The sequence below is a fragment of the Streptomyces sp. NPDC057743 genome (assembly GCF_042798755.1).
Lineage (GTDB): Bacteria > Actinomycetota > Actinomycetes > Streptomycetales > Streptomycetaceae > Streptomyces.
The window spans coordinates 259,172-373,708 of sequence record NZ_JBHVJX010000002.1 but is presented as its reverse complement, the minus strand read 5'-3'; the positions used below and the strand labels follow the sequence as shown (position 1 = coordinate 373,708).

Below are 114,537 nucleotides of genomic sequence, written 5' to 3'. Positions count from 1 at the left end.
TTCGACTACGGCAACGACTCCAAGACCCTGGTCGCCGACGTCCAGCAGGCCGTCAACCGGGCCCGGGCCAAGCTGCCCAAGGACGTGGACCCGCAGGTGGTCTCCGGCGGCACCGACGACCTGCCCACCGTCGTCCTCGCCGTCTCCTCCACGACGAAGGACCAGCAGACCCTCGCCGACCAGCTCAATCGCACCGTCGTCCCGGACCTGAAGAACATCGACGGCGTCGGCCAGGTCAACGTCAGCGGGGTGCAGGACCGGATCGTCGCGGTCACCCCCGACGACGCCAAGTTGGCCGCGGCCGGCCTGAATTCCGCCGCGCTCGGCCAGGCGCTGCAGGCCGGCGGCACCGCGGTGCCGGCCGGCGCCTTCTCCGAGGGCGGCAGCAGCAAGACCGTGCAGGTCGGCGCCGGCTTCACCTCGGTCGGCCAGATCAAGGACCTGATGGTCACCCCGGCGGCCGGCGGTATGGGCGGCGGTCAGGGCGGCAAGGCGGTCCGGCTCGGCGACGTCGCCACCGTCAAGGAGACCTCGGCCACCCCGACCTCGATCACCCGCACCGACGGCAAGCCCAGCCTCTCGGTCAGCGTGACGATGAACCAGGACGGCAGCGCGGTCGCCATCTCCGACGCCGTCAAGGGCAAGCTGGACGCCATCCACAAGGACCTGGGCGCCGGCTCCCACGTCACCATCGCCTCCGACCAGGGACCGCAGGTCTCCAAGTCCATCGAGTCGCTGACCACCGAGGGACTGCTCGGCCTGGTCATGGCCGTGATCGTGATCCTGGTCTTCCTGTTGAGCCTGCGCTCGACCCTGGTCACCGCGGTCTCCATCCCGCTGTCCGTGGTCATCACCCTGATCGCGCTGTGGATCGGCGACCTCTCCCTGAACATGCTCACCCTGGGCGGCCTGACCATCGCCATCGGCCGGGTCGTGGACGACTCGATCGTCGTCCTGGAGAACATCAAGCGGCACCTGGGCTACGGCGAGGAGCGCCGCGAGGCCATCCTCAAGGGCGTCAAGGAGGTCTCCGGCGCGATCACCTCCTCGACGCTGACCACGGTCGCGGTCTTCCTCCCGATCGGCGTGGTCGGCGGCATGGTCGGCGCCCTGTTCGGCTCCTTCTCCATCACCGTCACCGTCGCGCTGCTCTCCTCCCTGCTGGTGTCGCTGACCGTGGTGCCGGTGCTGTCGTACTGGTTCCTGCGCGCCCCGCAGATACCCACCGGCACCGACCCCGAGGAACTGCGCCGCAAGGCCGAGGAGAAGGAGTCCCGCAGCGCCCTGCAGCGGCTCTACGTCCCGGTGTTGCGCTTCGCCACCCGCCGCCGCGCCATCAGCCTGCTGATCGCCGTGGCGGTCCTGTTGGGCACCTTCGGCATGGCGCCGCTGCTGAAGACCACCTTCTTCGACCAGGGCAAGCAGGACACCCTCAGCATCAAGCAGGAGCTCAAGCCCGGCACCAGCCTGAGCGCGGCCGACGCGCAGGCCAAGCGGGTCGAGAAGGTGCTCGCGGCCAACAAGGACGTGCAGGACTACCAGGTCACCGTCGGCTCCTCCGGGATGATGGCGGCCTTCGGCGGCGGCTCCAGCGCCAACCAGGCCAGCTACCAGGTCAAGCTCAAGGGCTCCGCCGACTCCGACAAGGTCACTAAGGACCTGCACGCCGCGCTGGCCAAGCTGGGCCCGGCCGCCGGCGACACCTCCGTCACCGCGGGCGGCGGCGGCTTCGGCAACCAGAACCTCAGCGTGGTGGTCAAGGCCGCCGACGCCGGCGTGCTGAAGCAGGCCAGCGAGCAGGTCCGCACGGCCGTCGCCGGCCTGGACCACGTCACCGACGTCCAGAGTGACCTGGCGCAGAGCGTGCCGCGGATCTCCGTGACGCCCAACGACAAGGCCGCCGCGGCCGGTTACACCCAGGCCACGCTCGGCGGGGCCGTCGCCCAGGCCGTCAACGGCACCCCCAGCGGCAAGGCCGTCCTCGACGACACCGAGCGCGACATCGTCATCAAGTCGGCCCACCCGGCCACCACCGAGGCCCAGTTGAAGGACCTGCCGCTGCCGACCCCGTCCGGGATGGCCAAGCTCGGCGACCTGGCCACCGTCAAGACGGTGCCCGGACCGGTGCAGATGACCCGGATCGACGGCGCTCGCTCGGCGACCGTCACCGCCAAGCCGACCGGCGACAACACCGGCGCGGTCTCCGCCAAGCTCCAGAGCGAGATCAAGTCGCTGAAGCTGCCGGCCGGCGCCACCGCCACCGTCGGCGGCGTCTCCCAGGACCAGTCCGACGCGTTCGGCAAGCTCGGCCTCGCCATGCTGGCCGCCATCGCGATCGTCTTCCTGCTCCTGGTGGGCACCTTCCGCTCGATCATCCAGCCGCTGATCCTGCTGATCTCCATCCCGTTCGCGGCGACCGGCGCGCTCGGTCTGTTGGTCGCCACCGGCACCCCGATGGGCGTCCCGGCGATGATCGGCATGCTGATGCTGATCGGCATCGTGGTCACCAACGCCATCGTGCTGATCGACCTGATCAACCAGTACCGGGCCAAGGGCTACGGCGTCGTCGAGGCGGTCATCGAGGGCGGCCGGCACCGGCTCCGCCCGATCCTGATGACCGCGCTGGCCACGATCATGGCGCTGCTGCCGATGGCGCTGTCGATCACCGGCGACGGCGGCTTCATCTCCCAGCCGCTGGCCGTGGTCGTGATCGGCGGTCTGATCACCTCCACCCTGCTCACCCTCCTCCTCGTCCCGACGCTCTACGCGATCATCGAGCTCCGCAAGGAGCGCCGGGCGAAGAAGAAGGCGGCCAAGCGGGCCGGGCGGGACGGCAACCCCGCGGCCCCCGCGGACGCCGACCGGACCCCGGAGCCGGCCGGGGTCTGACGCCCGTCCGTACCGGATGACCCCACCGGAGCCCCCGCCGCCGCACACCAGCGGCCGCGGGGGCTCTTCGCGTGCGAGCGCGGCCCCGACCGACCCCTGGCCAGGAAGCGGCGATCGTCACCCGCCCGTGGCTTGTGCCTCCTCCTATCGGGTACCTGACCCTCGGGCGGCAACACCGCCCCGACGAAGGGGGATTCCATGGGAAAGCACGGAGACGGCAAGGGCGGCACGGACGGTGACAAGCGGCAGAGCCCGCGTGAGTCCGACGGCCAGTGGAACAAGCCGGTGAGCAACCCGCCCGAGAAGAAGTAGAGGAGCGGCATCCCATGTCCTCGCCGGGTCGGTTGGTGGAGATCCTGCGCAACAAGGGCGTTCTGACGCCGGGTTGGGCACCGACCGTCGCCGCGGTCGACCGCGCCCACTTCGTTCCCGACACGTTCGAGGTGGAGGGCCGCACCGTCACCCGCGCCGCCGACGAGGCCGAGTGGCGGCGCATGGTCTATGCCGATCTCCCGCTGATCACCCAGTACAACGACGGGCAGACACCGGGGGACGGCCAGGTCGGCTTCCCCACCTGTTCGACCTCCATGCCGTCCCTGATGCTCGCCATGGACGCCATCGTCCAAGACGGCGACGCGGTACTGGAGATCGGGACCGGCACCGGCTACCACGCCGCGTGGCTCGCCCACCGCCTCGGCGAGGACCGCACCACCACCATCGAGACCGACGCGATCCTCCACGGCCTCGCCCGCCGCAACCTCGAACGGGCCGGCCTGCGCCCGCACACCGTCCTCGGCGACGGCCTGCTGGGCGCCCCCGAGCGCGCCCCCTACGACCGGACCATCGCCACCTGCACGGTCCGCGACATCCCCTACGCCTGGGTCGCCCAGACCGCCGACGGCGGCACGATCCTCACCCCGTGGGGCTCCTCGTTCCACTCCTACTCGTTCGCCACCCTCACCGTCCACGACGGCGAGGCGACCGGCGGCTTCTCCGGCCGCCCGTCCTTCATGTGGGCGCGCCAGCAACGCCGTTCCTACGGCCGCATCGGCGACTGGTACAAGGGCGAGCAGGGCGACGTCGCCACCACGGACCTCGACCCCCGCGTCCTCGAAGACGACCCCGACGCCCGCTTCGCCGTCGGCCTGCGCGTCCGGGACGCCTGGCCGCTGCTGTACCCGGCCGACGACGGCAGCGACGAGGCCACGTACTGGCTCTTCGACGACGCCCACACGTCCTGGGCGACGGTCGAGTACGTCCCCGGCCGCGACGCGTACGAGACCGAGCAGTACGGCCCGCGGCGCCTGTGGGACGAGGTCGCGGCGGCGTACCGCGACTGGCGCGAGGCCGGCAGCCCGCCGCGCTCCGCCTACCGCATCAGCATCAGCCCGTCCCGACAGTGGGTCGGGACGGGCTGAACTGGGCTTTCCGCTCTAGCCCTTGAGCGTCTGGATGAAGGCCGTCCAGGCAGCGGCGGGGACGACGAGCGCGGGGCCGTTGGGGGTCTTGCTGTCGCGGACGGGGACGATTCCGGGGAAGTCGTCGGCGATCTCGACGCACGCGCCGCCGCTGGAGTTGCTGTAGCTGCTCTTGCGCCAGCGGGCGGTGCTCAGTTCGGGGGTGTGTCGCATGGCCTGTACTCCTCCACCGCTCGGTCTCGGTTTTCTGCGTCAGCTCTTCAGCGTCTGGATGAAGGCCGTCCAGGCGTCGGTCGGGATGACAAGCGCCGGGCCGTCGGGGTTCTTGCTGTCACGAATGGGGACCATGCCGGGGAAGTGGTCGGCGATCTCGACGCAGCTGCCCCCGTTGGTGTTGCTGTAACTGCTCTTGCGCCAGCGGGCGGTGCTCAGTTCGGGGGTGTATCGCACGGCTTGTACTCCTCCATTGCTTTCCGGATCACTTCTGCCGACGCGGTCAGCGAGAGAGCGTTGGCCCGCAGCACTTCGTACTGCCGCCGCCACTTTTTCACTGCACCCCGGTCCTCGTAGAGGTGCGCGGTCTCGATGCCTTCTTCGTAGGCCACCACGGAGTCATTCGGCAGTGTCAGCAGGTTGAGGGCGCCGCCCATGAGCGAGTGTGGGCCCGAACTGAACGGCATCACCTGAACCTTACTGTTCGGAGTATCCGCCTGCTCAAGCAGCACTTCCAGCTGTTTGCGCATGCATTCCCTGTCGCCGACGACTCGCCGGAGCACGGATTCATCGATGATCGCCCACCGAAAAGGGGGCGAATCCGACCGCAGGAGCTGCTGTCGTGAGAGACGGGCGTTGACGCGTTCCTCCACTTCATCCCTGGACAGGTCCTCCTGGCAGCGGAGCAGTTCGTAGGCATACTCCCGGGTCTGCAACAAGCCTGGGACAACGTGAGGTTCGATCACTTCGATGGCCTCGGCCTGCGCTTCACAGTCCATGAACCGCTGGTACTGATCCGGATGCGCCTCCCGCTTCGCCAGTTGATACAGCCCATGGAAGTGCTTCCCCGTCCCGAACGCCGCGTCCAGCGCCGGCGGAAGCTCCGGTGGCGGCATCAACTCCGCGGTCTCGACGCGGGCCAGGTTGCTCTTGCTGGAGTTCACGATGTCGGCCAGCTGGACCAGCGACATCCCGACCTCCTCGCGGTGGCGGCGCAGTTCCGAGCCGAAGTAGTGCCGGGCCGACACATACGGCGTCAGGGACTTGGGAGCGAACTTCACGGGTGGTTTCCGCCTTTCGGGCTTTCGAATCTTCCCGTTCCAACGCGGGGACGGCGCACGCCTGTTGGGGCCGCATCCCGCAGCGCGACGATGGCGATACAGACGGTAAGCACAGCCGAGATCCGAACTCCAGCCCCCGCAAGCGTGCTCCTCACCGGGGGCGGCACCCGTCGAAAGGACAGCCCACCATGGCCCAACGCACCACTCCGCCACGGCTGTTGCCCTGGACCCGGGACGACGGGGCGCCGTGCTACCTCATCACCGACGATCCGCACAGCCGGCTGTCGCTGCTGGCCGACGACGTGGAGGAGGAGATGCTGGCCGCCGCCGGAAAGCTCCTCGCGGACACCGATCCGCCGCCCGGGCCGGAGGCGGACCGGCGGGAGTTGTGCGGGCTGGTCGCCGGGTTGCGCGCGGCGCTGTGCGACGTCCGGCGGATCGCCGTCAGTCGGGGCGAGCGGCTGCCGGAGCCCTGCGACCACGGCGCGACCGAGGAAGGCGGCGACGGCAAGACGCACTGCGCGTCCTGCCGTCAGCAGCTCTATCTCTGACGGAAGGACCCGGCCCCGACCCCGGGCCGGCGTTCACCACCGCACCGCCGTGAAGTCCACCGGCCGCGGCCGCAGTTCCCGGGTCCGGGCGGCCAACTGCCGCATCCGCCGCCCCATTTCCTCCGCCGGCAGCCGCCTGCGGTCCCCGTGCCCGGGCAGCAGCCAGGAGAAGCGCAGTTGGTCCACGGTCCGGGCCAGCGACGCCGCCAACTCCGTGATGGAGTACCAGGTGACGCTCTCGGCCACCTCGATGTCCCCGGTGGCCCGCGACCAGTAGAAGCTGTCGCCGCTGAAGCAGTACCGCTCGTCCGCGACGTAGAGCACGCTGCCCAGGGTGTGGCCGGGCAGCGGATGGGCCACCACGCCCTCGACGATCTCCACCGGGTCGGTGCCGCGCAGCACCCGGTCCGCGTCCGGCGCCGCGTCCAAGTCCCCCTCGTGGATCCACAGCCGGGCCCCGAACCGGTCGGCGTAGCGGCGGCCGTGCGCGGCGTGGTCCCGGTGGGTGAGCAGCACGTCGGTCACCGCCCCGGCCGCCTCGAACCGCGCGGCCAACGGCTCGGCGAACCGCGGGGTGTCGACCATCAGTTGGGACCCGTCCGGCCGCCGCAGCAGATACGCGTTGGCGCCGGCGGTGTGCCGCGAGTTGTGCCCGCAGAAGCTGACCGCGTCGTCCAGCCGCAGCGGGAACGGGTCCCACTGCGGCGCCACCCGCCCGTCCCGCCGCCGCACCGAACGCGTCGGGCAGGCGAACGCCACGGCGTGCAACTGCCGTTCCTCCTCGGCCCCGCGCGGCTGCCGGACCACCTCGGAGCGGCCGTCGACCTCCTCGATCAACCCCGGCGCGAGCTGGCGCGCCACATCGCAGTTGGTGCAGCGGTCGTCCACGTACCAGTCGCCGGCGGCGCTGTCCGCCCGGCGCGCCGCACGGTCGTCCTCGGTGCTGCTCACGGTCCTGCTGCCTCCTCGGCCCTGGGCCCGGCCGGCCCGTCGGTTCCTGCGGCATCGAGGGTCCCCCGCGGTCCCGGAAAAGCGGAAGGGGCGCCGGGCCTTGTTTCTCCCGGGCGCCCCGTCTCTCCTGTCGGTGCCGCTACGGCAGCGCCAGCATCCGCTCCAGCGCCAGCTTGGCGAAGTGCTCGGTCTCCGCGTCGACTTGGATGCGGTTGACGACCTTGCCGTCGGCCAGCGACTCCAGCGCCCACACCAGGTGCGGCAGGTCGATGCGGTTCATCGTCGAGCAGAAGCAGACCGTCTTGTCGAGGAAGACGATCTCCTTGTCCTCGGCCGCGAAGCGGTTGGCCAGGCGGCGGACGAGGTTCAGCTCGGTGCCGATCGCCCACTTCGAGCCGGCCGGCGCCGCCTCAAGCGCCTTGATGATGTACTCCGTCGACCCGACCTGGTCCGCCGCCGCCACGACCTCGTGCTTGCACTCCGGGTGGACCAGCACGTTGACGCCGGGTATCCGGGCGCGGACGTCCTCGACCGACTCCAGCGAGAAGCGGCCGTGCACCGAGCAGTGGCCGCGCCACAGGATCATCTTCGCGCCGCGCAACTCGTCCGCGGTCAGCCCGCCGTTCGGCTTGTGCGGGTTGTAGACCACGCAGTCGTCCAGCGACATGCCCAGGTCCCGCACGGCGGTGTTGCGCCCCAGGTGCTGGTCGGGAAGGAAGAGCACCTTCTCGCCCTCCCCGAAGGCCCACTCCAGCGCCCGCTTGGCGTTGGAGGAGGTGCAGATGGTGCCGCCGTGCTTGCCGGTGAACGCCTTGATGTCCGCCGAGGAGTTCATGTACGAGACCGGCACCACCTGCTCGGCGATGCCGGCCTCCGTCAGCACGTCCCAGCACTCGGCGACCTGCTCGGCGGTGGCCATGTCGGCCATCGAGCAGCCGGCCGCCAGGTCGGGGAGGATCACCTGCTGGTCGTCGCCGGTGAGGATGTCGGCCGACTCGGCCATGAAGTGCACACCGCAGAAGACGATGTACTCGGCGTCCGGCCGGGCCGCGGCGTCCCGCGCCAGCTTGAAGGAGTCGCCGGTGACGTCCGCGAACTCGATGACCTCGTCGCGCTGGTAGTGGTGCCCGAGGACGAAGACCTTCTCGCCCAGCTTGGCCTTGGCGGCGCGGGCGCGCTCGACCAGGTCCGGGTCGGAGGGGGCCGGCAGGTCGCCGGGGCACTCCACGCCGCGCTCGCTCCTCGGGTCGGCCTCGCGGCCGAGCAGGAGCAGCGCCAGCGGGGTCGGCTGGACGTCCAGGGGCTGGGCGGTGGTCACGACACGCACCCTCTCTTCTCTGCGGAAAGTCCTTGCGGACGGTCTCTGCGGGGACGGCAGGATGCGCTGCGGCTCCGCCTTTTCGTCTATTTGACGCTATCTATCATAGCCGCTTCACGTCACTTTGACGATGGCCATAGTGTCGATGTGACGCATCAACCGCGGGCCCGCGGGCGCCCGTGTGCAGGAAGGCACACCGGTGTCCGACCAACGGTGTGCGAGCATGAGAAGAAGAGAAGGACAGATCACGCGCAGCCGGAATTAATCCGGGACGCCGGCGGTTGGAGTTGTTCGCAACCGATGGCAAGCGGTCCGTACAACCCGGGAGAGATGTAGATGAGCGTTCAGGACGAGACCACCGTCACCGACGGCATCATCCTGTCCGACGCGGCCGCGTCGAAGGTCAAGAGCCTGCTGGAGCAGGAGGGCCGGGAAGATCTCGCGCTGCGGGTGGCGGTCCAGCCTGGCGGCTGCTCCGGCCTGCGTTACCAGCTCTTCTTCGACGAGCGTTCGCTCGACGGCGACGTCGTCAAGGACTTCGACGGCGTCAAGGTCGTCACCGACCGGATGAGCGCCCCCTACCTGGGCGGCGCCTCGATCGACTTCGTCGACACGATCGAGAAGCAGGGCTTCACGATCGACAACCCGAACGCCACCGGCTCCTGCGCCTGCGGCGACTCCTTCAGCTAAGGCGGGCCGGGCCCACGGGCCACGACGTGCGAAGGCGGCGCTCCCGATGGGGGCGCCGCCTCCGTCGTGTGCGGGAGCGTCAGCGCAGCGGGACGGCCTTGCCGGACGTGCCGTCCACGACCTTCCGGCCGTCCAGCGGCGCGTGCAGCGTCACGGTCTTGGTGAAGTCCTTGGCGATCTTCACGCAGATCTGCCCGGGCCGCTTCTCCTTACCGGTGACCGAGACCCGCACCGCGCCGGACGACTCCGTCACCCTCGCCTCGTACGTGCTGCACACCCCGCCCCAGAAGTGGATGGTCAGCGTCCGGCCGCCGTCGGCCACCGCGTAGCCGGAGAGCGCCATCGACGTCGTCCCGGGCGCGGACGGCCCCGGTGACGCCGGCCCGCTGCCGCGTAGGTACTTCGGGTCCACCGCGGTCTGGGCCACCGTCGAGGTGCTCGCCGGTCCGCCCGCGGCGCCCGGCGTGCGCACCGTGTAGAGCCAGGACGGCACCAACACCTCCCCGCCCTGCGAGAACCGCGCGGCCAGCCCGAAGACCGCACCGGTCACCTCGGGGGTCGGCTGCTTCCCGTTCGGCGCCGGCTCACACGGCGCGATCCCGCCCTGCGCGGCCTTGGCGTCCTTGTGCTGGAAGGTGGGCACCGACGGGCAGTTGGCCAGCGGCCGCATCGTGTGGCCGCCGCCGTTGAGCGTGCCGAGCGTGGTCCGGGCGTCCCGGACGGGGTACTCCGCGCCCTTGGCCGGGCTCGCCAACTCGCCGCTGCCGCCCACCAGTTGCCCGTCGGAGCCGACCTGGAGCCGGCTCTGCCAGCCGTACGTCAAAAGCCCGCCGACGACCGGGTCCGCGGTCACCACCCGCACCGCGGAGTACGTCTGGCCCGCGGCCAGCCGGGCGTCCGACTGGCCGACCGCGGCCAGCACCGGCCGGACCGCCTCCCGCGCCTTCGCCTCGGACACCGGCCCGCCGCCGGCGTCCTGGCCCCCGCTCCCACCGTCCGTGCCCCCGCGGTACGACGGACAGCCCGAATGCCCGCCCGTCAGCGGGCACTTGGCGTCGCCCCCGCCGCCGTACCGGCTGAACGTCCAGCTCCCCGCGCCGGACTTGGCGACCCGCAGCGTGCTGCCCCGCCCGTCCGGACCCGGCCCGCCGACCTGCCACCAGGCGCCGTCCGACCGCACCGATCCGGACACATCCAACGCCTTCGCCAGCCGTTCCACCGCCGGCTGGCCCACGGCGCCCGCGGGCCGGTAGACGGGCGCGGACCGAGGCCCGTCCGGCAGGTGCCCCGTCACCCGGTACCGGTCGTGCTGCGGCCCGGGCTCGCCGACCGCGATCGACGCGGAGTCCAGCGTCAGCGGCGGCGGGTTGCCCTTGGCCGCGCCCGCCCCCGCGCCGCCGGACGCCGACGAGGCCCAGTACGCGCCGCCCCCGGCCACCAGCACCGCGCCGGCGACCGACGCGACGACCAGGGGAGTGCGCCGGCCGCGCCGGGCCGGACGGGGGGCCTGCGGGGTGTCCTGGCTCTGAGGGGTGTCCTCGGTACTCACCGCTTCGCTCCTTTAAGCTCCGCCGGTCATCTGACGTGCCACCCAGCGGGTGGACGCCGATGGGACGGAGCGGGGGCGCAACCGGTTCCCCGCGCGCCGGCCGCCGCTCGCCCCGCGACTCCTGTGACGGCCCTCACAGGCCGGGCCGCCCGTCGAAAGCCACCTACCCGCCGCACTGCGAAATCGCCCTATTATGAGGTGTTTTCTTGCTGTCCGGATGACCGGGAATCGGCAGTCGCCGGTGGCCCCGCCCGGTAGCGTTGCCCTCCGTCCGCCAACCCCACGCCCTCCGCAGGAGCAGACCCGCCGTGCGTATCGCAGTCTCCGGCTCCATCGCCACCGACCACCTGATGACCTTCCCCGGCCGCTTCGCCGACCAGTTGGTCGCCGACCAGCTGCATACGGTCTCCCTCTCCTTCCTGGTCGACCAGCTCGACGTCCGCCGCGGCGGGGTCGCGCCCAACATCTGTTTCGGCATGGGCCAGCTCGGCATCCGGCCGATCCTGGTCGGCGCCGCCGGCAACGACTTCGAGGAGTACCGTGCCTGGCTCGACCGGCACGGCGTCGACACCCGCTCGGTGCGCATCTCCGAAGTCCTGCACACCGCCCGCTTCGTCTGCACCACCGACGCCGACCACAACCAGATCGGCTCCTTCTACACCGGCGCCATGAGCGAGGCCCGGCTGATCGAGCTGCAGACCGTCGCCGAGCGGGTCGGCGGCCTGGACCTCGTACTGGTCGGCGCGGACGACCCCGAGGCGATGATCCGGCACACCGAGGAGTGCCGCACCCGCGGGATCCCGTTCGCCGCCGACTTCTCCCAGCAGATCGCGCGGATGGACGGCGACAACATCCGCACCCTCATGGAGGGCGCCACCTACCTCTTCAACAACGAGTACGAGGCCGGGCTGATCGAGTCCAAGACCGGCTGGACCGCCGAGGAGATCCTCACCAAGGTCGGCACCCGCGTCACCACCCTCGGCTCCAACGGCGTCCGCATCGAGCGGGTCGGCCAGCCGGACATCGTGGTCGGCGTCCCCGAGGAGAAGGAGAAGGTCGACCCCACCGGCGTCGGCGACGCCTTCCGCGCCGGCTTCCTCGCCGGCCTCGCCTGGGGCGTCGGCCTGGAGCGCGCCGCCCAGGTCGGCTGCATGCTCGCCACCCTGGTCATCGAGACCGTCGGCACCCAGGAGTACGAGCTGCACCGCAGCCACTTCATGGACCGCTTCACCAAGGCGTACGGCCACGAGGCCGCCGGCGAGGTCCAGCAGCACCTGCTCTGAGCCACCCGGGCCCGTCCGCCGGGGCCGCGCACCCCGCGCCGCCCCCGGACGGGCCCGCGCTCAGGGCGTTTCTGACGGATCTCCGCGGAGAGCCATCAGAAACGCCCTAACCGCGCCGCCGCACCACGTACGCGACGCCGCGCTCCGCCGGCTCCTCGCCGACGTACTCCTGCTCCCGCATCGCGCACCACGCCGGGATGTCCTGCCGCGCCGCCGCGTCGTCCGACAGCACCGTCACCGTGGAGCCGACCGGCACCTCGCCGATCACCTTCGCCAACTCGATGACCGGCACCGGGCAGCGCCGGCCGAGCGCGTCCACCACGATGCCCGGCCCGGCCTCCGGCGCCGCCGGCCGCGCTGGCCCCGCCGCCGGCGCCCCGAACCGCTCCCGCACCGAGGCGACCACCTCCGGCAGCACCGCCAGGAACCGCTCCACGTCCGCCTCTTGAGCCCCCCACGGCAGCGAGACCCGGACGTTCCCCTCCGACAGCACCCCCATCGCGCGCAGCACATGGCTGGGCGTCAGCGTGCTGGACGTACAGGACGAACCGGAGGAAACGGAGAAGCCCGCGCGGTCCAACTCGTGCAGCAGCGCCTCCCCGTCGACATAGAGACAGGAGAAGGTGACCAGATGCGGCAGCCGCCGCACCGGATCGCCGACCACCTCCACGTCCGGCACCAGCTCCGGCACCCGCGCCCGGATCCGGCCCACCAGCCCGCGCAGCCGCCCCGCCTCGTCCGCCCCGCCCTCCGCGGCCCGCAGGGCGCGCAGCGAAGCCGCCGCTGCCACCACCGCCGGCAGGTTCTCGAACCCCGGACTACGGCCCGACTCCCGCTCGTCCAGCGGTCCCTGGGGCGCGAACCGGGTCCCCTTGCGGACCACCAACAGCCCCACCCCGGGCGGCCCGCCCCACTTGTGGGCGCTCGCCGTCAGCACCGACCAGGGACCCGGCACCGGCCCCCACGCCAACGACTGCGCCGCGTCCACCAGCAGCGGCACCCCGGCCGCCCGGCAGTGCGCGGCCACCTCCGCGACCGGCTGCTCGGTGCCCACCTCGTGGTTGGCGGACTGCAGGCACACCAACGCGGCGTCCCCGCCGAGCGCGGCGGCCACCTCCGCGGCCGCCACCCGTCCCGCCCGGTCCACCGGAACCTCCGTCACCGTCCCGCCGTCCGCCGCGTGCACCTCGGCGGCATGCAGCACCGAGGAGTGCTCGACGGCGGAGTGCACCAGCCGCCGCCCCACCCGCCGACGGGCCGCCAGCGCACCGAAGATGCCCGAATGCACCGCATGCGTCCCCGATGGGGTGAACGTCAGCTCGTCGGGGCGGCAGCCGACCGCCCCCGCGGCGGCCTCCCGCGCCGCGTCCAACAACAGTCGGGCCCGCCGGCCCTCGCGGTACAGCCGGGCCGGGTCGGCCCACCCCTCGTCGAGCGCGGCGAGCAGGGCCTCCCGGGCGACGGGATGCAGCGGAGCGGCGGAGGCGGCGTCGAAGTAGGGCACGTACGAGACGGTAGAGCACCGGTGGGACCGTTGCCGGGCGGCCCGTCAGATGCCCGACGGCGGGCGGCCGTCGGGCCCCAAAACGCCTGCCCAGCACGGGCCCGGCCACCCCTTAGGGGTGCCGCGCGGCGCGTTGGGCACCCTCCCCGCGCGACCCCAAATAGCGTCCAGTAGGGTTTGGTCCGCATAAACATCCAAACCCCTGCCCGAAGCAGGGCGGCGACCGACCAGCGAGTAAGGCCGCAGCCGACCGCTCGGGCGAGACTCTCGGGAAGGCGCTACGTGAGTCCCAACGGCTCCGACCGCTCGTCGCGGCGCCCGATGCGGCGGAAGCTGCCGCAGGTGCTTGCTGCGGGCCTGGTCCTGGCAACCGCGACCGGTTGCACATACAAGGACTTCCCCCGCCTCGGCATGCCAACGCCCGTCACCGACGAGGCGCCGCGGATCCTCTCTCTTTGGCAGGGCTCCTGGGCCGCCGCCCTCGCAACGGGCGTGCTGGTGTGGGGCCTGATCATCTGGAGCGTGATCTTCCACCGCCGTAGCCGGACCAAGGTGGAGGTCCCCGCTCAGACGCGGTACAACATGCCGATCGAGGCGTTGTACACGATCGTCCCGTTCATCATCATCGCGGTGCTGTTCTACTTCACCGCCCGCGATGAGAGCGCACTCCTCAAGACTTCCAAGAAGCCGGACCACGTCATCAACGTCGTGGGCTTCCAGTGGAGCTGGGCGTTCAACTACCTGGAGAACGTGGACGGCAACAAGTCGACCACGAACATCAACTCTCCTGAGCTCGCCGCGATTCCGGACAAGTGGAAGAAGTCCGCGCCGCAGGGCGCGGAGGGCGTCTACGACTACGGCACGCCGGCCACCCGCAACCCGCAGACCGGCAACCCCGGTCCGACGCTGTGGCTGCCGAAGGGCGAGACCGTCCAGTTCGTGCTGACCTCGCGCGACGTCATCCACTCCTTCTGGGTGGTGCCGTTCCTGATGAAGCAGGACGTCATCCCGGGCCACACCAACGTCTTCGAGGTGACCCCCAACAAGGAGGGCACCTTCATGGGTAAGTGTGCGGAGCTCTGCGGCGTCGACCACTCCCGGATGCTCTTCAACGTCAAGGTCGTTTCGCCTGCCAAGTACCGGCAGCACCTGAAGGACCTGGCGGCGAAGGGTCAGACCGGGTACCTGCCGGCGGGTATCAAGCAGACTGACCACGCCAGGAATGCGGAGACCAAGAACCAGTGAGCATCCTCAACGAACCTCAGGGTGCCGCCGCCGAATCGGCTCCGGCAGCACCACCCGTACGCAAGAAGCAACCCGGTATCGCTGCCGTCAAGTGGCTCACGACCACTGACCACAAGACCATCGGCACGATGTACCTGGTCACGTCGTTCGCGTTCTTCTGCATCGGCGGCCTGATGGCGCTCCTCATGCGCGCCGAACTGGCCCGCCCGGGTACGCAGATCATGTCGAACGAGCAGTTCAACCAGGCGTTCACGATGCACGGCACGATCATGCTGCTGATGTTCGCGACGCCGCTGTTCGCCGGCTTCGCGAACTGGATCATGCCGCTGCAGATCGGCGCGCCCGACGTGGCGTTCCCGCGGCTGAACATGTTCGCCTACTGGCTCTACCTCTTCGGCTCGCTCATCGCGGTCGCCGGCTTCCTCACCCCGCAGGGTGCCGCCGACTTCGGCTGGTTCGCCTACTCGCCGCTCTCGGACGCGGTGCGTTCGCCGGGCGTCGGCGCCGACATGTGGATCATGGGTCTGGCCTTCTCCGGCTTCGGCACGATCCTCGGTTCGGTCAACTTCATCACCACCATCATCTGCATGCGCGCCCCCGGCATGACGATGTTCCGGATGCCGATCTTCACCTGGAACGTGCTGCTGACCGGTGTGCTGGTCCTGCTCGCCTTCCCGGTGCTGGCCGCCGCGCTGTTCGCCCTGGAGGCGGACCGTAAATTCGGTGCCCACGTATTCGACGCGGCCAATGGCGGCGCCTTGCTGTGGCAACACCTCTTCTGGTTCTTCGGCCATCCAGAGGTGTACATCATTGCCCTGCCGTTCTTCGGCATCATTTCCGAGGTCATTCCGGTCTTCTCCCGGAAGCCGATGTTCGGTTACATCGGCCTGATCGCCGCGACGATTTCCATCGCCGGCCTTTCGGTGACGGTCTGGGCGCACCACATGTACGTCACCGGCGGCGTACTGCTCCCCTTCTTCTCCTTCATGACGTTCCTCATCGCCGTGCCGACCGGCGTGAAGTTCTTCAACTGGATCGGCACGATGTGGAAGGGCTCGCTCTCCTTCGAGACGCCGATGCTCTGGGCCATCGGCTTCCTGATCACCTTCACCTTCGGTGGTCTGACCGGCGTCATCCTGGCGTCGCCCCCGATGGACTTCCACATCTCCGACTCGTACTTCGTCGTGGCCCACTTCCACTACGTGGTCTTCGGCACCGTCGTCTTCGCGATGTTCGCCGGATTCCACTTCTGGTGGCCGAAGTTCACCGGCAAGATGCTCGACGAGCGCCTCGGCAAGATCACGTTCTGGACGCTGTTCATCGGCTTCCACGGCACGTTCCTGGTCCAGCACTGGCTGGGCGCCGAGGGCATGCCCCGCCGCTACGCGGACTACCTGGCCGCCGACGGCTTCACGACGCTGAACACCATCTCCACGATCAGCTCGTTCCTGCTCGGCATGTCGATCCTCCCGTTCTTCTACAACGTCTGGAAGACCGCCAAGTACGGCGAGAAGATCGAGGTGGACGACCCCTGGGGCTACGGCCGTTCGCTGGAGTGGGCCACCTCCTGCCCGCCGCCGCGGCACAACTTCCTCACCCTGCCGCGGATTCGCTCCGAATCCCCGGCGTTCGACCTGCACCACCCCGAGATCGCGGCGCTGGACGCACTGCACAACGGTCGCGAGGGTGACAAGGCGCTGGCCGGCGGCAAGGAGGCGGGCAAGTGAAGATCCAGGGCAAGATGTTCATCTGGCTGAGCGTCTTCATCCTCGCCATGGCGGTCGTCTACGGCGTGTGGTCGAAGGAGCCGGCCGGTACCACGGCGCTCTTCCTGGCGTTCGGCCTGTGCATCATGGTCGGCTACTACCTGGCCTTCACGGCCCGGCGAATTGACGCGGGCGCACAGGACAACGAGGACGCCGAGGTCGCCGACGACGCCGGTGAACTGGGCTTCTTCAGCCCGCACAGCTGGCAGCCGCTCTTCCTGGGCATCGGCGGCGCGCTCGCCTTCCTGGGCGTGGTCTTCGGCTTCTGGCTGCTGTACTTCTCCCTGCCGGTGATCCTCGCGTCGCTCTTCGGCTGGGTCTTCGAGTACTACCGCGGCGAGAACCGCACCCAGTAGTACACACCAGGCGAGAAGCGCGGCAGACACGCCGCACGGGTCGGGCCCGGACACCCCAACAGGTGTCCGGGCCCGACCCGTTTGCAGTCCTCCAGCGCGCCACCAAGGGGGATTCTTCGTACGTTTGGGGCATGAGTCACAGACCTCGAACCCGGAAGGTGCTGAGCTGCGGCCTCCTGCTCGTGCCCCTCGCGGTGAGCACCACCGCGTGCGGGGGCTCGTCGTCGGAAACCCTCTCGGCCAATCCCTACGACGCGTCAGACCAGATATCGGCGAACACCCCGATGGACGGCAAGCAGAAGGCGGACCCCGACAAGCCGCTTGAGGTCTCCCTCAAGGGGGACGACTCCCGGATCACGGACGTCACCGCCACCGACGCCACCGGCCGCTTCGTACGCGGCGAACTCAGCGCCGACGGGCGGCACTGGCGCACCACCGTGCCGCTGGCCGCCGGCACCCGCTACACGGTGCAGGTCAGCACCGAGGAGGAGGACGGCACCCCGGGCCGCAAGACCCTGGTGGTCAACACCAAGGAGGTCGGCGACCGGCTGACCGTCAAGTTCGGCCCGGAGAGCGGGGAGTACGGCGTCGGCGAGCCGGTCACCGCCGAGCTCAGCAAGCCGGTCACCGACCCCAAGGCCCGGGCCGTCGTCGAGAGCGCCCTGAAGGTCGACTCGTCGCCCCGTGTGGAGGGCGCCTGGTACTGGGTGGACAACAAGAAGCTGCACTTCCGCCCCAAGGACTACTGGCCGGCCCACGCCACCGTCGCCGTGCACAGCAACCTCGACGGGCTGAAGATCACCGGGGGGCTCTACGGCGGTCCCGCAAAGCCCGTTCGGCTCACCACCGGCGACCGGGTCGAGGCGGTCACCGACGCCGGCGCGCACCAGATGACGGTGACGCGCAACGGCAAGGTCATCAACACCATCCCGGTCACCACCGGCAAGCCGGGCTTCTCCACCCGCAACGGCGTCAAGGTCGTGCTCGGCAAGGAGAGCTTCGTACGGATGCGCAGCGCCACCGTCGGTATCGCCGAGGGGAGTTCGGACTCCTACGACCTGCCGGTCTACTGGGCGACCCGGGTCACCTGGAGCGGCGAGTACGTGCACGCCGCCCCCTGGTCGGTCGGCTCCCAGGGCGCCGCCAATGTCAGCCACGGCTGCACCGGCATGTCCACCAGCAACGCCCAGTGGTTCTTCAACACCGTCCGGGTCGGCGACGTCGTCAAGGTCGTCAACAGCAGCGGCGACACCATGACGCCGTTCGACAACGGCTTCGGTGACTGGAACATGCCCTGGAAGGACTGGCGGGCCGGCAGCGCGCTCAAGAACAAGGCCCCCACGACCACAGGCGCGGCCGAGCGCGAGCAGAATCCCGCCGCCGATGCCCGGCTGCGTCCGCAGGTCTGAGGGCCGCTCAGCGACCGCTCAGGGCCCTCAGGCCGGCACCACGTCCTGGGTGAGGCGCCGTCGGCGCAGCAGGCCGGCCAGCGCGTCGGCGAACGCCACCGGGTCCAACGGATGGGTCACCGCGGCCTCCGCGCGGCTCCAGGTGGCCAACCAGGCGTCCTGTGGGCGGCCGATGAGCAGCAGCACCGGCGGGCACTGGAAGATCTCGTCCTTGATCTGCCGGCAGACGCCCATGCCGCCCGCCGGCGCGGTCTCGCCGTCCAACACGCAGACGTCGACGCCGCCCTGCTCCAGGGCTTCCAGGACGGCCGGGGCGGTCGCGCACTCCAGGATCTCGATCTGCGGGGCGTCGGGGGCCGGGCGCCGTCCGGCCGCCAGCCGGACCTGCTCGCGGGTGTTGGCGTTGTCGCTGTAGACCAGCACCGTGGCAGTCGCCTGCATCGTTCCTCCACCTTTGTCGCGGCATCTACGTAGCGGCACGGCTTGTGGATCAAACCGTTGCGCGATGCTACTCCCGGACCGGGCCCCGGTAGGAGAGGTCGTACGGCCCCCGCTGGCGGTCGACGCCCCGTCAGGACCGGCTTTCCCAGGGGCCGGCGGCCGCGTGGTGCCGCGCGCTTCCCTCCATCGGGCGACCGTCGGGACGCCTCGAACGAGCAGGCCATAGGGCCTTGACACACCGAACGGCACCCCCCGGAGTGAGGGCGGGATAAGCGACCGACATAATGTCGGTCGTGGCGACAGCAACGACAGTAGATACCGGGCACGCGCACCCGTCGGTCAATCGGCCGAACCTCACCAGCGTCGGAACCATCATCTGGCTGAGTTCCGAGCTGATGTTCTTCGCGGCCCTCTTCGCGATGTACTTCACCCTCCGGTCCGTAACGGGCGAGGCGTATTGGAAGCATTCCGCCGATGCGCTCAATCTCCCGTTCTCCGCGACCAACACCACGATCCTGGTGCTCAGCTCACTGACGTGTCAGCTCGGCGTTTTCGCCGCCGAGCGCGGCGACGTCAAGAAGCTGCGCGCGTGGTTCGTGGTCACCTTCATCATGGGTGCCATCTTCATCGGCGGTCAGGTCTTCGAGTACACCGATCTGGTCAAGCACGAGGGCCTCTCGCTCTCGTCCGGCCCGTACGGCTCGGTGTTCTACCTGACCACCGGTTTCCACGGACTGCACGTGACGGGCGGTCTGATCGCCTTCCTGCTGGTCCTGGGCAGGACGTACGCGGCCAAGAGGTTCACCCACACGCAGGCCACCGCGGCCATCGTCGTGTCCTACTACTGGCACTTCGTCGATGTCGTCTGGATCGGCCTCTTCGCCACGATCTACCTGATCCGGTAACAGGTCCGGCCGGACTCGTATATCGGACAGACACAGCCAAAGCATCGACGCAGAAGATCCTGACACCGGGGTAATCCGTGAAAAAGCTCTCCGCACGACGGCGCCATCCGCTGGCGGCGCTCGTCGTCCTACTCTTCGCGCTGGCGGTCACTGGGGGGCTGTACGCCGCGTTCGCGCCGGCGGACAAGGCTCAAGCCGATGACACCGCCCAGTCTCTTGCCATCAAGGAGGGCAAGAAGCTCTTCGCCGTGGGCTGCGCAAGCTGCCACGGCACCGGCGGTCAGGGCACCTCCGACGGCCCGAGCCTGGTCGGCGTGGGCGCCGCCGCCGTCGACTTCCAGGTGGGCACCGGCCGTATGCCGGCCCAGCAGCCCGGCGCCCAGGTGCCGCGGAAGAAGAACATCTACACCAACGCGCAGATCGACCAGCTCGCGGCGTACGTCGCGTCGCTGGGCCCGGGCCCGTCCGTGCCCGACAAGACGCAGTACAGCGCGGAGGGCGCCGACGTCGCCAAGGGTGGCGAGCTGTTCCGCACCAACTGCGCGCAGTGCCACAACTTCACCGGTAAGGGCGGTGCCCTCACCAACGGCAAGTTCGCACCGACGCTGGAAGGCGTGGACCCGAAGCACATCTACGAGGCCATGCAGACCGGCCCGCAGAACATGCCCTCCTTCGGTGACGGCACGCTGAGCCCGCAGAACAAGAAGGACATCGTCGCGTACCTCGGCGCCGTCAACGGCGACAAGACCGCGACCCCGGGCGGCATGGAACTCGGTGGTCTGGGCCCGGTGACCGAAGGTCTCTTCGGCTACATCTTCGGGCTGGGTGCGTGTGTCGCGGTCGCCATCTGGGTCGCAGCCCGGACTACGAAGGCCAAGAAGTCATGAGTGAGACAGAAGAAAACCTTCCCAGTGAGCGGGAGACGACTCACGAGGGCGCGGTAGGGAAGGCGGACAACCCCTTCGCCGACCCCGGGCTGCCGCCCCACGAGCACCGCGTCCAGGACATCGACGAGCGGGCCGCCAAGCGCTCCGAGCGCACCGTCGCCATGCTCTTCACGGTGTCCATGCTCGCCACCGTCGCGTTCATCGCGTCGTACGTGGCCATTCCGATCGACAAGATCGTCTACATCTTCCCGCTCGGGCACATCAGCGGGCTGAACTTCGCGCTCGGCCTGACGCTGGGTGTGGCGCTCTTCTGCATCGGCGCCGGCGCGGTCCACTGGGCCCGCACGCTGATGTCGGACGAGGAGGTGGCGCAGGAGCGGCACCCGATCGAGGCCACCCCCGACGTCAAGGCGAAGGTCCTGGCGGACTTCGCGGAGGGCGCCAAGGAGTCGCAGCTGGGTCGGCGCAAGCTGATCCGCAACACGATGTTCGGCGCGATGGCCCTGGTGCCGCTCTCCGGCGTCGTGCTGCTGCGCGACCTCGGCCCGCTGCCCGAGAAGAAGCTGCGGACCACCGGCTGGAAGAAGGGCATCCGCCTGGTCAACCAGTCGACCAACCTCCCGCTGCGTCCCGAGGACATCGCGGTCGGCTCCCTCACGTTCGCCAAGCCCGAGGGCCTGGAGGAGAGCGACGAGGACTTCGCCAACAAGATCGCCAAGGACGCCCTGATGCTCGTGCGGATCCAGCCGCAGAACATCAAGGACAAGCAGGAACTGGCCTGGTCGCACGAGGGCATCGTGGCGTACTCGAAGATCTGCACCCACGTGGGTTGCCCGATCTCCCTGTACGAGCAGCAGACGCACCACGTGCTGTGCCCCTGCCACCAGTCGACCTTCGACCTCTCTGACGGTGGTCGCGTGATCTTCGGCCCGGCCGGTCACGCCCTGCCGCAGCTGCACATCACGGTGAAGGACGGCTATCTCGAAGCCGTAAGCGACTTCGCGGAGCCCGTCGGCCCGAGCTTCTGGGAGCGCGGATGAGTAACGAGACAACCGCGACCACCACGCGCCGTGGCCAGGCGCCGCGGGGCGAGCGGATCGCCGACTGGGCCGACGGCCGGCTGGGCATCTACAGCCTGGCGAAGTCCAACATGCGCAAGATCTTCCCGGACCACTGGTCCTTCATGTTGGGTGAGGTCGCGCTCTACAGCTTCGTCATCATCATCCTGACCGGTGTCTACCTGACGCTGTTCTTCCACCCGAGCATGGCCGAGGTCACCTACCACGGGTCCTACGTGCCGATGCACGGGATCAAGATGACCCAGGCCTTCGAGTCGACGCTGAACATCAGCTTCGACGTGCGCGGTGGTCTGCTGATCCGGCAGATCCACCACTGGGCGGCGCTGGTCTTCCTGGCCGCGATGATGGTCCACATGATGCGGGTGTTCTTCACCGGCGCGTTCCGCAAGCCGCGTGAGGTCAACTGGCTGTTCGGCTTCCTGCTGTTCGTCCTGGGCATGTTCACCGGCTTCACCGGTTACTCGCTCCCGGACGACCTGCTCTCCGGCACCGGTGTCCGCTTCATCGAGGGCGTCATCCTGGCGATGCCGCTGGTCGGCTCGTACCTGCAGATGTTCATCTTCGGTGGCGAGTTCCCCGGGCACGACATCATTCCGCGGTTCTTCACGGTGCACGTGCTGCTGCTGCCGGGCATCATGCTCGGCCTGCTGGTGGCGCACCTGATCCTGGTCTTCTACCACAAGCACACGCAGTTCCCGGGTGCCGGCAAGACCAACGACAACGTGGTCGGCATGCCGCTGCTGCCGGTCTACATGGCGAAGGCCGGAGGCTTCTTCTTCCTGGTCTTCGGTGTGATCTCGGTGATCGCCGCGGTCGCCTCCATCAACCCCGTGTGGGCCATCGGCCCGTACCGGCCTGACCAGGTGTCCACCGGTGCGCAGCCGGACTGGTACATGGGCTTCGCCGAGGGCCTGGTGCGTGTCATGCCGGGCTGGGAGTGGAACTTCTGGGGCCACACCATCAACTTCGGTGTGCTGATCCCGATCCTGGTCTTCCCGCTGGTCCTGGTCGCCATCGCGGTCTACCCGTTCATCGAGTCCTGGGTCCGCGGCGACAAGCGCGAGCACCACATCCTGGACCGCCCGCGCAACACCCCGACCCGCACCGGCTTCGGTGTGGCCTGGCTCGTCGCGTACTTCGTGATGCTGATCGGTGGCGGCAACGACCTGTGGGCGACGCACTTCCACCTGTCGATCAACTCGATCACCTGGTTCGTCCGGATCGCGTTCTTCGTCGGGCCGGTGCTGGCCTTCATCGCCACCAAGCGGATCTGCCTGGGCCTCCAGCGTCGCGACAAGGACAAGGTGCTGCACGGACGCGAGTCCGGCATCATCAAGCGCCTGCCGCACGGTGAGTTCATCGAGGTCCACGAGCCGCTCAACCAGGAGCAGCTGCACTTCCTGACCCAGCACGAGCAGCCCGAGCCGCTCGAACTCGGTCCGGAGGTCGACGAGAACGGCGTTCGGCGCAAGCTCAAGCGCACGCAGAAGCTGCGCGCCAAGCTCTCCAAGGGCTACTACGGCGAGGACAACGTCATCGCCAAGCCGACCGTCGAGGAGTACAAGGAGATCACCAGCGGCCACGGCCACCACTGATCCCCGCGGGCGCCCGCGCGCGCACCGCTGGTAGTACGCCACCCAGAGGGCCCCGTCCATTCCTGTGGACGGGGCCCTTCGGCATGCGCGGAGGTCGATAGGGTGACGACAGCGGCAAGAGACGAACCAGGAGCGTGGACCATGAACGTTGTGACCCCGGCGGGCGGCGGCAGCGTGGCGGACCGTTCCTGGCCGGTCGTCCTGAACACCCTCCTCGATGGCCAAGACCTCACCGCGGACGACACCGCCTGGGTCATGGACCGGATCATGCGCGGCCAGGCCACCGATGCGCAGATCGCCGGCTTCGCGGTCGCGCTGCGCGCCAAGGGCGAGACGGTCGCGGAGATCTCCGGCCTGGTGCGGACGATGTACGCGCACGCCAGCCTGATCGACGTGCCAGGCCCCAGCGTCGACATCGTCGGCACCGGCAGCGACGGGGCGAAGACCGTCAACATCTCCACCATGTCGGCGATCGTGGTCGCCGGCACCGGCGCCAAGGTCGTCAAGCACGGCAGCCGCGCCGCGTCCTCGGCCAGCGGCGCCTCCGACGTGCTGGAGAAGCTGGGCGTCAATCTGGACCTGAGCCCGCGCCGGGTCGTTCAGGTCGCCGAGGAGGCCGGCATCACCTTCTGCTTCGCGGCCAAGTTCCACCCCGCGCTGCGCCATGTGGCGGCCGCCCGCGGACAGTTGGGCATCCGTACGACCTTCAACGTGCTGGGGCCGCTGACCAACCCCGCCCGGGTCAAGGCCCAGGCAACCGGCGTCGCGGACGCCCGGATGGCGCCGATCCTGGCCGGGGTGCTCGCCGAGCGCGGCTCCTCCGCGCTGGTCTTCCGCGGCGACGACGGGTTGGACGAGCTGACCACGACCGCCACCTCCCGGGTGTGGATCGTGCGCGACGGCACGGTCCGCGAGGAGCCGTTCGACCCCCGGGACGTCGGCATCGGCCTGGTGCCGGTGGCGGCGCTGCGCGGCGCGGACGCGTCGTACAACGCGGAGGTGGCCCGCCGGCTGTTGGACGGCGAGACCGGCCCGGTGCGGGAGGCCGTGTTGCTCAACGCGGCGGCCGCGCTGGCCGCGTTGGAGCCGTCCGACGCCCCGTTGACCGAGCGGATCCGGGAGGGCCTCGGCAGGGCGGCCGAGTCCCTCGACTCCGGGGCGGCCAAGCGCACCCTGGAGCGCTGGGCGGCGGCCAGCAACGCCTGACGGCCGGCGGATGTGACGCAGGTCCCGGTCCGGAATGCGGACCGGGACTTGCGCACCGAAGATCGCGCGGGCAAGATTCATGCCCAGGTCACGAGTGACAGCGACACAGGCCCCGGCCCGCTGTCCGGCAACCCTCCTTCCGTGGCGGGGTGCCCCGGGTGATGACCAGGCCGCAGGCAGCGAGGTCTGCGGCAAGCGCGGATCCCTCGCCAGGGATCCTGGTCCCCGAGGGAGCCTCCCCGTGATGCAGCGAATGCGCTAGGGCCGCAGGCCCCGTTCCCGCACTCTTCAGCTCTGCTCTCCTTTCACACCGCGGTGTTGTGCCCGGCCGCTCCTCCCCGCCCCTCTCGGGCCCCGAGGACGCCCCTCACCGCGGTGAACTCGCCTACCTCTCACGGGAGTTCGCCATGTCTGTTTCCGTCGCTGCCGCCGACCGCGCCGTCTGCGCCCCGCTGCCCGTGCTGGGACGGGACGTCACCGTCCCGCTGGTGACCGGCGGCGAGGTCGACTACGCCGCGCTCGACTACGCCGCCAGCGCCCCCGCGCTCCAGCGGGTCTGGGACGACGTGGCCGGCTACGCGCCGTACTACGGCAGCGTCCACCGCGGCGCCGGCTACCTCTCCCAACTCTCCACCGACCTCTTCGAGAACAGCCGCAAGACGGTCGCCGACTTCCTCGGCTGCCGCCCCGACGACCAGCTCGTCTTCACCCGCTCCACCACCGACTCGCTGAACCTGCTGGCCGCCGCGCTGCCGCAGGGCACCCGGGTGTTCGTCTTCGAGACCGAGCACCACGCCTCGCTGCTGCCCTGGGAGCGCCGCGCGGACCTGGCCGTGACGTACCTCAACGCGCCGCGCACCCCGCGGCAGGCGGTGGACGCCCTGGAGAAGGCGCTGGCCGCCCGCGAGCCCTACGGCCCCGCGCTGGTGTGCGTCACCGGCGCCTCGAACGTGACCGGGGAGCTGTGGCCGGTACGGGAGTTGGCGGCCGCCGCGCACGCCCACGGCGCCCGGATCGTGCTGGACGCGGCCCAACTCGCCCCGCACCACCCGGTGAACCTCGCCGAACTCGACGTCGACTGGGTCGCGTTCTCCGGCCACAAGCTCTACGCGCCGTTCGGCGCCGGGGTGTTGGCCGGCCGCGCCGACTGGCTCCAGGACGCCGATCCGTACCTGGCCGGCGGGGGCGCCAGCCGGAAGGTGACCCGGCGCGCCGACGGCGGGGTGGACGTCGAGTGGCACACCACCGCCGCCCGGCACGAGGCCGGTTCCCCCAACGTCATCGGCGCCTACGCCATCGCCTCCGCCTGCCGGGCGCTCACCGAGGCCGGTTTCGAGGGCCTGGTCGCCCGCGAACAGGAGCTGATCGCCCAGGTCCGGGCGGGCCTGGCGGACGTCCCCGAAGTCCGGATCCTCTCCCTCTTCGGCGACGACGCCCCGCGGGTCGGCGTCCTCTCCTTCGTCGTCGACGGCTGGAACAGCTCGCACTTCGCCGCGGCGCTCTCCGCGGAGTACGGCATCGGCGTCCGCGACGGCCTGTTCTGCGCGCACCCCCTGGTCCGCACGCTGCTGGGCAGCGCCCCCCAGGACCCCGGCGAGTGCGGCGCCCCCGAGGCGGCCCCCGGCGAACGCTCCCTGAACGCGATCCGCGTCAGCTTCGGGGCGGGGACGCCGGACGAGCACATTGCCCGCTTCGTGCGGGCGGTCCGGGAGCTCGTCGCCGACGGGGCGCGGTGGAAGTACCGCGTGGAGGACGGTCGTTGTGTGCCGGTCGGCGCGTAGCGCCGTGGGCTTCCCACGTACTTGGCTTTCCCGCCGCGCGGGTTGCTGTCTTTGCGCCTGCGGCGCAATGCGTATCCGCTGCGCGGGGCTGTCGGGGTGGGGGGGGGGCCGGGGGGGGGGGGGGGCCGGGACTGCTTCGCTTTACGTCCGGCCCCCCCACCCCTCCGGCCCGTCCCCTCCCGTGGGTGGGTGGGAAAAGACGGTGGGTGCAACTTCCTCCCGGTGGGTCAACTCGGGCCGCTGGGTTGAGTGGTGGCCGTCAGAGGGCGCGTGGGTGTGTGAGCCCGAGCGGTGACCATTGGGGGACGCATGAGCCTGAGTGGTGACCGTCAGAGGACAAGGGCGCGTAAGTCTGCGTGGTGACCGACGGAGGACGGGCGGCCCCAGCGACCGGGCGACGGCCGTCAGGGGACCCCAACGGCCAACCCCCACCCACCAGTTATCCACCCACCCAACGGGAGGGGACGGGTCGGAGGGGCCGGTATGCCAGACGTAAAGCGAAGCAGTCTGGCATACCGGCCCCGGAGGCCCGTCACCGCAGCCGACAGCCCCGCGCAGCGGACTAACGCTCTTTGCGCCGCAGGCGCAAAGACAGCAACCCGCACGGCGGGAAAGCCAAGTACGTGGGAAGACAAGCCAAGCGCAAGCGTCACGCGTCGAGGCCGATGGAAAACGCGGCCTCAAGATCGTGTTGCGAGTACGTGCGGAACGCAATGTGCGTCTCGGTGGAGGCGACGCCGGGGACCTTGCTGATGCGGCCGGGGATGACGTCCGCGAGGTCGTCGTGGTGGGCGACCCGGACCATCGCGATGAGGTCGTGGGCGCCGGTGACCGAGTAGACCTCGCTGACGCCTTCCAGCGCGGCGATCTGCTCGGCGATCTCCGGGATCTGGTCCACGCTGGTCTTGATGAGCACGATCGACGTGATCACGGCTGGCTCTCTTCCTCGGCCGACGGTCCATTGCCCCTGGTGGCCCCCAGAGTATCCCGCCCGTAGCGGGCCCATGCGTAGAGGAATCCGAGGGCGAAGCCGACGACGTGGGCGAGGTAGGCGACGCCGGGGCCGGCCGGGTCGTGCTGGGCGGCCTGCCACTGGAGGCAGAACCAGAAGAGCAGCACGATCCAGGCGGGGAAGCGCAGCGGGAGGAAGAACAGGAACGGGAAGAGGCTGGTGACCCGGGCCCGGGGGAAGAGGAAGAGGAAGGCGCCCAGGACGCCGGAGATGGAGCCGGAGGCGCCGACCAGGGTCTGGTCCGAGTGCGCGTGCGCGGCCGCGTAGCCGATCAGGGCGAGGTAGCCGACGGTCAGGTAGAAGACGGTGAAGGGGAGCCGGCCCATCCGGGTCTCGGTCATGCCGCCGAAGACGTACAGGAAGAGGACGTTGCCGAGCAGGTGCAGCCAGCTGCCGTGCACGAAGAGTGCGGTGAGCGGGGTGAGCAGGGCCCGCGGGGAGCCCCTCCACAGTTCGAGCGGAATCACGCCCCAGTGCGCGAAGTAGGCGTTCTGGGCGCGGAGCAGGGCGGCGCCGGTGCCGTAGGTGCGGAGCAGGCCGGAGGCGGGGCCGAGCACGAAGAGCGCGCAGCACAGCGCGATCAGCACGTTCGTCATCCGTGAGAACACCGCGCGCAGCGAGTGGGCGGGGTGGGCCGGCGCCGTCATGAAGTGATCATGGCGCAATGCGGGCACACGGGACAGAGTGCCTCGCCGCGTCCCGGCTTCCGGGCGGGCCCGCGCCGGCCCCCTGCCAGGCCGTAGGGTTACAGGCAGTACGTTGCGTATTTCCGCAGTCCGGCGGCGCACCCGCGCGGGGCGCACCGCAGCACGAGTACGAAAGAGGACGACACGATGGCTGTTCCCCTGCCGACGGCGGAAACCCGGTGGCGTTGTGCGCTCTGTGGCAATCTCACCCGGTTTGATGTGACCCGCCGGTCCAAGGTGGTGGAGTACGTGCACCTGGATCTGGCCGGTGAGCCGTCGGTGGAGGAGCGCGAGGTCGTCAGCGAGACCGTGGAGTCCGTGCGCTGCCGCTGGTGCAACGCGGTCGACCAGATCGAGCTGGTGGACCGTCCGGGCGCGAGCGCCTGAGATCGGAGCGATGCAGCCGTGGTGGAACGTCCAGAAGGGGAGCCGGGGGCGGAGCGTGCGGACGCGCCCGGTCCAGTGGCCGACGAGGTGCTCGATCAGCCACTGCCCGAGGGCGTACGGCGGCGCGTTGTGGCGCTCACCGCGGAGTGGTTCGGGACGCTGACGGTCTCCGAACTCCCGCCCCCCTTGCGGCAGTACGCCCGTTTCACCCCGAGTCGTCGGGCCAAGTTCGCGGGGAACGCGATGGCTGCGGCGCTGGAGGGCGACGCGGTGTTCCGGCAGCGGATCGCGGGCAAGCTGCGGCAGGCGCAGCCGGAGCTCGCCGAGGCGCTGGAGCAGGGGACCCTGCCGGCCGCCGCCGATCCGCTGGACGTCGCGGCGGCGGCGTATGTGCTGCGTCCCGAGGGCTGGGTCAAGCTGGTCGCGGCGGCCGGCGAGGAGGCGCAGCGGGCGCGCGCCGAGCGGGCCGGCGAGGAGGCCGAGCGGGAGTTGGCCCGGCTGCGCGAGGAGTTGGCGCAGGCGCGCGGCGAGGCGCGGAGCGAGGCGGACCGGGTCCGGGCGGACCTGGAGGCGGTCCGCAAGGAGAACGAGTCGTTGCAGCGGAAGCTGCGCAGCGCGCTCAGCGACATCCGGCGTGGGGAGGCCGCGGTCCGCAAGGCCGAGGCCGCGCTGACCGAGGCCCGGGAGCGGGCGGCGACCGACAAGGCGGCGGCGGACAGCGAGGTGCGCCGGCTCAAGGCCCGCATCGCGGAGGCCGAGGCGGCGTTGGAGGCCAGCCGGCGGTCGGCCCGCGAGGGGCGCAGCGTGGAGGACATGCGGCTGCGGCTGCTGCTGGACACGGTGTTGGACGCGGCGCAGGGGCTGCGGCGGGAGCTGGCGCTGCCGCCGGCCGCGGCGCGCCCCGCGGACACCGTCGAGGCGGTCGCGCCGGGCCGGATGACGCCCAAGGACATCGCGACCCGGGCGCTGTCGGAGACCGATCCGGCGCTGCTGGACCAGCTGTTGGCGCTGCCCCAGGCGCATCTGGTCGTCGACGGCTACAACGTCACCAAGACCGGCTATCCGACGATGCCGTTGGAGAAGCAGCGGCTGCGGCTGCTGGGCGGGTTGGCGGTGCTGGCGGCCCAGACCGGTGCGGAGATGACGTGCGTCTTCGACGGGGCGGAGTTGGCCGCGCCGGTGTTGTTGGCGCCGCCGCGCGGGGTGCGGGTGCTGTTCAGCAAACCGGGCGTGACGGCCGACGAGTTGATCCGTCAGCTGGTGCGGGCCGAGCCGGCCGGCCGCCCGGTGGTGGTGGTCTCCTCGGACCGCGAGGTGGCCGACGGCGTCGCCAAGGCGGGGGCCCGGCCGGTCGCATCCGCCTTGCTGCTCAAGCGACTTGCTCGAACCTGACATTTCGTGCGTGGACCGGAATATCGCCGGGGGTCTTCGCCCGCGCTTCGTATCGGAGCGTCAAATGCCGCTTACTGGCCGTGTGATGTTGGTAAAAGTTGGGGTCGGCGGTACGGAATTTTCCCGGGAGGATTTGAAGCGATCACAACTCGGTTACTAAGGTCGGGCCTCGAACCTTCATACAGGTGATCATCCACCCGGGATGGTCAGTGAAGGTACCGCCGAGTCCGCGGCGTTCGCGCGGAGCCGGGGCCCCAAAAGCTCCCCCCACTCCCGGTAGGCGGCTGGAGGAAGAAGGAGCTCGCCCCCGTGGCGTCCCACCGTCGACCCAAGCAGCCGAGCCGTACTCGTGTGACCGTGCTCACCGCGACCGCCGCCGCGGCCGTCGCCCTCTCGTCCCAGGCGGCGCACGCCGATCCGAGCCAGTCGAAGAAGGACGTCAAGTCCGAGGTCGACAAGCTCTACAACGACGCGGAGCAGGCCACCGAGAAGTACAACGGCGTCAAGGAGCAGCAGGACAAGCTCCAGAAGGAGGTCGACGACCTCCAGGACAAGGTGGCCCGCGGCCAGGGCGAACTGAACCAGCTGCGCAAGGGCCTCGGCGCGATCGCCTCCGGCCAGTACCGCAGCGGCAGCATCGACCCCTCGGTCCAGCTGTTCCTCTCCGGCAATCCGGACACCTACCTCGAAAAGGCCGCCACGCTCGACCAGTTGAGCGGCAAGCAGGCCGAGCAGCTGAAGACCATCGCGGACAAGCAGCGCCAACTCGCCCAGGAGCGCGCGGAGGCCGCCAGCAAGATCCAGGACCTCTCCGAGACCCGCAAGTCGCTCGGCGAGAAGAAGGACGAGATCAAGGGCAAGCTGGCCAAGGCGCAGGAGCTGCTCAACACCCTGACCGCCAAGGAGCGGGCGGCCATGCAGGCCGCGGACGACCGGGCCAACCGCAGCAACGACCGGGTCAACCTCGGCGACGACGTGCCCGCCTCGCAGCGCGGTGCGGCCGCCCTGGCCGCCGCCCAGTCGAAGATAGGTTCCCCGTACGTCTGGGGCGCCACCGGCCCGTCCTCCTTCGACTGCTCGGGCCTGACGTCCTGGGCGTACGCGCAGGCCGGCCAGTCGCTGCCGCGCACCTCGCAGGAGCAGGCCAACGCCGGCACCCGGATCAGCTCGCAGAGCGCGCTGAAGCCCGGCGACCTGGTGCTCTTCTACGGCGACCTGCACCACATCGGCCTCTACGCCGGCAACGGCACCGTGCTGCACGCCCCGAAGCCGGGCGCCGCGGTGCGCTACGAGTCGATCAACAACATGCCGTTCCAGTTCGGCGTGCGGGTCTGACCCGGGTCTGAAAAGCCTCACAACACCCACAACCCGCCGCCCGATCGGGCGAATTGCGGCCCCCGCCGCTGACCTGCCGCTCCGCCGGTGACCTGCGAAGTCACCGGCGGAGCGGCTTTTTGGGTACGAAAAGCGGTCTTTGGCCGGCGTACCGCGGCGCGGTTACTGTCTGCCCTCGCAGCTGCCGGATCACCGACCGTCCCGCCCGGGCGGCAGGGGCTGCACACGGAAGGAGTTGCGGCCCTCGTGGTGTCCCATCGCCGTACCTCGCAGCGCGGTCAGACCACCCTCGCCTCGGTCACCGTCCTGTCCGCCGCCCTGGCCACCGCGGCCGCCGCGCTGTCGGCCCAGCCGGCCAGCGCCGACCCCTCCGAGCACCCGGCCGCGGGGCGCCAGGACGCCGCCGCCCGGGTCGGCAAGCTCTACGAGGAGGCCGAGCGGGCCACCGAGAAGTACGACGAGGCCAGCGCCCACACCGCACAACTGCGCCGCGAGGTCTCCGCCCTCCAGGACCGCGCCGCGCGGACCCAGGAGCGGGTCAACGGCATGCGGTCCCGGCTTGGCGCGCTGGCCGCCGCCCAGTACCGGTCCGGCGGGATCGACCCCACGGTCCGACTGATGCTCTCCGAACGGCCCGACAGCTACCTGGAGAAGGCGTCCGCGCTGGACCGGCTCAGCGGCACCCAGGCCCGCGAGCTGCACCGGCTCCAGGCCGCCACCCGTCAACTGGACCAGCAGCGCCGGGAAGCGGCCCGGAAACTGGCCCAACTGGAGGCCGGCCGCGCCGAGGTGGCCAAGCACAAGAAGGACGTCCAGCGGAAGCTGGCCACCGCGCGGCGGCTGCTCAACGCGCTGCCCGCGCCGGCCCGGGCCGCGTACGACCGGGCCACCCGCAGCGACGGGCGGGGCGAACGGGTGCCGGACCTGAGCGGGGTCGAGGCGGGCTCGGGCCGGGCCGCGGCGGCGGTCGCCGCGGTGCGCGCCGCGGTCGGCTCCCCCTACGCCTGGGGCGGCAGCGGGCCCTCGTCGTTCGACTGCTCCGGCCTCACCCAATGGGCCTACGGCAGGGCCGGCGTCTCGCTGCCGCGCACCTCCCAGGCCCAGCGCGGCGCCGGCACCCGGGTCCCGCTGTCCCAGGCCCGCCCCGGCGACCTGGTGATCTACCGCTCGGACGCCAGCCACGTCGGGATGTACGTCGGCAACGGGCAGGTCGTGCACGCGCCCTATCCGGGCGCCCGGGTGCGCTACGACCCGGTCGGCATGATGCCGGTCTCGTCGGTCACCAGGCCCTGAGCCGTCCGCCCCTGCGTTTTTGTGCCGGCCCAGGCGCCCTTACGATCGGCCGCATGGCGGACCAGAGGGCGCGACGCGAGGGGCCGGGGCGGGTCGCACGGCCGGTCGGCTGCGCGGTGTCGCTGTGCGCGCTGCTGGTCCCGCTCGCCGGGTGCGCGGCTGAGGAGGGGCCCACCGACCAGTACCCGGGCGCCCAACAGATGCTCAACGCGCGGGCCGACGCCGTCCGGCGGCACGACACCGCGGCCTTCCTGGCCTCCGTCGACCCCCGGGCCACCGGCTTCCGCGCCCGGCAGCGCGACGTCTTCGCCCACCTCGCCGCCGTCCCGCTCGCCGACTGGCGCTACGACCTGGTGGCCACCGGCGCCTTCCCGCTGCCGATGGGCGGCGGGAAGCGGCTGGCCGCGCAGGTGCGGCTGCGCTACCGCCTCAAGGGCTTCGACACCGCGCCGGTCACCAGCCTCCAGTACCTCACCCTGACCGAACGGGACGGCCGTTGGCGGGTCAGCTCCGACTCCGACGGCGCCGCGGACGGCCGGGCCGGCACCCGGCAGCTCTGGGACCAGGGCCCGGTCACGGTGGTGCGCGGCCGGTACGGCCTCGTGCTCGGCGGGGCCGGTGACCCGGCGCGGCTGCGCGATCTGGCGAAGCGGGTGGACGCGGCGGTGCCCGCGGTCTCCGCCGCCTGGAAGGAGAAGTGGGCCCGCAAGGTGGTGGTGGAGGCGCCCGACACCGTCGAGCGGATGGCCCAACTGATGGGCAGCGACGACCCGTCGGGGTACTCCGGGATCGCGGCGGTCACGACGGGGGAGGCGGGTGCGGAGAGCGCGGCCCCCGCGGACCGGGTGATCGTCAACCCCGACGCCTACGAGGAGCTCAACGACCTGGGCCGCACGGTCGTCCTCACCCACGAGACCACCCATGTCGCCACCCGCGCGCTGACCACGCCCGCCACCCCGCTGTGGCTCTCCGAGGGGTTCGCGGACTGGGTCGCCTACCGGGAGGTGCGCCGCCGGCCCGCGGCCACCGCGCCGGAGCTGACCCGGGCGGTCACCTCCGGCCACCCGCCGACCCGGCTGCCGAGCGACGCCGACTTCGGCTTCCGGTCCGGCGCGGAGCGGCTGGCCACCGCGTACGAGGGCGGCTGGCTGGCCTGCCGGATGATCGCCGACAAGTGGGGCGAGGCGCGGCTGATGGCCTTCTACCGGGACACCGGCCGGCGCGGGCTGCGCACCGCCGCGACCCGTCCGGGCACGGCCCCCATGGAGGCGCGCACCCCCGCCCCGACGGCGGCGCCCGGCTCGGCGGCCCCCGCGGTGGGCGGCGCCCCGCGAACCGGCCGCGGCACCGCGGTGGTGGAGCGCGCCATGCGCAGCCAACTGGGCGTCGGGATGGCCGAGTTCACCGCGATGTGGCGGGCGTATGTGCGTCAGGAGCTGGACTGAGCGGAGGGCGGGCGCCGGGGACGCCGGCGTCGGGCGCGGGCCGGCCGGGACCGTCGGCGGTGCGCAGGCGGTGGCAGGCGAGCAGGGACGCGGCGACCAGGAGGCCGTTGCGCACGGTCAGCAGGGCGATGCCCCAGGGGGTGCTCGTCACCACGTCCGCGAAGTGGGCCGGGAACTCCAGCAGCGTCACGGCGGCGGCCAGCAGCACCAGCACCGCCGACGGGCCCTGCCTGCTGGCCCGTACGGTCAGGCCGGCCGCGGCGGTGCCGACCAGCCACAGCAGGTACTGCGGGCTGATCACCCGGCTCGTGGTGACGAAGAGCAGGACGGCGGTGAAGGCGGCGTCGCCGAGCGTCGCGGGGGTCGGCCCGCCCGTCCGCAGCCGCCAGCGGACCAGCCAGGCCAGCGCGGCGCCGGACAGGGCCAGCGCCAGCGCGCTGATCAGGGGGACACCGGGGCCGAGGAACTCCAGTGAGCCGTAGTGGAGTTGGACCTCGCCGGGCCAGCCGGCGTGCCGGGCGAGGTGCAGCGCCAGCGCGCCCAGCGACTCGACCTCGGTGCCGCGGTCGCGCTGGAAGTCGACGAAGGCGAGCGCGCCCGGCGCGGCCAGGACCGCGACCAGCAGCAGCCCCGCGCCCCAGCCGACCGCGCTGCCCCACAGGGCGCGGGCCCGGCGGCCGCGCAGCGGCGCCCCGACCAGCAGCAGTACCGGCCACACCTTCAGCAGGGCGCCGCAGGCGAGCAACGCGCCCGCGGTGCGCGGCCGGTGGGCCGCCGTGAGCAGCGCCGCCGCGGCCACCGCCGCCACCAGCAGGTCGTAACGGGCGTAGCCGGTCGGGCCGAGCAGTGCGACGCCCGCGATCCACATCCAGGCCCCCGCGCGGCGGTGCCCCGGTCGGCGCCCGGCGCGCAGCAGCAGCGCCAGCGTCGCCGCGTCCACGGCCAGCAGCAGGGCGACGAACGCGGTGGTGTAGGAGAGGAACGGCAGCAGGCGGGGGGCCAGGATCGGCAGCGCGGCGGCCGGCGGGTACTGCCAGGTGACGTCGTCGAGCGGGAAGGTGCCGGCGGCCAGGACGTCGGCCCAGCCGCGGTAGATCACCGCGACGTCGGTGGTCACGTCCGGGCCGGGCAGCGTCAACACCCGCAGCACGTACAGCAGGAGCAGCGCCCGGGTCGCGGCCCACGCCGTCCAGGCCACCACCGTCGAGCGGGCGGCGCGGGCGGCCCGGGGGCGTCGTCCCGGGCGGTCGGCCGCCGGGTTTGTCGTCGCGTCCGCCTGGCTGTCGGTGCTGGTCATCGTCACCCCGTCGGTCGTGGTGCCTGCATGATGCCGGGCGGGCGGGGCACGGCCGGGCAGGCCGGGTGCGGGCGTGGCGGGGCGCGGCGCCCGGGGCGGACCGGCCACCCGGTACTGTCGGCCCAAAGCCCCTGGCCGCCCCGCGGCCCGCCCGCCGAGAGACCGCGACCGCCTAAAGAGACCACCGTGCACAAGACCCTCATCGTCACCAACGACTTCCCGCCCCGGCCCGGCGGCATCCAGGCATTCCTGCACAGCATGGCGCTGCGGCTGGACCCGGCCCAGGTTGTCGTCTACGCCTCCACCTGGAAACGGAGCGAGGAGGGTCGGGCGGCCACCGCCGCCTTCGATGCCGAGCAGCCGTTCCCGGTGGTCCGGGACGCCACCACGATGCTGCTGCCGACGCCCCGGGTGACCCGGCGCGCGGTCTCGCTGCTGCGCGAACACGGCTGCTCCTCGGTGTGGTTCGGGGCCGCGGCGCCGCTGGGGCTGATGGCGCCGGCGCTGCGCGCGGCCGGTGCGGAGCGGATCGTGGCGACCACCCACGGCCACGAGGCCGGCTGGGCGCAGCTCCCGGCCGCTCGGCAACTGCTGCGCAGGATCGGCGAGGGCACCGACACCCTCACCTACCTCGGCGAGTACACCCGCTCGCGGATCGCCGCCGCGCTCACCCCCAACGCCGCGGCCCGGATGGTCCAACTCCCGCCCGGCGTCGACGAGAAGACCTTCCACCCGGGCTCGGGCGGCGACGCGGTACGGGCCCGGCTCGGGCTCGCCGACCGGCCGGTGGTGGTCTGCGTCTCCCGGCTCGTCCCGCGCAAGGGGCAGGACACCCTGATCGAGGCGATGCCGAGGATCCTCGCCGCGGTGCCGGACGCGGTGCTGCTGGTCGTCGGCGGCGGCCCGTACGAGGAGCAACTGCACGCGCTGGCGGGGGAGAAGGGCGTCGCCGACGCGGTCCGCTTCACCGGCGCCGTCCCGTGGGAGGAGCTGCCCGCCCACTACGGCGCGGGCGACGTCTTCGCGATGCCGTGCCGCACCCGGCGCGGTGGCCTGGACGTCGAGGGCCTGGGCATCGTCTACCTGGAGGCGTCCGCCACCGGACTCCCGGTCGTCGCGGGCGACTCGGGCGGCGCGCCCGACGCGGTGCTGGACGGCGAGACCGGCTGGGTGGTGCCCGGCGGCTCCCCGACGGCCGCCGCCGAACGCATCGTCGCCCTCCTCAAGGACCCCGCGCTGCGCCGCACCATGGGCGCCCGCGGTCGCGCCTGGGTGGAGGAGAAGTGGCGCTGGGACCTCCTGGCGGAGAAGCTGCGGGAGCTGCTGTAACCGCCCCGGCGGCCTGGGGCCTGTCCGACGGCTAGGGGTCGGACAGGCCCTAGCCGCGGTAGAGCGCCTCGATCTCCTCGGCGAAGTCCTTGGCGACGACGTTCCGCTTCAGCTTCAGCGACGGCGTCACGTGCCCGGACTCCTCGGTGAACTGGGTCGGCAGGATGCGGAACTTGCGGACCGACTCGGCCTTGGAGACCGCCGCGTTGCCGTCGTCGACGGCGCGCTGGACGGCGGCCAACAGCTCGGGGTCGGTGGCGAGTTGGGCGGGCGTGGCGTCCGCCGGGCGACCGTGCTCCTCGGCCCAGCGGGGCAGGAACTCCTCGTCGAGGGTGATCAGCGCGCCGATGAACGGGCGGCCGTCGCCGACCACCATGCACTCGGCGATCAGCGCATGGGCGCGGATGCGGTCCTCGATGACCGCGGGAGCGACGTTCTTGCCGCCCGCGGTGACGAGTATCTCCTTCTTCCGGCCGGTGATGGCGAGGTAGCCGTCCTCGTCGAGGGTGCCGAGGTCGCCGGTGTGGAACCAGCCGTCGGAGAGCGCCTCTTGAGTGGCCGTCGGGTTGTTCCAGTACTCGGTGAAGAGGTGTTCGCCGTGCAGCAGCACCTCGCCGTCGTCGGCGATCCGGACCACCGAGCCGGGCAGCGGCTGCCCGACGGTACCGATCTTCTGCCGGTCCCAGGGGTTGAACGCGGTGGCCGCACAGGACTCGGTGAGGCCGTAGCCCTCCAGGGCGGTGAAGCCGATGCCGCGGTAGAAGTGGCCGAGCCGCTCGCCGAGCGGGGCGCCGCCGGAGATGGCGTGGGTGGCCCGGCCGCCCAGCACCGCCCGCAGCTTGCCGTAGACGAGGCGGTCGAAGAGCTTGTAGCGGAGCTTGAGGCCGAAGGAGGCGCCGCCGGGGGTGTCCAGGGCGCGGCTGTAGGCGATCGCGGTCTCCGCGGCCCGGTCGAAGATCTTGCCCTTGCCGTCGGCCTGCGCCTTGGCCCGGGCGCCGTTGTAGACCTTCTCGAAGACCCGGGGGACGCCCAGGATCAGCGTCGGCCGGAAGGAGGCCAGGTCGTCGGTGAGGTGCTTGATGTCCGGCGCGTGACCCAGCTTGATCGGGGCCATGACGGAGGCGACCTGCACCAGCCGGCCGAAGACGTGCGCGACGGGCAGGAAGAGCAGCACGGAGGAGTGGCCGGTGCGGAAGAGGGGGCGCAGCCGCTCGACGACGTTGCCGCACTCGGCGAAGAAGCTGCGGTGGCTGAGCACGCAGCCCTTGGGGCGGCCGGTGGTGCCGGAGGTGTAGACGATGGTGGCCGGGGAGTCCGCGTCGGCCAGCGCGCTGCGCTCGTCGACCTGTTCGTCGGTGATGTCATCCCCGGCGGCCCGCAGCCGGGCGATCGCGTCCCGCTCGATCTGCCAGATGTTCGCCAGCTCCGGCAGCCGGTCGCGGACCGACTCCACCGTCGCCTCGTGGGCGGGCGTCTCCACCAGGCAGGCCACCGCGCCGGAGTCGCCGAGGATCCACTGGATCTGCTCGGCGGAACTGGTCTCGTATACGGGGACGGTGATGGCGCCCGCGCTCCAGATGGCGAAGTCCAGCAGCGTCCACTCGTAACGGGTGCGCGACATCAGGCCGACCCGGTCGCCGGGCTGGATCCCGGCGGCCATCAGACCTTTGGCGGCCGCCCGGACCTCGGCGAGGAAGACGGTGGCGGTCACGTCCTCCCAGGCGCCGTTCACCTTCCGCCCCAGGACCGCAACGTCCGGGTGCTGCGCGGCGTTGCGACGGATCAGGTCCGTCAGATTGCCGTCCGCGGGGACCTCGTACAGGGCCGGAAGGCTGAACTCGCGCAAGACTGCTGCTCCTTGAAAGCGCCGGCGCCACGACGCTGTGTGCGCACCGGCTGCGGTCCATGATCATGCGGGGGGATTGGACGGCCCGGACGTTACCCATCGGTAGTGCGTTGGGATAGGGGGTTACGGCCAGATGTTCGATGCGTCACATGCTGGGGACACGTCATGGGGACTGCACGCGCAGACTAGACCAGCCCAGAGGTGACCCGAAAGTAACCGCCGGGGCCGGCACCGGCCTCCCGCCGCCGCCCGTCGCGATCTAGGGTGACGCCATGCGCGTGCATGTGGTCAGTGACGTCCATGGCAACAGCCGGGACCTGGCGGCGGCCGGGGACGGGGCCGACGCCCTGGTCTGCCTCGGCGACCTGGTCCTCTTCCTCGACTACGCGGACCACTCGCGCGGCATCTTCCCCGACCTCTTCGGCGCCGCCAACGCCGACGCCCTGGTCGCCCTGCGCACCGCCCGCCGCTTCGACGAGGCCCGGGCGCTGGGCCGCCGGCTCTGGGCCGAGTTGGACGCGAGCGGCGCCAGCCGGGAGGAGGTCATCGAGGCCGCGGTCCGCCGCCAGTACACCGACCTCTTCGCCGCCTTCCCCACCCCGACCTACGCCACCTTCGGCAACGTCGACATGCCGCGGCTCTGGCCCGAGTACGCCGGGCCCGGCACCACCGTCCTCGACGGCGAGCGGGTGGAGATCGGCGGCCGGGTCTTCGGCTTCGTCGGCGGCGGGCTGACCACCCCGATGCGGACGCCCTACGAGATCGGTGACGAGGAGTACGCCGCCAAGGTCGAGGCGCTCGGCGAGGTGGACGTGCTGTGCACCCACATTCCGCCGGACGTCCCCGAGCTCTGCTACGACACCGTCGCCCGCCGCTTCGAGCGCGGCAGCGCCGCCCTGTTGGACGCCATCCGCACGACCCGGCCGCGCTACGCCCTCTTCGGTCACGTCCATCAGCCGCTCGCCCACCGGGTGCGGATCGGCGGTACGGAATGCGTCAATGTCGGGCACTTCAACGCGACCGGCACCCCCTACGTGCTGGAGTGGTGAGCCCGTCGCGGCGGCCCGCTGGTGTCGGTCCGTCCCCCGCCGCGCGGTAGCCTTCAGCAGCAGCGACACCATGGGAACGGGGTCTTCCCCGCAGGGTCGGCGGACCGGCATGAATCGGTATGGAGGAGTCACGGCGATGGCCGAACACACCAGCTCGAACATCACGATCGAGGCGGCACCGGCCGAGGTGATGGGAGTGATCGCCGACTTCGACCGCTATCCGGAGTGGACCGGAGAGGTCAAGGAGGCCGAGATCCTCGCCAGCGACGACCGGGGCCGCGCGGAGAAGGTGCGCCTGGTGCTGGACGCCGGCGCCATCAAGGACGACCACACCCTCGCCTACACCTGGACCGGCGAGGACGAGGTCAGCTGGTCGCTGGTGAAGTCGCAGATGCTGCGCGTCCTGGACGGGTCCTACCGGCTCGCCGCGCTGGACGGCGGCGCCCGCACCGAGGTCACCTACCAGCTCACCGTCGACGTCAAGATCCCGATGCTCGGGATGATCAAGCGCAAGGCCGAGAAGGTCATCATCGACCGGGCGTTGGCCGGCCTGAAGAAGCGCGTGGAGGGCGACTCCGCGACGTCCGGCGCCGCCGCCGACGAGGCCGAGAAGCACTGAGCGTGCGCACCGTCCTCGTCACCGGCTCCGGCGGCGCGGGCCGCACCACGCTGGCGGCCGCGACCGCCCTGGCCGGTGCCCGCCGGGGCGCGCGGACCCTCCTGCTCACCACCCAGGCGAGCGCCCCGGAGATGGTCCTCGACGCCCGCCCGGGCACCGCCGAGCCGACCGCGATAGCCGGGGCCCCCGGCCTCTACGCGCGCCGGATCGACCCCGCGGACCGCTTCCGCCAGGAGTTCCTCGCCTTCCAGGAGCGCGCCGGCGCAGCCCTCGACCTGCTCGGCGCGGCCCCTCTCGACGAGGACGAACTGACCGAACTCCCCGGCTCCGAGTCCTTCGCGCTGCTGCACGCGCTGCGCGCCGCGCACGCCTCGGGCGACTGGGAGCTGCTGGTCGTCGACGCGCCACCGGCCGCCGAAACGATCCGGCTGCTGGCCCTGCCCGCGCAGGTCCGCCGCTACCTCCGCCGTCTACTGCCGCCCGAGCGCCAGGCGGCCCGCGCGCTGCGCCCGGTGCTCGCCCAGCTCGCCGGCGTCCCCATGCCGGCCCAGAAGCTGTACGAGGCCGCCGAGCGCTGGGAGGACGAACTCGCCGCCGTCCAGCGGGTGGTGGACGCCCCCGGCACCTCCGTACGGCTGGTCACCGACGCCGGCCCGGTCGCCACCGCCACCCTGCGGACGCTGCGCGTCGGGCTCGCGCTGCACGGCCGCCGCACCGACGGCGTCCTGGTCAACCGGCTGCTCCCGGTCGGCTCCGCCGACCCCTTCCTGGCCGGGCTCGCAGGCGCCCAACAGACCGCCCTCAAGGCGCTGCGCGAGGAGTTCCCCGACGTCCCGGTGCACGAGGTACCCCACCTGGGCCGCGACCCGCAGGGCGTGGCGGAACTGGGTGCGTTGCTGCCCGCGCCCGCCGGGCACGTCGCGGAGCCGGCCGCCGCGCCCGCCGACCCCTGGACCGTCGAGGACCGGCTGGCCACGGACGGCCTTCTCGTCTGGCGGGTGCCGCTGCCCGGCGCCCGTCGGGACGGCCTCGGCCTGGTGCGCCGCGGCGACGAGATCGTGGTGACCGTCGGCCGCTTCCGGCGGATCAGGACGCTGCCCTCGGCGCTGCGCCGCTGCACCGTCTCCGGTGCCGCGCTGCGCGACGGCGCCCTGGAGATCCGCTTCACCCCGGACCCGGGACTGTGGCCGCGGAGCGCGCCGAGCGACTGAGGCGGGCACCCCCGTTCGGGTAACGTCGTAAGCGGTCACCGCCCCGCGGTGCCCGCACCGCAGCGCACCGTCCCGGTCCGCACCGCCCGAGGAGTCCACGGAGCCCGCCATGAGTGATGCCACCGAGCGTCCCGCCGACCACAGCGCCGCGCCGGACGCCGACGCCTGGGAGACGGCCTGCGCCGAGGACCTCGCCGCGGAGCAGGCCCGCCGCCGGGCCGCCTACGGCCCCCCGCCCGGCAGCGCCGCCGACGAGCTGCGCAAGCTGGCCGAGGCGGTCACCGACAAGCTGGCCGGCATCCAACTGCCCGGCGCGCTCGGTGGGATGGCCGCCAGCGGCGCCGTGGGCGGGCTGCTGCGGCAGGCCAAGGCCGCCGTCGAGCCGGTCATCGAGCGCAACCCCGACGTCTTCGACCACCTCGCCGCGGCCGGCTCCGAACTCCTCGCCGCCTACCGCTCGGCGGTCGAGGGCAGCGAGCGCCGCTGGACCCGCGAGGCGCACACCGACGAGGGCCCCGGGGGCCGGCCCGACGATCCGCGCGACGACGGCCCGTCCGGTACCGAACGCATTGACCTCGACTGACGCTTCCCCCGCCTCCGGTACGGTGGGGCACGGCGGGGTTCGAGCGAAAACTGAGGGACACATGGGACTCACCATCGGCGTCGACATCGGCGGCACGAAGATCGCGGCCGGCGTGGTCGACGAAGAGGGTTCGATCCTTGAGACGTGCAAGGTAGCGACCCCGCGAGCCACCGATGAGCTGACCGAGGCCATCGCCGACGCCGTCCGCACGGTCGGCGTCGGCCACCGCGTCGAGGCCGTCGGCATCGGCGCCGCCGGCTACGTGGACGAGAAGCGGGCCACGGTCCTCTTCGCGCCGAACATCGACTGGCGCCACGAGCCGCTCAAGGACAAGGTCGAGCAGCGCGTCGGCCTGCCCGTGGTGGTCGAGAACGACGCCAACGCCGCGGCCTGGGGCGAGTACAAGTTCGGCGCCGGCAAGGGCCACAGCGACGTCATCTGCATCACCCTCGGCACCGGCCTGGGCGGCGGCATCATCATCGGCAACAAGCTGCGCCGCGGCCGCTTCGGCGTGGCCGCCGAGTTCGGCCACATCCGGGTCGTCCCGGACGGCCTGCTGTGCGGCTGCGGCAGCCAGGGCTGCTGGGAGCAGTACGCCTCCGGCCGCGCCCTGCTGCGCTACGCCCGGCAGCGCGCCCTCGCCACCCCGGAGAACGCCGCGGCGCTGCTCGCGCTCGGCGACGGCACCCCCGAGGGCATCCAGGGCAAGCACATCAGCGAGGCCGCCCGGCACGGCGACCCGGTCGCCATCGACTCGTTCCGCGAGCTGGCCCGTTGGGCCGGCGCCGGCCTCGCCGACCTGGCCTCGCTCTTCGACCCGTCGGCGTTCATCATCGGCGGCGGGGTCTCGGACGAGGGCGAGCTGGTCCTGGACCCGATCCGCAAGTCCTTCCGGCGCTGGCTGGTCGGCAGCCAGTGGCGGCCGCACGCCCAGGTGCTCGCCGCCCAACTCGGCGGCAAGGCCGGGCTGGTGGGCGCGGCCGACCTGGCGCGCCAGGGCTGACGCGGATGGGCGGCGAGCGCTCCGGACGGCCCGCGTCCGGCCCGGTAGGGTCCGGTTCCGACTCCGCAACGGCCGCGCCCACGGCCGGACTTGCCGCCTCCGCCACGGAGGCGTGCTCTGCTTCCGAGGTCTGGGAAAAGAGCAGAGGCGGAGCGGAGCGGAGCGGTTCCGCGGTCGTCCGGGTGCTCAGCTACAACATCCGCTCGATGCGCGACGACACGGCGGCGCTGGCCCGGGTCATCCGGGCCTGCGCCCCCGATGTCGTCCTCGTCCAGGAGGCGCCGCGGTTCTTCCGCTGGCGCAAGGCCGCCGAACGGCTGGCCCGGTCCGCCGGCCTGGTCTACGTCACCGGCGGCGCGACGACCGCAGGACCGATGGTGCTGGCCACCCTCCGCGCCCATGTCGAGCGCACCGAGGACGTGCTGCTGCCCCGCACCCCCGGGCTGCACCAACGGGGCCTGGCCACCGCGGTGCTCCGCTTCGGCGGGGCCCGGCTCGGCGTCGTGAGCTGTCATCTGAGCCTGTCCGCGCGGGAGCGGTACGCGCAGGCCCAGCTGGTGCTTCAGCGCGTCGCCGGGCTGGGGGTGCGGCATGCGGTGGTCGGCGGGGATCTCAACGACCGCCCGGACGGCCGGAGTTTCCGCCGGATCGCGGCGGAGCTCCACGACGGCTGGGCGAGTGCGCCGTGCGGTGGCGAGTTCACCTCGGGCTCGCACGAGCCCCGGCAGCGGATCGATGCGGTGTTCGCCACCGACGGCGTCGAGGTGCTCGGGTGCGGGGTGCCGCGGGCGCTGCCCGGCCTGCGCCCGGCGGACCTGCGGGCCGCCTCGGACCACCTGCCGGTGCTGGCCGCCCTGCGGGTGCCGGCCGGCAGCTGACCGGCCGCCCTCGGCAACGGCCCGCTCGGGCCCCCGCGTTCAGCCCCCCGCGCTCAGACCACCGCGCCGCCGCCCGGCAGGTCGTCGTCCCCGTCGTGGTCGTTGTTCATCCGGGCGAAGAGGGTGCCCAGGCCGCCCAGGAAGCCGCCGACGCCCAGGACGACGACCCACCAGGTGAGCGGCTGCTGGAAGACGACCATGGCGACCAACAGCAACGGGCCGCCGAGCGCCGCGATCCAGGCGAACTTGGTGGTGGTGTCGGCCTGCGGCAGCGGCGGCGGCTCGGGCGGGGTGAAGTGGCCCTCGTCGTCCTCGTCGAAGTCGTCGTCGGAGGGCTCGCGGGCGGACCAGTCGCGCGGGCCCACGCCGGGGGCGAAGACCACGAAGCTGCCGGGGCGGGACGGGGGGATGTCGCCGGGGGCGCCCGGGCCCGGGGGGTCCGCGCCGGGCCGGTCGTCGTCGGCGGGGTGCGGTGCGGGGGAGTCCACGGCGGTGGCCTCGCCCTCGGCCGCCGCGGCGCCCGCCGGCCGGCCGCCGCTGGCCTCGTCGGCGTCCGGGCCCGGGAACTGGGGCCGCTCGCCGTACCCCGCCACGATCTGCGCCCAGGCGGCGTCCTCGTCGAGCGGGTCCCGGGGGTCGCGGGGGCTACGCTCCGCCACGGGCCGCCGTCCCTTCCCAGGCTGCGTCCGGCCGGGCCTCGGGGGCGAGCCGGGTGATGAAGTCATGGGTGTTGGCGAAGATCCGCTCCGCGTCGTGGTCGAGGGTGGCGACGTGGTAGCTGCGCTCAAGCAGGGTGTGCCGGACGTCGGTGGACGAGATCCGGCTGAGGATGCGGTCGGAGTCGACGGGCGGGACGACGTGGTCCTGCGGGCTGGTCATCACCAGCAACGGCTGGGTCACGCGCGGCAGTTCGTCGTCGACCCGCCGGAAGAACGCCCGCAGGGAGTGCGCGGCGTGCAGCGGCACCCGGTCGTAACCGACCTCGGTCGCACCGGGCTTGGCGATGTCGCTGGCGATGCCCTTTGTGGACCGGACGACGTGGCGCAGCGCCGGCAGCAGCGGCGCCGCCCGGTCGTGGACCTTGTTGCCCGGATTGACCAGCGCCACCCCGCTGATGGCGTCGCCGTGCTGGGCGGCCAGCCGCAGCGCCAGCGCACCGCCCATCGACAGGCCGCAGACGAAGACCGTGCCGCAGCGCTCGGTCAGCGCGCGCAACTCCCGGTCGACCTCGGCGTACCAGTCCTGCCAGGTGGTGAGCTGCATGTCCTGCCACCGGGTGCCGTGGCCGGGCAGCAGCGGGACGGTCACGCTCAGGCCCCGCTCTGCGAGGTACTCGGCCCAGGGGCGGACGGACTGGGGGGAGCCGGTGAAGCCGTGGCAGAACAGGACGCCGACGTCTCCGCCGTCACGGCGGAACGGCTCGGCTCCGGGGAGGAGCGGCACCGGAGGACTCCGATCGATGAGGGGGCTGGCGGGTTACTTCAGGGTACGCAAAGTAACCGCGGCGGGGTAGGGCCGTGGACGGTGGGAGCGGCGGGCACCGGAGCGCGGTGCGCCGGGCGCGCGCCGCCCCCGACGGGACCCGTGCGCGGCCCCCGGTGGGCGTGCGCGCGGCCCGATGGCCCGCCGCGGCCTCCGGCGCGCCGCGCGGGGGTTAAGGTCATTGCGTCAGACACAGGAGGCAGTCGGTTGATCTACGGCGCAATGAAGTTTTCCCTCGGCGGTTCGCTGCGGCTCGCGTTCCGCCCCTGGGTGGAAGGCATCGAGAACGTGCCCGCCGAGGGTGCGGCGATCCTCGCGAGCAACCACCTGTCCTTCTCGGACTCGTTCTTCCTGCCCGCGGTGCTCGACCGCAAGGTGACCTTCATCGCGAAGGCGGAGTACTTCACCTCGCCGGGGGTGAAGGGCAAGTTGACGGCCGCGTTCTTCAAGGGCGTGGGGCAGCTCCCGGTGGACCGCTCGGGCGCCCGCGGCGCGGGCGAGGCGGCGATCAAGAGCGGCATCGAGGTGCTGGAGCGCGGGGAGCTCTTCGGCATCTACCCCGAGGGCACCCGCTCCCCGGACGGCCGGCTCTACCGCGGTAAGCCCGGCGGCCTGGCGCGGGTGGCGCTGGCCACGGGAGCGCCGGTCATCCCGGTGGCGATGATCGACACCGAGAAGGTGCAGCCGCCCGGCAAGGTGCTGCCGAAGATGGTCCGGCCCGGCATCCGGATCGGCAAGCCGCTGGACTTCAGCCGCTACCAGGGCATGGAGAACGACCGGTACATCCTGCGCTCGATCACCGACGAGGTGATGTACGAGATCATGAAGCTCTCCGGCCAGGAGTACGTCGACATCTACGCGACCGCCGCCAAGCGGCAGATCGCCGAGGCGGCCAAGGCCGCGGAGGCGCAGAAGAAGGCGTAGCGCGCGGGACGGAAGGACGAGTCGAGACCGGGGGCGGCGCGGCCCCCGGTGAGGGGTGGGGGCCCGCATGACGGATGCCGACATTCAGGACGCCCGGACCGCGGGTGGTGATGCACCGGGCGCCCGGGACGCGGCCGACGGCGGCCGCCAGAAGGCGCTGCGGATGTCCGTCGAGCTGCCACTGTGGCGGGCGCTGACCGGCTACCGCATCCTGACCCTGGTCTACGTGCTGTGCCTGGGCGCCGTGGCGTACCCGCACTACGCACACCCGCCAGGCGCCGCCGCGTACTTGGCCGCGCTCACCCTCTGGACCGGGCTGAGCTGGCGCCGGACGACCTCCGCCGAGCGCTGCACCCGGCGCTTCCTCCTCGTCGACCTCGGCTTCGCGGTCGGCGGCATCCTGCTCACCTCGGTCATCGACACCCAGGCCCGCATCATGGACGGCAGCCCGACGCTCCCGTCCATCTGGACGGCGGGCGCCGTGCTGGGCTTCGCCATCAAGGGCGGCTGGCGGTGGGCGGCGGTGGCCTCCACCATCGTGGCGGCGGCCAACCTCGTCGAGCGCCAGGAGCTGGCCCGGGACACCGTCCACAACGTGGTGCTGGTGTGGGTGGCCAGCGTCGCCATCGGCTACGTCGTCGAGGTGGCGCGGGCCAGTGAGCGCACCCTGGCGCGCGCCCTCCAGATCGAGGCGGCCACCCGCGAGCGGGAGCGGCTGGCCCGCGACATCCACGACAGCGTGCTCCAGGTGCTCGCCATGGTGCAGCGGCGCGGCTCCGCGATCGGCGGCGAGGCGGCCGAGCTGGGGCGGATGGCGGGCGAACAGGAGGTGGCGCTGCGCACGTTGGTGGCCGGCGGGCTGGTGCCCCGGCAGCGGATGGCGGCGGTGCCGGCCCAGACCACGGTGGAGGGCGCGGCGGACGGCGCCGCGGTTCCCGTCCCGGCGCCGGCCGACCGCGGCGGCCCCTGCGACCTGATGGCGCTGCTCGCCCCGTACGCCGGGGCCGGGGTGACGCTGTCCGGCCCGGGCACCCCGGTCGCGCTGCCGGCCGCCGCCGCGGGGGAGTTGACCGCCGCTGTCGGTGCCGCGTTGGACAATGTCCGGGTGCACGTGGGGGCCGAGGCTCGCGCGTGGATCCTGGTGGAGGACGAGCCGGACGCGGTGGTCGTGACGGTGCGCGACGAGGGCCCGGGCATCCCCGAGGGCCGGCTCGCCGCGGCCGAGCGCGAGGGCCGCCTCGGCGCGGCGCTCTCGATCCGGGGCCGGCTGCGGGAGTTGGGCGGCGGCGCCGAGTGGCTCTCGGTCCCCGGCCAGGGCACGGAAGTGGAGTTGACGGTTCCCAAGGGCGCCGCGCCCAAGGACGGACGACGGGGGAGGACCGGCGCGTGAACGAGCGCGGCGGACGCGGCCCTTGGTCGGTGCGTACCGGGCGGGGCGGGCGAAGCGAGGCAGTGCATGAGTGACGGGACGGGCCTGCGGGTCATGGTGGTCGACGACCACCCGATGTGGCGGGACGCGGTCGCCCGGGATCTGGCGGAGGCCGGGTTCGAGGTGGTGGCGACGGCCGGGGACGGGCCGCAGGCGGTGCGCCGGGCCCAGGCGGCGGCGCCCGACGTGCTGGTCCTGGACCTCAACCTGCCGGGGCTGCCCGGCGTCCAGGTGTGCCGGCAACTGGTCGGCGCAGACCCGTCGTTGCGGGTGCTGGTGCTCTCCGCCAGCGGCGAGCACGCCGATGTCCTGGAGGCGGTGAAGTCCGGCGCCACCGGCTATCTGCTGAAGTCCGCCAGCACCGAGGAACTGCTCGACGCGGTCCGCCGCACCGCCGCCGGCGACCCCGTCTTCACCCCCGGCCTGGCCGGCCTGGTCCTCGGCGAGTACCGCCGGCTGGCGACCGAACCGACCCCGGCGGCCGCCGACGAGCCGGACGCGCCCCGGCTGACGGAGCGCGAGACCGAGGTGCTGCGCCTGGTCGCCAAGGGGCTCTCGTACAAGCAGATCGCCGAGCGGCTGGTCATCTCGCACCGCACGGTGCAAAACCACGTCCAGAACACCCTCGGCAAGCTCCAACTCCACAACCGCGTCGAGCTGGTGCGCTACGCCATCGAGCGCGGCCTGGACGGCGTCTGACCCGCGGCCGCTCCGGCCCGCCGCTCGTACGGGTGAAGAGCGGGCGCCAACTCCCTTGATACGGAGGGGAATCGGCGCACACCCCATCCCTGGGTGACCCGGCTCACCATTAGCGTGACGGTCGTTACGTTCACGGACGGCCGTACGCGGCCACGGACGGGATGAAGGTGAAGCGATGCGGGTCGGAGTACTGACCGGCGGCGGCGACTGCCCGGGTCTGAACGCGGTGATCAGGGGCATCGTCCGCAAGGGCACCCAGGAGTACGGATACGACTTCGTCGGCTTCCGGGACGGCTGGCGCGGACCGCTCAGCGACAGGACGGTGCGGCTGGACATCCCGGCCGTGCGCGGCATCCTGCCCCGCGGCGGGACCATCCTCGGCTCGTCCAGGACCAACCCCTTCAAGGAGGAGGACGGCGTCCGCCGGATCAAGGAGACCCTCGCCAAGCACGAGACCGAGGCACTGATCGCGATCGGCGGCGAGGACACCCTCGGCGTCGCCGCCCGGCTCTGCGCGGAGTACGGCGTCCCCTGCGTCGGCGTGCCCAAGACCATCGACAACGACCTGTCGGCCACGGACTACACCTTCGGCTTCGACACCGCCGTCGGCGTCGCCACCGAGGCCATCGACCGGCTGCACACCACCGCCGAGTCGCACATGCGGGTGCTGGTCGTGGAGGTGATGGGCCGGCACGCCGGCTGGATCGCGCTCCACTCCGGCCTGGCCGGCGGCGCCAACGTCATCCTCATCCCGGAGCAGCGCTTCGACGTCGACGAGGTCTGCCGCTGGATCGAGTCCCGCTTCAAGGCCAGCTACGCGCCGATCGTGGTGGTCGCCGAGGGCGCCATGCCCAAGGACGGCGAGATGGTCCTCAAGGACGGCAGCACCGACTCCTTCGGCCACGTCCGGCTCTCCGGCGTGGGCGAGTGGCTGGCCAAGGAGGTCGAGCGGCGCACCGGCAAGGAGGCCCGCACCACCGTCCTCGGCCACACCCAGCGCGGCGGCACCCCCAGTGCCTTCGACCGCTGGCTGGCCACCCGCTTCGGGCTGCACGCCATCGACGCGGTGCGGGACGGCGACTTCGGCAAGATGGTCGCGCTGCGCGGTACCGACATCGTCCGGGTGCCGCTGACCGAGGCGACCGCCAAGCTCAAGACGGTCGACCCCGCGCTCTACGCCGAGGTCGGCGTCTTCTTCGGCTGAGGCCGCCGCCCGCTCCCGGACGGCACCGCCGGGCGATGGGCCGTACATTTGCCGTGTCGCGACATGTCCGGCCCATTGCTTGCGCGCCCCGCTGCCGCCCGGCGCCGCCGCGCCACCGCCGGCGGGGGGAGAACGGGAGAGAACGTGGAGATCGTCGCCTTCGGTGTGCAGGCGGACGAGCGGGCGCTCCTGGAGAAGGCGTTCGCCGGCCGCCACCAGGTCCGTGCCCTGGACGTCTTCCTCAACCGCGATACCGCCCCCATCGCCCACGGCTACGAGGTCGTCTCCACCAGCGTCAACGACGACCTGACCGCCGAGGTGCTGCAGACCCTCGCGGCCGGCGGCACCAAGATGGTCGCCCAGCGCTCCACCGGCTTCAACAACATCGACCTGGAGGCCGCCGCCGACCTCGCCATGACCATCGGCCGGGTCTCCAGCTACTCGCCGTACGCGGTCGCGGAGTTCGCCTGGCTGCTGGCGCTGGCGGTGAACCGGCGGCTGGTCCCGGCCGCCAACCGCACCCGGAACTTCGACTTCCGGCTGGACGGCCTGATGGGCCGCGACCTGCACGGCCGCACGGTCGGGGTGCTCGGCACCGGCAAGATCGGCACCGCCTTCGCCAGGATCGCGCACGGCTTCGGGATGGAGCTGCTGGGCTGGGACCTCGCCGAGAACCCCGAGTGCCTGGCGCTGGGCATGCGCTACGTCCCCCGGGAGCGCCTGTTCGCCGAGGCGGACCTGGTCAGCCTGCACGTCCCGCTGACCGAGGACACCCGGCACCTGGTCGACGCCGCCGCGCTGGCCGCCATGAAGGCCGACGCGATCCTGGTCAACTCCAGCCGCGGCGGGCTGATCGACACCGCGGCCCTGGTCGAGACGCTCAAGGCCGGCCGGCTCACCGGAGTCGGCCTGGACGTCTACGAGGAGGAGGCCGGGCTGTTCTTCTACGACAAGTCCCTGGACGTGATCAGCGACGACACCCTGGCCCGGCTGATGACCTTCGCGAACGTGTTGGTCACCTCGCACCAGGCGTACTTCACCGCGGAGGCGGTCGGCCAGATCGTCGAGACCACCGTGGTCAACGTCGAGGACCATCTGGCCGGCCGCACCAACGGCAACATGCTGGTCACACGAGGACAGCTGCCAGCAGCTGCGCGGTGAGCGCCGCACCGCCCCGCGTCAGCACCGACTCGGGGTGGAACTGCACCCCCGCGAAGCCGGGTCCGCGCAGCGCATGCACCTCGCCGCTCGCCTCGTCCCGGCTCAACTCGACGCGGTGCATGGCCAGTTCGACCGCCGTCCGGTCGTCGCAGCGGGCCGTGAAGGTGTTGTAGAAGCCGACCGTCTCGGGCCGCCCGAAGAAGTCGATCCGCTCCTGGGCGCCCTGGAACGGCACCTCCTTGCGGACGATCTCCAACCCCAGCTCGGCGGCGATGAGTTCGTGGCCGAGGCAGACGCCGAGCAGGGGGCGGCCCGAAGGGGCGTGCTCCGCGGCGGCGGTGGGGCGGTGGCCGGCCACCAGGTCGGCGGCGAGCGCGCGCAGGAAGCGCATCTTGGGGTCGGCGGTGTCGGTCGGGTCGCCGGGGCCCGGGCCCAGCACCACCGGCCCCCGGTGCGCCAACGCGGCCGCGCGCAGCCCCGGCTCGTCGTAGCGGCGGACCGTCACCGTCAGTCCGGAGGCGCGCAGCAGGTGCGCCAGCATCGCGGTGAAGGTGTCCTCGGCGTCGATCACCAGGGCGTGCCCGCGCAGCCCGGCGACCGGGGCGGTGGTCTGCATCCGCAGCCAGAACGGGGCCAGGTCGGCGCGGCGGGCGTCCAGCGCGGCCCGCACCCGCGGATCGTCGGCCAGGCGTGGCGCCGACTCGGCCGCGGCCCGCGCGGGGGCCGGCCGAACGCCCAGCGCGGTCAGCACCCCGGCCGCCTTGGCGTGCGTCTCGGCGACCTCGCCATACGGGTCGGAGGCGCGCACCAGGGTGGCGCCGACCGGGACCCGCAGCGCACCGTCGGCGGCGATGTCCGCGGTGCGGATCAGGATCGGGGAATCCAGCGTCTGCGCGCCGTTCGCGTCCCGGCCGAGCAGCGCCAGCGCACCGGCGTAGTAGCCGCGGCCGCGGCCGTCCGGGGCCACCGGCTCGTGCCGCTCGATGACCCGGCAGGCGTTCTGCACCGGCGACCCGGTGACCGTCGCCGCGAACATCGTCTCCTTGAGGACCTCGCGCACGTCCAGGGTGGAGCGGCCGCGCAGTTCGTACTCGGTGTGCGCCAGGTGCGCCATCTCCTTGAGCCGGGGCCCGACCACCACCCCACCCCGGTCGCCGACGGTGCACATCATCTTCAGCTCCTCGTCGACCACCATCGACAGCTCCTCGACCTCCTTGCGGTCGCCGAGGAACGCCAGCAGACCCTCCGCGGTGGGCCCCTGCGCGGGATAGCGATAGGTCCCGCTGATGGGGTTCATCACGACGGTGTTGCCGGCCATCCGGACGTGTACCTCGGGGCTGGCGCCGACCAGCGTGCGCACGCCGGGACGGTGCACCACGAACGTCCAGTACGCCCCGCGCTCGCCGGCCAGCAGCCGGCGGAAGAGCGCCAGCGCGTCGGCCGCGGAGAAGGCGGCGATCTCGCCCTCGAAGGTGCGGCGGACGACGAAGTTGGCGCCCTCGCCGGTGCCGATCTCCTCCCGCACCACCCGCTCGACGATCTCCGCGTACGCCTCGTCACCGACGTCGAAGGCCCCGCCGTCCACCGCCACCTCGTGCGCCGGCAGCGCCGACAGCAGTGCGGGCAGCGGGAGTTCGTGGTGCTCGTCGGGGTGCAGCACGGCCAGCGGGGTGCCGTCGTCGTGCGCCCGGAAGCCGCGCTCGCGGATCTGTCGGAACGGGACCAGGGCCAGCGCGTCGGTCACCGGCGCGCTGGGCACCCCGGTGCCCAGCGGGATGTCGGCCAGGTGCTCGACCTCGGTCACCGCGCCGATCAGCACCTCGACGACGGCGTCGTCCCGGCCCGGTGCGCGACGGCGGAGCAGGGCGAACGGCGGGCAGGCGGGGTCGAGCAGCCGCTGGACCAGCGCGGCGGCGTCGGGCTGGGGCTGGGGGTGCATGGCGGTTCCTTCCGGGAGGTCAATGCTTCCGGTACGGAGGGAACGGCCGCCAGAACACCGAAGGCCGCCCCTCGGGCGGCCTTCGCGGTCTGTGGGTGGGTGACGCGAATCAGTGGGCCGCCGGCTGGGCGGTCCACCACCAGTTCAGGTGCATGAGCGGTCGCGTCTGCATGGCGGGAACCCTATCGGATCGCCCCTCGCCCGCGTCTCACAGTCCGGATGCCGGACGGACACCCCCCGGGGACCCCGTAATGTTGGGGACGTGACCGTGAACGCTGAAACCCACGCCGGTGGCCACACCTGGCGAGACCTGCCCGCGGCGCAGCAGCCTGACTGGCCGGACCAAGAGGCTCTGCGCGATGTGATCGCGGAGCTTACGTCCTATCCGCCGCTCGTCTTCGCGGGCGAGTGCGACCAGCTGCGCGAGCGGATCGCCGCGGTCGCCCGAGGTGAGGCGTTCCTGCTCCAGGGCGGCGACTGCGCGGAGGCGTTCGATGCCGTCTCCGCCGAGCACATCCGCAACAAGCTCAAGACCCTGCTCCAGATGGGCGCCGTGCTGACGTACGCCGGGTCCGTCCCGGTGGTCAAGGTCGGCCGGATCGCCGGTCAGTACAGCAAGCCGCGCTCCAAGCCGACCGAGACCCGCGACGGGGTGACCCTGCCGACCTACCGCGGCGACTCCGTCAACGGCTTCGAGTTCACCCCCGAGGCCCGCACCCCGGACCCCGAGCGCCTGAAGCGGATGTACCACGCCTCCGCCTCGACGCTGAACCTCGTCCGGGCCTTCACCACCGGTGGCTACGCCGACCTGCGCCAGGTGCACGCCTGGAACCAGGACTTCGTGAAGTCCTCGCCGTCGGGCCAGCGGTACGAGGCGCTGGCGCGCGAGATCGACCGGGCGATGAACTTCATGAACGCCTGCGGGGTGGACCCGGAGGCGTTCAAGACGGTGGAGTTCTACTCCTCGCACGAGGCGCTGATCCTGGACTACGAGTCGGCGCTGACCCGCACCGACTCCCGCACCGGCAACCTCTACGACGTCTCGGGCCACATGGTCTGGATCGGCGAGCGCACCCGTCAACTGGACGGCGCGCACATCGAGTTCGCCTCCCGCGTCCGCAATCCGATCGGCGTCAAGCTGGGTCCGACGACGACGGCCGAGGACGCGCTCGCCCTGATCGACCGGATCGACCCGGAGCGCGAGCCGGGCCGGCTGACCTTCATCACCCGCATGGGAGCGGACAAGATCCGCGACAAGCTGCCCGAGCTGGTGGAGAAGGTCACCGCCGCCGGCGCCCAGGTCGCCTGGATCACCGACCCGATGCACGGCAACACCTTCGAGGCGGCCTCGGGCCACAAGACCCGCCGCTTCGACGACGTGCTGGACGAGGTCAAGGGCTTCTTCGAGGTCCACAAGGCACTCGGCACGCACCCGGGCGGCATCCACGTCGAGCTGACCGGCGACGACGTCACCGAGTGCGTGGGCGGCGGCGACGAGATCTTCGTCGACGACCTGCACCAGCGCTACGAGACCGCCTGCGACCCGCGGTTGAACCGCAGCCAGTCGCTGGACCTGGCCTTCCTGGTGGCGGAGATGTACCGCGACCAGTGAGGTGCCCGGCATGACGGTGGGGCGCGGATCCTGTGATCCGCGCCCCACTGCGTTGCCGTGCGTTGTTCCGCGCCTGCCATGGCGGGTAAGGTAAGGGTAACCTCACTGACGATCACGGAGATCGGGTCGAGGCGCCCTTATCGGAGGTGAACCCGCGTGTACGTCTGCTCCTGCTTCGGCATCACCGAGCAGCAGGTTCGTGAGCACGCGGACCGGGGTGCCTGCACGCCCCGCCAGGTCGCCTCCGCCTGCAAGGCCGGGACCGACTGCGGCAGTTGCGTCCGCCGCATCCAGGCGCTGCTGGGGCGCGGTGCGTGCCCCCGCCGGGAGCTGATCGACCGCGGCGCCCCCGACGCGCTGCGCTCGGAGTCCGCCGAGTGGGACCAGGCGCCGGACGCGCCGGGCCCGGAGTCCGTGCCCCTGACGCCGGCCGCGGAGGAGGGCGCACCGGGGCCCGTGGGCCTCCCGGCGGCCGCGTGACCTCCCTGGTCGTCCCGCCGGCGCGCACCGCCGGCCCTCAGCTCGGCTGCTCGATCACCTGGGCGAGGTAGAGCGCTTCCCCCAGCTTCTCGACCAGCTCCAGCTGGGTGTCGAGGTAGTCGATGTGGTGCTCCTCGTCCTCAAGGATCGCCTCGAAGATGTTGGCCGAGGTGATGTCCCCCTTGGTGCGCATGACCTCGATGCCGCGCTTGAGGCGGTCGATGGCCTCCACCTCGATCTGCCGGTCGGCCTGGAACATCTCGGTGACGGTCTGCCCGACGCGGACGTGGAACAGTCGCTGGTAGTTCGGCAGCGCCTCCAGGAAGAGGAGCCGGTCGGTCAGCGTCTCCGCGTGCTTCATCTCGTCGAAGGACTCGGCGCGGGTGTACTTGGCGAGCTTGTACCAACCGAAGTTCTCCTGCATCTTCGCGTGCAGGAAGTACTGGTTGATCGCGGTCAGCTCGCCGGTCAGCTGCTCGTTGAGGAATTCGATGACCTCGGGGTCGCCCTGCATGGTTGCGGGCCCCTTTCACGCGAGTTACTGGGCAGGTGCCGCGCATCCTTGCACCGCCTTGAGCGCAACGTCCAGTAAGTGCACGCTTAGTGCGGTTTGTCTGAATCCATCCCACCCTGGTCATCGGCACCCCGGACCGTCTGACACCATGGAGGCATGGGTCAGCCGGAGAGTCGCGAAGAGGAGCCGGTGCTGCCACCGGGTCAGCGGCTCCAGCGGGGCTGGCCGGTCACGCACTACGGTCCGGTGCCGAAATTCCGCCCGGAGCGCTGGGAATTCCGAGTCTTCGGCGCCACCGCCGACGGCGCCAAGCACTGTTGGACGCACGAGGAGTTCACGGCCCTGCCGTACGACACCGTCGTCGCGGACATGCACTGCGTCACCAAGTTCAGCATGCTCGGCGCCGAGTGGGGCGGGGTGCTGACCCGCACGATCCTTCAGCTCGCACCGCCCGCGCCCGACGTCACGCACGTGATGGTGTGGGCCGAGTACGGCTTCAGCTCCAACCTCCAACTCGCCGACTTCGGCGGGGAACGGTGCATCTTCGCCACCCACCGCTCTGGCGAGCTGCTCACCGCCGAACACGGCTTCCCGGTCCGGCTGATCGTGCCGCACCTCTACGCCTGGAAGGGCCCCAAGTGGGTCCGCGGCATCGAGTACATGACGGCCGACCGCCGCGGCTTCTGGGAGGAGCGCGGCTACCACAACCTCGGCGACCCCTGGCGCGAGCAGCGCTACTCGTACCAGGAGGAGCCGGGCGACGGGCCGGAGTTGTAACTCCCCGGCGCCGCCCGGCCCGGAGCGGCTCAGGCCGTCCGCAGTTCCTTCAGCCGCGCCACGTCCGCCGCATGGCCCGCCTCGCCGCCCGGGGTCTCGATCACCAACGGGACGCCGTCGGTCGCGGGATGGGCGAACAGCTCGGCGAACGGCTCCGCGCCGATGTGGCCGGCCCCGATGTTGGCGTGCCGGTCCTTGTGCGCGCCGACCACGTCCTTGGAGTCGTTGGCGTGGATCAGCTTCAGCCGGCCCTCGCCGGTGACCTCCACCAGCTCGTCCAGCAGCGCCTTGGTGCCACCGGGCGCCGCCATGTCGTGCCCGGCCGCGAACGCGTGGCAGGTGTCCAGGCACACCCCGAGCCGCGGATGGCGATCCAGCGCGTCGAAGTACGGCCCCAGGTCCTCGGCCAGTGCGCACAGCGAGGCGCCCTGGCCGGCGGTGGGCTCCAGCAGCAGCCACGGGTCGTCGTCCCGGGTCAGCTCGTCCAGTAGTGGGCGCACCTGCTCCCTGACCTGTGCCAGCGCCGCCTCGCGCGGGCGCCCGCCGGTCGCCGAGCCGGTGTGCACGACCACGCCGAGCGCGCCGATCTCCCGGCCGCGGCGCAGTGAGTGGCGCAGCGACTCCACGGACTTCTCCACCGTCGCCGGGGTGTGCGAGCCGAAGTTGATCAGGTACGGCGCATGCACATAGGCCGGGATGTCCTCGGCGGCGCAGCGCTCGCGGAACGCGGCGTCCTGCTCGGGGTTGCCGGGCGGGGTCGCCCAGCCGCGCGGGTTGGCGACGAAGACCTGGACGGCCTCGCAGCCGATCTGCCGGGCGTACGAGAGGCCGACCTTGGCCAGGCCGCCGGCCACCGGCACATGGCCGCCGACCGGATTGCGTGCGCGGGCGCGCTGGGCGGCGCCCTCGGGGGACAGGGAAGTGCTCACCCTCCCAAGGGTGCCAGGTCCCCCGCGGCCACCCACCGGCCACCCGGCACGGTGCGGCCCACCGGGCGGAGCGCGGCTACAGCGCCCCCTTGAGCCGGATCGTGATCGTGCTCCCCTTGGGCGCCTGGTCGCCGGCGGCCACCGACTGGGACGCGACACTGTCCTGCGGGAAGAGGAACGGCTTGTCCACCTTGACCTTGAAGCCGGCGTCGGTCAGGGCCTTGGTGGCGTCCGCGGTGTTCTTGCCGCCGACGTCCGGCACGGCGACCATCTCCGGCCCCTTCGAGAGCGTCAACGTCACCGTCTCGCCCTTGCCGAGGGTGCCGCCGGCGCCGGGCGACTGCTGCGCCACGCTGTCCTTGTCCTGCGGCGCGAAGACCGGCTGGTCGGCGAAACGCACCCGGAAACCGGCCTCCTTCAGGGCCGTCTCGGCGTCCGCGCGGGGCTTGCCGACCACGTTCGGCACGTCCTCGGGCGCGCCCCGGCTGACGGTCAGGCCCACCGCGGTGTCCGGCCGCCGGGTGCTGCCCGCCGCCGGGTCCGTGGCGATCACCGAGCCCTTGGCGACCTCGTCGCTGAACTGCCGGGTCTCGGTGCCCGGCACCAGACCCAGGTCGCGCAGCTTGCGCCGGGCGTCCGCGAGCGGGGTGCCGGCCAGGTCCGGGACGGTGACCTTCTCCGGGCCGCGGGAGACGGTCAGGGTGACGGTGCCGTTGCCGCGGATCCGCTTGCCGATCCCCGGGTCCGTCGCCATCACGTGCCCGCGCGCGACGTTGGGGCTGAAGTCCCGCGCCACCTTGATCCGCAGGCCCTCGCCGCGCAGCGTCTGCTCGGCCTTGGCCTGCGGCATGTCCAACACGGCCGGGACGCTGGTGAATTGGCCGGAGTTGATGTACCAGACGCCGGTGCCGACGCCCAGGACCAGCAGCACCGCCGCCACGATCGTCGCGATCCGGCGCCGCCGGGGTCGCCGGTCGGCGCCCACCGGGGCCGGCGCCGGGCGGAGCCTGGTGGTCCGGTTGTCCGCGGGCGCGGCACCGGCCGGCGGCATCTCCAGCCGACTGGTGCGATCCAGCTGCGCCTCGCCCTCGACGGGTAGCGCGAGCTGCACCCCCGCCGGGCGCGGCAGCACGTCCGTCCGCTCCTCGTCGGCCGCGGCCGCCTCCTGGGCGCGCGGCGGGACGAGGTCGAGCTGGGCGTCGGTCAGGTGCGCCCGGGCCGACCGGGCCCGGGCCAGCAGCGCCACCGCGTCCTGTGGGCGCTCCTCGGGGGAACGGGCGGCGGCCGCGGCGACCAGCTCGTCCAGCTCCGGCGCCAGGCCCGGCACCAGCTCCGAGGGCGGGGTGAGGTCGTCGTGCAGGTGGCTGTAGAGGATCTGCGCCGCGGTGCCGCCGGTGTGCGGTTTGCCGCCGGTGAGCATCTCGTAGAGCACCACGCCGCAGGCGTAGACGTCGACCCTGGCGTCCGCGGTGCCGTGCTCCATCTGCTCGGGCGCGAGGTAGGAGACGGTGCCCAGGACCGAGCCGGTGGAGGCGGTGGTGTGGGTGTCCACCGCGCGCACCAGGCCGAAGTCGGCGACCTTGACCCGGCCGTCGTCCCCGATCAGGACGTTCTCCGGCTTCATGTCGCGGTGCACCAGGCCGGCGCGGTGCGCGGCCCCCAGCGCGGCCAGGATCGGCTCCAGGATGTCCAGCGCGGCCCGCGGCTGGAGGGCGCCGCGCTCGCGCAGCACGTCGCGCAGGGTGCAGCCGGCGACGTACTCCATGGCCAGGTAGACGTAGGTGCCGTCGGTGCCCTGGTCGAAGACGCCGACCACGTTCGGGTGCGCGAGCCGGGCGACGGACTTGGCCTCCCGGATGAAGCGGTCCACGAACGCCCCGTCCACGGCCAGGCTCGGGTGCATCACCTTCAGCGCCAGCACGCGGTCCAGCCGGGTGTCCACGGCCCGGTAGACGGTGGCCATGCCCCCGGCGGCGATGCGCCCCTCGACGCGGTAGCGGCCGTCGAGCAGCTGGCCCTCCAACGGGTCCTGCAGCGTCGTATCCACGGCAGACGAGTCTACGAGCCGCGCCGGCGTGCCCGGACGCTCCGGCCGCCGACCTGGTACACCGCAGCACAACCGTGACCGGGCCGGGCGGGGGCGCGGTGGCCGGCGCGGAATAATGCGGACCGGATCGTGGTCGCCATGGAAACGGCGGCCGGGTCGTGCGGCCGCGCGACCACACCGCACCAGAGGGGGAAGGCGATGACGACGCTGCTCATCGGGGAGCTGGCCCGGCGGACCGGCACCACCGAGCGGCTGCTGCGCTACTACGAGGAGCAGGGGCTGCTCCACCCGGAGCGGACGGCGGCCGGCTACCGCCGCTACGAGGAGGTCGACGTCGCTCAGGTCCGCCGCATCCGCACGCTGCTGACCTCCGGGCTGAACACCGCGACCATCGCGCAGGTGCTGCCCTGTCTGCGCGACGACGACGGCCGACTGGTGCCCACCTGCCCGCAGTTGGTGGGCGAGCTCCACCGGGAGCGGGCCCGGCTCACCGACTCCATCGCGTCCCTGATGGCCTCCCGGGACCTGCTCGACGAGGTGATCACTGCCGCCCCGGAGGAGTTCGCCGAGCGGGGCAAGGCGGCCGCCGGCCCGGCCTGAGGCCGCCGCCCGCCCCGCACCAGGGCGCTGGATAAGGCCGGTCAGAAGGCCGGCCGCTCCGGATCCAGCTCCGCCACGCCGTCGGCGGGCGAGGAGGCCAGCGCGAAGTGGCGGCGCGGGATCCGGCCGGCGCGGTGGGCCAGCCGGCCCGCCGCCACCGCGTGCCGCATCGCCGCGGCCATCAACTCCGGCTCCTGCGCACGGGTCACCGCCGACGCCAGCATCACCGCCGCGCACCCCAACTCCATGGCGAGCGCGGCGTCCGAGGCGGTGCCCGCGCCGGCGTCCAGGACGACCGGGACGCCCGCGCGCTCGGTGATCAGTTGGAAGTTGTGCGGATTGCGGATGCCCAGGCCGGAGCCGATCGGCGAGCCGAGCGGCATGATCGCCGCGCACCCCACGTCCTCCAACTTCCGCGCCAGCACCGGGTCGTCATTGGTGTACGGGAGCACGGTGAAACCGTCGTCCACCAGGGTCTCGGCGGCGTCCAGCAGCTCCACCGGGTCCGGCAGCAGGGTCCGCTCGTCGGCGACCACCTCCAGCTTGACCCAGTCGGTGCCGAGCGCCTCCCTGGCGAGCCGGGCGGTGAGCACCGCCTCGCCGGCGGTGAAACAGCCCGCGGTGTTCGGCAGCACCCGGATCCCGTGCCGGTTCAGGACGGACAGCACCGAGCCCTGCACGGTCGGGTCCAGCCGCCGCATGGCGACGGTCGTCAGCTCCGTCCCGGAGGCCAGCAGCGCGCGCTCCAGGACGTCGAGGCTGGGCGCGCCGCCGGTGCCCATGATGAGCCGGGAGCCGAACGAGGTGCCGGCGATGGTGAGTTGGTCGGCGTCGGCGGCGGGCGCCGCGGGGGCGGTCCCCGGTGCCACTGCGGTGTCGGTCATGGCGGGATCAGCCTCCCTGGACGGCGGTGAGCACTTCGATGCGGTCGCCGTCACCGAGCGCGGTGCCGGCCCACTGGGAGCGCGGCACCACGGTCTCGTTGACCGCGGCGGCCACCCCGGCCGGGGCCTGGGACAGCGTGGCGACCAGCCGGTCGAGGGTCAGCCCGCCCGGGATCCGGCGGGCCTGGCCGTTGACGGAGACGGACACCGTGGGCCCGCCGGGGACTTCGGACGGGACGGGGGTACCGGGGGCGCTCATACGGGCAGCTCCTGAGGGGCGTGGGCGCGCCGGGCCCCCTGGAGGGCGGGGGTGAAGCGCGCGGGGGAGAAGGGGCGGGCCTCTTCCGGGACCGTCCCGGTGGTCAGCGCCTTTGCCATCACGTCGCCGGTGAGCGGCGTCAGCAGGACGCCGTTGCGGTAGTGGCCGGTGGCCAGATGGAGGCCGGGCAGCGCGGTCGGTCCGAGCAGCGGCGCGTTGTCGGGAGAGCCGGGGCGCAGCCCGGCGCGGCTCTCGGTCAGCGGCAACTCGGTGATGCCCGGGACCAGTTCGTGGGCATCCCGCAGCAGCTCGTAGACGCCGCCCGCGGTCACCGTGGTGTCCCAGCCCAGCTCCTCGTTGGTGGCGCCGAGGACCAGTTCACCGCTCTCCCGCGGCACCAGGTAGAGGGGATTGCCGCGGACGACGGCCCGTACGGTGCGGGAGAGGAACGCCCCGCCCCCGGGGAGCGCGTCCGGCAGCCGCAGCCGCAGCACCACGCCCTTGACGGGCCGCACCGGCGGCCGCACCGCCTCCGGGACGCCGGCCAGCCGGCCGCTGAGGCTGCCGCCGGCCAGCACCACCTGACCGGCCACCAGGCGTGTGCCGTCGGCGAGTTCGGCGCCCGTGGCGCGCCCGCCGGCGGTCGTCAGCCGCTCCGCCGACGTCCGGTGGAAGGCCACCTGGGCCCGCTCACAGGCGGCCAGCAGCGCGCTCGCCAGCCGGCGCGGATCGACCTGGTGGTCGCCGTCCACCCGGAGGCCGCCGCGCACCCCGGGGGCGAGCATCGGCTCCAGCCGGCGGCACTCCCGCCCCGTCAGCCACGCCGACTCCAGGCCCGACCGGACCTGGAGGGCGTGCAGCTCCCGCAGGTGGGCGCGGTCGTCGGCGTCCAGGGCGACGGCCAGGGTGCCGCACCGCCGGTAGCCGATGCGCTGCCCGCTCGCCTCCTGGAGCTCCTCCGTGAAGCGCGGATACCGCTCGGCCGAGGCCAGGTTGAGCCCCAGCAGGGTCTCCTCGCCGTAGTGGAGCTCGGTGACGGCGGCCAGCATGCCGGCCGCGACGAGCGCCGCGCCGCCGCCGGGCGCGGGGTCCGCCACCGCGACGCGCAGACCCTGGCCGGCCGCCCGCCAGGCGGTGACCAGCCCGATGATGCCGCCGCCGATGACCAGCACATCGGGGTGCCGACCGTCGGGACGCGGTGGGTTCGATGGTGTGACGGATGGATGCATGGGCGTCCAGCCCCTCCCTTCGCCGGCATGACCCGGATCAGGTTCGTACGGTCGGAGGCCGGCCAGCCTCCCTCTCAGCCCGGTCCGTCCGGGCTCCCGCGAGTGCGTGCATCCGCCACCCTAGTACGGGGCCGCGACGCGTCGTAAGGGAGCGCACCGGGACCGGGCCGCCCCCGACCGGTGACGTTGTGTCAGAGATCTCCTTGCGCGCTGCTGCGGGCCGCGTCGCCCGCCGTCCTAAAGTGAGCGGGTGAGCGAGCAGAGCAACTCTCCCCAGGCCCCTGACCGCACGCCGCGCGTGGTGATCGCCGGCGCGGGGATGGCGGGTGTGCAGACCGCCGTGGCCCTGCGCGAGCACGGCTGGCGCGGGGCGATCACGCTCCTCGGCGACGAGCCCCACCAGCCCTACGACCGCCCGCCGCTGTCCAAGGCCGTGCTGCTCGGCAAGGCCGACGGCTCCGCGTTCGACATCGACTTCGCCGGCCTCGACATCGACCTGCAACTCGGCCGCCCGGTCACCGCGCTGCGCCCGTTGGACCACGTGGTGGAGACCGCCCAGGGCGCCATCCCGTACGCCTACGCGGTGCTCGCCACCGGCGCCGAACCGATCACCCTGCCCGGCAGCGAGGGCCTGCCCGGTGTGCACCTGCTGCGCACCCTGGACGACGCCGAGCGGCTGCGCCCGGTGCTCGCCGCCCAGCACCGGATCGTGGTGGTGGGCGCCGGCTGGATCGGCGCCGAGTTCGCCACCGCCGCCCGCGAGGCCGGCTGCGAGGTCACCGTCGTGGAGGCCGCCGACCACCCCCTGGCCGGCGCCCTGCCCACCGAGGTCGCCGCGCACATGGCCACCTGGTACGCCGACGCCGGGGCCGAGCTGCGCACCGGCGCCCGGGTCGCCTCCGTCGCCCCCGGTGCGGTGACCCTCGCCGACGGCACCACCCTGCCCGCCGACGCGGTCGTCGTCGGGATCGGCGCCCGGCCCGCCACCGCCTGGCTGGCCGGCTCCGGCGTCGCCCTCTCGCCCGAGGACGGCTCGGTCCTGGCCGACGAGCACCTGCGCACCTCCGTCCCCGACGTCTACGCGGTCGGCGACTGCGCCTCGTTCCCCTCGGCCCGTTACCGCACCCGACTCCTGGTCCACCACTGGGACAACGCCCTCCAGGGCCCCCGCACGGTGGCCGAGAACATTGCCCGCGGCACGGCGGAGGGCGTGCTCTACGACCCGGTCCCGTACTTCTGGTCCGAGCAGTTCGGGCGGTTCGTCCAGTACGCCGGCCACCACGGGGACGCCGACGAACTGGTGTGGCGCGGCGACCCGACCGGCGCCGCCTGGTCGGTGCTCTGGCTCCGCCACGAGCCCGGCGCGGGGGCCGACCAGCCGGCCGGCCGGCTGGTCGCGCTGCTGGCGGTGGGGCGCCCGCGGGACCTGGCCCAGGGGCGCCGGCTGATCGAACGGGGCGCGCTGCTGGACCGGGAGCGCGTGGCGGACGCGGCCGTTCCGCTCAAGGCGGCGGTGCGGTAGCCCCGCCACCGGCCCGGCGGGCCCGCGCGGCCCGTCCGTCGAGGCGCCGACGTGCTCCACGGCGAGGCCCGGCTACCGACTGTCAGTGGGAGGTGGCACGCTTGTCCTGTGACCGAGATTGACGCAAACATCGATGGGCTCGTCCCCGCCTGGCTCACCCTCCCCGACATCGCCGAGGCATGCGGCGTCGAGGTGACCCGCGTGCGACAGCTGGTGAAGGAGGGCCAGCTGATCGCCGTGCGCCGCGGTGAGAACCGCGCGCTCCAGGTGCCCGCCGAATTCATCAAGGACGGCAAGGTCGTCAAGGGGCTCGCCGGCACGCTGACGCTCCTCAAGGACGACGGCTTCACCGACGAGGAGATGCTGGAGTGGCTCTTCACCGCCGATGACACCCTGCCCGGCACCCCGGCGCAGGCCCTGCGCGAGAATCGCGGCACGGAGGTCAAGCGCCGGGCCCAGGCGCTCGCCGTCTGACGCAGCCGCGTCCCGCAGCAACCGCACCACGCATCCGTAACCACCACCGCGCGGTGTACGGGCCGGCACCGCCCGGCCCGTACACCGCCGACGAGGGGGAAGCCGCCCGATGACCACCGTTCGACAGGCCCTGTCCGACGCCCGGCTCTACCTGTGCACCGACGCGCGCACCCGCCAGGGCGATCTCCCGCAGTTCCTGGACGCGGTGCTCTCCTCGGGCGTGGACATCGTCCAGCTCCGCGACAAGGGCATGGAGGCCGGCGCGGAGCTGCGCCACCTGGAGGTCTTCGCGGACGCCTGCCGCCGGCACGGCAAGCTGCTCGCGGTCAACGACCGCGCGGACGTCGCCCACGCCGCCGGCGCCGACGTGCTCCACCTCGGCCAGGACGACCTGCCGGTCCCGGCCGCCCGCGCGCTGCTCGGCCCCGAGCCGCTGATCGGCCGCTCCACCCACGCCGAGGCCGAGGTCGACGCCGCCCTCACCGAGCCCGGGGTGGACTACTTCTGCACTGGCCCCTGTTGGCCGACCCCCACCAAGCCGGGCCGGCCCGCCCCCGGCCTGGACCTCGTCCGGTACGCCGCCGCGCAGGCCCCCGAGCGCCCCTGGTTCGCGATCGGCGGGATCGACGCCGGCAACCTCGACGAGGTGCTGGCCGCCGGCGCCCGCCGGGTGGTGGTGGTCCGCGCACTCACCGAGGCCGACGACCCGGGCGCCGCGGCCGCCGAGTTGGCCAAGCGGATCCGTTCCCACACCGGCTGACCTGCGTCTTAGACATCCGTCGGGCGGCCGTCCAAGGGCCGCGAGCCGTCCACGTTGTGGACACCGTCGGCGCCAACCAGCCAATACGTGGCCGTCGGTTGGTGTCCGTCCACCGTGTGGTTAACCTGCCCGTATGGCCCTAGGTACAGCTTCCACCAGGACTGATCGCGCGCGGACGGTGCGCGACCTGCTCGCCTCCGGCAAGCAGTCTTATTCGTTCGAGTTCGCCGCCCCGAAGAGCGAGAAGGGCGAGCGGACGTTGTGGAACGCCATTCGCCGCATCGAGGCCGTCGCCCCGACCTTCGTGTCGGTGACCTACGGTGCCGGCGGCACCTCCCGGGACGGAACGGTCCGTGCCACCGAGCGCATCGCCACCGACACCACCCTCACCCCGGTCGCCCACCTGACCGCGGTCAACCACTCCACCGCCGAACTGCGCAACATCATCGGCCAGTACGCCGACGCCGGGATCCGCAACATGCTCGCGCTCCGCGGCGACCCGCCGGGCGACCCCATGGGCGAGTGGGTCCGGCACCCCGACGGCATCGGCTACGCCGTCGACCTGGTCCAACTGATCAAGGAATCGGGCGACTTCTGCGTCGGCGTGGCCGCCTTCCCCGAGATGCACCCGCGCTCGACGGACTGGGACACCGACATCCGGCACTTCGTCGACAAGTGCCGCGCCGGCGCCGACTTCGCGATCACCCAGATGTTCTTCTATCCGGAGGACTATCTCCGGCTGCGCGACCGGGTCGCCGCCGCGGGCTGCTCGACGCCGATCATCCCGGAGATCATGCCGGTCACCAACGTCCGCCAGATCGAACGATTCGCCCAGCTCAGCAATGCCGCGTTCCCGCCCGAGCTCGCATCGCGCATCCTCGCGGTCAAGGACGACCCGGCGGCGGTACGCTCCATTGGCATCGAGTACGCGACGGAGCTGTGCGCGCGCTTGATGGCCGAGGACGTGCCCGGGTTGCACTTCATCACCCTGAACCACTCCACGGCGACCCTGGAAATCTACGAGAACCTCGGGCTGCACCAGCGGTCCTGATCACGGTGGCCGGAATCCGGCGGAAGCGGGGCGCATATGGGCTGGACGATCCTCTACCTCGCGTTCGGCCTGGTCGCCCTGTGGCTGCTCGGTGAGGTCCTGTTCCAGCACAAGGCGCCGTTGCACTGGCGGCTGTTGGCGCTGGGCGGCTTCCTCGGCGTGGTGGCCGGCGTCGCCATCCCGTCGATCATCGTGATCGCGCTGGGGGCCATCGCCTTCGCGGTGGGGCAGACCTATGTGACGCTCTCCGTCCGCCGGGGCTACGAGGAGGGCTGGACGATCGGCGGGCGGCCCAAGCCGAGCCGCCGGCGCCGGGCCCGCTCGTCCCGCGCCCCGGCCGCCGAGCCGAAGCTCCAGGTCTCCGGGCTGACGGAGGAGACCGCCCCGGCCGCCGGCGCCGTCGAGGCTTCCGATCCGGCCGGCCACGGCGCGGACGGCCATGGCGCGGAGGGCACCGGGGGCCAGGCCCCGTACCCGTCGCAGCCGGACCCGTCCGCCCCCGGCGCCGTTGACGCCACCGCCACCTTCGGCGCCGTCGGCGAAGTGCCCGCCGCCGCCCAGGATTTCGGGTACGTCCCCGTGGACGCCACCGCTGTCTACGCCCCGCAGCCGATGCCGGACGAGACCGGGGCCTACGGCATCTACAGCCCCGACGCCCGCCCCGAACCGGCCGTCGGCTACGACCTCTTCGGGAACCCCACCTCCGACGGCGACGCCAACGGCCATGGCTACGGCGGCGGTTACGGCCCGACCCCCGGGCACGACGGCTACGCCGACCCCTACCCGTCCTACGACAACGGCGCCTACCAGAGCGGCCACGGGCCCTACTCCGACCCGTACATCGGTACCCAGCAATACGCCGCGCACTACGACCCCTACGAGGAGCCGGACCCCTTCGGCCGGGCGCCCCACCAGGCCGGGTCCTACGACCCCCTCGGCGGGCAGCCGGCGCAGCACTACCCACAGGGCTACCCGCCCGAGACCCCGCCCGGCGGCGTCTGGATGCCGCAGCAGCGCGAGACCGGCCACCCGGAGGAGCAGCAGCCCTACCCGCCCCAGCAGCCGGGTTACGACGAGCAGCGGTACCACTACTGAGCGGCGGGCGGCCCCCCGCGCCGGTCCAACCGCCGCCGCACCGGCCCGAGTCGGGGCCCGAGTCGGATCCCGGTCGGGTCCCTCAGGGGCGGGGGATCACTCCGAGCCGCGCCAGTCGTCGCCGCTCACGATCAGGCCCGCGACCAGCGCCCCGGACATCCCGGCGTGCGCCAGCCCGCCGCCGGGGTGGTACCAGCCGCCGACGCCGTAGAGCCCGGCTATCCGGGTGCGGTTGCCGGGCCGCAGGAAGCGCCCCTCCTGGCCGGCCAGGGCCGGGCCCGGTATCAGGGAGTCCTCGGTCGGCGGCAGGACCTCCCGCCACAACAGCCGCTCCCGCAGCCCCGGCACCGCCGTCTCGGCGCGCTCGATCATCCGCTCCGCGTCCCGCTCCAGCGCCTCGGGGGCCAGCCGGTCGACCGGGCCGGGCGGGGCGACGGTGGCGGTCAGGGTGACCGCCTCGTGGGCGTCGTCGGGGCGGGTGGTGGGGTCGTCGGGGCGCAGCACCGTCACCGTCGGGCGGGCGCCCGGGGTGCGCGGGTCGTGCCTGTCGTCGAAGACGCCGGCCAACTCCGCGGCGCGGTCCGGGGCGTGCACCACCGTGCGGTGCACCGCGTCCGCGGGGCGGGCGCCGCGCAGGGCCAGACAGACCGTCAGCCGCGCCGGGGTGCGGTCGCCGTGCCCCGGGGTGGGGCGGACGTCGTCATCGCCCCAGGGCGCGCGGCCCGCGCAGAGCCCGGGCAGCCGGACCGGATCGACGCCGGCGACCACGAACTCCGCGTCCACCACCCGCCCGTCGGCCAGCTCCACGCCCGCGGCCCGGCCGTCCTTCTGGAGGACTCCGGTCACCTCGGCCCCGAAGGTGAACTCCACCCTGCGGGCCCGACAGCGCTCGTACAGCGCCTCGGCCAGCGCCCGCATCCCGCCGCGGACATACCAACTGCCGAAGGTCTGCTCCATGTACGGCAGCACGGCCGCGCTCGCCGGGGCGGTGCGCGGGTCGAAGCCGTACGCCAGGGCGTGGCTCTCCAACAGGGCGATCAGGCGCGGGTCGGCCAGCTCGCGGCGGGCGACCTCGGCGAGGGTGGCGGTGGTCGGGCCCTTGCCGCCGCGCAGGCCGAACAGGCCGCGCCGGCGCACCGCCGGATACGGGTCGCGCCCCAGCACCCGCCAGTCCGCCCACAGCGGCTCCTCCAGGAGCGGACGGCGAGTGGCGTCCCACGCCTCGCGGGCGCGGACCAGCAGCTCGCTGAAGCGCTCGCCGCGGCCCGCGCCGAGCGCCTCGTCCAGGGCCGAAAGGACGCCGGCGCGCGAGGCGTTGGGCAGATTCACGGCGGTGCCGTCGGCGAAGACGTGCCGGGCGGCCGGGTCGACCTGGGTGAGCTCGACGCAGCTCTCCAGGGGCTCCCGGCCGGTCTTGACGAACAGATCGCGGTAGACCGCAGGGAGGTGCAGCAGGCCGGGCCCGGTGTCGAAGCCGAAGCCGTCCCGCTCCAGGCGGCCCACCGCACCGCCGTACGTCGCACCGCGCTCGAACACCGCCACCCGGTGGCCCGCGACGGCCAGCCGGGCGGCGGCCGCCATCGCGCCCATCCCGGCGCCGATCACCGCAATCCCTGCCATGCCTGCGACTTTATCCGGCGGCACTGACAACGCCGCCGCTGGCCGTTCGCGGCCGGACGTCGCCCGGGTCGGTGGCGGGCTCAGCCGGCCGGCGGCGCCGCGCCATCGGCCGCGGCCGGCCTCCGCTGCGCGCGCCGTTCCCGACGCCGCCGCAGATACCGGCGGATCCGCGACCACAGGAAGATCACCACCGCGATCCCGGCGACCAACAGCACCGCCGCGATGCCCGCCGCGATCCACGGGTGGAAGAGCGCGAACGCGACGATCCCCGCGACGCCCAGGTCCTCCGCCAGGCTCAGCACGATGTTGCTGGCCGGCTCCGGGGAGGTGTTGACCGCGATCCGGGTGCCCGCCTTGACCAGGTGGCTCACCAGCGCCGTGGAGCCGCCCACGGCGCCCGCCGCGAGCTGCGGCAGCGACCCGTCGTGCCCGGCCATCAGCGCCGCCACCACGCCGCCGGCGAGCGGCCGGATCACCGTGTGCACGGTGTCCCAGACCGAGTCCACGTACGGGATCTTGTCGGCGACCGCCTCGGCCAGGAAGAGCACCCCCGCGGCGATCAGCACGTCGGGGCGCTCCAGCGCGGCGGGCACCTCGTCGGAGACGCCGCTCGCGCCGAGCAGACCGAGGAGCAGGACGACGGCGTAGGCGTTGATCCCGCTCGCCCAGCCGCTGGTGAAGACCAAGGGAAGTACGGACACGCCGCCGATCGTAGGCGGTCCGCCGGCCCGTTGGCGGCGGCTTGAGGAGGGATGCTCAGTGGTGAGTATCCGTACTCAGACACCGAGATGAGTAGGTACGCGGATGGGTCGGCACCGGCCCGGACGGAAGAGTGGGGACCACGGAAGGGAAGCGGCGCCGCACCGCCGACACGGGGCGGCGGAGCGGCGCGGCTCCCGGCCGGACCGGGGGAACGACGGGGGGCTCCACGGGGGAGACGGGGGAGCTCGGGGGAACGACGGGGGACGGCGCTGCCCTGGTCGGATCGGACGGGGGAACGATCCGTGCCAGGGCAGCGCGCATCTGCGTATCCGGGGACGGGGCGGACCGGCCCTAGGTGGCGCGGCCGGTGACCCGCCCCTGGAGGAGCCGCGACAGCGCCGCGTGCACGTCGTCGATCGACCGGTCCGGCTGGTACGACTGCCAGTCCAGGGCGGCCACCAGCACCATGCCGAACAGCGCCGAGGCGGTCAGCGGGATGTCGATCTCGTCGCTCAACTCCCCGGCGGCCACCGCCTCCTGCAGCACGTTCTCCACCACCGTGATGGCCCGCTGCCGCACCACCATGAGCGTGGACTGCCAGGCCCGGTTGGTGCGCCACAGTTCGGCGACGTAGAGCTGGGTGAGGGCCGGGTAATGGGCGATGAAGTCCAGACCGGCCCGGATCATCGCGTCGAGTGCGTCGATCCGGGTGCCGCCCCGGTCGGTGACCTCGTCGGCGGCCGCCTGGAGGGAGGTCGCCAACAACTCGATGCCGTGCCGCAGCAGCTCCTCGAAGAGGACGTTCTTGCTCGCGAAGTTGTAGTACACGGTGCCCTTCGCGACCCCCGCCCGTTCGGCGATCTCGTCCACCGTGGTGGAGGAGAAGCCCTGTTCGGCGATGAGCGTGACGGCGGCCTCGAAGAGCTTGCGCCGGGTCGCGTCGCGGCGTGTGTGGGAGCTGTCCATGGGGGTGATTGTGCCGGTCGGCAGGGTCCGTCCGCTCACAGGCTCAGCTCCGGGTGCAGGTCCTTCATCCGCACCACCTGCCGGCCGCGCGCCGTCAGGGCGGTCAGCGCGAGCGCCCCGAGGGTGAACGCCAACAGCACCGCGCCGCCCTGCCATACGGGCGCCAGGTCGCCGCCCGTGATGAGCCGGCGCAGCCCCTCGACGACGTAACTCATCGGCAGGTAGGGGTGGATGGCCCCGAAGAAGCCCGGGCTGGTCTGCACCGGGTAGGTGCCGCCGGCGGAGGTGAGCTGGAGCATCAGCAGCGCCAGCACCAGGATCCGGCCGGCCGGCCCGAACTGTGCGTTCAGCCACTGCACCAGCGCCGAGAAGCAGGCCGTGACCAGCACCAGGAAGCCGACCGTGCCGGCCGCCCGGGCCATCTGGAGGCCGAGTGCGAAGTGCAGCACGGTCATCAGCGCCGCGGTCTGGAGCACCCCGATGCCGAACACCGGCAGCCAACCGGACAGCGCCACCCGCCAGGAGGACGCGCCCATCGCCAGCGCCCTCCGATTGAGCGGCGCGATCAGCATGTACGCCACCATCGCGCCGACCCACAGGGACAGCGGGATGAAGTACGGGGCGAACCCGGTGCCGTAGTTGGGCGCCTTGTGGGCGGAACCAGACGCCAGTTGGACCGGGTCGGACATGACCTGGGTGCGCGCGTCGCGGTCCTTCTTGCCGTAGTCGGGGATCTGCCGGACCCCGTCGTGCAGCCCGTCGGCCAGCCGGGCCGAGCCGTCGGAGAGCTGGAACAGCCCGCCGTCCAGCGTCCGCGCGCCGTCCTTGAGCCGGCCGACGCCGGTGTCCAGGTCGGTCATTCCCAAGGCGGCGCGCCCGGTGCCGTCGTGCAGTTGCCGCGCCCCGTCGGTGAGCTGGTCCGCACCGGTGGCCAACTGGGCGTTGCCCGCGGCCAGTTTGCGGGCCCCCGCGGACACCTTGTGGGCGCCGTCGTTGAGTTCGTTGATCTTGTGGACGGCGGCGTCCATGTCGGCACCCAGGGTCGGGCCGTGCGCGGCCAGTTCCAGGGCCAGCGAGTGCAGGGTGTCCAGGTCCCGGCCGAGCTGGTCGAGGTTCTTCTGGTCGTGGACGTAGCCGCTGACCTCTTCGGCGGTGTCCGCCGCGGTGGCGGCCTGCTCGGTGAGGCGCTTGAGCTCGGCGCAGTCGGTCGCCAGGGTGACGCCGCTGCCGCAGCGCAGCCGGTAGTAGGCGGCGAGGTGGTCGGAGATGCCCCGGGACAGCTTCGCTCCCGTAGAGGCCGCGGCGGGCAGCTTGTCCAGGTGGTCGCGGACCGCCTGCGCGCCGTCCGCGACCAGCCGGGCGGCCTCGCCGATCTCCTTGCCGTGCGCCCGGACGAACGGCCCCACCCTGTCGACCACGCCGTTGACGGTGTCCGCGAGTTGCTGGGTGCCCTGGGCCACCTGCCCGGAGCCGTCGGCCAGTTGACGGGACCCGTCGGCGGCGGCGGTGGCCCCCTTGGCGAGCGCGGCGCTGCCCCGGCTGAGCCGCCCGGCGCCGGCGTCGAGGTCGCCCAGGCCGCCGACCAGTTGGGCGCTGCCGCTCTTGGCGGTGTTCAGGCCGTCGGCCAGTTTGCCGGTGCCGTCCTTCGCCTGCCCGATGCCGTCCTGGAGCCGGTCCGCGCCGTCGGCGGCCTGGGCGGTCTTGCCGTGCAGGGTCGAGAACGACACGAAGATCTTGTCGAGGAAGGTCCGCGACGACTTGGCCGAGGCCGCCGCGCGCACCTCGGAGAAGACCGTCCGGGAGATCTGCCCGACGATGTAGTTGTTGGCGTCGTTGGTGCGCACCTTCAGGGCGCCGGTCTCCGGGTGGTCCCCGGCGCTGGAGGCGATCCGCCGGCTGAAGTCCCGGGGGATGGACAGCGAGAGGTAGTACCTGCCGTCCTCCAGGCCACGACCGGCCTCCGCGGCGTCCACCTGGTGCCAGTCGAAGGTGTGGCTGTCCCGTAGGCCGGCGACGATGCCGTCGCCCGCCGACGTCCGCGCCGGCGTCCTGGTTGACCAGCGCGACCGGGATCCGGTCCAGCCGCCCGTAGGGGTCCCAGAAGGACCACAGGTACAGCGCGCCGTACAGGAGCGGCAGCAGCAGGAGCGCGGCCAGCGCGGCGCGCGGCAGCTTCCCCCTCCCGAACCGCTTCAGTTCAAGCGCGGCCAGCTTCGGCGAGCGCATCGGCCGCCCCTTCCTCGTCGTGCCCGCCGTCCCCGGGGGCGTCGGCGTCCGGCGCCGCCCGGTCGGTGCGCACCAGCACCACGCCCGCGGTGTCCGTCGGCGGCTCGCTGCACACCGCGAGCACCGTGGTGCCGGCCTGGGCCAGTTCCCGCAACAGCGCCCAGGCCGCGGCGCGTTCGGCGTCGGACAGCTTCAGGTCGGTGTCGTCCACGGCCAGCAACCGGGGGCCGTCGATCAGCGCCAGCGCCACGGAGAGCCGCAGCGCCTCCAGCCGCTCCAGGTCGCGCACGGCGGTGCGGGCCCCCTTGGGCAGCGCCGCCGGGTCCAACCCAGCGGCGGTCAGCGCGCCGTCCACCAGGGCGCGGGCCCGCGCCCGGCGCTCCCGTCGGGGCCTGAGCAGCGTGCGGAGCGAGGAGCCGAACCGCCCGTGCAGCAGGGCGCGTTCGCGCAGGTGCTCGCCGACGGTCAGGGCCGGATCGAGCTCGGCGACCCCGGGTACGTGGGCGAGCGCGGTGAACGACCGGACCGCGGCCATATGCTGGGGCAGCCGCGCCCCGCCCACCTCCGCGGTGCCCGCCGCGGGCTTCATCCGGCCGGTGAGCGAAAGCAGCAGACACGTCCGACCGGAGCCCGACGGGCCCTGCACGGCGATCAACGCACCCGGTTCCGCGGTGACATCGAGGTCCCTGAACGCCCATCCGCGGGGGCCCTTGACCCCGAAACCCGCGGCCGTGACCGCCGCCCCGTGCGGGGTGCTGTCCACGATTCCTCCCCTTGCACTGACTGGTCAGTGCAAGGTAGGGACCCGCTCCCGCCCTCCGCAAGGGGTTCTCGGAAAATCCCCGAAATCCCGTGCCCAGCACGCCCATTGGCTGTCCGTTTTCCAGCGAAACCGCAGGTCGAGGCCGATTGTCAGTGGTGTGCCGCACGATGGGTGCATACGGTCCGCATCGTCATGCCGCTCCCAAGTGGCGTGCGACGACAGGAGGTTCGTCATGGCAGCTCGTCCCGCCGCGGGCAGCTCCGCTGCGTACGGTCCCCCGAGCGATGTCCACCCCGTCCCGCGCCGGGCGGCCGCCCCGCCCGCCGCCCTCGACCTGCTCGCCAAGGCCCGGCACGGTCTCGACGAGGCCGCCACCCTGGAATCCGCCAACGAGCGCTTCGCCACCGCCCATCTCGCCGCGCTGCGCACCGCCGCGGCGGTCCTCGCCGTGCGCGCCCGACCGGAGCCCACCGCGCATCGCGGCCGGCGCGGTCGGCGACCGGGCATCCGCAGCGCCTGGGAGGTGCTGCCCGAGGTCGCGCCCGAACTCGCCGAGTGGAGCGCCCTGTTCGCCTCCGGCGCCCTCCGCCGGGCCCGGGCCGAGGCCGGCATATCGGGCGCGGCCAGCCACCGCGACGCCGACGACCTCCTGCGGGACGCCGGGATGTTCCTCCGCCTGGTGGAGCGGATGCTGCGGCTGCCCCCCCACGCTGCCGCTGCAGCGGGCCGGGGACCCGCCCCGCGAGGGCTGGGGCCGCGCCGGCTGACCGCGCGACCTGCGGCGTCGCGCGGGCCGGGCGCGGCACCCGCCGGAATACGGAATAGGGTGGTGAGCGACTGGATGTTCATGCCCCGCCGAGGAGCCACCCACCGTGTCTGACCCGCTGCGCCCCCGCGCATCCCTTCGTACCGCCGTGGTCTGGGACGTCCTCAAGGACGCCCTGGAGCGCCGGGTCAAGGCCGCCGGACGGGACGCCCTGGACGTCCTCGACACCGGCGGCGGCAGTGGCAACTTCGCCGTCCCGGTGGCCCGCCTCGGCCACCGCGTCACCGTCGTCGACCCCAGCCCCAACGCCCTCTTCGCCCTGGAGCGCCGGGCCGCCGAGGCCGGGGTCGCCGACCGGATCCACGGCGTCCAGGGCGACGCGCACGGCCTCTTCCAGGTCGTCGAGCGCGGCGGCTACGACGCGGTGCTCTGCCACGGCGTGCTGGAGTACGTCGACGACCCGGCCGAGGGCCTGCGCAACGCCGTCGGCGCGCTGCGCCCCGCCGGCACCCTCAGCCTGCTCGCCGCCGGCCTGGGCGGCGCGGTCCTCGCCCGCGCCCTGGCCGGCCACTTCACCGAGGCCCGCCGGGCCCTGGCCGACCCCGCGGGCCGCTGGGGCGAGGGCGACCCGGTGCCCCGCCGGTTCACCGCCGAGCAGCTCACCGAGCTGGTCACCGCCACCGGCCTCCAGGTCGGCGCGGTGCACGGCGTGCGGGTCTTCGCCGACCTGGTCCCCGGCGTCCTGGTCGACACCGAGCCCGGCGCCCTGGACGCCCTGCTGAAGCTGGAGGCCGCCGCGGCCGAGCAGCCCGCCTTCCACTCCGTCGCCACCCAGCTCCACGTCCTCGCCGAGCGCGACTGACGGAGCACCGCGCCACCCTGGCGAACCGCCGACGCACCCCGGCCGCATACGGGTCGCGCCGCCGCGCACGGGCCCGATCGGCCCCGAGGCGCGGGCGGTGCGGCACCCGGGAGCGCCGCGCGCCGGCGCCCGACCCCGTCCACGGGCCGCGCATGTGGTCGGCCACAGGCCACCCGAACAGCCGCTTCGCCCCGTATGATCGGTGTACGACGTTCCGGCATGACGGATTGGCGGGTGGGGAATGCAGCCAGCATCACCATCGGCCGCCGCGGCGGTACGGACGGTGAATTGGCGTAGAGGGGCGGGTTTCATGGGGGCGATTCCCTGCCTATCCTGAAAGGGTCGCACCCGGTCGCCCCCCGCGACCGACGAGTAGGAGGACTCCGTGCCGCTCTCGGAGCACGAGCAGCGCATGCTCGAGCAAATGGAGCGAGCGCTGTACGCCGAAGATCCCAAGTTCGCGACAGCGCTTGAGGGAAGCGGGCTGCGTACGTACACCCGGCGACGGGTCTACCAAGCGGTCGTGGGCTTCCTCGTGGGTATCGCCCTGCTCATGGCCGGCATGGTCGCCCAGCTCATCTGGGTCAGTGTCGTCGGCTTCCTCGTCATGCTCGGCTGCGCCGTGCTGGCCGTCACCGGCTGGCGCAAGGCTCCCAAGTCGGGGGAGCGCGCCGCGGCCCCGGGTGGGCCGCAGGCCCGTCGCCAGGCCAGGCCGCGCCGCTCGATGATGGACCGCATCGAGGACCGCTGGCAGCGCCGCCGCGACGAACAACAAGGCCACTGAGGTCGCTGACGACCAGCGGGGTCACCGACCGCTGACACACCGTCGCCTGCGCGCGCCGGGATCCGGCCACTTCCTCCGCGTCGAGCGCAGCGAATCCGGCCAATTTCGCGGTTCCGATGCGCGGAGTGCCCCGTATTCGTGGCGAGTTGTGCTGTCGGTGGATTGTCTGCCGAGGCGTGGTGTTGCCGGTCCGCGTCGTCGAATTCCGTGGCGTTGGCGTTGGCACTCGTGCCGTTGACTTTCGAAGGTGTGGCCCCCGAGGAATCGGGGGGCCACACCTTTTTGCTTTGCGGGCACTTGCTTGCTTTGTGCGCGCCGGGGCTCCGGTAAGCGTGGCCGCTGGTTGGCAGGGCGTACCGGGACTCCGGTGCGGCCCGCCCCGTGCGCGCTCCGGTCGGCTATGCCCGTTCGTTGCGTCGCCAGCCCGTTGTGCGCAGTGTGGTCGCCAGGCGTCGGGCGGCGGCTGCCGGGCGGCTGTTCCGGCAGCGCCGTCGTAGGGCCGACCAGCGGGCCGCACCGGCCGAGCGGAGGCGGGCCGCGGAGCGTGGGGCGAATCGGGCCCGCAGGCGCAGGGTTCGGGGCGCGCCGTCCCGCAGGCCGGCGTGCACCAGCCGGACATCCGCGGCGAGCCCGTCCGGCGGGGCCGGCTGCGGGGCGTAGAGGGCCTGCTCGACCGCCGTGGCGACCCGTCGGGCGGCGTTTGCCGCGTCGGGTTGCAGCGCACCGATGCGAACGATCCGGGCGGCCGCCGAGCGGGGGGTCAGCGCCTCGTCCGGGAGGATCCCGAAGTCCCAGCCGGTGTCCAGCAGTTCCTGCCAGACGGCGAGGGTATGCGCCGTGGGGTCGCCGCCCGGGTCGTCCGACAGCCGCCGGGCGCGGGCCCGGCTTCGCCCCAGCAGCGGGAGCGCGGGCAGCGCCACGACCAGCAGGGCGGCCAGGGCGATCAGCGCGAGCGCCCAGGGCGCCGGGCCGCCGCCGGGCGGGGTGGGGGTCGATATCGAGGCAACGGCCGCGCAGCCGGAGCCCGTCGGCCGCTCGCCGGGGGCGCAGGACGGGGCCGCGGAGGGGCCGGTGGAAGGCAGCGCGGTCGGTGCCGGTGCGCGGTCCGGGCCGCCGGTGCCGCTGGACTGCGCGGGGTCCGGGTACGCGTAGTCGGGGACGCTGCCGCGGCTCGGGGTCGGCTCGAAGCGGGTCCAGCCGACGCCCTGGAAGTACAGCTCGGGCCAGGCGTGCGCGTCCTTCAGCCCCACCGACGTGGTGCCGTCGGGCTGTCGGGTGCCCGGGGTGAAGCCGACCGCCACCCGGGCCGGGATGCCGAGCGTGCGGGCCATCGCCGCCATGGAGAACGAGAAGTGGACGCAGAAGCCCTCCTTCTCCGACAGGAAGCGGGCTATCGCCTCGGAGCCGCTGCCGGCCCGGACCTCGGTGTTGTAGCTGAAGCCGCCGTAGAGCGCGAAGTAGTCCTGGAGCTTGACGGCCTTGTCGTACGCGGTGTGGGCGCCGCGGGTGACCTGGCGGGCGGTGGTGCCGACGATGGCGGGGAGGGAGTCCGGGACCTTGGTGTACTCGCGCCGCAGGGCGTCGGGCGGCGGCGGGGCGGTGGCCAACTGGTGGGCGGTGGGCCGCACCTGGAGGCTCTCGACCTGGTACTGGAGGCCGTGGGTGTTCTGCCCGCGGTCGCCGACCAGGGTGCGGCCCTCGGGCTCGAAGCGCCAACGGCCGGGGAGGTCGACCTTGTCCGTCGGGTAGGGGAGCGGCAGCCAGTTCTGGGCGTACCACGGGGCGGTGGAGATGGAGGTGTTGATCCGGGTGACGGACACGTCGGAGCTCAGGCCGGGGGGCCGGGGCAGCTCGGCGGGGACGTCGGTGACGGTGCGCTCGGAGGGCTTCCAGGCCGTGCCGTCGAACTGGTCCAGGGCGACGATCCGCAGGTACATCTCGCGGGTGTCGGCCGCGGTGGTGCGGTAGTTGAGGACCTCGCGGTCCTCCGGTTGGTTGAGGCTGTCCTGGAGCGAGACCAGGGGGTTCACCGCGGAGATGGTGCCGCCCCCGCCGCCGGGGCCGGCACCGCCCGGGGCCGGGCCGAGCAGCCCGCCGCTCAGGGACGGCAGCGCGGCGGGTACCAGCAGTGCGATGCCCAGCGACAGCACGCCGATCCGGCGGCCCGCATGGACCCTTATCCGGCCGCCGTCGGCGTCTCCCGGTCGGCTCGCTTGCCGGCTGCCGAAGACCCGGCCCCACTGGGAGAGCCGGTCCCGGCCCTCGGCCAGCAGGAGCAGGAGGTAGCCGGCGGCGGCCACCAGGAACCACAGCCAGCCCGAGCCGCCCTGGGAGAGCCCCGCGGCCACCGAGTACAGCGCGAGCAGCGGCAGGCCGGCGGGCGCGGCGCTGCGGTAGGTGACCGCCAGCGCGTCCACCACCAGGCCGATCAGCAGCACCCCGGAGACCAGCAGCAGCTTGATGCCGGGGGTGACCGGGGCCGGGATGGCGTACCGGCCGACGTCCCTCGCGCCGTCCTGCGCCAGGTCGACGAGGGCGGTGACGGCGTCCGGGCCCGGCAGCAGCCCGGCCAGTGCCTGGCCGCGGGCGAACACCGCCGTCAGCAGCAGCACGGCCGCCAGCGCCTGCGCGGCGACGGTCAGCGGGCGGGCCAACGGGACCCGCCGGGCGAGCGCGCCCACCTCCGTCACCAACGCCAGCAGCAGCGCGGCCTGGAACAGCCAGGTGACCGGGTCCACCAGCGGCAGCAACGCGCAGCCGGCGCACAGCGTCGCCGCCATCGCCGCCAGTGCCAGCCGCGCCCGCCCGCTCATGCCCAGGGCTCGCTTCGCTCGCCCTCGCCCGCGCGAGGCGCGCACCCTTCGATGATCCGCTCGCTCATGCGTCCGCCCCACTTCGCTCGGTGCCGCCTGCCCCGCCCCTTCCCGGGGCGGCCCCGGCCGGTGCCGCCTCCGCCTGGCCCGCCGCCCGCCACAGATCGGCCAGGGCGGCCCCCGGCCCCACCGGCAGCGCCGTCCAGCCCGCCTCCCGCAGCAACCGCAGCTGCTCGGCGACCGGGGTCCCGCCGTGGGAGAGGCGTATCCCGCCGGGCCCGCGGGAGAAGGCATCGCCGTCCAGGACGAAGGCGACCGCGGCGGTGCTGCGCCGGCGGATTCGGCCGACCAGCGCGGCCTGTTCCTCGTCCAACTCGCCGAAGAAGGCGATCAGTAGCCCCTCCGTGCCGTCCCGCAGCGCCTCGTACGCCGCGGTGAACCCCTCCTCGTCGGAGTGCCCCACGGCGGCGAGACTGTCCAGCAACAGGCCCGCGGTGTCAAAGGATTCGCCGCCGGCGAAGCCGCCGCCCTCCGGGCCGGGCACCGTGCTTCCGGTGTCGGTCAGCAGCCGCACCGCGTAGCCGCGCTCCAGGAGGTGCAGCGCGGCCGAGGCGGCGCCGGCCACCGCCCACTCGAAGGCCGAGTCGGGCCCGGAACCGTCGTGCGCGGCGGCCCGGGTGTCCAACAGGATCGTGCAGCACGCCTTCTGTGGCTGCTCCTCGCGGCGCACCATCAGCTCGCCGTGCCGGGCCGTGGAGCGCCAGTGCACCCGGCGCAGGTCGTCTCCGTGGCGGTAGCCGCGGGGGATGATGTCGTCCTCGCCGGCCAGGGCGAGCGAGCGGTGGCCGCCGTCGCCGTACCCTGCGGCCTCGCCGGTCAGCCGGATCGGCGGCAGCGGCTCGGCGCGCGGCACCACCGTCAGGGTGTCGAACGCCGTGAACGAGCGGGTCAGTTCGCACATGCCGAACGGATCGGTGAGCCGGAGCTGCAACGGTCCCAGCGGATAGCGGCCGCGCAGATCGGACCGGACGCGGTAGGACACCTCGCGGCTGCCGCCGGGCTCGACCCGGTCCAGGACGAAGCGCGGGCGCGGCCCGAGGACGTAGGGGACGCGGTCCTGGAGCATCAGGACGCCGGTGGGCAGCCGGGCGACGTTCTCCACCCGGAGGCGGACCCGGGACTCGGCCGCCGCCGGCACCCGGGCGGGCGCCAGCGTGCGGCTGCCCGCGACGCGGTAGCGGGTGCGGTGCAGCACCAGGACGCAGACCAGCGGCAGCGCGGCCAACAGCAGCCCGACCCGGAGGAGTTCCGCCTGGCCCAGGAGATAGGCGCAGGCCGCGGCGGCCAGCCCGGCCGCCAGGAACGACCGCCCGCGGGTCGTCAGCCCCCCGAGGGCGACGCGCAGCCCGCCCGGCTCCGGTGTCGCACCGCTCCCCCCGCCGGCCATCACAACCCCCGTGCGCCGGGCGGCTGCTGGCCGCGGGCAGGCTGTCGCCACTGCGGGGCGGCCGCTTCGGGAACCGGGGTGCGCCGGACGATCTCCAGTACCACCTGCTCGGTGGTGCGGCGGTTCAACTGGGCTTGGGCGGTGGGCAGTAGGCGGTGCGAGAGCACCGCCACCGCCAGCGACTGCACGTCGTCCGGCAGCGCGAACTCCCGCCCGGCCAGGGCGGCCGCGGCCTTCGCGGCGCGCAGCAGGTGCAGCGTGGCCCGAGGCGAGGCGCCGAGCCGCAGATCGGGGTGGTTGCGGGTGGCCGCCACGAGGTCGACGGCGTACCGCCGCACGGCCTCGGCGACATGGACGCCCCGCACCGCCTCAGCCAGTTGCACGATCTCGTGGGCGTGCGTCACCGGGCGCAGCCGCTCCAACGGGGAGGCGCCGCCGTGCACATCGAGCATCTGCAACTCGGCGGCCGGGCTGGGATAGCCGATCGACACCCGGGCCATGAAGCGGTCCCGTTGGGCCTCGGGGAGCGGGTAGGTGCCCTCCATCTCGACCGGGTTCTGCGTCGCGACGACCATGAAGGGGCTGGGCAGGTCGTAGGTCTGCCCGTCCATGGTGACCTGGCGCTCCTCCATCGACTCCAGCAGCGCCGACTGGGTCTTGGGGGAGGCGCGGTTGATCTCGTCGCCGATCACGATCTGGGCGAAGATCGCGCCGGGCTTGAACTCGAACTCCTGCCGCTGCTGGTCGTAGACGCTGACGCCGGTGATGTCCGACGGCAGCAGGTCGGGGGTGAACTGGATGCGCCGGACCGAGCAGTCGATGGACTTGGCCAGCGCCTTGGCGAGCATCGTCTTGCCGACGCCGGGCACGTCCTCGATGAGCAGGTGGCCTTCGGCCAGGAGGACGGTCAGCGCGAGCCGTACGACCTCCGGCTTGCCCTCGATCACGCCCTCCACCGACCGGTGCACCCGCCCGACGGTGGTGGTCAGATCGGCAAGGCTCGCTCGTTCGTCATACGTCGTCACTCGGCCCTCCTCGGCCCCTCCCCGGGTGGCCGCCGCCCCCTCGATGGACCCGGCCCTCCCCGCGTGCGCGCCCCGGCCGGCTGTGGCCGGGGCGATGTCACCTACGCATTCTTGCCGCCCGCGCGGCCTCGCGTCATGGCCTGTGGATAACTCGCACCGTTCAAGCCCGACCAACCGGACAAGTCCAGCTAACCGGGCGTGAAAAGGGGGAGGAACGTCCGATCCGCCGCCGGTCGCGGCGGACCCCGCCGCAGGTCAGTCCCGCGGGTCGATCTCGCGCAGCAGGCCCGTCGTCACGTCGAACACGAACCCGCGGACGTCGTCGGTGTGCAGCAGGAACGGCGAGGTGCGCACCCGCTGCATCGACTGCCGGACGTCCTCGTCGAGGTCCTTGAACGCCTCGACCGCCCAGGTGGGCCGCTGGCCGACCTCGGCCGCCAACTCGTGCCGGAAGTCCTCGGTCAGGCTGAGCAGACCGCAGTTGGTGTGGTGGATGAGGACGACCGACCGCGTGCCCAGGGCGCGCTGGCTGATCGTCAGGGAACGGATGATGTCGTCCGTCACCACCCCGCCGGCGTTGCGGATGGTGTGGCAGTCGCCGAGTTCCAGCCCCAGTGCGGCGTGCAGGTCGAGTCGGGCGTCCATGCACGCCACGACCGCGACCTTGAGGACCGGCCGGGCGTCCATCCCGGGGTCGGTGAAGGCGGCGGCGTAGCGGCGGTTCGACTCGACGAGACGGTCGGTGACCGTGTCGGTGGCGGCGGGGGCGCTGTCGGCGGACGGGGGCAGCGGCTGCGACGCAGGTATGGGCATGGATTCACGGTAATCGCTCATGGCTGCTTCAGTCCCTCCTGTAGGTGGGCGTAGGGGGCAACATCACACCTCGTGAGGCGGTCCATGGGGTTGGACGTCCCCGTAGAAAGCGGGAGGAAACCTCCGGGGGCACCGTGCGGGGGACGCGCGGAACCGGTTGATTGACCGGGAGGGTAGGTGGACTAAAGTGGCGCGAAGTGGGAGGCGTGACGCTCTCCTCGGATCCTTCGATCCCTCGCGTGCGTGACCGTACGTACGGTTCGGCCTCCTCCCGCTCCACCGGTCATCCGACGTCACTTCCCCGTCGCCGGAGGGCCACTTCCCCTTCAGAGCGGGCGGGGACCAAGCGGTACGTGCGGCATCCCCCAGCCAACGGCCGGGGACCCACCTGCCGCCATCATCGGAAGGCGCATGAGCAGCAATACTCGCCACGTACCCGTCATGCTCCAGCGGTGTCTGGACATGCTCGCCCCCGCGCTCACCGAGCCCGGTGCGGTCGTCGTCGACTGCACCCTCGGACTCGGCGGACACAGCGAGGCGCTGCTCACCACGTTCCCCGAGGCCCGCCTGGTGGCGCTGGACCGCGACCCGTCGGCGCTCCGGCTGGCGGGGGAGCGGCTGGCCCCCTACGGGGAGCGCGCCACCCTGGTGCACGCGGTCTACGACGAGCTCCCCCAGGTCCTCGACCGGCTCGGGCTGCCCCGGGTGCAGGCCGTCCTGTTCGACCTCGGGGTCTCCTCCATGCAGCTCGACGAGGCCGACCGCGGCTTCGCCTACGCCCAGGACGCCCCGCTCGACATGCGGATGGACCAGACGACCGGGATCAGCGCCGCGGAGGTCCTCAACACCTACCCGCCCGGTGAGTTGGTGCGGATCCTGCGCTCCTACGGGGAGGAGAAGCAGGCCAAGCGGATCGTCGCGGCGGTGGTCCGGGAGCGGGAGAAGGAGCCGTTCTCCACCAGCGCCCGGCTGGTGGAGCTGATCCGGGACGCGCTGCCGCAGGCCGCCAAGCGCACCGGCGGCAACCCGGCCAAGCGGACCTTCCAGGCGCTGCGCATCGAGGTCAACGGCGAGTTGGCGTCCGTCGAGCGGGCCATCCCGGCGGCGGTGAAGGCGCTGGCGGTGGGCGGCCGGATCGCCGTGCTGTCGTACCAGTCGCTGGAGGACCGGCTGGTCAAGCAGGTCTTCGCGGCCGGCGCCAGCAACACCGCGCCGCCCGGACTGCCGGTCGTCCCCGAGCGTTACCAGCCCCGGTTGAAGCTGCTGACCCGCGGCGCCGAGCTCCCCACGGAGGAGGAGATCGCCGAGAACCGGCGCGCGGCCCCCGCCCGGCTGCGCGGCGCCGAGCGCATCCGCGAGGACATCGCATGACCCGGCAGGGGGGCCGGCCGCGCGGCAGAGGGCGCCTGGCCGCGCTGCTGCCCGCCGCCCCCCGCTCCGGCACCGCCGCGCGCACGCCGTTCGTGCTGCTCGTCGTGGTGCTGCTGGGCTCCGGACTGATCTCCCTGCTGCTGCTCAACTCGGCGCTCAACCAAGGGTCGTTCGAGCTGAGCAGGCTGGAGCGGAAGACCGGTGAGCTGACCGACGAGCAGCAGGCGCTCCAACAGGAAGTGGACGGCTACTCGGCACCGGACGCGCTGGCGCGGCGGGCCCACAAGCTGGGCATGGTGCCCGGCGGCAACCCGGCGTTCCTGATGCCGGACGGCACCGTCCGCGGCGCGCCGGGCCCGGTCTCGTCCACCGAGAGCCCGCTGTCCGCATCGGCCGGGCCGCTGCCGCTCGGCCCGGAGGGCACCCGGCCCGCGGCCCCCGGGGCCACCCCGGCGGCCGCCGCCCCGCCGCCCCCGCCACAGCCCGTACGGGCCCCGGCCGGGCCGCTCGCCCCCAGTACCCCGGGCGTCGCGTCGTCCCCGGGACCGCTGGCCACGCCCGCGGCGCCCGCCTCCGTCCTCACGCCCGACTCGCCCACCCCGTCGGCCCCCGGCAGGTGACCCCGTGACGCCCGAACCCGCACTCCGCGGCCGCACTTCCCACGCCGCGACCGGTCGGCCGCACGGCGCCGCGCCGCGCCCCGCGCCCGCCCGGGGGAGAGCGGCATGAGCACGCCCCGGGACCCCCGTCGCGTTCCGCGCCCCGCCCGGTCCGGCGGCCGTCCGCCGGCCCGTCGCTCCGGCCCGCCCAAGCCACCGGCGGCCCGTCGCCCCGCCTCAGCGGCCCGCCTCCGGCAGCTCGGCGGCCCCCTGCGGCCGGTCAACCCGCGTCCCCGGCTGCGCCTGGTCGCGCTGGCGCTGACGCTGGTGATGCTGGCCTTCGTCGTCCGGCTGGTGCAGGTGCAGGGCGTGGACGCCGCCGCCTACGCCGCCAAGGCCAACGAGAACCGCTACGTCCCGGTCAAACTCGCCGCCGAGCGCGGCGCGATCACCGATCGCAACGGGGTGGACCTGGCCACCACCGTGGACGCCTACGACATCACCGCCGACCCGAGCCTGCTGGCGCCCGACAAGCTCAAGGTCAAGGACGGCCCGCAGCGGGCCGCCGCGCTGCTCGCGCCGCTCCTCGGCGAGTCCCAGAAGACCCTGGCCGCCAAACTGGACCGCCCCGGCTCCCGTTACGTCCTGCTCGCCCGGCAGCGCACCCCCCAGGTCTGGAAGCGGATCAAGGACCTCCGCAAGCAGTTGGACGCCAAGGCGGCCGCCGCCCCCAAGAGCGCGCCCCGCCCCAACGTCCTGGTCGGGATCTTCGCCGACAAGCACCGCAAGCGCGTCTACCCGAACAGCCAACTCGCCGCCGGCGTCCTGGGTTTCATGAACAACGCCGGCAAGGGGGTCGGCGGCCTGGAGGCCCAGCTCAACAAGGAGTTGGCCGGCACGGACGGCAAGCTGGTCTACGCCCAGTCCGGCGGCCGCCGGGTGCCCACCGCCAACACCCAGGAGCACCCCGCCGTCCCCGGTACCGACGTCCAACTGACCCTGGACCGCGACATCCAGTGGGCGGCCCAGAAGGCGATCAGCGAACAGGTCGACAAGTCCGGTGCCGACCGCGGCTACGTCGTCGTCCAGGACACCCGCACCGGTCAGATCCTGGCGCTCGCCAACGCGCCCGGCTTCGACCCCAACAACCTGGCCAAGGCCAGCCCGGACGCGCTGGGCAACCCGGCCCTCACCGACGCCTTCGAGCCGGGCTCCACCAGCAAGTTGATGACCATGGCGGCCGTCCTGGAGGAGGGCGCGGCCACCCCGTACACCCGGGTCACCGTCCCCAACCGGCTGCACCGCGGCGACCGGCTGTTCTCGGACGACGTCGACCACGAGACCTGGCACCTCACGCTCAACGGCGTGCTCGCCAAGTCCAGCAACATCGGCACGATCCTGGCCGCCGGCCAACTGGGCACCACCCAGCCGCAGGCCAACCAGGTCCTCTACTCCTACCTGCGGAAGTTCGGCATCGGCCGGCCCACCGGGCTCAACTTCCCCGGCGAGACCGACGGCATCCTGGCCAAGCCGCAGAACTGGAACACCTCGCAGCAGTACACGATCCCGTTCGGCCAGGGGCTCTCCCTCAACGCCGTCCAGGCCGCCTCGGTCTACTCCACGATCGCCAACGGCGGCGAGCGGATCGCCCCGACCCTGGTCCGCGGCACCACAGGGCCGGACGGTCACTACACGCCGTCCCCCGAGCCGGCGCACAACCGCGTGGTGAGCAAGAAGACCGCCAGCACCCTGGCCACCATGCTGGAGTCGGTGGTGACCGACCAGGAGGGCACCGGGGCCAAGGCGAAGATCGACGGCTACCGGGTCGGCGGGAAGACCGGCACCTCCAACCGGGTGGACCCGAAGACCGGCCGTTACCACGGCTACACCGCCTCCTTCGCCGGCTTCGCGCCCGCCGACAAGCCCCGCATCACCGTCTACTGCGCCGTGCAGAACCCCAAGCAGGGCAGCTACTTCGGAGGCCAGGTCTGCGGCCCGATCTTCCAGCAGGTCATGACGTTCGCGCTGAAGACGCTCCAGGTGCCCCCGACCGGTGCGCAGCCGCCGCGACTGCCGGTCACGTTCAAGCCAGGCGAATGAAATCGAGGCAACACCGCCGTGACGACCATCACCCCCGACGGCCCGCAGCTCCCCGGCGACAGAGCCCCGGCGAAGCCCTCACTTCGCCCCGAGCCCGTTCTGCCCGGTACGCTCACCGCCGTGTCACAAGCTGATCAGTCCCCCAAAAACCAAGCAGCGGAGAAGGGCGGCCCCGGCAGATATCCGGGTGCGCCGCGCCCTGAGGAGGTCCGCCCCACCCCTCTCGCGGACCTCGCGCAGCTGCTCGCGCTCCCGCTCCCGGACGGCGCCGAGGCGGCCCAGGTCACCGGCATCACCCACGACTCCCGTGCGGTCCGCCCCGGTGACGTCTACGCCGCGCTGCCCGGTGCCCGCCTGCACGGCGCCGACTTCGTCGCCCAGGCCGCCGACCTCGGTGCCGCCGCGATCCTGACCGACCCGACGGGCGCCGAGCGCGCCGCCGCGACCGGCCTGCCGGTCCTGGCCGTCGACAACCCGCGGGCCCGGATGGGCGCCCTGGCCGTCGCGATCTACGGGGCGCCGGGCGAGGACCTCCTCCAGATCGGCATCACCGGCACCTCCGGCAAGACCACCACCGCCTACCTCATCGAGGGCGGTCTGCGGGCCGCGGCCGCGAAGGCCGGCGACGGCGGGCTGACCGGCCTGATCGGCACCGTCGAGTCCCGGATCGGCGACGAGCGGCTGAAGTCCGAGCGGACCACCCCCGAGGCCACCGACCTCCAGGCGCTGTTCGCGGTGATGCGCGAGCGCGGCGTCCGCTCGGTCGCCATGGAGGTCTCCAGCCACGCGCTGGTGCTCGGCCGGGTCGACGGCTGCGTCTTCGACGTCGCGATCTTCAACAACCTCAGCCCGGAGCACATGGAGTTCCACTCCGGCATGGAGGACTACTTCCAGGCCAAGGCGCAGCTGTTCACCAAGGCGCGCAGCAAGGCCGGCGTGGTCAACCTCGACGACGAGTACGGCCGCCGGCTGGCCGCCGGCGAGTCCGAGGTCCCGGTCACCACGTTCTCCGCCGAGGGCCACCCGGACGCGGACTGGCGCGCCGCCGACGTCGAGGTCGGCGCGCTCGGCTCGACGTTCACCGTGCACGGTCCCGGGGGCGTGACGCTGCGCGCCGCCTCCCCGCTCGCCGGTCCGTTCAACGTCTCCAACGCGCTCGCCGCCATCACGGCCCTGGCCGTCGCCGGCGTGGACCCGCAGACCGCGGCCGACGGCGTCGCCGCGATCCCCGGCGTCCCCGGCCGCCTGGAGCGCGTGGACGTCGGCCAGCCCTACCTGGCGGTCGTGGACTACGCGCACAAGACCGACGCCGTCGAATCGGTTCTGCGCGCGCTGCGGAAGGTCACCACCGGCAAGGTGCACGCCGTCCTCGGCTGCGGCGGCGACCGCGACAAGCAGAAGCGGATGCCGATGGGCGCAGCGGTCGCCCGGCTCGCCGACACCGCCGTGCTGACCTCCGACAACCCCCGCTCCGAGGACCCCCTCGCGATCCTCGCCACCATGCTCGCGGGCGCCGCCGAGGTGCCCGTCCACGAACGCGGCACCGTCCTCGTCGAAGAGGACCGGGCCGCCGCCATCGCCGCCGCCGTCGCCCGCGCCGAGCCCGGCGACACCGTGATCGTCGCGGGCAAGGGCCACGAACAGGGCCAGGACATCGCCGGAGTGGTCCGCCCCTTCGACGACCGTCAGGTGCTGCGCGAGGCGATCGTGACGGCACAACAGCCGCAGCAGCCGCAGCACTCACAGCAGCCGAACCACCAGGGATGACACAACGCCATGCGCGCACAATCCTCTTGTTGGCACCTCCTGCACGGCTCCGGGGGTGACCTGTGATCTCCCTGTCCCTCGCCGAGATCGGACGCATCGTCGGCGGGCAGCAGCACGACATACCAGACCCGGACCGCCAGGTCACCGGGCCGGTCGTCTCGGACTCCCGAGCGGTCCGGCCGGGTGGCTTGTTCGTTGCGTTCGCCGGTGAGCGCGTCGACGGTCACGACTTCGCCGCCGGCGCCGTGGAGGCCGGTGCGGTGGCGGTCCTCGCGGCCCGTCCGCTCGGCGTCCCGGCGATCGTCGTCGACGACGTCGTCGCAGCTCTCGGGGCGCTCGCCCGCGCCGTCGTGGAGAAGTTGGGCACCACCGTCGTAGCTCTGACCGGCTCGGCCGGCAAGACCAGCACCAAGGACCTGATCGCCCAGCTGCTCCAGCGGCACGGCCCGACGGTGTGGCCGGAAGGCAGCCTCAACAACGAGATCGGGCTGCCGCTCACCGCGCTGCGCGCCGACGCCACCACCCGGCACCTCGTCCTGGAGATGGGCGCCCGCGGCATCGGCCACATCCGCTACCTCGCCGAGCTCACCCCGCCCCGCATCGGCGTGGTCCTCAACGTCGGCACCGCGCACCTCGGCGAGTTCGGCGGCCGCGAGCAGATCGCGCAGGCCAAGGGCGAGCTCGTCGAGTCGCTGCCCGCGGCCGCGGACGGCGGTGTGGCGGTGCTCAACGCCGACGACCCGTACGTCCGCGCCATGGCGTCCCGCACCGCGGCCCGCACGATCCTCTTCGGCGAGTCCCCGGAGGCCGACGTCCGCGCCGAGAATGTCCGGCTCGTCGGCCTCGGACAGCCCGCCTTTACGCTTCACACGCCCTCCGGGTGCAGCGATGTGACCATGCGGCTGTACGGTGAGCACCACGTGTCGAACGCGCTCGCCGCGGCCGCCGTCGCCCATGAGTTGGGCATGCCCGTAGACGAGATCGCCACCGCGCTCTCCGAAGCCGGCACGCTCTCCCGCTGGCGGATGGAGGTCACCGAGCGCGCGGACGGCGTGACGGTCGTCAACGATGCCTACAACGCGAACCCCGAGTCCATGCGAGCTGCGCTGCGTGCGCTGGTCACCATGGGCACCGCCGGCAGGGCACAGGGGGGCCGGACGTGGGCGGTGCTCGGTGCGATGGCCGAGCTGGGCGAGGTGTCGCTCGCCGAACACGACGCGGTCGGACGGCTGGTCGTCCGGCTCAACGTCAGCAAGCTCGTGACGGTCGGCGGCAGGGAAGCGGCCTGGCTCGACATGGGCGCCAAGAACGAGGGTTCGTGGGGTGAGGAGTCGGTGCACGTGTCCGACGCGCGGGCGGCGATCGACCTATTGCGCAGGGAGCTGCGACCGGGAGACGTCGTGCTGGTGAAGGCGTCCAGGTCGGTCGGTCTGGAGCAGGTGGCCGCGGCATTGCTGGACGGCGAGGCCGGTTGCGGCACTGAGGGCGGGGCCGCGTCCCGATGAACTCCATGAAGCAGATCCTCTTCTCCGGAATGATCGGGCTCTTCCTGACCCTGATCGGCACCCCGCTGCTGATCAAGCTGCTGGCCAAGAAGGGGTACGGGCAGTTCATCCGCGATGACGGCCCGCGCACCCACGGCAGCAAGAAGGGCACGCCCACCATGGGCGGTATCTCCTTCATCCTGGCCACGATCATCGCCTACGCCCTGACGAAGGTGATCACCTCCAGCGACCCGACGTTCTCCGGCGTCCTGGTGCTCTTCCTCTTCGCGGGCATGGGCCTGGTCGGCTTCCTCGACGACTACATCAAGATCGTCAAGCAGCGGTCGCTGGGCCTGCGGGCCAAGGCGAAGATGGCCGGCCAGCTGATCGTCGGCATCGCCTTCGCGGTGCTCTCGCTCCAGTTCGCCGACCTGCGCGGCGCCACCCCGGCCTCCGACCGGCTCTCCTTCACCCAGGACTTCGGCTGGCAGATCGGCCCGGTGCTCTTCGTCATCTGGGCGCTGTTCATGATCCTGGCGATGTCCAACGGCGTGAACCTCACCGACGGCCTGGACGGCCTGGCCACCGGCGCTTCGGTGATGGTCTTCGGCGCGTACACCTTCATCGGCATCTGGCAGTACCAGGAGTCCTGCGCCAACCTGCCCACCGCGGGCCCCGGTTGCTACGAGGTGCGCGATCCGCTCGACCTCGCGGTGGTCGCCTCGGCCCTGATGGGCGCGTGCTTCGGCTTCCTGTGGTGGAACACCTCGCCCGCCAAGATCTTCATGGGCGACACCGGTTCGCTGGCCCTCGGCGGCGCGCTCGCCGGCCTGGCGATCTGCTCCCGGACCGAGCTGCTGCTCGCCGTCCTGGGCGGCCTGTTCGTGCTGATCACCATGTCCGTGGTCATCCAGGTCGGTTCGTTCCGAATGACCGGTAAGCGGGTCTTCCGGATGGCGCCACTCCAGCACCACTTCGAACTCAAGGGGTGGTCCGAAGTCCTTGTGGTGGTCCGGTTCTGGATCATCCAGGGCATGTGCGTGATCGTCGGCCTGGGCATCTTCTACGGCGGTTGGCAGGCGGCGAAGTGACCGGCTACGACCCGCGCGAGCCCCAGGACTTCGCCGGCCGACACCTCACCGTGGCCGGCCTCGGCGTGAGCGGCGTCCCCGCCGCCCGCGCCCTGGCCGGCCTCGGCGCCCGCGTCACCGTCGTCAACGGCAGCGACGGTGAACGCGAACGGGCCCAGGCCGCCGAGTTGGAGGCGCTCGGGATCACCGTCCGGCTCGGTGACGGGGAGACGCTCCCCGAGGGCGCCGAGGCGATCGTGACCTCCCCCGGGTGGAAGCCCACCAGCCCGCTCTTCCTGGCGGCCGAGCGGGCCGGCGTCCCGGTATGGGGTGACGTCGAACTGGCCTGGCGGTTGCGCGGGCCCAACGCCGCGCCCTGGTTGGCGGTCACCGGCACCAACGGCAAGACCACCACCGTCCGGATGCTGGCCTCGATCCTGACCGCGGCCGGTCTGCGCACCGCCGCGGTCGGCAACATCGGCGTCCCGCTGGTCGACGTGGTGCTCGGCGAGGGCCGCGACGAGGAGAGCTCCTACGACGTCCTCGCCGTCGAGCTCTCCAGCTACCAGCTGCACTGGGCCCCGTCCGTACGGGCGCACTCCGCGGCCGTGCTCAACCTCGCCCCGGACCACCTGGACTGGCACGGCTCCATGGAGGCGTACGCCGCCGACAAGGGCCGGATCTACGAGGGCAACACGGTCGCCTGCGTCTACAACGCGGCCGACCCCGCGACCGAGGAACTGGTCCGCGCGGCCGACGTCGAGGAGGGCTGCCGGGCGATCGGCTTCACCCTCGGCACCCCCGGCCCGTCCCAACTGGGCGTCGTCGAGGGCCTCCTGGTCGACCGGGCCTTCGTAGAGGACCGGCACCGGCAGGCCCAGGAGCTCGCCGAGGTCTCCGACGTGGTGCCGGCCGCGCCGCACAACATCGCCAACGCGCTGGCCGCCGCGGCGCTGGCCCGCGCCTTCGGTGTCCCGGCCGCCGCGGTGCGCGAGGGGCTGCGGGCCTTCCGCCCGGACGCCCACCGCATCCAGCACGTCGCCGACGTCGCCGGCGTCGCCTACGTCGACGACTCCAAGGCCACCAACACCCACGCCGCCGAGGCGTCGTTGGCGGCGTACGAGCACATCGTGTGGGTCGCCGGCGGCCTGGCGAAGGGCGCCACCTTCGACGAGCTGGTGCGCACCGCCGCCGGGCGGCTGCGCGGCGCGGTGCTGATCGGCGCCGACCGGGCGTTGATCCGCGAAGCGCTGGCGCGACACGCCCCCGATGTCCCGGTTGTCGACCTTGACCGGACCGACACTGGGGCGATGTCCGAGGCGGTCCGGGAGGCCGCCCGCCTCGCCGGTCCCGGCGACACCGTGCTGCTGGCCCCGGCCTGCGCCTCGATGGACATGTTCGTCAATTACAACAAGCGGGGCGAGGCGTTCGCCGACGCGGTGGGCGAGTTGGCCGCCGCGGGTCACTAGCCCGCTTCTCCCCGCTGCCGTCGTCGCCGGCGGCGAGCGCACCTGTGGAGGGGACGAGGATGACCGCCCGATCGGCGAAACCGGCGCGGCCGCGTCCGGTACGTCGGACCCCCGCGAAGGCGCGCACCGCGCGGGCCGGCCGGACCCCGGCCGGCCCGCGCGGGTTCTACGTCCGGGCCAAGCGGGCCTGGGACCGCCCGTTGACGGCCTACTACCTCATCCTCGGCGCCCCCCTGCTGATCACCGTCCTGGGACTGGTGATGGTCTACTCGGCCTCCCAGATCAAGGCGCTCCAGTCCGGACTGGCCCCGTCGTACTTCTTCCGCAAGCAGTTGCTGGCCGCCGCCCTCGGGGGCGGACTGCTGCTGCTCGCCTCCCGGTTGCCGGTGCGCCGGCACCGGGCGCTGGCCTACCCGCTGCTCGCCGGTTCGATGTTTCTGCTGTGCCTGGTGGCCGTCCCGGGCATCGGTGTCTCGGTCAACGGCAACCAGAACTGGCTGAGCCTGGGCGGCCCCTTCCAGGTGCAACCCAGCGAGTTCGGCAAGCTGGCGCTCGTGCTGTGGGCCGCCGACCTGCTTGCCCGCAAAGAGGAGAAGAAGCAACTGACGCAGTGGAAGCAGCTGCTGGTTCCACTGACGCCGGTGACTTTTCTCCTGCTCGGGCTGATCATGCTCGGCGGCGACATGGGCACCACGATCATCCTGACCGCGATCCTCTTCGGCCTGTTGTGGCTGGCCGGCGCCCCGACCCGGCTGTTCGCGGGGGTGTTGGGCGCGGCCGCGGTGCTCAGCGCGCTGTTGATCAAGACCAGCGCCCACCGGATGTCCCGACTGGCGTGCATCGGCGCGACCGATCCGGGCCCCGGCGACCAGTGCTGGCAGGCCGTGCACGGCATCTACGCGCTGGCCTCCGGCGGACTCTTCGGTTCCGGCCTCGGGGCGAGTATGGAAAAATGGGGAGAACTCCCGGAACCGCACACCGACTTCATCTTCGCCATCACCGGGGAGGAACTGGGCCTGGCGGGGACGCTGTCGGTGCTCGCCCTCTTCGCGGCTCTAGGCTATGCGGGTATCCGCGTGGCCGGACGCACGGAGGATCCCTTCGTACGGTACGCAGCGGGTGGCGTGACCACCTGGATCATGGCCCAGGCCGTGATCAACATGGGTGCGGTGCTCGGCCTGTTGCCGATCGCCGGTGTCCCGCTCCCGCTGTTCTCCTACGGGGGCTCCGCCCTGCTGCCGACGATGTTCGCCGTCGGGCTGCTGATCGCCTTCGCGCGTGACGAGCCCGCCGCGCGGGCGGCGTTGACGGCGCGGTCGGCGCGGAAGCCAGTGTCCGGCAGGAAACCGGCCGGGGTGAGTTGGAAGACGATGAGACGGCGCGTTAAGAGGCGGCCGTCCGGAGAGCGGTGAATTTCGGTGCATGTCGTACTCGCCGGTGGGGGGACCGCCGGCCACATCGAGCCCGCGCTCGCCCTCGCGGACGCCCTGCGGAGGCAGGACCCGACCGTGGGGATCACGGCACTCGGCACGGAACGCGGCCTGGAGACCCGGCTGGTCCCCGAGCGCGGCTATGAGCTCGGCCTCATCCCGGCGGTACCGCTGCCCCGCAAGCCCACCCCCGAACTGATCACCGTCCCCGGGCGACTGCGCGGCACGATCAAGGCCGCCGAGCAGATCCTGGAGCGCACCAAGGCGGACTGCGTCGTCGGCTTCGGCGGCTATGTGGCGCTGCCCGGCTATCTGGCCGCCAAGCGGCTCGGGGTGCCGATCGTCGTCCACGAGGCCAACGCCCGCCCCGGCCTGGCCAACAAGATCGGTTCGCGGTACGCGACGTATGTCGCGGTCAGCACCCCGGACAGCAAGCTGCGCGGCGCCCGTTACGTGGGCATCCCGCTGCGCCGCTCGATCGCCACGTTGGACCGGGCCGCGGTCCGGCCCGAGGCGCGCGCCGCATTCGGGCTCGACCCCAACTTGCCGACGCTGCTGGTGTCCGGCGGTTCCCAGGGCGCCCGCCGGCTCAACGAGGTCGTCCAGGCCGCCGTGCCGGTGCTCCAGCGCTCGGGCATCCAGGTGCTGCACGCGGTCGGCCCGAAGAACGAACTGCCGCACGTGGACAACATGCCGGGGATGCCCCCCTATGTCCCGGTACCGTACGTGGACCGGATGGATCTCGCGTACGCCGCGGCCGACATGATGCTCTGCCGCGCGGGCGCGATGACCGTCGCCGAGCTGTCCGCCGTCGGGCTGCCGGCCGCCTTCGTCCCGCTGCCCATCGGCAACGGCGAACAGCGGCTCAACGCCCAGCCGCTGGTCAACGCCGGCGGTGGCCTGCTGGTCGACGACGCCCAGTTGACCCCGGATTGGGTGCAGGACAACGTGCTCCCGGTCCTGAGCGATCCGCACCGGCTGTACGAGATGTCCCGCGCGGCCTCGGAGTTCGGCCGTCGGGACGCCGACGAACTGCTGGTCGGCATGGTGCACGACGCGATCGAGCAACACCGCAAGTAGCCAACGAGAGAAGGCGGAGAGCGTGGCCGGACCGACCACCGCCAAGCGCGGCGCCAAGAAGTCGGCGTCCGGCCCGCGCCCTTCGCCGTCCTCCGGTGGCCGGCGCTTCCGGTTGCCGCGCCCGCGGCTGCGCCGGCCGGGCCGTCGCGGTGTGATCATCATCGCGGTACTCGCCGTACTGCTCGGCGGGTTCGGGACCTGGGCGGTCTACGGCTCCAACTGGCTGCGGCTGGAACGGGTGCGGGCCGTCGGCACCGACGTGCTCACCCCCCAACAGGTGGTCGCCGCGGCGTCCGCCCCCATGAACGCACCGCTGGCCTCCGTGGACACCGACGCGGTCGAACGCCGGCTGCTCGCCCGGCTCCCGCGCCTCAAAAGCGTTGCGGTGACCCGGTCCTGGCCGCACACCCTCGGTCTCGAAGTGACCGAAAGGACGCCGAAACTGCTGCTGGAAACGGACGGGAAGTTCGTCGAAGTGGACGGCGAGGGCGTCCGGTTCGCCACCGTGACCCGCGCGCCCAAGGGTGTTCCGCTTCTGAAGATGACCGTTTCGGATTCCCCGAGTTCCGCACGTTTCGGAACCGGCCGTTTGCTGCGCGCCGCGGTCACCGTCGCCCAGGACCTTCCGGCCGCGGTCCGCAAGGACGTTCGCGCCCTGCGGGTCCGCTCCTACGACTCCATCACCCTCGAACTCGCAGGTGACCGCACGGTGATGTGGGGCAGCCGGGAACAGGGCGCCGAGAAGGCGAAGGTGCTGGCCGCGCTGTTGAAGGCCGCGCGTGATGCGCGCCACGTCGACGTCTCGGTCCCCAGCGCGCCTGCGGTGTCCGGGAGTTGACGTACCGCGTCGCAGGCCAGCACCCTGGATGGCTACGACTATGGGTGATCACATAGGGTGAAAAGAAAAACGGGAGGTTCGGCGTGTTCGTTGAACGCGCGCACCTTGTCGACTTAGTGTCTCGTTCCAAAGGGACTGTGGAACCAGGAACACAGGCACAGTAACCGTAACCCTAAACTTCAGGGTTAGGGTTCGGGTCGGCGAAGACGGACCACCCCTTCGGCATCAGTCGGCGTCCACACGCAATGTGCGGCGACGACACGTAAATCGAGGCGAGAGGCCTTCGACGTGGCAGCACCGCAGAACTACCTCGCAGTCATCAAGGTCGTCGGGATCGGCGGCGGTGGCGTGAACGCCATCAACCGGATGATCGAGGTCGGGCTCAAGGGCGTCGAGTTCATCGCGATCAACACCGATGCGCAGGCGTTGCTGATGAGCGACGCCGACGTCAAGCTCGACGTCGGCCGCGAGATGACGCGCGGACTCGGCGCCGGCGCCAACCCGGACGTGGGCCGCAAGGCGGCCGAGGACCACCGCGAGGAGATCGAGGAGGTCCTCAAGGGGGCCGACATGGTCTTCGTGACCGCGGGTGAGGGCGGCGGGACCGGCACCGGCGGTGCCCCGGTCGTCGCCAACATCGCCCGCTCGCTGGGCGCCCTGACGATCGGTGTGGTCACCCGGCCGTTCACCTTCGAGGGCCGCCGTCGCGCCAATCAGGCCGAGGACGGCATCGCGAGCCTTCGCGAAGAGGTCGACACCCTCATCGTGATCCCCAATGACCGTCTGCTGTCCATCTCGGACCGCCAGGTGAGCGTGCTCGACGCGTTCAAGTCCGCGGACCAGGTGCTGCTGTCGGGTGTCCAGGGCATCACCGACCTGATCACCACCCCGGGCCTGATCAACCTCGACTTCGCCGACGTCAAGTCCGTGATGTCCGAGGCCGGATCGGCGCTGATGGGCATCGGCTCGGCGCGCGGTGACGACCGCGCGGTGGCCGCGGCGGAGATGGCGATCTCCTCGCCGCTGCTGGAAGCCTCGATCGACGGCGCCCGCGGTGTGCTGCTCTCCATCTCCGGTGGCTCCGACCTCGGTCTCTTCGAGATCAACGAGGCGGCCCAACTGGTCAGCGAGGCCGCGCACCCCGAGGCCAACATCATCTTCGGTGCGGTCATCGACGATGCGCTGGGCGACGAGGTCCGGGTCACCGTCATCGCCGCGGGCTTCGACGGCGGTCAGCCGCCGGCCCGGCGCGATGCGCAGCAGGCCGCGATGCCGGCTCCCAAGCGCGAGGAGCCCGCTCCGGCGCCGGCCCGCCCGACCACCCCGCCGGTCGAACCGCCGCGCACCGCACCGTCGTTCGGCGGTCTCGGCGCGGTCCCGCCGGTCCGGGACGAGGCCCCGGCGCAGTCCGACTCCCCGTCGCTGGGCGAGGTCCCCGCCCCGCCGGCCGGTGGCCCGTCGGTTCCCCCGGCCCGTCCGTACTCGGACTCCGCGGCCGAGGAGCTGGACGTCCCCGACTTCCTGAAGTGACGTAAAGCACCGACGTGATAGGGCAACAGCACCACGTGAGCGGCGCGCACTTCGCCTTCACCGACAGGTGGGGCGGGGTGAGCGCCGCTCCGTATGAGCAGCTCAATCTGGGGGGCGCGGTCGGCGACGACCCCGCCGCCGTGCGGACCAACCGCGCCCGCGCCGCGGAGGCGTTGGGCCTCGACCCGGCCGACGTGGTCTGGATGAACCAGGTCCACGGCCGGGACGTGGCGGTGGTCGACGCACCGTGGACGGAGGGTGACGCCCCGGCCGTGGACGCGGTGGTGACGTCCCGTCGAGGACTCGCGCTGGCCGTGCTGACCGCGGACTGCACCCCGGTCCTGCTCGCCGACCCGGTCGTCGGGATCGCCGGCGCCGCGCACGCCGGCCGGCCGGGCCTGGTCGCCGGGGTCGTGCCAGCGCTCGTCGCCGCCATGACCGAACTGGGCGCCGAGCCCTCCCGGATCCTCGCGCACACCGGCCCCTCGGTCTGCGGGCGTTGCTACGAGGTGCCCGAGGAGATGCGCGCGGAGGTCGCCGCGGTGGTGCCCGAGGCGTGGGCGACCACGTCCTGGGACACGCCGTCGGTGGACGTCACCGCCGGGGTCCGCGCCCAACTGGCCGCGGCCGGCGTGCAGTTGCGTCCGCAATCGCAGCCGTGCACCCGGGAGTCGACGGACCACTTCTCGTACCGTCGCGACCGCACCACCGGGCGGTTGGCGAGTTACGTATGGCTCGGGGACGCCCCCGGAGAGGCTGCGCTGTGACCGACGACCGCAGAACGCAACTGGCCGACAACCTGGCGCGGGTGGAGGATCGTATCTCCACAGCCTGTGCCAAGGCCGGCCGGGCACGTGACGAGGTCTCGCTGATCGTCGTCACCAAGACCTACCCCGCGAGCGACGTCCGACTGCTCGCGGAGTTGGGGGTGCGTCAGGTCGCGGAAAACCGCGATCAGGAAGCGGCGCCGAAGGCGGCCGAATGTGCTGATTTGCCGCTGACTTGGCACTTCGTCGGTCAGTTGCAGACCAACAAGGTGCGCTCGGTGGCCCGTTACGCCGGGGTCGTCCAGTCCGTCGACCGGCCGCGGTTGGTGAGTGCGCTCGCCAAGGAGGCGGTCCGTTCCGGGCGCGAACTGGGGTGCCTGATCCAGGTGGCGTTTGATGTGGAGTCAGTTGCGGACGGCCGGATGACCGGTGACCGCGGCGGGGTGGCGCCGGAGGGCGTCGCCGAGCTCGCCGAGGCGATCGCCACGTCCCAAGGGCTGCGCCTGGACGGCCTGATGACGGTCGCACCGCTGGCCGGACCGTATGCCGGACGCCAACAGGCCGCTTTCGAGCGGCTCATGGAAATCTCATCCGACCTGCGCGCCAACCATCCTGCTGCCACCATGGTGTCGGCAGGGATGAGCGCGGACCTCGAAGACGCGGTGGCTGCCGGGGCGACACATGTACGCATCGGCACCGCGGTACTCGGAGTCCGACCACGGCTCGGGTAACGTCGCCAAGCAAGTCGGACCACAGCACAAAATATGGTCATTCCCGCAGGACGCGGGCAGGCCGAGTGGATCCAAGGCCCCTGGTGACGGAGCCGATCCACCACAGAGCGGAGGACGCAGAGAATGGCCGGCGCGATGCGCAAGATGGCGGTCTACCTCGGCCTCGTGGAGGACGATGGGTACGACGGCCGGGGGTTCGACCCCGACGACGAGTTCGAGCCCGAGCTTGACCCGGAGCCCGATCGGGGGCGGCGGCAACAGCACCAAGTGCAGCCCGAGACACGCCCGGAGAGGGAGGAACCGGTCCGCGCCACGACCCCTCCCGCGCCGCGTGAACCCGCCCCGCTCGCCGCGGAAAGCGGACGACCCGCGCGTATCGCCCCCGTGGCATCCATCACACCCGACCGTCCAAACCTGGAGAAGAACGCACCGGTGATCATGCCCAAAGTTGTGTCCGAGCGGGAGCCTTACCGCATCACCACACTGCACCCCCGGACCTACAACGAAGCCCGTACCATCGGGGAACACTTCCGTGAGGGCACTCCGGTGATCATGAATCTCACGGAGATGGATGACACGGACGCGAAGCGACTTGTCGACTTTGCGGCCGGGTTGGTCTTCGGACTCCACGGGAGCATTGAGCGGGTAACGCAGAAGGTGTTCCTGTTGTCGCCTGCTAACGTCGATGTCACGGCGGAGGACAAGGCCCGTATCGCAGAGGGCGGGTTCTTCAACCAGAGCTGAGACGCACCACTTGGGCACACCAGGCCGTAAGGTCTTAACGCAGGAGCAAGGGGAGAGGGAAGCGCGAGATGAGTGTCGCTGGTCAGGTGATCTACATCGCGCTGTACTGCTTCCTGATTCTGCTGATCTTCCGACTGGTGATGGACTATGTCTTCCAGTTCGCCCGCTCATGGCAACCCGGCAAGGCGATGGTGGTGATTCTTGAGGCCACCTACACTGTCACCGATCCGCCACTCAAACTTCTGCGGCGGGTCATTCCGCCGCTGCGTCTCGGGGGCGTGGCGCTCGACCTGTCCTTCTTCGTATTGATGATCATCGTCTACATCCTGATCACCGTCGTGAGGTCGGTGTTGTTGGTGTGAACGATACGGTCTTGCCGATTGCCGACGACTACGTTGAGGTGAAGTAGAGATGCCGTTGACCCCCGAGGACGTGCGGAACAAGCAGTTCACGACCGTCCGCCTTCGAGAAGGCTATGACGAGGACGAGGTCGATGCCTTCCTCGATGAGGTCGAGGCCGAACTGACCCGCCTGCTGCGGGAGAACGAGGATCTGCGCGCCAAGTTGGCCGCCGCGACTCGGGCCGCCGCGCAGAACCAGCAGCAGGGTCTGCGCAAGGGGCCCGACCAGCAGCAGGAACAGCAGCAGCAGCCGCCGCAGCGGCCGGGGGCTCCGGTGCCCGCCGCCATATCCGGTCCGCAGCCGGTCCCGCCGCAGCAGCAGGGGATGGGTGGCCCGCCCCAACTGCCCGGTGGTGCACCGCAGCTGCCTCCCGGTCCCGGTGGCCACGGTCCTGGTCCGCAGGGCCCGCACGGTCCCGGCCCGATGGGCCAAGGCGGCCCGCTGGGCGGTCCGATGGGCGGCCCCGGACAGCAACTGCCGCAGGCGGCCCAGCAGCAGGGCGGCCCCGGTGGTGACAGCGCGGCCCGCGTGCTGTCGTTGGCGCAGCAGACCGCCGACCAGGCGATCGCGGAGGCCCGTTCCGAGGCCAACAAGATCGTCGGCGAGGCGCGCAGCCGTGCCGAGGGCCTGGAGCGGGACGCCCGCGCCAAGGCCGATGCGCTGGAGCGGGACGCGCAGGAGAAGCACCGCGTGGCGATGGGCTCGTTGGAGTCGGCCCGCGCGACGCTGGAGCGCAAGGTCGAGGACCTGCGCGGCTTCGAGCGCGAGTACCGCACCCGTCTGAAGTCGTACCTGGAAAGCCAGCTGCGCCAGTTGGAGAACCAGTCCGACGACTCGCTGGCCCCGCCGCGGACCCCGGCCGCCCCGTCGCTGCCGCCGTCCCCGTCGATGGCGTCGGCCGGTGCGGGCACGATGGGCGGCAACCACACCATGGGTGGCGGCCCGTCGATGGGCGGCAACCACTCCATGAGCAGCCCGTCCAGCGGTGGTCCGTCCTACGGCGGTCAGCAGCAGATGTCGCCGGCGATGACGCAGCCGATGGCGCCGGTCCGGCCGCAGGGTCCGTCGCCGATGCAGCAGACGCCGTCGCCGATGCGCGGCTTCCTCATCGACGAGGACGACAACTAACCACGACGCCTGACGCCGGGAACGGCGCGCGGAGTCGGCAATCAGGGCCGGGCCCCGAGGGAACTCCCTCGGGGCCCGGCCCTGTTCGTGGTGGGTGCGGTGCGCACGCCGTGGTGTTCGCCGGCGTAGTCCGTGCAGGGGGCGCGGTGGTGGTACGTGGGGGGCGGAGAAGGGCGCGGGCCCCGGCGCGCAGTGCGCCGGGGCCCGGTCGTGCTCCGGTCGTGCTTCCGTGCTCCGTTATGCCTTGCGGAGGTGGAAGGTCAGGGCCAGTGCCTCGTCGGTGAAGGCCGGGCCGTAGGACTCCTCCGGCCCGCCGGCGGCGAAGTCGGCGGCCAGCACCTCGTCGGCGATCAGCGCGGCGTGGTCGGTCAGGGCGGTGCGGACCTCGTCGTCGGTGGTCGTCCAGCGCAGGGCGATCTGGTCCGCGACGTCCAGGCCGCTGTTCTTGCGGGCCTCCTGGATGAGCCGGATCGCGTCGCGGGCCAGGCCGGCGCGGCGCAGTTCCGGGGTGATCTCCAGGTCGAGGGCGACCGTCGCGCCGGCGTCGGAGGCCACCGACCAACCCTCGCGCGGGGTTTCGGTGATGATGACCTCTTCCGGGGTGAGGTCGATGGTCTCGCCGTCCACCTCGACGCTGGCGGTGCCGCCGCGCAGCGCGAGCGAGAGGGCGGCGGCGTCCGCGGCGGCGATCGCCTTGGCGACGGCCTGGACGCCCTTGCCGAAACGCTTGCCCAGGGCACGGAAGTTGGCCTTGGCGGTGGTGTCCACCAGGGAGCCGCCCACGTCGGAGAGCGCGGCCAGCGAGCTGACGTTGAGCTCCTCGGCGATCTGGGCGCGCAGGTCCTCGGAGAGGTCCGCGAAGCCGTGGGCGCCGACCAGCGCGCGGGACAGCGGCTGGCGGGTCTTCACCCCGGACTCGGCGCGGGTCGCGCGGCCCAATTCGACCAGCCGGCGCACCAGTTGCATCTGCGCGGAGAGCGTCGGATCCATCAGGGCGCGGTCGGCGACCGGCCAGGTGGTGAGGTGGACCGAATCCGGGGCGTCCGGGGTGACCGGGACGACCAGGTCCTGCCAGACCCGCTCGGTGATGAACGGGACGAGCGGGGCCATCAGCCGGGTGACGGTCTCGATGACGTCGTGCAGGGTGCGCAGCGCGGCGGCGTCGCCCTGCCAGAAGCGGCGACGGGAGCGGCGGACGTACCAGTTGGAGAGGTCGTCGACGAACGCGGAGAGCAGCTTGCCGGCGCGCTGGGTGTCGTAGCCCTCCAGGGCGTCGGTCACCCCCTCCACCAGGGCGTTGAGCTCGCCGAGCAGCCAGCGGTCCAGCAGCGGGCGGTCGGCCGGGGCCGGATCGGCCGCGGACGGCGCCCAGTTGGAGGTGCGGGCGTACAGGGCCTGGAAGGCGACGGTGTTCCAGTACGTCAGCAGGGTCTTGCGGACGACTTCCTGGATGGTGGTGTGGCCGACCCGGCGGGCCGACCAGGGGGAGCCGCCGGCGGCCATGAACCAGCGCACCGCGTCGGCGCCGTGCTGGTCCATCAGCGGGATCGGCTGGAGGATGTTGCCCAGGTGCTTGGACATCTTCCGGCCGTCCTCGGCGAGGATGTGACCGAGGCAGACCACGTTCTCGTACGACGACTTGTCGAAGACGAGGGTGCCGACGGCCATCAGCGTGTAGAACCAGCCGCGGGTCTGGTCGATGGCCTCGGAGATGAACTGCGCCGGGTACCGCTTCTCGAAGAGCTCCTTGTTGCGGTACGGGTAGCCCCACTGCGCGAACGGCATCGAGCCCGAGTCGTACCAGGCGTCGATGACCTCCGGGACGCGGGTGGCGGTGAGCGCGCAGCCCTCGTGGGTGCAGCCGAAGGTGATCTCGTCGATGAACGGGCGGTGCGGGTCCAGGCCGGACTGGTCGGTGCCGGTCAGCTCGGACAGCTCGGTGAGCGAGCCGACGCAGGTGAGGTGGCCCTCCTCGCAGCGCCAGATGGGCAGCGGGGTGCCCCAGTAGCGGTTGCGGGACAGCGCCCAGTCGATGTTGTTGGTCAGCCAGTCGCCGAACCGGCCGTGCTTGACCGACTCCGGGAACCAGTTGGTGTTCTCGTTCTCCCGCAGGAGGGCGTCCTTGACCGCGGTGGTGCGGATGTACCAGGACGGCTGGGCGTAGTAGAGCAGCGCGGTGTGGCAGCGCCAGCAGTGCGGGTAGCTGTGCTCGTACGCGACGTGGCGGAAGAGCAGGCCGCGGGCGTCCAGGTCGGCGACCAGGGCCTCGTCGGCCTTCTTGAAGAACTGGCCGCCGACGAGCGGGAGTTGCTCCTCGAAGGTGCCGTCCGGGCGGACCGGGTTGACCACCGGGAGGCCGTACCCGCGGCAGGTCTTGAGGTCGTCCTCACCGAAGGCGGGGGCCTGGTGGACGAGGCCGGTGCCGTCGTCGGTGGTGACGTACTCGGCGTTGACGACGAAGTTGGCGTCGTCGAGGTCGACGAGCTGGAACGGGCGCTCGTAGGCCCAGCGCTCCATCTCGCGGCCGGTGAAGGTCTCGCCGGTGGCCGTCCAGCCCTCGCCCAGCGCCTTCTCCAACAGCGGTTCGGCGACGACCAGTTGCTCGGTGCCGTCGGTGGCGACGACGTAGGTGACGTCGGGGTGGGCGGCGACGGCGGTGTTGGAGACCAGGGTCCAGGGGGTGGTCGTCCACACCAGGAGGGCGGCGCGGCCGGCCAACGGGCCGGAGGTCAGCGGGAGGCGGACGAAGACCGAGGGGTCGACGACCGTCTCGTAGCCCTGGGCCAGCTCGTGGTCCGACAGGCCGGTGCCGCAGCGCGGGCACCAGGGGGCGACGCGGTGGTCCTGGACCAGCAGGCCCTTGGTGAAGATCTCCTTCAGGGACCACCACACCGACTCGATGTAGTCGGGGTCCATGGTGCGGTACGGGGCGTCCAGGTCCGTCCAGTAGCCCATCCGCGTCGTCAGCTCGGCGAAGGCGTCGGTGTGCCGGGTCACCGACTCGCGGCACTTGGCGTTGAACTCGGCGATGCCGTACGCCTCGATGTCCTTCTTGCCGTTGAAGCCGAGCTCCTTCTCCACGGCCAGCTCGACCGGGAGGCCGTGGCAGTCCCAGCCGGCCTTGCGGTCGACGTGGTAGCCCTGCATCGTGCGGAACCGGGGGAAGACGTCCTTGAAGACGCGGGCCTCGATGTGGTGCGCGCCGGGCATGCCGTTGGCCGTCGGGGGGCCCTCGTAGAAGACCCACTCGGGGCGGCCCTCGGACTGCTGGAGGGTGCGCGCGAAGACCTTGCGCTCCTGCCAGAAGTCGAGCACCGCGTGCTCAAGGGCGGGCAGGTCTACCTGCGCGGGTACCGGGCGGTACTGGGGCGTGGGACTCATCGGTTCCTCCGGCGGACACCTGGTGCGTTCTCCGTCCGGAGGGACGAGAGCCGTGAGCTCCCGCGGTACCACCCTCCTTGGCGGCGCCGTCGCGCACCGCCCCCTCATTGGGATCGCGCTGCCGGTTCTACTGACCCGCTTCGCTTGCGTGCGGGCGTTCTTCCGGCGGCTCCGGGCTGATCTTCACGTCAGGCACGCCCCCGGGCTCGCACCGTCCCCGGGTCGCTGAAGGCTGCGTCTGACGCTACTCGTCCCATCAACGCCTCTCGCTGCGCCCCAGTGTACGGGGCCGGGCCGACGGCGGCCGACCGGATTTCGTCACGCCGGTGCCGGCCGGGGAGGGCCGGACTCACCGCTCCCGTTGGTGACCCGAATGGCGACGCCGCTGGATGCGGGCAATCCGGGCGGATTGCGGTGCGGTGGGCGGGGGCACAACGGAGGCAGGCCGGACGCGCGGCCTCGGCGGTGGGGTGGCCGGGCGGTGCGTCCCGTTGCCGCGTGCCGTGCGGCGATTTATCGTTCCCGTCACGATTCGCGCACAAGATCACATATGTGAAGGGGTCGCGGCCATGGTGGCGAAGAAGACCGCCGCGGAGAAGACCACGACGTCCGCCGGGCCCGCTGACGAGGACGGCGCGACGCACTCCGCCCACGAGGAAGCAGCCGGGCACCCGGAGGCGCCGAAGAAGACCGCCGCAAAGAAGGCGCCGGCCAAGAAGGCGGCGCCCGCCAAGGCCGCGGCCAAGAAGACGGCCACGAAGAAGACGGCCGCGAAGAAGGCGGCCGCAAAGAAGGTGGTCGCGAAGAAGACCGCGAAGACGGCTGCCAAGACGGCCACCAAGAAGGCCGTGGAGAAGGTGGCGGAGAAACCGGTGAAGAAGGTGGCGGAGAAGGCCGTGGAGGAGGCCCCCGCTGGGGAGGCGGTGGTCGGGGCGGGGCCGGCGCGGGTGGTTGCGACGCCCGGTGAGCTCGCGGTCCGGCCGGGCGAGGACCCCTGGACGCCCGCGGAGGTGGCCGAGGCGCGGACCGAGCTGATGGCGGAGGTGGGCCGGCTGCGGGCCGAGATCGTCGCCGCCGAGGACGCCATCGCCGGGCTGATGCGGGACTCCGGCGACGGCGCCGGCGACGACGAGGCCGACACCGGCACCAAGAACATCACCCGCGAACACGAGTTGGCGCTGGCCTCCAACGCGCGGGAGATGCTGCACCAGACCGAGCGCGCCCTGGGGCGGTTGGACGCGGGCACGTACGGGCTGTGCGAGAACTGCGGCCGGCCGATCGGCAAGGCGCGGATGCAGGCGTTCCCGCGGGCGACGCTCTGCGTGGAGTGCAAGCAGAAGCAGGAGCGGCGCTGACCAGCCGCCCGCGACGGCCCGGTGCGGGCCGGTACCCGGCCGGGCCGGGCGCGCGCGGGTGTGCCGTACTCTCGTGGGCAGCCGGGCTGGGCCCGGCGCTGGACTCGACGGGCTGAGGGACGCACACGTGGCAGAGGCGGAACGCATCACCGGTACGCCGGAATCCGAGCCGGGTTCCGGGGCGGATCCCGTGGCGGGATCCGAGGGGGGACGGCCGGCGGAGGGCGAGCGGCCCACCGGGCGCGGGCGGCGGCGGATCGCCGCGCTGCTGTTGGTGGCCGCGGTGGTCTATCTGCTCGACCTCGGCAGCAAGCTGGCGGTGGTCGCCAAGCTGGAGCACCACGCCCCGGTCGAGATCATCGGGACGCTGCTCCAGTTCAACGTGATCCGCAACCGCGGGGCGGCCTTCGGGTTCGGCGAGGCGCTGACGGTCTTTCTGACCATCATCGCCGTGGTGGTGATCGTGGTGATCGCCCGGATCGCGCGCAAGCTCTACAGCCTGCCCTGGGCGATCGCGCTGGGGCTGCTGCTGGGCGGCGCGTTCGGCAACCTCACCGACCGGATCTTCCGTTCGCCGGGCGTCTTCCAGGGCGCGGTGGTGGACTTCATCGCCCCCGCCCACTTCGCGGTCTTCAACCTCGCCGACTCCGCGATCGTCTGCGGTGGCGTGCTGATCGTGCTGCTGTCCTTCCGGGGCCTGGACCCCGACGGGACCCTTCACAAGGACTGATCGTCCAGGTCGTGGTCCCGCCGCTGGTTTCGGGGCGGGACCTCCGCCGGGTCGGGCAGTGTCGCGGGACTGCCATACTCGTGGGGTGAGCACGCTTCCCGAGATCCGCACCCTGCCCGTACCGGACGGCCTGGAAGGCGAGCGCGTGGACGCCGCGCTGGCCCGCATGTTCGGCTTTTCCCGGACGAAGGCGGCCGAGTTGGCGGCCGCCGGCAAGGTCCGGGTCGACGGCTCCGAGGTGATGAAGTCCGAGCGGGTCCACGGGGGTGCCTGGCTGGAGGTCGAGATGCCGCCGGCGGCTGCGCCGGTGGAGATCGTCGCCGAGCCCGTCGAGGGCATGGAGATCGTTCACGACGACGAGGACGTCGTGGTGATCAGCAAGCCGGTGGGGGTCGCCGCGCACCCCAGCCCCGGTTGGACCGGCACCACCGTGATCGGCGGGCTGGCCGCGGCCGGCTACCGCATCTCCACCTCCGGTGCGGCCGAGCGACAGGGCATCGTGCACCGTCTCGACGTCGGCACCTCCGGGCTGATGGTGGTCGCCAAGTCGGAGCGGGCGTACACCTCGTTGAAGCGGCAGTTCAAGGAGCGGGTGCCGGACAAGCGCTACCACGCGCTGGTGCAGGGCCACCCGGACCCGATGAGCGGCACCATCGACGCCCCCATCGGGCGGCACCCCCACCACGACTACAAGTGGGCGGTCACCGCCGACGGCAAGGCATCGGTCACCCACTACGACCTGATCGAGGCGTTCCGGGCCGCCAGCCTGTTGGACATCAAGCTGGAGACCGGGCGGACGCACCAGATCCGGGTGCACATGTCGGCACACCGGCACCCCTGCGTCGGGGACCTGACGTACGGTGCGGACCCGACGCTCGCCAAGCGGCTGGGCGTCTCCCGGCAGTGGCTGCACGCGGTCCGGCTGGGCTTCGAGCACCCCAGCGACGGCCGCTGGGTCGAGTTCGAGAGCGCGTACCCGGCGGACCTCCAGCATGCGCTGGACACCGTGCGGGACGAGAGCTACTGACCAAGCTCTCGAGGGCAGTTCGGGGCAATTCGGGCGAATCGGTCGGCGAGAGCCGGGATTTGACCATTTCATGGCAGAGTTGGGGCGGAAAGTGATCGGAATCGACCGCTCCGGAGCGTAGTCACCGTGGATCAGTTGGCCCTGCTGTTCGTCCTGCTCCTCGGAGCGGTGGTGATGGTTCCGCTCGGCGACCGGCTGGGCCTGCCCTCACCGGTGCTGATGACGCTGGCCGGTGCGGTGCTGGCGCTGCTGCCGTTCGTGCCCAACGTCCAGGTCCCGCCCGAGTACATCCTGCCGATCGTGCTGCCACCGCTGCTCTACGCGGCGGTCCAACGCACCTCCTGGCGGCAGTTCACCGCCAACCTCCGGCCGATCTTCCTGCTCGCGGTGTTGTTGGTGTTCGCCACCACGGCCGCGGTCGCGGCGGTCGCCCAGGCCGTGGTGCCGGGCATGCCGCTGGCCGCCGCGGTGGTGCTGGGCGCGCTGGTCGCCCCGCCCGACCCGGTGGCCGCCACCGCGGTGGCCGGCAAGCTGGGGCTGCCCCGCCGCATGGTCTCCATCCTGGAGGGCGAGGGGCTGTTCAACGACGTCACCGCGATCGTGCTCTACCACGTCGCGCTGGCCGCCGTGATCAGCGGCAGCTTCTCGGTGCCCGGCGCGGTGGGCTCGCTGGTGCTCTCCGCCGTCGTCGCGGTGGCGGTCGGCCTGGTGCTCGGCTGGGTGGCGAACAAGCTGATGGGGCGGCTGGGCGACCCCACGCTCCAGATCGGGCTGACGCTGCTGGTGCCGTTCGTCTCGTACGTGCTGGCCGAGGAGTTCAAGGGCTCGGGCGTGCTCGCGGTGCTGACCAGTGGGCTGTTCCTGGCCGAGTACGCGGTCGACGCGGACGACGTGATGGGTCGGCTGGCCGGCTACACCTTCTGGGAGGTCGTCGACACCCTCGTCACCGGCGTCGCCTTCGGGCTGATCGGCCTGGAGCTGCACAACATCATCGGCGCCGCCGGCCGCCACTGGACCTCGATGCTCGGCGCCGGCGCCGCCGTGGTGGCGGTGGTCGTCGTGGTGCGCCTGGTGTGGCTGTTGCCCGCCGCCTGGCTCGCCAAGCGGATGCACAAGCTCCGGGACGTCGACGAGGACATCCCGATGAGCTGGCGCGAGACGGTCATCATGTGGTGGTCGGGGATGCGCGGGGTGGCGACGGTGGCGCTGGCCCTGGCCATCCCGACCGCGGTGGACGGCGGCGGTGCCTTCCCGGCCCGTGACGAGATCCTCTTCATCGCCTTCGCCGTGGTCCTGTCCACCCTGGTCATCCAGGGGCTGACGCTGCCCTGGCTGGTGCGCAAGCTGCGGGTGCGGGCCGACACCGACGCCGCGGACGCGGTGGAGCGGGAGCTGGCGCTGCGGGTGATCAAGGCGTCCAAGCGGCGGCTGAAGGAGATCCTGGAGGTCGAGGAGGTGTCCGACGAGGTCGCCGACCAACTGGCCCGCCGCGCCTACGACATGGGCGCCCGGATCACCCCGGACATCGTCGACGACGAGCGGCGCGAGCTGTTCGAGAAGCGCATCTCCCGGATGAAGAAGGTCCAACGGATCCAGGGCGAGATGCTCTCGGCCGCCCGGCACGAGGTGCTGGCGGCGCGCAGCGAACCGGGCGCCGATCCGGAGATCGTCGACCGGGTGCTGCGCCACCTGGACATGCGGAGCCTGCGGGCGACCCCGTAGGACGCGGGAACGGGCGGTCCCGGGCGGGGAGTTGGAGTCGCGGGCCGGTCAGCGGCCCCGGAGGCCGTTCGGTCCGGTCGGGCCGTCCGACGGGTCGGTGTCCGGCAGCCCCCCGGCGGGCGCGGTGGTGATCCGCGGCAGCGCGTAGGCGTGCTCGGTCCGCAGCCACTCGATCATCCGCTCGCGGACCTGGCAGCGCACCGTCCACAGCGCGTCCGCGTCCCGGGCGGTGACCAGGGCGCGCACCACGATGGTGGACGGGGTGGTGTCGGTGACCACCAGGCTCCAGGACCGGGCGTCCCACTCCGGGCACTCCTGGAGCAGCTCGTGCAGGTGCTGCCGCATCTTCTCCAACGGGGCGGAGTGGTCGAGGTGGAAGAAGACCGCGCCGGTCATCTGGGCGCCGCCGCGCGACCAGTTCTCGAACGGCTTGCTGGTGAAGTACGAGACCGGCATGGTGATCCGGCGCTCGTCCCAGGTCCGCACGCTCAGGAAGGTCAGGGTGATCTCCTCGACCGTGCCCCACTGGCCGTCCACGACCACGGTGTCCCCGATGCGCACCATGTCACCGAAGGCGATCTGGAGCCCGGCGAAGAGGTTGCCCAGGGTGGACTGGGCGGCGATACCGGCGACGATGCCCACCAGCCCGGCGGACGCCAGGACGGAGGTGCCCACCGCCCGCATCTGCGGGAACGTCAGCAGCATCGAGGCGGCCGCGACGACGATCACCACCGCGGTGACCACCCGCTGGATCAGCGTCACCTGGGTCCGCACCCGCCGCACCCGCGCCGCGTCCCGGGCGCCGGCCGCGTAACGGGCGTAGGACGACTCCACTATCGCGGCCGCGGCCCGCACCAGCAGCCAGGCAGTGGCGGCTATCAGGACCAGCGTCAGGATCTGGCCGATGCCCACCGCGTGGCGCAGCACGAGCGGGATCTTGGTCTGGTCGTAGGAGCCGAGCAACAGGGCGAAGGTGAGCATCAGTTGCAGCGGTATCCGGCAGCGCCGCAGCAGCCCCCACAACGGGGTCTCCGGGTGGCGGGTGTCGATCCGCAGCAGGGTCCGGTCGATCAGCCAGACCAGGACGAACGTGACCAGGATCGAGCCGCCGACGACGGCGATCGGGCGCAGCACGGCCTCCAGGGACACGGGGCTCCTCCTCGGTGGGTGTGCTCGTTCCAGTCTGGACGACGGTAGCTGGCACGATGGGGACAGAGCGATCCAACCCCAGGGAAGTGATGTCTGTGCCCGCCTCTGCCGAGCCCGCGACCAGCGGTTCCTCCACCATCGTGCTGTTTCATTCGGTGTGCGGGCTGCGCCCTGCGGTGCACGCCGGCGCGGACCGGTTGCGCGCCGCGGGCCACGAGGTGATCGTCCCGGACCTGTTCGGCGGCCGGACCGCCGACTCGGTCGTCGACGGCATGGTCATCAAGGAGGAGATCGGCACGGACGAGCTGCTGCGCCGGGCGGTCGCGGCGGTCGCCCCGTATTCCGACCGCGGGCTGGTCTACGCCGGTTTCTCCTTCGGCGGTTCGATCGCGCAGAACCTCGCCCTGGCTGACGAGAAGGCCCGCGGGCTGCTGTTGCTGCACGGCACCTCCGACCTCGCCGACGGCGCGAGCGCCGACGAGCTCCCGGTGCAGCTGCATGTCGCCGACCCCGACCCGTTCGAGCCGCACGACTGGTTGAACGCCTGGTACCTGCGGATGCGCCGGGCCGGCGCGGACGTGGAGGTGTTCCGCTACGCCGGCGCCGGCCACCTCTTCACCGACCCCGAACTCCCGGACTACGACGCCCAGGCGGCCGAGGCCGCCTGGAAGGTGGCGCTGGGGTTCCTGGCGGAGCTGCCGGAGCGGGGCTGACGTCCCCGCCCGGGCGGGCGTTCCGGCGATGCCCGGAACGCCCGCCCGCGGCCCTCACCGGCCGCCGGTGGGGTCCTTCTCGCCCTTGGCGATGCCCTGGCCGGCGCCCTTGTCCGCGCCGCTCTTGTCGCCGCCCTTCGCCGGGCCGAACTCCGCGTCGATCATCTTGGCGAAGTTGGCCCGCGCCAGCTGGTCGTACTGCTGCTGAGTCATCTGCTGCTGCGGGACCTCCGGCATCGTCAGCTTCTTGTCGCCGTGCATGAAGGTGGGGGTGCCGCGCACGCCCTTGCGTCCGAACAGCGCGGTCATCTCCATCGCCCAACGCTTGTACGTGCCGCCCTCGACCGCCTTCTGAAACGCCTTGTTGCCCCTCAACTCCGGTACGTCGGCGGCCACTTTGAGCAGCTCGGAGTCCTTGGCGTAGAGGTCCTCGCGCTCGTCGGGGTGGAACTTGGTCGAGTACAGCGCCGCCTTGTACTTCAAGAACGCCTCCGGGCTGACGTTCAGCGCCGCGCCCAGGGCGCTCAGCGCGTTCTTGGAGCCCTCGCCGCCCTGCATGCCGTCGATGAAGGTGTACATGGTGTAGCGGACCTTGAACCGGCCGTCGTGGAGGTCCTTGATCAGCTCCGGGCCGGCGCTCTGCTCGAAGGCCGCGCAGGCCGGGCAGCGGACGTCCTCGAAGACCTCCAGGGTCTCTTTGGCGCGCTTGTCGCCCAGCAGGATCTCGGTGCCGTGCGGGCCCTGGGTGTGCGCCGGGGTGACCAACGTGGCCTCCTTGGCGGCCTCCCAGCCGGTCGGCTCGTTCGCCTTCACCACGGCGAAGCCGATGCCGCCGGCGACCGCCAGGACGCCGACGACCGAGGCCGCCACGACGAGTTGGCGGCGCAGCCGCGCCTTCTTCTTCTCCCGCTCGCGCTCGGCGCGGATCCGTTCGCGGGCCGCTTGCTTCTTCGCCTGGTCGTTCCGGTTGCTCATGGGGGGTGTCCGATCCTTCGGTGCTGCGCTGACTCGGGGGTGTACGGGTGGTACGGGGGTCAGACGGCTACCGGGGACGGGGGGCCGCGGCGCCGTACGCAGTGCGCGAGGCGGGGCAGGGGGCGGGCCGGCGCCGGCAGGCGGGCCGGGCGCGGACCCGGACGGGGCGGGACGGTGGCGGCGCGGGCGAGCGCGGCGGCGGTCCGCAGCGGGCGGGCGGCGCCGGTGGCGGCCGCCCGCAGCAGGGTGCCCAGCGCCCGTTGGCCGCGGTGCAGCCAGGCGGCCGCGAGCAGGCCGACGGTCAGGTGGGCGGCGAGCAACAGCCAGCCGGCGGCCGGGTGCAGGGCGGGCAGGGGGTGGGGGAGACCCGCGGGCAGGGGGTGGGGGAGAGGCGCGGGCCCGGCCGGTCCGGCGCCGCGGCACAGCAGATCGACGCCGACCGCGTGCAGCGGGCCGGTGACGGGACCGCCGGCCGGCCCGTAACAGGTCTGCTGCCCGGTGGTGAAGACGGTGTCGGCGGTCAGCTCCAAGGGGACCAGCAGCGCGGCGGTCCGCCCGTAGCCGCGCTCGCGGCCACAGTGCGCGTAGGCCGCGGTGAAGACGCCGGCGCAGACCGCGGCGAGGGTGGCCGGCGGGAGCGCGCGGTGCGAGAGCAGGACGTGGGAGGTCGCGGAGAGCGGGACGCACACCGCGGTGAACAGGGCCGCCCGCACTGCCCTGAGCCGGTCGCCGGGTAAGGCCCCACGCCGGGCCGCCGGGCGGTCTCCCCTCCGCTGCATGGCGGGAGTCTGCCATGAACACGACGGGAAACCGGGTCAAGATTTGGCATCGGCCGGCGTGCACGGGGGCACGCCGGCCGATGCCGGTCACCGGGGCGCGGCCCGGCGTCAGGACCCGGAGGTCACTTCTTGAGGTTCTTCTCCACCTGGGCGTTGAAGTCCGCCACCGAGGACGGCGCGACCGGGCCCTGCGGGCTCTGGGTACCCAGGACGGTGCCGTTCATCTTCACCGTCGGGGTGCTGCGGACGTCCGAGTGGTTGTTGAACTCCTTGGACATCGCCATCGCCCACGCGTCGTAGGTGCCGTCCTTGACCGCCTTCTCGAAGGCGGCGTTGCCCTTCAGCGCCGGGATGGTGTCGGCGACCTTGAGCAGGTAGCTGTCGTCGGCGAACTTGTCCGGGCCGGTCTCGTCCGGGTGGTACTGCTTGGAGTACAGCGCGAACTTGTACTTCAGGAACGCGTCGGGGGAGACGTTCAGCGCGGCGCCCAGCGCGCTCAGCGCGTTCTTGGAGCCGGTGCCCTGGAGGTTGTTGTCCAGGAACGTGCCGATGTGGTAAGTCGCCTTGTACTTACCGTCGTTGATGTCCTTCTCGATGGTCGCGCCGACGGTCTGCTCGAAGACCGAGCAGCCGGGGCAGCGCGGGTCCTCGAAGAGCTCCAGGGTGTTCTTGGCGTCGGACTTGCCGACGGTGATGGTGGTGCCGTTGGGGCCGCTGGTGTGGGCGGGCGGGACCGGCTTGGCCTTGGCGGCCTTCGCCCAGACGTCGGCGCCCGAGCCGCCGCTGCTGCTGTCGCCGCCGGAGTTGGCGACCGCCAGGCCGATGCCGCCGGCCACCGCCAGCACCGCGACCACGGCGCCGCCGACGATCAACTGCCGGCGGGTGCGGTCCTTCTTGGCCTGTCGCTCGCGCTCGGCGCGCAGCCGCTCGCGGGCTGCCTGCTTGTTGGCCTGACTGTTGCGGTTGCTCATGACTGCTTGGCTCCGTGGGATGAAGAGGTCCGTGGGAAAAGGGTGCGTGCTGCGGGGCGTCTTCGCCCGGTGGGCGGACGCCGGGCCGCCGGCCCGGGGAGGGTCAGGCGGCTAGGGCGCTTCTGCCGGATCTCCGTGGAGGAAGGAGCGGCGTCTGGTGCGTGCGATCGCAAGGCGCCGGGATGGCTTCATAGCGGAGCTATGGGGGCATTTCGGCAACGCCGCGAGCGTGCGTGCCAGACGCCGCGACGCCGCGGAGATCCGTCAGAAGCGCCCTAGCACGCAGGGCGGACCGCGGCGCACCACGGAGTGCACGAGCAGGGGGACGGACCGGGCGGGCGACGTGGTCCGCACGGGGGCGGGCACCGCGCGGCGGGGTGCGGCGGACCGGCTCAGGAACGCGGCCGTGATCAGCAGCGGGCGGAACGCGAAGCCGGCCACTGCGTCCAGCAGCCGCACCAGCGCGGCCTCGCCGCGGCGCAGCCAGCCGGCCGCCAGCAGCCCGACGGCCAGGTGCCCGGCGAGCAGCAGCAACCAGGCCGGGGCCGGGGCGCCGCCTTCCCGGGCCAGCTGGGCCAGCGGTCCGCCGACCGGTCCGCCGCCGCAGAGCAGCATCGTGCTCAGCGAGTGGACCGGCCTGGCCGGGGCGCCGTCCGCGCCGTAGCAGGTGTGCTGGCCGAGGCTGAAGACCGCGTCGGCGGCCAGCTCCAGGGGGAGCAGCAGCCCGGCGATCCGCCAGTAGCCGCGCTCGCGGCCGGCCAGGGCGTAGGCGAGCGCGAACACCGCGACGCCGGTCGCGGCCACGGTGACCGGCGGCAGCGGCATACGGGAGAGCAGCACATGGGACGCCGAGGACAGCGTCACGCACAGCGCCGTGAAGAGCGCCGCGCGCAGTGCCCGCAGGTGTGCCGCCGAGATGTCCATCGTCAGCGAGTCTGCCATGGGCCCCGCTAAAGGGGTACTAAGGGGGCGCGCGGGCGACGGCTACCGGACCGCGATCCGGCCGTCCCGCAGGAGCTCCACGAAGATCCGGTGGTCGGCGCGGGTCCGGGCCGCGCAGGAGTGCGCGAAGTCGGCCAGCAGCGGCCCGAAGCCGTCCTCGTCGGCGGCGAGGGCCGCGTCGATGGCCCGCTCGGGCCGGAACGGCACCAGCGGGTGCCCGCCCTTGCCGTCCCCCGCGGCGTGCGCGGCGGCGGTGATGTGGCCCAGCCCGGCGACGGCCGCGGCGATCTCCTCCGGGTCGTCGAGGCCGGACCAGTCCAGCCCGGCCCCGTACGGCGAGACCTCGTCGACCACCAGGCCCGCGCCGTCCAACTCGGCCCAGCCCAGCCAGGGATCGGCGTGTGCCTGGAGGGCGCGCCGGGCCAGCACCGCCCGGTGCCCGTCGTGCCGCACCTGGGCGGCGACCTCCGGGACGGGCCGGTAACGGGCGAGCGCCGGGGGCCGCGCCCGCTTCATGGTGAGCACCACATCGCTCTCCAGGACGTCGCTGCCGCCCTCCAGCAGCAGGTCGTACGTCGCCGCGCCGCCGGTCGCGCCCGGGCCGCACCGGCCCACCACGTCCTTGACCCGGTACGCCTCGGGGCGGGCCGGGCCGGACTCCGGCAGCGTCTCCAGATAGCCGTCGAAGGCCGCGAGGACGGTGTACCGGGCCGCCGCGTCCAGCGCGACGGTGTCCGGGCCGCCGGCGAAGTGCCGCTCCCCGTCGGACAGCTCGGTCAGCGGTGCCAGCAGCCCGGCCCGGGTCCGGGCGCGGGCCGCGCGCAGCACGGTCAGCAGCGGGCCGCTCGCGGTGTCCAGGGTGCACGGCGGCGCCGCGCCCGCACCGGAGGCGAGCGCGCGCACCTGCTCCCGGTAGGCGGCGGCGAAGGCCGTCACCAGCTCGGTGATCCGGGCATCGCTCAG

The 114,537-nt window shown here is 72.4% G+C and carries 101 protein-coding genes, 1 pseudogene and 2 riboswitches (2 of these 104 only partly in view); of the genes and pseudogenes, 65 read left to right on the top strand and 37 right to left on the bottom strand.

Annotated elements, in window-relative coordinates; translation table 11 throughout:
- On the top strand, positions 1–2,889 hold the 3' portion of the coding sequence (locus ACFVFQ_RS03695; protein WP_383407980.1) for an efflux RND transporter permease subunit. 285 nt of this gene lie to the left of the window's left edge; the window shows 2,889 of its 3,174 coding nt (coding positions 286–3,174); its start codon lies off the left edge, out of view; the stop codon is at positions 2,887–2,889.
- 326 nt (positions 2,890–3,215) lie between these two features.
- Positions 3,216–4,307 carry a methyltransferase domain-containing protein gene (locus ACFVFQ_RS03690; RefSeq protein WP_383407977.1) on the top strand — a complete coding sequence of 364 codons (1,092 nt, stop codon included), beginning with the start codon at positions 3,216–3,218 and terminating at the stop codon, positions 4,305–4,307.
- 15 nt (positions 4,308–4,322) lie between these two features.
- On the opposite strand, the gene ACFVFQ_RS03685 is transcribed toward ACFVFQ_RS03690, so the two are convergent.
- Genes ACFVFQ_RS03685 through ACFVFQ_RS03675 form a run of 3 tightly spaced genes read right to left on the bottom strand, consistent with a single transcriptional unit; the run spans position 4,323 to position 5,581 of the window.
- Positions 4,323–4,520: a DUF397 domain-containing protein gene (locus ACFVFQ_RS03685; protein WP_383407974.1), complete on the bottom strand. Its 198-nt coding sequence runs from the start codon at positions 4,518–4,520 to the stop codon at positions 4,323–4,325.
- A gap of 39 nt (positions 4,521–4,559) precedes the next feature.
- A complete protein-coding gene (locus ACFVFQ_RS03680) occupies positions 4,560–4,757 on the bottom strand; it encodes a DUF397 domain-containing protein (protein WP_383407971.1) in 198 nt (65 codons plus the stop codon).
- Entirely contained in the window at positions 4,736–5,581 is an 846-nt protein-coding gene (locus ACFVFQ_RS03675; RefSeq protein ID WP_383407968.1) for a helix-turn-helix domain-containing protein, read from the bottom strand. Before ACFVFQ_RS03675 ends, ACFVFQ_RS03680 begins: the two co-directional genes overlap by 22 nt.
- A 188-nt stretch (positions 5,582–5,769) precedes the next feature.
- Here ACFVFQ_RS03675 and ACFVFQ_RS03670 point away from each other — a divergent pair, with 188 nt between their 5' ends.
- The gene (locus ACFVFQ_RS03670; RefSeq protein ID WP_383407965.1) at positions 5,770–6,132 is read left to right on the top strand and encodes a hypothetical protein; all 363 of its coding nucleotides are present in this window, start codon (positions 5,770–5,772) and stop codon (positions 6,130–6,132) included.
- Between the two features lie 33 nt (positions 6,133–6,165).
- Here the strand turns inward: ACFVFQ_RS03670 and ACFVFQ_RS03665 are convergent, their stop codons facing one another.
- Positions 6,166–7,083, bottom strand: coding sequence for a 4Fe-4S domain-containing protein (locus ACFVFQ_RS03665; RefSeq protein WP_383407963.1), 918 nt, complete (start codon positions 7,081–7,083; stop codon positions 6,166–6,168).
- Between the two features lie 139 nt (positions 7,084–7,222).
- Positions 7,223–8,410, bottom strand: a complete 1,188-nt coding sequence (gene nadA, locus ACFVFQ_RS03660; RefSeq protein ID WP_383407960.1) for a quinolinate synthase NadA — start codon at positions 8,408–8,410, stop codon at positions 7,223–7,225.
- Positions 8,411–8,737: 327 nt separating this feature from the next.
- On the opposite strand from nadA, the gene erpA reads away from it, so the two are divergent.
- The gene (erpA, locus tag ACFVFQ_RS03655) at positions 8,738–9,091 is read left to right on the top strand and encodes an iron-sulfur cluster insertion protein ErpA (RefSeq protein WP_274916087.1); all 354 of its coding nucleotides are present in this window, start codon (positions 8,738–8,740) and stop codon (positions 9,089–9,091) included.
- A 79-nt stretch (positions 9,092–9,170) separates the two neighbouring features.
- Here the strand turns inward: erpA and ACFVFQ_RS03650 are convergent, their stop codons facing one another.
- Positions 9,171–10,640 (bottom strand): hypothetical protein, encoded by a 1,470-nt coding sequence (locus ACFVFQ_RS03650; RefSeq protein ID WP_383407953.1) that lies wholly within the window; start codon positions 10,638–10,640, stop codon positions 9,171–9,173.
- A 308-nt stretch (positions 10,641–10,948) separates the two neighbouring features.
- Between ACFVFQ_RS03650 and ACFVFQ_RS03645 the strand changes: the two genes are divergently transcribed.
- On the top strand, positions 10,949–11,923 hold the full coding sequence (locus ACFVFQ_RS03645; RefSeq protein ID WP_383407950.1) for a carbohydrate kinase family protein: 975 nt from the start codon (positions 10,949–10,951) through the stop codon (positions 11,921–11,923).
- Between the two features lie 106 nt (positions 11,924–12,029).
- Here ACFVFQ_RS03645 and ACFVFQ_RS03640 read toward each other — a convergent pair whose 3' ends face one another.
- A complete protein-coding gene (locus ACFVFQ_RS03640; RefSeq protein ID WP_383407947.1) occupies positions 12,030–13,427 on the bottom strand; it encodes a cysteine desulfurase/sulfurtransferase TusA family protein in 1,398 nt (465 codons plus the stop codon).
- 282 nt (positions 13,428–13,709) lie between these two features.
- On the opposite strand from ACFVFQ_RS03640, the gene coxB reads away from it, so the two are divergent.
- The 4 genes from coxB to ACFVFQ_RS03620 all read left to right on the top strand — a co-directional run bounded on the left by coxB (position 13,710) and on the right by ACFVFQ_RS03620 (position 18,203).
- Entirely contained in the window at positions 13,710–14,672 is a 963-nt protein-coding gene (gene coxB / locus ACFVFQ_RS03635) for a cytochrome c oxidase subunit II (RefSeq protein WP_274916091.1), read from the top strand.
- Complete coding sequence (gene ctaD, locus ACFVFQ_RS03630) at positions 14,669–16,399, top strand: cytochrome c oxidase subunit I (RefSeq protein WP_274916092.1); 1,731 nt, start codon at positions 14,669–14,671, stop codon at positions 16,397–16,399. The genes coxB and ctaD overlap by 4 nt, the downstream gene beginning before the upstream one ends.
- The gene (locus ACFVFQ_RS03625; RefSeq protein ID WP_383407943.1) at positions 16,396–16,794 is read left to right on the top strand and encodes a cytochrome c oxidase subunit 4; all 399 of its coding nucleotides are present in this window, start codon (positions 16,396–16,398) and stop codon (positions 16,792–16,794) included. Before ctaD ends, ACFVFQ_RS03625 begins: the two co-directional genes overlap by 4 nt.
- A 131-nt stretch (positions 16,795–16,925) precedes the next feature.
- A complete protein-coding gene (locus ACFVFQ_RS03620) occupies positions 16,926–18,203 on the top strand; it encodes an Ig-like domain-containing protein (protein ID WP_383407940.1) in 1,278 nt (425 codons plus the stop codon).
- A 27-nt stretch (positions 18,204–18,230) separates the two neighbouring features.
- Here ACFVFQ_RS03620 and ACFVFQ_RS03615 read toward each other — a convergent pair whose 3' ends face one another.
- Positions 18,231–18,644 (bottom strand): hypothetical protein, encoded by a 414-nt coding sequence (locus ACFVFQ_RS03615; protein ID WP_383407937.1) that lies wholly within the window; start codon positions 18,642–18,644, stop codon positions 18,231–18,233.
- Between the two features lie 284 nt (positions 18,645–18,928).
- Between ACFVFQ_RS03615 and ACFVFQ_RS03610 the strand changes: the two genes are divergently transcribed.
- From ACFVFQ_RS03610 to ACFVFQ_RS03585, 6 genes are all read left to right on the top strand, one after another.
- Positions 18,929–19,549: a heme-copper oxidase subunit III gene (locus ACFVFQ_RS03610; RefSeq protein ID WP_274916096.1), complete on the top strand. Its 621-nt coding sequence runs from the start codon at positions 18,929–18,931 to the stop codon at positions 19,547–19,549.
- 77 nt (positions 19,550–19,626) lie between these two features.
- Positions 19,627–20,436: a c-type cytochrome gene (locus ACFVFQ_RS03605; RefSeq protein WP_383407934.1), complete on the top strand. Its 810-nt coding sequence runs from the start codon at positions 19,627–19,629 to the stop codon at positions 20,434–20,436.
- A complete protein-coding gene (locus tag ACFVFQ_RS03600) occupies positions 20,433–21,476 on the top strand; it encodes a Rieske 2Fe-2S domain-containing protein (protein WP_383407931.1) in 1,044 nt (347 codons plus the stop codon). Before ACFVFQ_RS03605 ends, ACFVFQ_RS03600 begins: the two co-directional genes overlap by 4 nt.
- Positions 21,473–23,110, top strand: a complete 1,638-nt coding sequence (locus ACFVFQ_RS03595) for a cytochrome bc complex cytochrome b subunit (RefSeq protein ID WP_383407928.1) — start codon at positions 21,473–21,475, stop codon at positions 23,108–23,110. Before ACFVFQ_RS03600 ends, ACFVFQ_RS03595 begins: the two co-directional genes overlap by 4 nt.
- Before the next feature lie 141 nt (positions 23,111–23,251).
- Entirely contained in the window at positions 23,252–24,316 is a 1,065-nt protein-coding gene (gene trpD, locus ACFVFQ_RS03590; RefSeq protein ID WP_383407925.1) for an anthranilate phosphoribosyltransferase, read from the top strand.
- A gap of 86 nt (positions 24,317–24,402) precedes the next feature.
- Positions 24,403–24,520: riboswitch (SAM riboswitch) on the top strand.
- A gap of 203 nt (positions 24,521–24,723) precedes the next feature.
- Positions 24,724–26,097, top strand: coding sequence for an aminotransferase class V-fold PLP-dependent enzyme (locus tag ACFVFQ_RS03585; protein WP_383407922.1), 1,374 nt, complete (start codon positions 24,724–24,726; stop codon positions 26,095–26,097).
- 649 nt (positions 26,098–26,746) lie between these two features.
- Here ACFVFQ_RS03585 and ACFVFQ_RS03580 read toward each other — a convergent pair.
- Complete coding sequence (locus ACFVFQ_RS03580) at positions 26,747–27,028, bottom strand: Lrp/AsnC ligand binding domain-containing protein (protein WP_248011558.1); 282 nt, start codon at positions 27,026–27,028, stop codon at positions 26,747–26,749.
- A complete protein-coding gene (locus ACFVFQ_RS03575) occupies positions 27,025–27,756 on the bottom strand; it encodes a rhomboid family intramembrane serine protease (RefSeq protein WP_383407918.1) in 732 nt (243 codons plus the stop codon). The genes ACFVFQ_RS03580 and ACFVFQ_RS03575 overlap by 4 nt, the downstream gene beginning before the upstream one ends.
- A gap of 186 nt (positions 27,757–27,942) precedes the next feature.
- Here ACFVFQ_RS03575 and ACFVFQ_RS03570 point away from each other — a divergent pair, with 186 nt between their 5' ends.
- The 5 genes from ACFVFQ_RS03570 to ACFVFQ_RS03550 all read left to right on the top strand — a co-directional run bounded on the left by ACFVFQ_RS03570 (position 27,943) and on the right by ACFVFQ_RS03550 (position 33,647).
- The gene (locus tag ACFVFQ_RS03570; protein ID WP_376565916.1) at positions 27,943–28,182 is read left to right on the top strand and encodes a hypothetical protein; all 240 of its coding nucleotides are present in this window, start codon (positions 27,943–27,945) and stop codon (positions 28,180–28,182) included.
- Between the two features lie 18 nt (positions 28,183–28,200).
- A complete protein-coding gene (locus ACFVFQ_RS03565) occupies positions 28,201–29,574 on the top strand; it encodes an NYN domain-containing protein (protein WP_383407915.1) in 1,374 nt (457 codons plus the stop codon).
- A 309-nt stretch (positions 29,575–29,883) separates the two neighbouring features.
- Positions 29,884–30,909 carry an NlpC/P60 family protein gene (locus ACFVFQ_RS03560; protein ID WP_383407912.1) on the top strand — a complete coding sequence of 342 codons (1,026 nt, stop codon included), beginning with the start codon at positions 29,884–29,886 and terminating at the stop codon, positions 30,907–30,909.
- A gap of 246 nt (positions 30,910–31,155) precedes the next feature.
- The gene (locus tag ACFVFQ_RS03555) at positions 31,156–32,202 is read left to right on the top strand and encodes an NlpC/P60 family protein (protein WP_383407909.1); all 1,047 of its coding nucleotides are present in this window, start codon (positions 31,156–31,158) and stop codon (positions 32,200–32,202) included.
- 53 nt (positions 32,203–32,255) lie between these two features.
- Entirely contained in the window at positions 32,256–33,647 is a 1,392-nt protein-coding gene (locus ACFVFQ_RS03550) for a hypothetical protein (protein WP_383407906.1), read from the top strand.
- Here ACFVFQ_RS03550 and ACFVFQ_RS03545 read toward each other — a convergent pair.
- Complete coding sequence (locus ACFVFQ_RS03545; protein WP_383407903.1) at positions 33,604–34,944, bottom strand: glycosyltransferase 87 family protein; 1,341 nt, start codon at positions 34,942–34,944, stop codon at positions 33,604–33,606. The two genes, ACFVFQ_RS03550 and ACFVFQ_RS03545, sit on opposite strands and share 44 nt — an antisense overlap.
- 186 nt (positions 34,945–35,130) lie before the next feature.
- Between ACFVFQ_RS03545 and ACFVFQ_RS03540 the strand changes: the two genes are divergently transcribed.
- Positions 35,131–36,273 (top strand): glycosyltransferase family 4 protein, encoded by a 1,143-nt coding sequence (locus ACFVFQ_RS03540; RefSeq protein ID WP_383407900.1) that lies wholly within the window; start codon positions 35,131–35,133, stop codon positions 36,271–36,273.
- A gap of 49 nt (positions 36,274–36,322) precedes the next feature.
- Here ACFVFQ_RS03540 and ACFVFQ_RS03535 read toward each other — a convergent pair whose 3' ends face one another.
- On the bottom strand, positions 36,323–38,119 hold the full coding sequence (locus ACFVFQ_RS03535; RefSeq protein ID WP_383407897.1) for an AMP-dependent synthetase/ligase: 1,797 nt from the start codon (positions 38,117–38,119) through the stop codon (positions 36,323–36,325).
- Positions 38,120–38,391: 272 nt separating this feature from the next.
- On the opposite strand from ACFVFQ_RS03535, the gene ACFVFQ_RS03530 reads away from it, so the two are divergent.
- The 6 genes from ACFVFQ_RS03530 to ACFVFQ_RS03505 all read left to right on the top strand — a co-directional run bounded on the left by ACFVFQ_RS03530 (position 38,392) and on the right by ACFVFQ_RS03505 (position 43,462).
- Entirely contained in the window at positions 38,392–39,168 is a 777-nt protein-coding gene (locus tag ACFVFQ_RS03530; RefSeq protein WP_274916110.1) for a metallophosphoesterase, read from the top strand.
- A 136-nt stretch (positions 39,169–39,304) separates the two neighbouring features.
- Entirely contained in the window at positions 39,305–39,787 is a 483-nt protein-coding gene (locus ACFVFQ_RS03525) for an SRPBCC family protein (RefSeq protein WP_383407894.1), read from the top strand.
- Positions 39,788–39,789: 2 nt separating this feature from the next.
- Positions 39,790–40,998: an ArsA family ATPase gene (locus tag ACFVFQ_RS03520; RefSeq protein ID WP_383407891.1), complete on the top strand. Its 1,209-nt coding sequence runs from the start codon at positions 39,790–39,792 to the stop codon at positions 40,996–40,998.
- A gap of 109 nt (positions 40,999–41,107) precedes the next feature.
- Entirely contained in the window at positions 41,108–41,581 is a 474-nt protein-coding gene (locus ACFVFQ_RS03515; protein ID WP_383407888.1) for a DUF5304 domain-containing protein, read from the top strand.
- A 61-nt stretch (positions 41,582–41,642) separates the two neighbouring features.
- Positions 41,643–42,584 carry an ROK family glucokinase gene (locus ACFVFQ_RS03510; protein ID WP_383407883.1) on the top strand — a complete coding sequence of 314 codons (942 nt, stop codon included), beginning with the start codon at positions 41,643–41,645 and terminating at the stop codon, positions 42,582–42,584.
- Positions 42,585–42,766: 182 nt separating this feature from the next.
- On the top strand, positions 42,767–43,462 hold the full coding sequence (locus ACFVFQ_RS03505) for an endonuclease/exonuclease/phosphatase family protein (RefSeq protein WP_383407879.1): 696 nt from the start codon (positions 42,767–42,769) through the stop codon (positions 43,460–43,462).
- 53 nt (positions 43,463–43,515) lie between these two features.
- On the opposite strand, the gene ACFVFQ_RS03500 is transcribed toward ACFVFQ_RS03505, so the two are convergent.
- Together ACFVFQ_RS03500 and ACFVFQ_RS03495 are read right to left on the bottom strand one after the other, a co-directional pair.
- On the bottom strand, positions 43,516–44,121 hold the full coding sequence (locus ACFVFQ_RS03500) for a hypothetical protein (RefSeq protein ID WP_383407874.1): 606 nt from the start codon (positions 44,119–44,121) through the stop codon (positions 43,516–43,518).
- Positions 44,108–44,905 carry an alpha/beta hydrolase gene (locus tag ACFVFQ_RS03495; RefSeq protein WP_383407871.1) on the bottom strand — a complete coding sequence of 266 codons (798 nt, stop codon included), beginning with the start codon at positions 44,903–44,905 and terminating at the stop codon, positions 44,108–44,110. The genes ACFVFQ_RS03500 and ACFVFQ_RS03495 overlap by 14 nt, the downstream gene beginning before the upstream one ends.
- 261 nt (positions 44,906–45,166) lie before the next feature.
- Here ACFVFQ_RS03495 and ACFVFQ_RS03490 point away from each other — a divergent pair, with 261 nt between their 5' ends.
- From ACFVFQ_RS03490 to ACFVFQ_RS03470, 5 genes are all read left to right on the top strand, one after another.
- Positions 45,167–45,868 carry a lysophospholipid acyltransferase family protein gene (locus ACFVFQ_RS03490; protein WP_383407868.1) on the top strand — a complete coding sequence of 234 codons (702 nt, stop codon included), beginning with the start codon at positions 45,167–45,169 and terminating at the stop codon, positions 45,866–45,868.
- Between the two features lie 67 nt (positions 45,869–45,935).
- A complete protein-coding gene (gene macS, locus ACFVFQ_RS03485; RefSeq protein ID WP_383407865.1) occupies positions 45,936–47,258 on the top strand; it encodes a MacS family sensor histidine kinase in 1,323 nt (440 codons plus the stop codon).
- Positions 47,259–47,324: 66 nt separating this feature from the next.
- Positions 47,325–47,996: a response regulator gene (locus tag ACFVFQ_RS03480; RefSeq protein WP_383407862.1), complete on the top strand. Its 672-nt coding sequence runs from the start codon at positions 47,325–47,327 to the stop codon at positions 47,994–47,996.
- A 175-nt stretch (positions 47,997–48,171) separates the two neighbouring features.
- Entirely contained in the window at positions 48,172–49,200 is a 1,029-nt protein-coding gene (locus ACFVFQ_RS03475) for a 6-phosphofructokinase (protein WP_383407859.1), read from the top strand.
- A 144-nt stretch (positions 49,201–49,344) separates the two neighbouring features.
- Entirely contained in the window at positions 49,345–50,361 is a 1,017-nt protein-coding gene (locus tag ACFVFQ_RS03470) for a 2-hydroxyacid dehydrogenase (RefSeq protein WP_383407856.1), read from the top strand.
- Here the strand turns inward: ACFVFQ_RS03470 and ACFVFQ_RS03465 are convergent.
- Entirely contained in the window at positions 50,327–52,300 is a 1,974-nt protein-coding gene (locus ACFVFQ_RS03465; RefSeq protein WP_383407854.1) for an anthranilate synthase family protein, read from the bottom strand. The two genes, ACFVFQ_RS03470 and ACFVFQ_RS03465, sit on opposite strands and share 35 nt — an antisense overlap.
- Before the next feature lie 262 nt (positions 52,301–52,562).
- Here ACFVFQ_RS03465 and ACFVFQ_RS03460 point away from each other — a divergent pair, with 262 nt between their 5' ends.
- Together ACFVFQ_RS03460 and ACFVFQ_RS03455 are read left to right on the top strand one after the other, a co-directional pair.
- The gene (locus ACFVFQ_RS03460) at positions 52,563–53,912 is read left to right on the top strand and encodes a class II 3-deoxy-7-phosphoheptulonate synthase (protein WP_383407851.1); all 1,350 of its coding nucleotides are present in this window, start codon (positions 52,563–52,565) and stop codon (positions 53,910–53,912) included.
- A gap of 156 nt (positions 53,913–54,068) precedes the next feature.
- Positions 54,069–54,392 (top strand): bacterioferritin-associated ferredoxin, encoded by a 324-nt coding sequence (locus ACFVFQ_RS03455; protein ID WP_383407849.1) that lies wholly within the window; start codon positions 54,069–54,071, stop codon positions 54,390–54,392.
- A 37-nt stretch (positions 54,393–54,429) separates the two neighbouring features.
- On the opposite strand, the gene bfr is transcribed toward ACFVFQ_RS03455, so the two are convergent.
- Complete coding sequence (gene bfr / locus ACFVFQ_RS03450; RefSeq protein ID WP_383407846.1) at positions 54,430–54,906, bottom strand: bacterioferritin; 477 nt, start codon at positions 54,904–54,906, stop codon at positions 54,430–54,432.
- Between the two features lie 156 nt (positions 54,907–55,062).
- Between bfr and ACFVFQ_RS03445 the strand changes: the two genes are divergently transcribed.
- Positions 55,063–55,683, top strand: coding sequence for a sulfite oxidase-like oxidoreductase (locus ACFVFQ_RS03445; protein WP_383407843.1), 621 nt, complete (start codon positions 55,063–55,065; stop codon positions 55,681–55,683).
- A 29-nt stretch (positions 55,684–55,712) separates the two neighbouring features.
- Here the strand turns inward: ACFVFQ_RS03445 and ACFVFQ_RS03440 are convergent, their stop codons facing one another.
- Both ACFVFQ_RS03440 and pknB read right to left on the bottom strand, forming a co-directional pair.
- Positions 55,713–56,612, bottom strand: coding sequence for a deoxyribonuclease IV (locus ACFVFQ_RS03440; RefSeq protein WP_383407840.1), 900 nt, complete (start codon positions 56,610–56,612; stop codon positions 55,713–55,715).
- A gap of 76 nt (positions 56,613–56,688) precedes the next feature.
- Positions 56,689–58,659: a Stk1 family PASTA domain-containing Ser/Thr kinase gene (pknB, locus tag ACFVFQ_RS03435; RefSeq protein WP_383407837.1), complete on the bottom strand. Its 1,971-nt coding sequence runs from the start codon at positions 58,657–58,659 to the stop codon at positions 56,689–56,691.
- 198 nt (positions 58,660–58,857) lie between these two features.
- Here pknB and ACFVFQ_RS03430 point away from each other — a divergent pair, with 198 nt between their 5' ends.
- On the top strand, positions 58,858–59,259 hold the full coding sequence (locus ACFVFQ_RS03430; RefSeq protein WP_383407834.1) for a MerR family transcriptional regulator: 402 nt from the start codon (positions 58,858–58,860) through the stop codon (positions 59,257–59,259).
- A 41-nt stretch (positions 59,260–59,300) separates the two neighbouring features.
- On the opposite strand, the gene ACFVFQ_RS03425 is transcribed toward ACFVFQ_RS03430, so the two are convergent.
- From ACFVFQ_RS03425 to thiO, 3 genes are all read right to left on the bottom strand, one after another.
- Positions 59,301–60,143, bottom strand: coding sequence for a thiazole synthase (locus tag ACFVFQ_RS03425; RefSeq protein ID WP_383407832.1), 843 nt, complete (start codon positions 60,141–60,143; stop codon positions 59,301–59,303).
- A 7-nt stretch (positions 60,144–60,150) separates the two neighbouring features.
- Positions 60,151–60,402 carry a sulfur carrier protein ThiS gene (gene thiS / locus ACFVFQ_RS03420; RefSeq protein WP_383407829.1) on the bottom strand — a complete coding sequence of 84 codons (252 nt, stop codon included), beginning with the start codon at positions 60,400–60,402 and terminating at the stop codon, positions 60,151–60,153.
- Positions 60,399–61,631 carry a glycine oxidase ThiO gene (gene thiO / locus ACFVFQ_RS03415; RefSeq protein ID WP_383407825.1) on the bottom strand — a complete coding sequence of 411 codons (1,233 nt, stop codon included), beginning with the start codon at positions 61,629–61,631 and terminating at the stop codon, positions 60,399–60,401. The genes thiS and thiO overlap by 4 nt, the downstream gene beginning before the upstream one ends.
- Positions 61,629–61,741: riboswitch (TPP riboswitch) on the bottom strand. It overlaps the preceding gene by 3 nt.
- A gap of 140 nt (positions 61,742–61,881) precedes the next feature.
- On the opposite strand from thiO, the gene ACFVFQ_RS03410 reads away from it, so the two are divergent.
- From ACFVFQ_RS03410 to ACFVFQ_RS03390, 5 genes are all read left to right on the top strand, one after another.
- A complete protein-coding gene (locus ACFVFQ_RS03410) occupies positions 61,882–63,153 on the top strand; it encodes an NAD(P)/FAD-dependent oxidoreductase (protein WP_383407822.1) in 1,272 nt (423 codons plus the stop codon).
- Between the two features lie 108 nt (positions 63,154–63,261).
- On the top strand, positions 63,262–63,627 hold the full coding sequence (locus tag ACFVFQ_RS03405; RefSeq protein ID WP_383407819.1) for an Rv2175c family DNA-binding protein: 366 nt from the start codon (positions 63,262–63,264) through the stop codon (positions 63,625–63,627).
- A gap of 109 nt (positions 63,628–63,736) precedes the next feature.
- Complete coding sequence (gene thiE, locus ACFVFQ_RS03400; protein WP_383407816.1) at positions 63,737–64,387, top strand: thiamine phosphate synthase; 651 nt, start codon at positions 63,737–63,739, stop codon at positions 64,385–64,387.
- A gap of 133 nt (positions 64,388–64,520) precedes the next feature.
- A complete protein-coding gene (gene metF / locus ACFVFQ_RS03395; protein WP_383407813.1) occupies positions 64,521–65,438 on the top strand; it encodes a methylenetetrahydrofolate reductase [NAD(P)H] in 918 nt (305 codons plus the stop codon).
- Between the two features lie 36 nt (positions 65,439–65,474).
- Positions 65,475–66,533 (top strand): hypothetical protein, encoded by a 1,059-nt coding sequence (locus tag ACFVFQ_RS03390; RefSeq protein WP_383407810.1) that lies wholly within the window; start codon positions 65,475–65,477, stop codon positions 66,531–66,533.
- Between the two features lie 96 nt (positions 66,534–66,629).
- Here the strand turns inward: ACFVFQ_RS03390 and ACFVFQ_RS03385 are convergent, their stop codons facing one another.
- From ACFVFQ_RS03385 to ACFVFQ_RS03365, 5 genes and pseudogenes are all read right to left on the bottom strand, one after another.
- A complete protein-coding gene (locus tag ACFVFQ_RS03385) occupies positions 66,630–68,153 on the bottom strand; it encodes a phytoene desaturase family protein (RefSeq protein ID WP_383407807.1) in 1,524 nt (507 codons plus the stop codon).
- Positions 68,154–68,233: 80 nt separating this feature from the next.
- Complete coding sequence (locus tag ACFVFQ_RS03380; protein WP_383407805.1) at positions 68,234–68,854, bottom strand: DUF4126 domain-containing protein; 621 nt, start codon at positions 68,852–68,854, stop codon at positions 68,234–68,236.
- Between the two features lie 352 nt (positions 68,855–69,206).
- Positions 69,207–69,821, bottom strand: coding sequence for a TetR/AcrR family transcriptional regulator (locus tag ACFVFQ_RS03375; RefSeq protein ID WP_383407802.1), 615 nt, complete (start codon positions 69,819–69,821; stop codon positions 69,207–69,209).
- Between the two features lie 35 nt (positions 69,822–69,856).
- Positions 69,857–72,047: pseudogene (locus tag ACFVFQ_RS03370) on the bottom strand (YhgE/Pip family protein).
- On the bottom strand, positions 72,019–72,810 hold the full coding sequence (locus ACFVFQ_RS03365; RefSeq protein ID WP_383407799.1) for an ATP-binding cassette domain-containing protein: 792 nt from the start codon (positions 72,808–72,810) through the stop codon (positions 72,019–72,021). Before ACFVFQ_RS03365 ends, ACFVFQ_RS03370 begins: the two are co-directional and overlap by 29 nt.
- A 232-nt stretch (positions 72,811–73,042) precedes the next feature.
- Here ACFVFQ_RS03365 and ACFVFQ_RS03360 point away from each other — a divergent pair, with 232 nt between their 5' ends.
- From ACFVFQ_RS03360 to ACFVFQ_RS03350, 3 genes are all read left to right on the top strand, one after another.
- Entirely contained in the window at positions 73,043–73,690 is a 648-nt protein-coding gene (locus tag ACFVFQ_RS03360) for an SAV_6107 family HEPN domain-containing protein (RefSeq protein ID WP_383407796.1), read from the top strand.
- Positions 73,683–74,438 (top strand): methyltransferase, encoded by a 756-nt coding sequence (locus ACFVFQ_RS03355; RefSeq protein WP_383407793.1) that lies wholly within the window; start codon positions 73,683–73,685, stop codon positions 74,436–74,438. The genes ACFVFQ_RS03360 and ACFVFQ_RS03355 overlap by 8 nt, the downstream gene beginning before the upstream one ends.
- A 385-nt stretch (positions 74,439–74,823) precedes the next feature.
- Complete coding sequence (locus ACFVFQ_RS03350; RefSeq protein WP_383407788.1) at positions 74,824–75,222, top strand: DUF3040 domain-containing protein; 399 nt, start codon at positions 74,824–74,826, stop codon at positions 75,220–75,222.
- A 398-nt stretch (positions 75,223–75,620) separates the two neighbouring features.
- Here the strand turns inward: ACFVFQ_RS03350 and ACFVFQ_RS03345 are convergent, their stop codons facing one another.
- The 4 genes from ACFVFQ_RS03345 to ACFVFQ_RS03330 all read right to left on the bottom strand — a co-directional run bounded on the left by ACFVFQ_RS03345 (position 75,621) and on the right by ACFVFQ_RS03330 (position 81,320).
- Positions 75,621–78,035, bottom strand: a complete 2,415-nt coding sequence (locus ACFVFQ_RS03345; RefSeq protein ID WP_383407785.1) for a transglutaminaseTgpA domain-containing protein — start codon at positions 78,033–78,035, stop codon at positions 75,621–75,623.
- Between the two features lie 64 nt (positions 78,036–78,099).
- Positions 78,100–79,482 (bottom strand): DUF58 domain-containing protein, encoded by a 1,383-nt coding sequence (locus ACFVFQ_RS03340; protein WP_383407782.1) that lies wholly within the window; start codon positions 79,480–79,482, stop codon positions 78,100–78,102.
- Positions 79,482–80,507 (bottom strand): AAA family ATPase, encoded by a 1,026-nt coding sequence (locus ACFVFQ_RS03335; RefSeq protein ID WP_383407780.1) that lies wholly within the window; start codon positions 80,505–80,507, stop codon positions 79,482–79,484. Before ACFVFQ_RS03335 ends, ACFVFQ_RS03340 begins: the two co-directional genes overlap by 1 nt.
- A gap of 255 nt (positions 80,508–80,762) precedes the next feature.
- On the bottom strand, positions 80,763–81,320 hold the full coding sequence (locus ACFVFQ_RS03330) for a beta-class carbonic anhydrase (protein WP_383407777.1): 558 nt from the start codon (positions 81,318–81,320) through the stop codon (positions 80,763–80,765).
- A gap of 411 nt (positions 81,321–81,731) precedes the next feature.
- Between ACFVFQ_RS03330 and rsmH the strand changes: the two genes are divergently transcribed.
- The 16 genes from rsmH to ACFVFQ_RS03250 all read left to right on the top strand — a co-directional run bounded on the left by rsmH (position 81,732) and on the right by ACFVFQ_RS03250 (position 99,830).
- Complete coding sequence (gene rsmH / locus ACFVFQ_RS03325; protein WP_383407774.1) at positions 81,732–82,691, top strand: 16S rRNA (cytosine(1402)-N(4))-methyltransferase RsmH; 960 nt, start codon at positions 81,732–81,734, stop codon at positions 82,689–82,691.
- Complete coding sequence (locus ACFVFQ_RS03320) at positions 82,688–83,311, top strand: septum formation initiator family protein (RefSeq protein WP_383407771.1); 624 nt, start codon at positions 82,688–82,690, stop codon at positions 83,309–83,311. Before rsmH ends, ACFVFQ_RS03320 begins: the two co-directional genes overlap by 4 nt.
- A gap of 105 nt (positions 83,312–83,416) precedes the next feature.
- Complete coding sequence (locus ACFVFQ_RS03315) at positions 83,417–85,390, top strand: peptidoglycan D,D-transpeptidase FtsI family protein (RefSeq protein WP_383407768.1); 1,974 nt, start codon at positions 83,417–83,419, stop codon at positions 85,388–85,390.
- Positions 85,391–85,408: 18 nt separating this feature from the next.
- A complete protein-coding gene (locus tag ACFVFQ_RS03310; protein ID WP_383407764.1) occupies positions 85,409–87,157 on the top strand; it encodes a UDP-N-acetylmuramoyl-L-alanyl-D-glutamate--2,6-diaminopimelate ligase in 1,749 nt (582 codons plus the stop codon).
- 62 nt (positions 87,158–87,219) lie between these two features.
- A complete protein-coding gene (murF, locus tag ACFVFQ_RS03305; RefSeq protein WP_383407761.1) occupies positions 87,220–88,662 on the top strand; it encodes a UDP-N-acetylmuramoyl-tripeptide--D-alanyl-D-alanine ligase in 1,443 nt (480 codons plus the stop codon).
- Between the two features lie 5 nt (positions 88,663–88,667).
- Complete coding sequence (mraY, locus tag ACFVFQ_RS03300; RefSeq protein ID WP_383407758.1) at positions 88,668–89,732, top strand: phospho-N-acetylmuramoyl-pentapeptide-transferase; 1,065 nt, start codon at positions 88,668–88,670, stop codon at positions 89,730–89,732.
- Complete coding sequence (gene murD, locus ACFVFQ_RS03295) at positions 89,729–91,180, top strand: UDP-N-acetylmuramoyl-L-alanine--D-glutamate ligase (protein ID WP_383407755.1); 1,452 nt, start codon at positions 89,729–89,731, stop codon at positions 91,178–91,180. Before mraY ends, murD begins: the two co-directional genes overlap by 4 nt.
- Positions 91,181–91,239: 59 nt before the next feature.
- The gene (ftsW, locus tag ACFVFQ_RS03290; RefSeq protein WP_383407753.1) at positions 91,240–92,592 is read left to right on the top strand and encodes a putative lipid II flippase FtsW; all 1,353 of its coding nucleotides are present in this window, start codon (positions 91,240–91,242) and stop codon (positions 92,590–92,592) included.
- A gap of 6 nt (positions 92,593–92,598) precedes the next feature.
- Positions 92,599–93,690 (top strand): undecaprenyldiphospho-muramoylpentapeptide beta-N-acetylglucosaminyltransferase, encoded by a 1,092-nt coding sequence (gene murG, locus ACFVFQ_RS03285; RefSeq protein WP_383407748.1) that lies wholly within the window; start codon positions 92,599–92,601, stop codon positions 93,688–93,690.
- A 22-nt stretch (positions 93,691–93,712) separates the two neighbouring features.
- Positions 93,713–94,528 (top strand): cell division protein FtsQ/DivIB, encoded by an 816-nt coding sequence (locus ACFVFQ_RS03280; RefSeq protein ID WP_383407745.1) that lies wholly within the window; start codon positions 93,713–93,715, stop codon positions 94,526–94,528.
- 288 nt (positions 94,529–94,816) lie between these two features.
- A complete protein-coding gene (gene ftsZ / locus ACFVFQ_RS03275) occupies positions 94,817–96,058 on the top strand; it encodes a cell division protein FtsZ (protein WP_383407742.1) in 1,242 nt (413 codons plus the stop codon).
- 14 nt (positions 96,059–96,072) lie between these two features.
- Positions 96,073–96,825 (top strand): peptidoglycan editing factor PgeF, encoded by a 753-nt coding sequence (gene pgeF / locus ACFVFQ_RS03270; RefSeq protein WP_383407739.1) that lies wholly within the window; start codon positions 96,073–96,075, stop codon positions 96,823–96,825.
- Positions 96,822–97,556, top strand: coding sequence for a YggS family pyridoxal phosphate-dependent enzyme (locus ACFVFQ_RS03265; RefSeq protein WP_383407736.1), 735 nt, complete (start codon positions 96,822–96,824; stop codon positions 97,554–97,556). The genes pgeF and ACFVFQ_RS03265 overlap by 4 nt, the downstream gene beginning before the upstream one ends.
- A 123-nt stretch (positions 97,557–97,679) precedes the next feature.
- A complete protein-coding gene (locus tag ACFVFQ_RS03260; protein ID WP_383407733.1) occupies positions 97,680–98,300 on the top strand; it encodes a cell division protein SepF in 621 nt (206 codons plus the stop codon).
- A 68-nt stretch (positions 98,301–98,368) separates the two neighbouring features.
- Positions 98,369–98,662, top strand: coding sequence for a YggT family protein (locus ACFVFQ_RS03255; protein WP_039637383.1), 294 nt, complete (start codon positions 98,369–98,371; stop codon positions 98,660–98,662).
- A 49-nt stretch (positions 98,663–98,711) separates the two neighbouring features.
- Positions 98,712–99,830, top strand: coding sequence for a DivIVA domain-containing protein (locus tag ACFVFQ_RS03250; RefSeq protein WP_383407730.1), 1,119 nt, complete (start codon positions 98,712–98,714; stop codon positions 99,828–99,830).
- Positions 99,831–100,067: 237 nt separating this feature from the next.
- Here the strand turns inward: ACFVFQ_RS03250 and ileS are convergent, their stop codons facing one another.
- A complete protein-coding gene (ileS, locus tag ACFVFQ_RS03245) occupies positions 100,068–103,211 on the bottom strand; it encodes an isoleucine--tRNA ligase (RefSeq protein ID WP_383407727.1) in 3,144 nt (1,047 codons plus the stop codon).
- 569 nt (positions 103,212–103,780) lie between these two features.
- Between ileS and ACFVFQ_RS03240 the strand changes: the two genes are divergently transcribed.
- From ACFVFQ_RS03240 to ACFVFQ_RS03225, 4 genes are all read left to right on the top strand, one after another.
- Positions 103,781–104,566 carry a TraR/DksA family transcriptional regulator gene (locus ACFVFQ_RS03240; protein ID WP_383407724.1) on the top strand — a complete coding sequence of 262 codons (786 nt, stop codon included), beginning with the start codon at positions 103,781–103,783 and terminating at the stop codon, positions 104,564–104,566.
- 127 nt (positions 104,567–104,693) lie between these two features.
- Positions 104,694–105,296 (top strand): signal peptidase II, encoded by a 603-nt coding sequence (lspA, locus tag ACFVFQ_RS03235; RefSeq protein WP_383407719.1) that lies wholly within the window; start codon positions 104,694–104,696, stop codon positions 105,294–105,296.
- Between the two features lie 85 nt (positions 105,297–105,381).
- Positions 105,382–106,323, top strand: coding sequence for an RluA family pseudouridine synthase (locus ACFVFQ_RS03230; RefSeq protein ID WP_383407714.1), 942 nt, complete (start codon positions 105,382–105,384; stop codon positions 106,321–106,323).
- A gap of 126 nt (positions 106,324–106,449) precedes the next feature.
- The gene (locus ACFVFQ_RS03225; RefSeq protein WP_383407711.1) at positions 106,450–108,045 is read left to right on the top strand and encodes a Na+/H+ antiporter; all 1,596 of its coding nucleotides are present in this window, start codon (positions 106,450–106,452) and stop codon (positions 108,043–108,045) included.
- A gap of 48 nt (positions 108,046–108,093) precedes the next feature.
- Here the strand turns inward: ACFVFQ_RS03225 and ACFVFQ_RS03220 are convergent, their stop codons facing one another.
- Positions 108,094–109,188, bottom strand: coding sequence for a mechanosensitive ion channel family protein (locus tag ACFVFQ_RS03220; protein ID WP_383408058.1), 1,095 nt, complete (start codon positions 109,186–109,188; stop codon positions 108,094–108,096).
- 95 nt (positions 109,189–109,283) lie between these two features.
- Between ACFVFQ_RS03220 and ACFVFQ_RS03215 the strand changes: the two genes are divergently transcribed.
- Entirely contained in the window at positions 109,284–109,907 is a 624-nt protein-coding gene (locus ACFVFQ_RS03215; protein WP_383407708.1) for a dienelactone hydrolase family protein, read from the top strand.
- Positions 109,908–109,961: 54 nt separating this feature from the next.
- On the opposite strand, the gene ACFVFQ_RS03210 is transcribed toward ACFVFQ_RS03215, so the two are convergent.
- The 5 genes from ACFVFQ_RS03210 to ACFVFQ_RS03190 form a co-directional block, all read right to left on the bottom strand.
- Positions 109,962–110,882, bottom strand: coding sequence for a thioredoxin domain-containing protein (locus ACFVFQ_RS03210; protein ID WP_383407705.1), 921 nt, complete (start codon positions 110,880–110,882; stop codon positions 109,962–109,964).
- 59 nt (positions 110,883–110,941) lie between these two features.
- A complete protein-coding gene (locus ACFVFQ_RS03205; protein ID WP_383407702.1) occupies positions 110,942–111,661 on the bottom strand; it encodes a hypothetical protein in 720 nt (239 codons plus the stop codon).
- A 122-nt stretch (positions 111,662–111,783) separates the two neighbouring features.
- Positions 111,784–112,632 (bottom strand): thioredoxin domain-containing protein, encoded by an 849-nt coding sequence (locus tag ACFVFQ_RS03200; RefSeq protein WP_383407699.1) that lies wholly within the window; start codon positions 112,630–112,632, stop codon positions 111,784–111,786.
- Between the two features lie 264 nt (positions 112,633–112,896).
- Positions 112,897–113,556 (bottom strand): hypothetical protein, encoded by a 660-nt coding sequence (locus ACFVFQ_RS03195; RefSeq protein ID WP_383408055.1) that lies wholly within the window; start codon positions 113,554–113,556, stop codon positions 112,897–112,899.
- A 60-nt stretch (positions 113,557–113,616) separates the two neighbouring features.
- A protein-coding gene (locus ACFVFQ_RS03190; RefSeq protein ID WP_383408052.1) for a DUF2252 family protein crosses the window boundary here: on the bottom strand, positions 113,617–114,537 show its 3' portion. The gene runs 405 nt beyond the window's last position; only the last 921 of its 1,326 coding nucleotides appear in the window; its start codon lies off the right edge, out of view — the gene reads right to left on this strand; the stop codon is at positions 113,617–113,619.

Excerpts from the sequence above, each read along its gene's own strand:
- ACFVFQ_RS03610 (WP_274916096.1), top strand. The coding sequence starts at position 18,929 with ATGTCGGTCGTGGCGACAGCAACGACAGTAGATACCGGGCACGCGCAC.
- ileS (WP_383407727.1), bottom strand. The coding sequence starts at position 103,211 with ATGAGTCCCACGCCCCAGTACCGCCCGGTACCCGCGCAGGTAGACCTG.
- ACFVFQ_RS03445 (WP_383407843.1), top strand. The coding sequence starts at position 55,063 with ATGGGTCAGCCGGAGAGTCGCGAAGAGGAGCCGGTGCTGCCACCGGGT.
- ACFVFQ_RS03330 (WP_383407777.1), bottom strand. The coding sequence starts at position 81,320 with ATGCCCATACCTGCGTCGCAGCCGCTGCCCCCGTCCGCCGACAGCGCC.
- ACFVFQ_RS03475 (WP_383407859.1), top strand. The coding sequence starts at position 48,172 with ATGCGGGTCGGAGTACTGACCGGCGGCGGCGACTGCCCGGGTCTGAAC.
- trpD (WP_383407925.1), top strand. The coding sequence starts at position 23,252 with ATGAACGTTGTGACCCCGGCGGGCGGCGGCAGCGTGGCGGACCGTTCC.
- ACFVFQ_RS03515 (WP_383407888.1), top strand. The coding sequence starts at position 41,108 with ATGAGTGATGCCACCGAGCGTCCCGCCGACCACAGCGCCGCGCCGGAC.
- metF (WP_383407813.1), top strand. The coding sequence starts at position 64,521 with ATGGCCCTAGGTACAGCTTCCACCAGGACTGATCGCGCGCGGACGGTG.
- ACFVFQ_RS03510 (WP_383407883.1), top strand. The coding sequence starts at position 41,643 with ATGGGACTCACCATCGGCGTCGACATCGGCGGCACGAAGATCGCGGCC.
- ACFVFQ_RS03670 (WP_383407965.1), top strand. The coding sequence starts at position 5,770 with ATGGCCCAACGCACCACTCCGCCACGGCTGTTGCCCTGGACCCGGGAC.
- ACFVFQ_RS03490 (WP_383407868.1), top strand. The coding sequence starts at position 45,167 with ATGAAGTTTTCCCTCGGCGGTTCGCTGCGGCTCGCGTTCCGCCCCTGG.
- bfr (WP_383407846.1), bottom strand. The coding sequence starts at position 54,906 with ATGCAGGGCGACCCCGAGGTCATCGAATTCCTCAACGAGCAGCTGACC.
- ACFVFQ_RS03425 (WP_383407832.1), bottom strand. The coding sequence starts at position 60,143 with ATGACCGACACCGCAGTGGCACCGGGGACCGCCCCCGCGGCGCCCGCC.
- thiE (WP_383407816.1), top strand. The coding sequence starts at position 63,737 with ATGACCACCGTTCGACAGGCCCTGTCCGACGCCCGGCTCTACCTGTGC.
- ACFVFQ_RS03255 (WP_039637383.1), top strand. The coding sequence starts at position 98,369 with ATGAGTGTCGCTGGTCAGGTGATCTACATCGCGCTGTACTGCTTCCTG.
- ACFVFQ_RS03545 (WP_383407903.1), bottom strand. The coding sequence starts at position 34,944 with ATGACCAGCACCGACAGCCAGGCGGACGCGACGACAAACCCGGCGGCC.
- ACFVFQ_RS03600 (WP_383407931.1), top strand. The coding sequence starts at position 20,433 with ATGAGTGAGACAGAAGAAAACCTTCCCAGTGAGCGGGAGACGACTCAC.
- ACFVFQ_RS03200 (WP_383407699.1), bottom strand. The coding sequence starts at position 112,632 with ATGAGCAACCGCAACAGTCAGGCCAACAAGCAGGCAGCCCGCGAGCGG.
- ACFVFQ_RS03205 (WP_383407702.1), bottom strand. The coding sequence starts at position 111,661 with ATGCAGCGGAGGGGAGACCGCCCGGCGGCCCGGCGTGGGGCCTTACCC.
- ACFVFQ_RS03525 (WP_383407894.1), top strand. The coding sequence starts at position 39,305 with ATGGCCGAACACACCAGCTCGAACATCACGATCGAGGCGGCACCGGCC.
- thiS (WP_383407829.1), bottom strand. The coding sequence starts at position 60,402 with ATGAGCGCCCCCGGTACCCCCGTCCCGTCCGAAGTCCCCGGCGGGCCC.
- ACFVFQ_RS03615 (WP_383407937.1), bottom strand. The coding sequence starts at position 18,644 with ATGCAGGCGACTGCCACGGTGCTGGTCTACAGCGACAACGCCAACACC.
- rsmH (WP_383407774.1), top strand. The coding sequence starts at position 81,732 with ATGAGCAGCAATACTCGCCACGTACCCGTCATGCTCCAGCGGTGTCTG.
- mraY (WP_383407758.1), top strand. The coding sequence starts at position 88,668 with ATGAAGCAGATCCTCTTCTCCGGAATGATCGGGCTCTTCCTGACCCTG.
- ACFVFQ_RS03570 (WP_376565916.1), top strand. The coding sequence starts at position 27,943 with ATGGCTGTTCCCCTGCCGACGGCGGAAACCCGGTGGCGTTGTGCGCTC.
- ACFVFQ_RS03215 (WP_383407708.1), top strand. The coding sequence starts at position 109,284 with ATGTCTGTGCCCGCCTCTGCCGAGCCCGCGACCAGCGGTTCCTCCACC.
- ACFVFQ_RS03250 (WP_383407730.1), top strand. The coding sequence starts at position 98,712 with ATGCCGTTGACCCCCGAGGACGTGCGGAACAAGCAGTTCACGACCGTC.
- ACFVFQ_RS03430 (WP_383407834.1), top strand. The coding sequence starts at position 58,858 with ATGACGACGCTGCTCATCGGGGAGCTGGCCCGGCGGACCGGCACCACC.
- ACFVFQ_RS03595 (WP_383407928.1), top strand. The coding sequence starts at position 21,473 with ATGAGTAACGAGACAACCGCGACCACCACGCGCCGTGGCCAGGCGCCG.
- ACFVFQ_RS03620 (WP_383407940.1), top strand. The coding sequence starts at position 16,926 with ATGAGTCACAGACCTCGAACCCGGAAGGTGCTGAGCTGCGGCCTCCTG.
- ACFVFQ_RS03375 (WP_383407802.1), bottom strand. The coding sequence starts at position 69,821 with ATGGACAGCTCCCACACACGCCGCGACGCGACCCGGCGCAAGCTCTTC.
- ACFVFQ_RS03465 (WP_383407854.1), bottom strand. The coding sequence starts at position 52,300 with ATGCACCCCCAGCCCCAGCCCGACGCCGCCGCGCTGGTCCAGCGGCTG.
- ACFVFQ_RS03480 (WP_383407862.1), top strand. The coding sequence starts at position 47,325 with ATGAGTGACGGGACGGGCCTGCGGGTCATGGTGGTCGACGACCACCCG.
- ACFVFQ_RS03390 (WP_383407810.1), top strand. The coding sequence starts at position 65,475 with ATGGGCTGGACGATCCTCTACCTCGCGTTCGGCCTGGTCGCCCTGTGG.
- ACFVFQ_RS03320 (WP_383407771.1), top strand. The coding sequence starts at position 82,688 with ATGACCCGGCAGGGGGGCCGGCCGCGCGGCAGAGGGCGCCTGGCCGCG.
- ACFVFQ_RS03360 (WP_383407796.1), top strand. The coding sequence starts at position 73,043 with ATGGCAGCTCGTCCCGCCGCGGGCAGCTCCGCTGCGTACGGTCCCCCG.
- thiO (WP_383407825.1), bottom strand. The coding sequence starts at position 61,631 with ATGCATCCATCCGTCACACCATCGAACCCACCGCGTCCCGACGGTCGG.
- ACFVFQ_RS03530 (WP_274916110.1), top strand. The coding sequence starts at position 38,392 with ATGCGCGTGCATGTGGTCAGTGACGTCCATGGCAACAGCCGGGACCTG.
- ftsW (WP_383407753.1), top strand. The coding sequence starts at position 91,240 with ATGACCGCCCGATCGGCGAAACCGGCGCGGCCGCGTCCGGTACGTCGG.
- ACFVFQ_RS03340 (WP_383407782.1), bottom strand. The coding sequence starts at position 79,482 with ATGGCCGGCGGGGGGAGCGGTGCGACACCGGAGCCGGGCGGGCTGCGC.
- ACFVFQ_RS03575 (WP_383407918.1), bottom strand. The coding sequence starts at position 27,756 with ATGACGGCGCCGGCCCACCCCGCCCACTCGCTGCGCGCGGTGTTCTCA.
- ACFVFQ_RS03195 (WP_383408055.1), bottom strand. The coding sequence starts at position 113,556 with ATGGACATCTCGGCGGCACACCTGCGGGCACTGCGCGCGGCGCTCTTC.
- ACFVFQ_RS03690 (WP_383407977.1), top strand. The coding sequence starts at position 3,216 with ATGTCCTCGCCGGGTCGGTTGGTGGAGATCCTGCGCAACAAGGGCGTT.
- ACFVFQ_RS03260 (WP_383407733.1), top strand. The coding sequence starts at position 97,680 with ATGGCCGGCGCGATGCGCAAGATGGCGGTCTACCTCGGCCTCGTGGAG.
- ACFVFQ_RS03550 (WP_383407906.1), top strand. The coding sequence starts at position 32,256 with ATGGCGGACCAGAGGGCGCGACGCGAGGGGCCGGGGCGGGTCGCACGG.
- macS (WP_383407865.1), top strand. The coding sequence starts at position 45,936 with ATGACGGATGCCGACATTCAGGACGCCCGGACCGCGGGTGGTGATGCA.
- ACFVFQ_RS03210 (WP_383407705.1), bottom strand. The coding sequence starts at position 110,882 with ATGAGCAACCGGAACGACCAGGCGAAGAAGCAAGCGGCCCGCGAACGG.
- ACFVFQ_RS03585 (WP_383407922.1), top strand. The coding sequence starts at position 24,724 with ATGTCTGTTTCCGTCGCTGCCGCCGACCGCGCCGTCTGCGCCCCGCTG.
- ACFVFQ_RS03385 (WP_383407807.1), bottom strand. The coding sequence starts at position 68,153 with ATGGCAGGGATTGCGGTGATCGGCGCCGGGATGGGCGCGATGGCGGCC.
- ACFVFQ_RS03345 (WP_383407785.1), bottom strand. The coding sequence starts at position 78,035 with ATGAGCGGGCGGGCGCGGCTGGCACTGGCGGCGATGGCGGCGACGCTG.
- erpA (WP_274916087.1), top strand. The coding sequence starts at position 8,738 with ATGAGCGTTCAGGACGAGACCACCGTCACCGACGGCATCATCCTGTCC.
- ACFVFQ_RS03315 (WP_383407768.1), top strand. The coding sequence starts at position 83,417 with ATGAGCACGCCCCGGGACCCCCGTCGCGTTCCGCGCCCCGCCCGGTCC.
- ACFVFQ_RS03685 (WP_383407974.1), bottom strand. The coding sequence starts at position 4,520 with ATGCGACACACCCCCGAACTGAGCACCGCCCGCTGGCGCAAGAGCAGC.
- ACFVFQ_RS03240 (WP_383407724.1), top strand. The coding sequence starts at position 103,781 with ATGGTGGCGAAGAAGACCGCCGCGGAGAAGACCACGACGTCCGCCGGG.